Source organism: Hymenobacter sp. GOD-10R, from assembly GCF_035609205.1.
Lineage (GTDB): Bacteria > Bacteroidota > Bacteroidia > Cytophagales > Hymenobacteraceae > Hymenobacter.
The window spans coordinates 6,507,501-6,622,843 of the sequence record NZ_CP141184.1; the positions used below are offsets into that span (position 1 = coordinate 6,507,501).

At 56.0% G+C, this 115,343-nt stretch carries 88 protein-coding genes, 3 tRNA genes, 2 rRNA genes and 1 riboswitch (2 of these 94 cut by a window edge); of the genes, 40 read left to right on the forward strand and 53 right to left on the reverse strand.

Going from position 1 to position 115,343, the window contains the following annotated elements; translation table 11 throughout:
- The 3 genes from SD425_RS25625 to SD425_RS25635 form a co-directional block, all read left to right on the forward strand.
- Positions 1–883 (forward strand): 23S ribosomal RNA (locus tag SD425_RS25625); it begins 2,025 nt to the left of the window's first position.
- An 86-nt stretch (positions 884–969) separates the two neighbouring features.
- A 5S ribosomal RNA gene (rrf, locus tag SD425_RS25630) occupies positions 970–1,081 on the forward strand.
- A 325-nt stretch (positions 1,082–1,406) separates the two neighbouring features.
- Positions 1,407–2,837, forward strand: a complete 1,431-nt coding sequence (locus SD425_RS25635; RefSeq protein ID WP_324673703.1) for an RtcB family protein — start codon at positions 1,407–1,409, stop codon at positions 2,835–2,837.
- 49 nt (positions 2,838–2,886) lie between these two features.
- Here SD425_RS25635 and SD425_RS25640 read toward each other — a convergent pair whose 3' ends face one another.
- Positions 2,887–4,173 carry a hypothetical protein gene (locus SD425_RS25640; protein ID WP_324673705.1) on the reverse strand — a complete coding sequence of 429 codons (1,287 nt, stop codon included), beginning with the start codon at positions 4,171–4,173 and terminating at the stop codon, positions 2,887–2,889.
- 111 nt (positions 4,174–4,284) lie between these two features.
- On the opposite strand from SD425_RS25640, the gene SD425_RS25645 reads away from it, so the two are divergent.
- The 5 genes from SD425_RS25645 (at position 4,285) to SD425_RS25665 (ending at position 12,215) form a co-directional block, all read left to right on the forward strand.
- Positions 4,285–5,892, forward strand: coding sequence for a glycosyltransferase family 39 protein (locus tag SD425_RS25645; protein ID WP_324673707.1), 1,608 nt, complete (start codon positions 4,285–4,287; stop codon positions 5,890–5,892).
- A gap of 1,334 nt (positions 5,893–7,226) precedes the next feature.
- Positions 7,227–7,616 (forward strand): hypothetical protein, encoded by a 390-nt coding sequence (locus SD425_RS25650; protein ID WP_324673709.1) that lies wholly within the window; start codon positions 7,227–7,229, stop codon positions 7,614–7,616.
- 132 nt (positions 7,617–7,748) lie between these two features.
- A complete protein-coding gene (locus SD425_RS25655; protein WP_324673711.1) occupies positions 7,749–9,296 on the forward strand; it encodes a glycosyltransferase family 39 protein in 1,548 nt (515 codons plus the stop codon).
- 71 nt (positions 9,297–9,367) lie between these two features.
- Positions 9,368–10,948 (forward strand): hypothetical protein, encoded by a 1,581-nt coding sequence (locus tag SD425_RS25660; protein WP_324673713.1) that lies wholly within the window; start codon positions 9,368–9,370, stop codon positions 10,946–10,948.
- Between the two features lie 97 nt (positions 10,949–11,045).
- Positions 11,046–12,215 (forward strand): hypothetical protein, encoded by a 1,170-nt coding sequence (locus SD425_RS25665; RefSeq protein ID WP_324673716.1) that lies wholly within the window; start codon positions 11,046–11,048, stop codon positions 12,213–12,215.
- A 46-nt stretch (positions 12,216–12,261) separates the two neighbouring features.
- On the opposite strand, the gene coaE is transcribed toward SD425_RS25665, so the two are convergent.
- The 8 genes from coaE to SD425_RS25705 form a co-directional block, all read right to left on the reverse strand.
- On the reverse strand, positions 12,262–12,855 hold the full coding sequence (gene coaE / locus SD425_RS25670) for a dephospho-CoA kinase (protein WP_324673718.1): 594 nt from the start codon (positions 12,853–12,855) through the stop codon (positions 12,262–12,264).
- A complete protein-coding gene (locus tag SD425_RS25675; protein ID WP_324673720.1) occupies positions 12,852–13,820 on the reverse strand; it encodes a hypothetical protein in 969 nt (322 codons plus the stop codon). The genes coaE and SD425_RS25675 overlap by 4 nt, the downstream gene beginning before the upstream one ends.
- 12 nt (positions 13,821–13,832) lie before the next feature.
- Positions 13,833–14,147: a preprotein translocase subunit YajC gene (gene yajC / locus SD425_RS25680; protein ID WP_324673722.1), complete on the reverse strand. Its 315-nt coding sequence runs from the start codon at positions 14,145–14,147 to the stop codon at positions 13,833–13,835.
- A gap of 92 nt (positions 14,148–14,239) precedes the next feature.
- Positions 14,240–14,755: a DUF1573 domain-containing protein gene (locus SD425_RS25685; protein WP_324673724.1), complete on the reverse strand. Its 516-nt coding sequence runs from the start codon at positions 14,753–14,755 to the stop codon at positions 14,240–14,242.
- Between the two features lie 196 nt (positions 14,756–14,951).
- The gene (locus SD425_RS25690) at positions 14,952–15,953 is read right to left on the reverse strand and encodes an isocitrate/isopropylmalate dehydrogenase family protein (RefSeq protein ID WP_324673726.1); all 1,002 of its coding nucleotides are present in this window, start codon (positions 15,951–15,953) and stop codon (positions 14,952–14,954) included.
- 113 nt (positions 15,954–16,066) lie between these two features.
- Complete coding sequence (locus tag SD425_RS25695) at positions 16,067–16,378, reverse strand: YtxH domain-containing protein (RefSeq protein ID WP_324673728.1); 312 nt, start codon at positions 16,376–16,378, stop codon at positions 16,067–16,069.
- Positions 16,379–16,543: 165 nt separating this feature from the next.
- A complete protein-coding gene (gene nusB, locus SD425_RS25700; protein WP_324673730.1) occupies positions 16,544–17,743 on the reverse strand; it encodes a transcription antitermination factor NusB in 1,200 nt (399 codons plus the stop codon).
- A 102-nt stretch (positions 17,744–17,845) separates the two neighbouring features.
- Positions 17,846–18,937 carry a Glu/Leu/Phe/Val dehydrogenase dimerization domain-containing protein gene (locus tag SD425_RS25705; protein ID WP_324673733.1) on the reverse strand — a complete coding sequence of 364 codons (1,092 nt, stop codon included), beginning with the start codon at positions 18,935–18,937 and terminating at the stop codon, positions 17,846–17,848.
- A gap of 295 nt (positions 18,938–19,232) precedes the next feature.
- On the opposite strand from SD425_RS25705, the gene SD425_RS25710 reads away from it, so the two are divergent.
- Positions 19,233–21,020: an ABC transporter ATP-binding protein gene (locus SD425_RS25710; RefSeq protein ID WP_324673736.1), complete on the forward strand. Its 1,788-nt coding sequence runs from the start codon at positions 19,233–19,235 to the stop codon at positions 21,018–21,020.
- A gap of 87 nt (positions 21,021–21,107) precedes the next feature.
- Here SD425_RS25710 and SD425_RS25715 read toward each other — a convergent pair whose 3' ends face one another.
- On the reverse strand, positions 21,108–21,524 hold the full coding sequence (locus SD425_RS25715) for a T9SS type A sorting domain-containing protein (RefSeq protein ID WP_324673737.1): 417 nt from the start codon (positions 21,522–21,524) through the stop codon (positions 21,108–21,110).
- A 432-nt stretch (positions 21,525–21,956) separates the two neighbouring features.
- Here SD425_RS25715 and SD425_RS25720 point away from each other — a divergent pair.
- The 3 genes from SD425_RS25720 to SD425_RS25730 all read left to right on the forward strand — a co-directional run bounded on the left by SD425_RS25720 (position 21,957) and on the right by SD425_RS25730 (position 23,094).
- Positions 21,957–22,030, forward strand: a tRNA-Pro gene (locus SD425_RS25720).
- A 108-nt stretch (positions 22,031–22,138) separates the two neighbouring features.
- Positions 22,139–22,212, forward strand: a tRNA-Pro gene (locus SD425_RS25725).
- 189 nt (positions 22,213–22,401) lie between these two features.
- Positions 22,402–23,094: a hypothetical protein gene (locus SD425_RS25730; RefSeq protein WP_324673738.1), complete on the forward strand. Its 693-nt coding sequence runs from the start codon at positions 22,402–22,404 to the stop codon at positions 23,092–23,094.
- A gap of 78 nt (positions 23,095–23,172) precedes the next feature.
- Here the strand turns inward: SD425_RS25730 and SD425_RS25735 are convergent, their stop codons facing one another.
- The 5 genes from SD425_RS25735 to SD425_RS25755 form a co-directional block, all read right to left on the reverse strand.
- Positions 23,173–23,697, reverse strand: a complete 525-nt coding sequence (locus SD425_RS25735; protein WP_324673740.1) for a hypothetical protein — start codon at positions 23,695–23,697, stop codon at positions 23,173–23,175.
- 27 nt (positions 23,698–23,724) lie between these two features.
- Entirely contained in the window at positions 23,725–25,509 is a 1,785-nt protein-coding gene (locus SD425_RS25740) for an ABC transporter ATP-binding protein (RefSeq protein ID WP_324673741.1), read from the reverse strand.
- 111 nt (positions 25,510–25,620) lie between these two features.
- Positions 25,621–26,409, reverse strand: coding sequence for a tRNA pseudouridine(38-40) synthase TruA (gene truA / locus SD425_RS25745; RefSeq protein ID WP_324673743.1), 789 nt, complete (start codon positions 26,407–26,409; stop codon positions 25,621–25,623).
- A gap of 72 nt (positions 26,410–26,481) precedes the next feature.
- Positions 26,482–27,030, reverse strand: a complete 549-nt coding sequence (locus SD425_RS25750) for a GNAT family protein (RefSeq protein WP_324673744.1) — start codon at positions 27,028–27,030, stop codon at positions 26,482–26,484.
- Between the two features lie 21 nt (positions 27,031–27,051).
- Positions 27,052–28,254, reverse strand: a complete 1,203-nt coding sequence (locus SD425_RS25755; RefSeq protein WP_324673745.1) for an acetyl-CoA C-acyltransferase — start codon at positions 28,252–28,254, stop codon at positions 27,052–27,054.
- A gap of 91 nt (positions 28,255–28,345) precedes the next feature.
- On the opposite strand from SD425_RS25755, the gene SD425_RS25760 reads away from it, so the two are divergent.
- Positions 28,346–28,822, forward strand: a complete 477-nt coding sequence (locus SD425_RS25760) for a DUF4293 domain-containing protein (RefSeq protein ID WP_324673746.1) — start codon at positions 28,346–28,348, stop codon at positions 28,820–28,822.
- An 85-nt stretch (positions 28,823–28,907) separates the two neighbouring features.
- Here SD425_RS25760 and SD425_RS25765 read toward each other — a convergent pair whose 3' ends face one another.
- From SD425_RS25765 to SD425_RS25785, 5 genes are all read right to left on the reverse strand, one after another.
- Complete coding sequence (locus SD425_RS25765) at positions 28,908–29,792, reverse strand: DUF4476 domain-containing protein (RefSeq protein ID WP_324673748.1); 885 nt, start codon at positions 29,790–29,792, stop codon at positions 28,908–28,910.
- A gap of 251 nt (positions 29,793–30,043) precedes the next feature.
- Complete coding sequence (locus SD425_RS25770) at positions 30,044–31,969, reverse strand: OmpA family protein (RefSeq protein ID WP_324673749.1); 1,926 nt, start codon at positions 31,967–31,969, stop codon at positions 30,044–30,046.
- Between the two features lie 107 nt (positions 31,970–32,076).
- A complete protein-coding gene (locus SD425_RS25775; protein ID WP_324673750.1) occupies positions 32,077–32,568 on the reverse strand; it encodes a hypothetical protein in 492 nt (163 codons plus the stop codon).
- A 142-nt stretch (positions 32,569–32,710) separates the two neighbouring features.
- Positions 32,711–33,571, reverse strand: a complete 861-nt coding sequence (locus SD425_RS25780) for a (Fe-S)-binding protein (protein ID WP_324673751.1) — start codon at positions 33,569–33,571, stop codon at positions 32,711–32,713.
- 117 nt (positions 33,572–33,688) lie between these two features.
- A complete protein-coding gene (locus SD425_RS25785) occupies positions 33,689–35,086 on the reverse strand; it encodes a 4Fe-4S dicluster domain-containing protein (protein ID WP_324673753.1) in 1,398 nt (465 codons plus the stop codon).
- Positions 35,087–35,239: 153 nt separating this feature from the next.
- On the opposite strand from SD425_RS25785, the gene SD425_RS25790 reads away from it, so the two are divergent.
- Positions 35,240–35,312: transfer RNA gene (locus SD425_RS25790), tRNA-Phe, on the forward strand.
- Between the two features lie 301 nt (positions 35,313–35,613).
- Here the strand turns inward: SD425_RS25790 and SD425_RS25795 are convergent.
- Positions 35,614–36,747: a J domain-containing protein gene (locus SD425_RS25795; protein ID WP_324673754.1), complete on the reverse strand. Its 1,134-nt coding sequence runs from the start codon at positions 36,745–36,747 to the stop codon at positions 35,614–35,616.
- A 152-nt stretch (positions 36,748–36,899) separates the two neighbouring features.
- Between SD425_RS25795 and SD425_RS25800 the strand changes: the two genes are divergently transcribed.
- From SD425_RS25800 to SD425_RS25810, 3 genes are read left to right on the forward strand one after another with little or no spacing between them, the layout of a single operon-like run.
- On the forward strand, positions 36,900–37,274 hold the full coding sequence (locus SD425_RS25800; RefSeq protein ID WP_324673755.1) for a phage holin family protein: 375 nt from the start codon (positions 36,900–36,902) through the stop codon (positions 37,272–37,274).
- An 8-nt stretch (positions 37,275–37,282) separates the two neighbouring features.
- On the forward strand, positions 37,283–38,029 hold the full coding sequence (locus tag SD425_RS25805) for a hypothetical protein (protein ID WP_324673756.1): 747 nt from the start codon (positions 37,283–37,285) through the stop codon (positions 38,027–38,029).
- The gene (locus SD425_RS25810; RefSeq protein WP_324673758.1) at positions 38,007–38,774 is read left to right on the forward strand and encodes a geranylgeranylglyceryl/heptaprenylglyceryl phosphate synthase; all 768 of its coding nucleotides are present in this window, start codon (positions 38,007–38,009) and stop codon (positions 38,772–38,774) included. Before SD425_RS25805 ends, SD425_RS25810 begins: the two co-directional genes overlap by 23 nt.
- Positions 38,775–38,857: 83 nt before the next feature.
- On the opposite strand, the gene SD425_RS25815 is transcribed toward SD425_RS25810, so the two are convergent.
- From SD425_RS25815 to panC, 7 genes are all read right to left on the reverse strand, one after another.
- The gene (locus tag SD425_RS25815; RefSeq protein WP_188812040.1) at positions 38,858–39,781 is read right to left on the reverse strand and encodes a helix-turn-helix domain-containing protein; all 924 of its coding nucleotides are present in this window, start codon (positions 39,779–39,781) and stop codon (positions 38,858–38,860) included.
- Positions 39,782–39,938: 157 nt separating this feature from the next.
- Positions 39,939–41,078 (reverse strand): acyl-CoA dehydrogenase family protein, encoded by a 1,140-nt coding sequence (locus SD425_RS25820; protein WP_324673762.1) that lies wholly within the window; start codon positions 41,076–41,078, stop codon positions 39,939–39,941.
- A 237-nt stretch (positions 41,079–41,315) separates the two neighbouring features.
- A complete protein-coding gene (locus SD425_RS25825; RefSeq protein ID WP_324673764.1) occupies positions 41,316–42,008 on the reverse strand; it encodes a zinc metallopeptidase in 693 nt (230 codons plus the stop codon).
- A 12-nt stretch (positions 42,009–42,020) separates the two neighbouring features.
- Positions 42,021–42,500 (reverse strand): D-glycero-beta-D-manno-heptose 1-phosphate adenylyltransferase, encoded by a 480-nt coding sequence (gene rfaE2 / locus SD425_RS25830; protein WP_324673766.1) that lies wholly within the window; start codon positions 42,498–42,500, stop codon positions 42,021–42,023.
- Positions 42,490–43,542 carry a lysylphosphatidylglycerol synthase transmembrane domain-containing protein gene (locus SD425_RS25835; RefSeq protein WP_324673769.1) on the reverse strand — a complete coding sequence of 351 codons (1,053 nt, stop codon included), beginning with the start codon at positions 43,540–43,542 and terminating at the stop codon, positions 42,490–42,492. The genes rfaE2 and SD425_RS25835 overlap by 11 nt, the downstream gene beginning before the upstream one ends.
- Positions 43,543–43,692: 150 nt before the next feature.
- On the reverse strand, positions 43,693–44,040 hold the full coding sequence (gene panD / locus SD425_RS25840) for an aspartate 1-decarboxylase (protein ID WP_324673771.1): 348 nt from the start codon (positions 44,038–44,040) through the stop codon (positions 43,693–43,695).
- A 102-nt stretch (positions 44,041–44,142) separates the two neighbouring features.
- On the reverse strand, positions 44,143–44,988 hold the full coding sequence (panC, locus tag SD425_RS25845) for a pantoate--beta-alanine ligase (RefSeq protein WP_324673774.1): 846 nt from the start codon (positions 44,986–44,988) through the stop codon (positions 44,143–44,145).
- 118 nt (positions 44,989–45,106) lie between these two features.
- Here panC and SD425_RS25850 point away from each other — a divergent pair, with 118 nt between their 5' ends.
- The 5 genes from SD425_RS25850 to gltX all read left to right on the forward strand — a co-directional run bounded on the left by SD425_RS25850 (position 45,107) and on the right by gltX (position 50,625).
- Positions 45,107–45,919 carry a glycogen/starch synthase gene (locus tag SD425_RS25850; RefSeq protein WP_324673776.1) on the forward strand — a complete coding sequence of 271 codons (813 nt, stop codon included), beginning with the start codon at positions 45,107–45,109 and terminating at the stop codon, positions 45,917–45,919.
- Between the two features lie 326 nt (positions 45,920–46,245).
- On the forward strand, positions 46,246–48,081 hold the full coding sequence (gene glmS, locus SD425_RS25855) for a glutamine--fructose-6-phosphate transaminase (isomerizing) (protein WP_324673779.1): 1,836 nt from the start codon (positions 46,246–46,248) through the stop codon (positions 48,079–48,081).
- Positions 48,082–48,280: 199 nt separating this feature from the next.
- A complete protein-coding gene (locus SD425_RS25860; protein ID WP_324673781.1) occupies positions 48,281–48,667 on the forward strand; it encodes a RidA family protein in 387 nt (128 codons plus the stop codon).
- 94 nt (positions 48,668–48,761) lie between these two features.
- The gene (locus tag SD425_RS25865; RefSeq protein WP_324673783.1) at positions 48,762–48,947 is read left to right on the forward strand and encodes a hypothetical protein; all 186 of its coding nucleotides are present in this window, start codon (positions 48,762–48,764) and stop codon (positions 48,945–48,947) included.
- Between the two features lie 130 nt (positions 48,948–49,077).
- The gene (gene gltX / locus SD425_RS25870) at positions 49,078–50,625 is read left to right on the forward strand and encodes a glutamate--tRNA ligase (protein ID WP_324673785.1); all 1,548 of its coding nucleotides are present in this window, start codon (positions 49,078–49,080) and stop codon (positions 50,623–50,625) included.
- 90 nt (positions 50,626–50,715) lie between these two features.
- On the opposite strand, the gene SD425_RS25875 is transcribed toward gltX, so the two are convergent.
- On the reverse strand, positions 50,716–51,591 hold the full coding sequence (locus tag SD425_RS25875; RefSeq protein ID WP_324673787.1) for a sugar phosphate isomerase/epimerase: 876 nt from the start codon (positions 51,589–51,591) through the stop codon (positions 50,716–50,718).
- A gap of 203 nt (positions 51,592–51,794) precedes the next feature.
- Between SD425_RS25875 and SD425_RS25880 the strand changes: the two genes are divergently transcribed.
- The 3 genes from SD425_RS25880 (at position 51,795) to SD425_RS25890 (ending at position 55,924) form a co-directional block, all read left to right on the forward strand.
- Positions 51,795–52,364 carry a gluconate 2-dehydrogenase subunit 3 family protein gene (locus SD425_RS25880; RefSeq protein WP_324673789.1) on the forward strand — a complete coding sequence of 190 codons (570 nt, stop codon included), beginning with the start codon at positions 51,795–51,797 and terminating at the stop codon, positions 52,362–52,364.
- A complete protein-coding gene (locus SD425_RS25885; protein ID WP_324673791.1) occupies positions 52,351–54,066 on the forward strand; it encodes a GMC family oxidoreductase in 1,716 nt (571 codons plus the stop codon). Before SD425_RS25880 ends, SD425_RS25885 begins: the two co-directional genes overlap by 14 nt.
- Positions 54,067–54,508: 442 nt before the next feature.
- Complete coding sequence (locus tag SD425_RS25890) at positions 54,509–55,924, forward strand: alpha-L-fucosidase (RefSeq protein WP_324673793.1); 1,416 nt, start codon at positions 54,509–54,511, stop codon at positions 55,922–55,924.
- A gap of 22 nt (positions 55,925–55,946) precedes the next feature.
- Here the strand turns inward: SD425_RS25890 and SD425_RS25895 are convergent, their stop codons facing one another.
- The 9 genes from SD425_RS25895 to SD425_RS25935 form a co-directional block, all read right to left on the reverse strand.
- On the reverse strand, positions 55,947–56,525 hold the full coding sequence (locus SD425_RS25895) for an alpha-ribazole phosphatase family protein (RefSeq protein WP_324673795.1): 579 nt from the start codon (positions 56,523–56,525) through the stop codon (positions 55,947–55,949).
- A complete protein-coding gene (locus SD425_RS25900) occupies positions 56,510–57,304 on the reverse strand; it encodes an adenosylcobinamide-GDP ribazoletransferase (RefSeq protein WP_324673797.1) in 795 nt (264 codons plus the stop codon). The genes SD425_RS25895 and SD425_RS25900 overlap by 16 nt, the downstream gene beginning before the upstream one ends.
- Before the next feature lie 9 nt (positions 57,305–57,313).
- Positions 57,314–58,360: a nicotinate-nucleotide--dimethylbenzimidazole phosphoribosyltransferase gene (gene cobT / locus SD425_RS25905; protein WP_324673799.1), complete on the reverse strand. Its 1,047-nt coding sequence runs from the start codon at positions 58,358–58,360 to the stop codon at positions 57,314–57,316.
- Entirely contained in the window at positions 58,357–58,989 is a 633-nt protein-coding gene (locus SD425_RS25910; protein WP_324673801.1) for a cob(I)yrinic acid a,c-diamide adenosyltransferase, read from the reverse strand. Before SD425_RS25910 ends, cobT begins: the two co-directional genes overlap by 4 nt.
- Positions 58,990–59,011: 22 nt before the next feature.
- On the reverse strand, positions 59,012–59,515 hold the full coding sequence (locus SD425_RS25915) for a bifunctional adenosylcobinamide kinase/adenosylcobinamide-phosphate guanylyltransferase (RefSeq protein ID WP_324673803.1): 504 nt from the start codon (positions 59,513–59,515) through the stop codon (positions 59,012–59,014).
- A gap of 229 nt (positions 59,516–59,744) precedes the next feature.
- On the reverse strand, positions 59,745–61,967 hold the full coding sequence (locus SD425_RS25920) for a TonB-dependent receptor (protein ID WP_324673805.1): 2,223 nt from the start codon (positions 61,965–61,967) through the stop codon (positions 59,745–59,747).
- Positions 61,964–62,191 (reverse strand): hypothetical protein, encoded by a 228-nt coding sequence (locus SD425_RS25925; RefSeq protein WP_324673807.1) that lies wholly within the window; start codon positions 62,189–62,191, stop codon positions 61,964–61,966. Before SD425_RS25925 ends, SD425_RS25920 begins: the two co-directional genes overlap by 4 nt.
- Entirely contained in the window at positions 62,158–63,372 is a 1,215-nt protein-coding gene (locus tag SD425_RS25930) for an ABC transporter substrate-binding protein (RefSeq protein WP_324673809.1), read from the reverse strand. Before SD425_RS25930 ends, SD425_RS25925 begins: the two co-directional genes overlap by 34 nt.
- A 29-nt stretch (positions 63,373–63,401) precedes the next feature.
- Positions 63,402–63,604: riboswitch (cobalamin riboswitch) on the reverse strand.
- A 42-nt stretch (positions 63,605–63,646) separates the two neighbouring features.
- Positions 63,647–64,180, reverse strand: a complete 534-nt coding sequence (locus SD425_RS25935) for an AAA family ATPase (RefSeq protein ID WP_324673811.1) — start codon at positions 64,178–64,180, stop codon at positions 63,647–63,649.
- Between the two features lie 35 nt (positions 64,181–64,215).
- Here SD425_RS25935 and SD425_RS25940 point away from each other — a divergent pair, with 35 nt between their 5' ends.
- Positions 64,216–65,565, forward strand: a complete 1,350-nt coding sequence (locus SD425_RS25940) for a cobyrinate a,c-diamide synthase (RefSeq protein ID WP_324673813.1) — start codon at positions 64,216–64,218, stop codon at positions 65,563–65,565.
- On the opposite strand, the gene cbiB is transcribed toward SD425_RS25940, so the two are convergent.
- Genes cbiB through SD425_RS25955 form a run of 3 tightly spaced genes read right to left on the reverse strand, consistent with a single transcriptional unit; the run spans position 65,542 to position 68,962 of the window.
- On the reverse strand, positions 65,542–66,483 hold the full coding sequence (gene cbiB, locus SD425_RS25945; protein WP_324673815.1) for an adenosylcobinamide-phosphate synthase CbiB: 942 nt from the start codon (positions 66,481–66,483) through the stop codon (positions 65,542–65,544). The genes SD425_RS25940 and cbiB overlap by 24 nt on opposite strands.
- Positions 66,462–67,490 (reverse strand): pyridoxal phosphate-dependent aminotransferase, encoded by a 1,029-nt coding sequence (locus SD425_RS25950; RefSeq protein WP_324673817.1) that lies wholly within the window; start codon positions 67,488–67,490, stop codon positions 66,462–66,464. Before SD425_RS25950 ends, cbiB begins: the two co-directional genes overlap by 22 nt.
- Positions 67,491–67,495: 5 nt before the next feature.
- Positions 67,496–68,962 carry a cobyric acid synthase gene (locus tag SD425_RS25955; protein WP_324673819.1) on the reverse strand — a complete coding sequence of 489 codons (1,467 nt, stop codon included), beginning with the start codon at positions 68,960–68,962 and terminating at the stop codon, positions 67,496–67,498.
- Positions 68,963–69,200: 238 nt separating this feature from the next.
- Here SD425_RS25955 and SD425_RS25960 point away from each other — a divergent pair, with 238 nt between their 5' ends.
- The 3 genes from SD425_RS25960 to SD425_RS25970 all read left to right on the forward strand — a co-directional run bounded on the left by SD425_RS25960 (position 69,201) and on the right by SD425_RS25970 (position 72,973).
- Positions 69,201–71,534 carry a S41 family peptidase gene (locus SD425_RS25960; protein ID WP_324673821.1) on the forward strand — a complete coding sequence of 778 codons (2,334 nt, stop codon included), beginning with the start codon at positions 69,201–69,203 and terminating at the stop codon, positions 71,532–71,534.
- A gap of 126 nt (positions 71,535–71,660) precedes the next feature.
- Positions 71,661–72,038, forward strand: a complete 378-nt coding sequence (locus tag SD425_RS25965) for a hypothetical protein (RefSeq protein ID WP_324673823.1) — start codon at positions 71,661–71,663, stop codon at positions 72,036–72,038.
- 152 nt (positions 72,039–72,190) lie between these two features.
- On the forward strand, positions 72,191–72,973 hold the full coding sequence (locus tag SD425_RS25970; protein ID WP_324673825.1) for a TIGR00266 family protein: 783 nt from the start codon (positions 72,191–72,193) through the stop codon (positions 72,971–72,973).
- Positions 72,974–72,984: 11 nt separating this feature from the next.
- Here the strand turns inward: SD425_RS25970 and SD425_RS25975 are convergent, their stop codons facing one another.
- The 3 genes from SD425_RS25975 to SD425_RS25985 form a co-directional block, all read right to left on the reverse strand.
- Positions 72,985–75,039 carry an ATP-binding protein gene (locus SD425_RS25975; RefSeq protein WP_324673827.1) on the reverse strand — a complete coding sequence of 685 codons (2,055 nt, stop codon included), beginning with the start codon at positions 75,037–75,039 and terminating at the stop codon, positions 72,985–72,987.
- A 165-nt stretch (positions 75,040–75,204) separates the two neighbouring features.
- Positions 75,205–75,504, reverse strand: coding sequence for an antibiotic biosynthesis monooxygenase family protein (locus SD425_RS25980; RefSeq protein WP_324673829.1), 300 nt, complete (start codon positions 75,502–75,504; stop codon positions 75,205–75,207).
- Positions 75,505–75,823: 319 nt separating this feature from the next.
- On the reverse strand, positions 75,824–76,153 hold the full coding sequence (locus SD425_RS25985) for a hypothetical protein (RefSeq protein WP_324673831.1): 330 nt from the start codon (positions 76,151–76,153) through the stop codon (positions 75,824–75,826).
- Between the two features lie 490 nt (positions 76,154–76,643).
- Between SD425_RS25985 and SD425_RS25990 the strand changes: the two genes are divergently transcribed.
- Positions 76,644–77,285 carry a response regulator transcription factor gene (locus tag SD425_RS25990; protein WP_324673833.1) on the forward strand — a complete coding sequence of 214 codons (642 nt, stop codon included), beginning with the start codon at positions 76,644–76,646 and terminating at the stop codon, positions 77,283–77,285.
- Between the two features lie 97 nt (positions 77,286–77,382).
- On the opposite strand, the gene SD425_RS25995 is transcribed toward SD425_RS25990, so the two are convergent.
- The 5 genes from SD425_RS25995 to SD425_RS26015 all read right to left on the reverse strand — a co-directional run bounded on the left by SD425_RS25995 (position 77,383) and on the right by SD425_RS26015 (position 85,527).
- Complete coding sequence (locus tag SD425_RS25995) at positions 77,383–78,495, reverse strand: sensor histidine kinase (RefSeq protein WP_324673834.1); 1,113 nt, start codon at positions 78,493–78,495, stop codon at positions 77,383–77,385.
- A 42-nt stretch (positions 78,496–78,537) separates the two neighbouring features.
- Positions 78,538–80,442, reverse strand: coding sequence for a hypothetical protein (locus SD425_RS26000; RefSeq protein WP_324673836.1), 1,905 nt, complete (start codon positions 80,440–80,442; stop codon positions 78,538–78,540).
- 299 nt (positions 80,443–80,741) lie between these two features.
- Entirely contained in the window at positions 80,742–82,004 is a 1,263-nt protein-coding gene (locus tag SD425_RS26005; RefSeq protein WP_324673838.1) for a sugar MFS transporter, read from the reverse strand.
- 114 nt (positions 82,005–82,118) lie between these two features.
- Entirely contained in the window at positions 82,119–84,374 is a 2,256-nt protein-coding gene (locus tag SD425_RS26010; RefSeq protein ID WP_324673840.1) for a GH92 family glycosyl hydrolase, read from the reverse strand.
- Positions 84,375–84,489: 115 nt separating this feature from the next.
- Positions 84,490–85,527, reverse strand: coding sequence for a LacI family DNA-binding transcriptional regulator (locus SD425_RS26015; RefSeq protein WP_324673842.1), 1,038 nt, complete (start codon positions 85,525–85,527; stop codon positions 84,490–84,492).
- Positions 85,528–85,676: 149 nt separating this feature from the next.
- Here SD425_RS26015 and SD425_RS26020 point away from each other — a divergent pair, with 149 nt between their 5' ends.
- Positions 85,677–86,558 (forward strand): inositol oxygenase family protein, encoded by an 882-nt coding sequence (locus SD425_RS26020; RefSeq protein ID WP_324673844.1) that lies wholly within the window; start codon positions 85,677–85,679, stop codon positions 86,556–86,558.
- Positions 86,559–86,903: 345 nt separating this feature from the next.
- Here SD425_RS26020 and SD425_RS26025 read toward each other — a convergent pair whose 3' ends face one another.
- From SD425_RS26025 to SD425_RS26040, 4 genes are all read right to left on the reverse strand, one after another.
- Entirely contained in the window at positions 86,904–87,860 is a 957-nt protein-coding gene (locus SD425_RS26025; RefSeq protein WP_324673846.1) for a glycoside hydrolase family 43 protein, read from the reverse strand.
- 27 nt (positions 87,861–87,887) lie between these two features.
- A complete protein-coding gene (locus SD425_RS26030) occupies positions 87,888–89,135 on the reverse strand; it encodes a DUF2264 domain-containing protein (RefSeq protein ID WP_324673848.1) in 1,248 nt (415 codons plus the stop codon).
- 171 nt (positions 89,136–89,306) lie between these two features.
- Positions 89,307–90,434 (reverse strand): glycoside hydrolase family 88 protein, encoded by a 1,128-nt coding sequence (locus tag SD425_RS26035; protein ID WP_324673850.1) that lies wholly within the window; start codon positions 90,432–90,434, stop codon positions 89,307–89,309.
- Positions 90,435–90,721: 287 nt separating this feature from the next.
- A complete protein-coding gene (locus SD425_RS26040; protein WP_324673852.1) occupies positions 90,722–94,969 on the reverse strand; it encodes a response regulator in 4,248 nt (1,415 codons plus the stop codon).
- A gap of 375 nt (positions 94,970–95,344) precedes the next feature.
- On the opposite strand from SD425_RS26040, the gene SD425_RS26045 reads away from it, so the two are divergent.
- The 9 genes from SD425_RS26045 to SD425_RS26085 all read left to right on the forward strand — a co-directional run.
- Entirely contained in the window at positions 95,345–98,446 is a 3,102-nt protein-coding gene (locus SD425_RS26045) for a SusC/RagA family TonB-linked outer membrane protein (RefSeq protein ID WP_324673854.1), read from the forward strand.
- 22 nt (positions 98,447–98,468) lie between these two features.
- Positions 98,469–100,187, forward strand: a complete 1,719-nt coding sequence (locus tag SD425_RS26050) for a RagB/SusD family nutrient uptake outer membrane protein (RefSeq protein ID WP_324673856.1) — start codon at positions 98,469–98,471, stop codon at positions 100,185–100,187.
- An 87-nt stretch (positions 100,188–100,274) separates the two neighbouring features.
- Entirely contained in the window at positions 100,275–103,391 is a 3,117-nt protein-coding gene (locus SD425_RS26055) for a TonB-dependent receptor (RefSeq protein ID WP_324673858.1), read from the forward strand.
- A gap of 16 nt (positions 103,392–103,407) precedes the next feature.
- On the forward strand, positions 103,408–105,147 hold the full coding sequence (locus SD425_RS26060; RefSeq protein ID WP_324673860.1) for a RagB/SusD family nutrient uptake outer membrane protein: 1,740 nt from the start codon (positions 103,408–103,410) through the stop codon (positions 105,145–105,147).
- A 185-nt stretch (positions 105,148–105,332) separates the two neighbouring features.
- Positions 105,333–106,373, forward strand: a complete 1,041-nt coding sequence (locus SD425_RS26065) for a glycoside hydrolase family 43 protein (RefSeq protein ID WP_324673862.1) — start codon at positions 105,333–105,335, stop codon at positions 106,371–106,373.
- 45 nt (positions 106,374–106,418) lie between these two features.
- Positions 106,419–108,305 (forward strand): glycoside hydrolase family 35 protein, encoded by a 1,887-nt coding sequence (locus tag SD425_RS26070; RefSeq protein ID WP_324673864.1) that lies wholly within the window; start codon positions 106,419–106,421, stop codon positions 108,303–108,305.
- 296 nt (positions 108,306–108,601) lie between these two features.
- Positions 108,602–110,686 carry a DUF2264 domain-containing protein gene (locus SD425_RS26075; RefSeq protein ID WP_324673866.1) on the forward strand — a complete coding sequence of 695 codons (2,085 nt, stop codon included), beginning with the start codon at positions 108,602–108,604 and terminating at the stop codon, positions 110,684–110,686.
- A gap of 274 nt (positions 110,687–110,960) precedes the next feature.
- The gene (locus SD425_RS26080) at positions 110,961–113,102 is read left to right on the forward strand and encodes a family 43 glycosylhydrolase (protein WP_324673868.1); all 2,142 of its coding nucleotides are present in this window, start codon (positions 110,961–110,963) and stop codon (positions 113,100–113,102) included.
- Positions 113,103–113,243: 141 nt separating this feature from the next.
- A protein-coding gene (locus tag SD425_RS26085; protein ID WP_324673870.1) for a TIM-barrel domain-containing protein crosses the window boundary here: on the forward strand, positions 113,244–115,343 show its 5' portion. 285 nt of this gene lie beyond the right edge of the window; the window shows 2,100 of its 2,385 coding nt (coding positions 1–2,100); it begins with the start codon at positions 113,244–113,246; the stop codon falls past the right edge of the window.

Sequence of the window (115,343 nt, forward strand, 5' to 3'; positions counted from 1 at the left end):
CTCAGCCGTGAGCTCGGTGAAATTGTAGTCTCGGTGAAGATGCCGAGTACCCGCCACGGGACGGAAAGACCCCGTGCACCTTTACTATAGCTTGCCATTGACGCTGGCTAACACATGTGTAGGATAGGTGGGAGACTGTGAACCGGAGGCGCCAGCTTTCGGGGAGTCAACGTTGAAATACCACCCTTGTGTTAGCCGGTGCCTAATCTGGAAACGGAAACAGTGGCTGGTGGGTAGTTTGACTGGGGTGGTCGCCTCCAAAAGAGTATCGGAGGCTTTCAAAGGTCCGCTCAGTACGCTTGGTAACCGTACGTAGAGCGCAATAGCAGAAGCGGGCTTGACTGTGAGGCCTACAAGCCGAGCAGGGTCGAAAGACGGATATAGTGATCCGGTGGTTCCGCATGGAAGGGCCATCGCTCAAAGGATAAAAGGTACGCCGGGGATAACAGGCTGATCTCCCCCAAGAGCTCATATCGACGGGGAGGTTTGGCACCTCGATGTCGGCTCGTCACGTCCTGGGGCTGGAGAAGGTCCCAAGGGTTCGGCTGTTCGCCGATTAAAGTGGCACGCGAGCTGGGTTCAGAACGTCGTGAGACAGTTCGGTCCCTATCTGTGGTGGGCGTTGGAGATTTGACAGGACCTGTCCTTAGTACGAGAGGACCGGGATGGACCAGCCGCTCGTGCACCGGTTGTGGCGCCAGCTGCAGCGCCGGGTAGCGACGCTGGGATGAGATAAGCGCTGAAAGCATCTAAGTGCGAAACTCACCTGAAGATGAGATCTCCCAATATAAGGGCCGTCAGAGACGATGACGTTGATAGGCTACAGGTGTAGAGCTAGAAATAGCACAGCCGAGTAGTACTAAGCACCCGAACGCTTCTAGACCACACCTGGTACTTTTCTTTTTCCGGCTCGTTGCCGCATGTCAATGGTTTTAGGAGCTGCTCGGAACACGAGTAGTCCCCGCCAGCAATGGTGGCTTTAGCCCGGGTGTTCACCTCTTCCCATTCCGAACAGAGTCGTTAAGCCCCGGTGCGCCTATGGTACTGCCTTCACCGGTGGGAGAGTCGGTCGCCGCCAACCTTTGCTTTTTGCCCCGCGTGTGCCGCGGGTGCTTCGCTGCCTGCCTGCGCGAAGCACCCGCGGCACACGCGTTTTATAGCCTAGCCTCAGCCTTGGCTCCCAGATCCACGAGTTGTAACGCGGAGCCATACTTGAGTATTGAACGATTCAGGAAGCTGTTCCCGATGCTACATCGAGAACAGCTTTTTATATTGTAAAGGGTGAAGCAAAGCCACTTTAAGTAAGCCAGTTAGCTATTTTGCTAAACTAGACTTATCAAACTCAACGATAACCTAGCTTGTCAATCTGTCGCTACACTTAGTAGGAATTACTTACCTCTTCTACTATGGCGACAAACAAGCTGCGCGGCAATGATTTGCGCAAAATAGGGTACCCTGAAGGCAAGGCTACCAACTTAGCCTTGTATATTCTAGAAGATCGGCAGTTGAAAAAGCTAGATAAAGGCAGCGCACTAGCTTTACTCCAAAAGATCAAAGAAGCCCCTTACTCCTATTTACGTGACTCATTGTGGCGTGACTTAGCGCAGGAGTTTGTGCCTGATCCTAGCCGAAACGTTAGTTTGAATCCTGAAGTCAAGGATTATCGTCGCTATGGGGACGCTTTTATTGAGGATGGAGCTCGTAAGCAAATGGACACAGCGATGCAGCTGCCAGTCACGTTAGATGGTGCGCTTATGCCCGATGCACATCAAGGCTACGGCTTGCCCATCGGAGGTGTCTTGGCCGTTGATAATGCTGTAATCCCCTATGGGGTAGGTATGGATATAGGCTGTCGGATGGCTTTATCTGTCTTCGACCTGCCACGTAACTACTTGGAGCAGCACACACAAGAGCTAAAGAAACTCTTACATAATCACACGCGCTTCGGGAGTAAAGAGACATTCAAGAACCCAGTAGATGATCCGATCTTGACACGACCGGAGTTCAAGGAGATTGGAGTGGTGCGGAGCAAGCGAGAGGCGGCTATCAATCAACTTGGTTCATCGGGTTCAGGCAACCACTTCGTAGAATGGGGAGTAGTTGACATTACTACCGAAAAAAACGACCTGGATTTACCCGTCGGCCAATACCTAGGACTGCTCTCGCATAGTGGTTCGCGTGGGCTCGGCGCAGCCATTGCGCAGCATTATACCAAAGTTGCCATAAGCAAGTGTCCACTTCCACAGGAAGCACGCTACCTAGCTTGGTTGGGTTTAGATACACAAGAAGGTCAAGAGTACTGGCGGGCGATGAACTTAGCAGGCGATTATGCTTCGGCTTGCCACCACGATATTCATCGGCGACTAAGCAATGTGCTTGGTGAGAAGCCGCTTGTGAAGGTGGAAAACCATCACAATTTTGCTTGGCGAGAAACACTAGCGGACGGACGAGAAGCCATAGTCCATCGGAAGGGTGCTACGCCAGCTGGAAAGGGCGTGCTAGGTATCATTCCAGGTTCGATGACTGCGCCTGGCTTCATTGTTCGCGGTCGTGGCGAGCAGGGCTCTATTCAGTCGGCTTCACACGGCGCAGGCAGAAGAATGTCACGTACGCAAGCCAAGCAAAGCACAACAGAAGGCGAGTTACGCCGCTACTTACGCGACCAGGGAGTAGAGCTGATTGGGGGTGGGCTAGATGAAGCACCTATGGCTTACAAAGACATTCACCAAGTAATGGCGCACCAGCGTGATTTGGTGGATGTGCTTGGTTCGTTCACTCCGCGTATTGTGCGGATGGACGCGGGTGGGGCGGGCAAAAGCAAATACGGGGGCGAATAGTCTCTATTATACCTACGTTCATTGTCTGAAGGTGCCAGTAAAGAGGTTGTTACGCATCCTTGCGCCTACTCCTGCTGCTAAGTTGGAGTCGATGCCAAATAATGATAGGAAACATCACCATAGCCGGTTCAGCAAAATAGCGCCAGCGGAAACCCACGAAAAAGACCAAACTCAGCAGCCAGACCACTACTAATGGCAACAGTAGTAGTAGATCTTGACGGTAGAAGCGCAATCCACTGTAGTGCACGCTAGTCAATACAATTGCTAATAAGAAAGCTAGGTGCACGACAGCTGTGACGGGATGGTAAGCGGTAGGTCCTGCGTCAGAAATGAAGTTTTCGGGAGAAAAAAAGAGCGCCGTCTTTCGAAACCAGAGCTGCACCTCATCCCCTAGATGTGTGCGTATCCAATACCCAGCTAAACGAGCTCGTGCCTTGCCCTCTTGGTACTGATCGAGACTGTCAATATTTGGCTGGTGAGCGTGCACAAATTGACTTAGCGGTGCTTTTGGTTCATCCCAGTCGTACATAAAGCGGCCTTCGGTAACAGAGTTGTGGCCTTGTAGCAATTCAAATCCAGCTTGGTTGCTAAGCACGTAGGCACCAAAGAGCTGGTGATTCTTCTGCAAAATGGGCCAATGCGACACACTTACCAACACCAAGGTCAGCAGGCTTAACTGCCAGACAGCGCGGTACGACCTAGCTTTTACTTGCAAGCTCAAGAACAGCCACGCGGCGAATAGCAGCCCATATATAGCCAGCAAATAGCCACGGAGTAAACACGAGATTGTTACTGATCCGACTATTATCAAGGCATCTACTAGGCGTAGAGGACGACCGCTATAGAGACGCAGCAGCTTGTACACTACCAAGATAAGCAGCGGTACCGTAAGGTTTTCATACCAGAAGTAGGCACCTATGTAGTATACTACTGACGGATATACGGCCCATAAACCGGCTCCGCCCCACGAACCTATTGGCCCGACGCCGTAATAGGCTAGGGTACGCTGCACATATAGGATGCCTAGCATGTAAGTAGCTAGCGTAAGCGCAAAAACAAGCAGGGTGAAGCGGTGCTTGGGCAATCCGGCCTTTTGCCAAGCAATGTAGACGAATACGGGAAAGCTCGCGTGAAAAGCATCGGGGCGGAACTGCTGCCAGGTGGCATCATACTGTACATAGCCACGGCCTGCAAGGTAGTTGTCGGCAATGCGGCCGTTCCGACGCTCATCGTAATTCCATTCCAGCCCAGGATTCAGATGAATGAGCAGCACGAGCTTGAGGACGACCAGCACTAATGCCACTGGCCACACAAAGCGAGGAATTGATTTAATCACGTAGCTGAAATAGTGTTTTCGAGCGAAAGTAGCACTGCTAAGGTAGAGCAGATGGTTATAGCTTTCATCGGGAGTTTTGGTAAATGGCGATTGTTGCAGGATACTTGTCGAATGATACCTAGGTCTCAATGGCGCCGCTGGGTAGTAGGCGCATTCTTTGGAATACTTACGCTGCTAGGCGTGCTGCTACACCGCGACTATGGCGTGCCGTGGGATGAGCAACTTGACCGGCTTAACGGCATCATCAATGCCAAATATGTAGCATTGCACGTAGTTCCTGACCTAGCTCGGCACGAGGAGAACTTTGCTAACATACCAGAGATGAGCGAGAATCAGGATGCTGATCATGGCGTACTTTTTCAACTGCCGCTGGTGGTGTTGGAGCGCGTGGCACGCGTTAATGATTCGCGCGACATTTACTTTTTCCGCCATTTGATGATTTTCTTCAGCTTCGTGGTGGGCGTGTACGCCTTCTACCGCTTAGCTAGGCAACGCTTCGGCAGTTGGCGTATGGGCTTGCTGGGCGCCACAGCCCTTGTCTTATCGCCGCGCTTCTTTGCCGAGGCATTCTACAACTATAAGGACCTAGTATTTGTCACCTTTTTCACTATTGGCATTTATGCTCTAGTGCTATTTCTGCGGCGCCCGACTTGGCAACGAGCACTATTACACGCCCTTGCCACAGGGGCTGCAATTGACGTGCGCACAATGGCGGTGCTGTTACCTGCATTTACATTGGTGTTCGGTGCCCTAGAGCTGGGTGTTCGTCCCGCAAGACGAGGCCAGTTTGCGACGGGGCTAGGTATTTACTTGCTGGTGGTGCCCATTGTAGTAGTTATTGGGTGGCCTTACTTGTGGGAGCACCCAGTAGATCACTTTGTTGCCGCTTTTCGAAGCTTCAGCCGCTACCATCCCTCTGATTTGCTGCTCGTGTACCTGGGAAAAGAAATCTTAGCGCGTGAGCTACCCTGGCACTACGTACCCGTTTGGTTACTTATCACAACTCCCCTCTCCTACTCGTTGCTAGCTTTTGTAGGCATGGGAGCAGTGCTGCGTGCGGCCTTGCAACGGCCCTGGCAATGGCTACGCCAAACAACCAATCGCCAGGATTTGCTTTTTGGAGCGTGGTTTGGCGGCCCGTTGCTGGCTATTATTTGGTTTCAGTCAGTTATCTACGACGGCTGGCGTCACTTGTATTTCATTTATCCGGCTTTTCTCTTGTTTGCACTGCGCGGGATCAGAGCTATATGGCCTAATCGCAAACAGTTGTTTACAATGCCCCTGCGTTGGTGGAAAGCAGGCCTAGCTACCTTATTACTGCTTGGCGTAGTGCATACAATTGTGCGCATGGTGCGTGATCATCCGTACCAGAACGTCTACTTCAGCTGTCTACCTGGCGCGGTTGCTGAACGGTTATTTGAACGTGATTACTGGGGCTTATCAGGTTGGCAGGGCATGCGTTGGATTCTGGCGCACGATCCTAACCCACAGGTCACCGTGAGCACCGATCCTCGTGCAACGATTATGCTGCACAACAGCCGCTTACTTCTTCCCCCTGCCGAACGCGCCAGGGTTATAATGACCTCGCCGATACAGGCACATTATTTCTTGACTGTATACCGCTGGCACCCTCTCCCCTATCCAACAAGCTACGGCCGCGAAGTATATCGTATTCGGGTAAGTGGCAATAAAATACTCTCTGTATTCAAGCGCCCGTGAAGGTTAGCTTTAGTTAAAAGGCATTCTTCCTTCACACAGTGCAAGAGATGTAGAAGCATTTCTTGAACACACCTAGCATGCTCAATTTCTCAGTGTTTGCTCAGCTTACCACAATTCGCCCTAGAGGTCGTTGGGGTGTTCGGCTATTCTTCGTATTGCTTGTACTTATAGGCATACTGCTACACCGCGACTATGGTATGTCGTGGGATGAGGAAAACAACCATTTGAATGGGTTGGTTGGCCTTAAGTACTTGGCTCAAGTAGTAGCACCCGAGTTTGCCAAACGCCAAGCACTGGCTCACCCTTGGGTACCAGAGCTACGACAGTTTCCAGACAGTGACCATGGAGCACTATTTGAGATGGTGGTAGCCTTGCTAGGCTATTGTCTAACGAATGGAGACTCACAGGAAATATATCATCTGCGGCATCTGTGTGTATTTCTCACTTTCGCCTTCGGTGTATGGGCATTATACCGGATAGGGCAGATACGTTTTCAAGATTGGCGCTGGGCACTGCTTACAGCAGCTATGCTTGTACTATCGCCCCGGTTTTTTGCTGAAGCCTTTTACAACGGCAAAGACATTGTGTACATGGCCTTATTCACGGTGTCTATGTATGCCCTACTTCGGTTTGCACATCGTCTTACTCTACCAAGCGCTGTACTTCATGGATTAGCCACAGCAGCTGTTGTTGATATTCGCGTGCAAGGAATTCAAATAGTCTTGTTTACTGTGTTGATGGTACTTCTTATCAGTACGCGTCAAAAACTATCCAAATTGCTTGTCTTGCGCTTGACCATAAGTTACTTAATGGCTACTAGCGTCTTCGTTTTTCTTGGCTGGCCTTACTTATGGGCTACCCCGTTAGATGAGCTCCTAAATGCTATACCTCGGAGCAGCCATTATCCTTGGCCATTTTCAAACCTGTACTGGGGTGAATTCTTATCTGTCAAGCAGTTGCCTTGGCACTACGTTCCCATCTGGATTCTCATTACAACCCCTTTGCCGTATGTAGTGGGTGCCATAGTAGGTTCTTGTGCGGCGCTTCGTACTATATGGCGCACCAAGCAGCGCCCGTGGCATTTTCATTTAGACCTACTCATAACCCTTTGGCTATTTGTGCCTATTGGAACTGTTATCCTACTCCATGTCGCTATTTACGAAGGCTGGCGCCATTTATACTATCTCTATCCAGCCTTGTTATTGATGGCGACTTGTGGCTTTCAAGTCCTTTTTCGTGTTGGGCTAAGTAAGTCGCCTACGCGTTATTTTGTAGCCTTGCTCCTAGTTTGCGCACTAGTAGAAACAGGTCGTACAGCTATCCGGATGGTGCAAATGCATCCGAATCAGCAAGTGTACTTCAGCTTTTTACCAGCTCGAACAGCGGAGCGCCTCTTTGAGCGTGACTATTGGGGGCTTTCGTACCGGCAGGGCCTAGAGTGGATTTTAGCTCATGATACGGCTCAACAGGTAAATGTCAGCGTGGTTTGGCCTACTCCGCTCTACAACAATTCCCTAATCCTCTCCCCTGCCCAACGGGCACGCTTGCGCTACGTGCCACGAACGGCGCCGGGTTGCCACTATTTCCTCACGGCGTACCGCTGGCATCCACAATCCTACCTCGACAGCCTAGGTCCGGAAGTGCACACCATCCGGGCTGGGCAACTGAAAGTATTATCGATATTCAATTGCCAAAACACGCACTACTATCAGCAGACCAAATAGCTATAATTAGCCGTTGGCACTTTAACCTATTTGTACTATCATCATCTGCTGCTACTTGGTAGTTTATAACGTCGCTCTGTGCTAAGCCCTGTTTCTCGCAACCGTTCTCTTATTGTTCTTGGTTTTTTTGGCTTGTTGATATTCTTGGGGCTAGCATTATTTCGTGACTATGGCGTGTCGTGGGATGAGCAAGTGGAGCACTATTACGGTGTTGTTAGCATAAAATACATAGCAAAACACCTGCATCCAGCAGCCGTTCAGACAGGTCATGAAGCACCCGACTTGGCGACTTTTCCGGATCGGGACCATGGACCGGCCTTCGAAATTACCGTCCCGATTATCAGCCGGCTACTAACCTCTGATAGTCCACGCGCTTATTTGCTCACGCGGCATTTATTGATTTTTAGTCTCTCTGTGCTTGGCACCTGGGCCTTATACCGCCTCGGCCGTGCCCAGTTTCAGGATTGGCGCTTGGGTCTGCTAGGTGCCACTGCCCTGGTTATATCGCCACGCTTTTTTGCGGAAAGCTTTTACAACGGCAAAGACATTGTTTTCCTAGCGCTTTTTACGGCAGCTATCTACGTCCTTACCCTGCTCCTGCTCCGCCCTACCGTAACGCGCGCGTTATTGCTCGGATTGCTTACCGGCCTAGCTATCGATGTGCGCATCCTAGGGTTGATACTTGTTGCGCTCACGCTTGGCATGCTCGTGCTCGAGGCCGTATTTCGACCGCGAACTGAGGTACAGAGGCGTCGATGGCTTAGCATAGGTGTGCTTTATCTGGCAATGGCAGCGATGTGCACCGTTAGTGGCTGGCCTTATCTGTGGGCTGCTCCGCTATCCAACTTTCTGGATGCTTTTCAGCGCCTGAGCCGCTATCCGTGGCTCATGAGCAACTTCTACTTGGGCGAGTTCGTGCCCAGCGACCAACTCCCGTGGCATTATTCGTTGGTTTGGATTCTGATTACGACGCCTGTGCCCTACACTGCTGCTTGCCTAGTAGGCCTTGTTGCGTGGACACGAACCCTGCTCCGCGCAGGTATTGCCGGCTTAGCGACGCGACAGAACCGCCTCGATTTGCTGTTTGCGGGGTGGTTGCTGGGGCCTATTTTACTGGTTATCGTGCTGAAATCCGTGCTCTATGACGGTTGGCGCCATTTGTACTTTGTATACCCCGCACTGCTCTTGTTTGGTTTGCGAGGCGTACAAGCCCTGTACCGGGCTAGCCGACGCCAGCGCACTTGGCGCCGCGTGATTGTGGCCGCGGCCGTGTTAGCTACGTTGGAAGTAGGGCATACCGTGGTACGGATGATCCTGATGCACCCGTACCAGCAAGTGTACTTTAGCTTTTTGCCTGCCCGCGTGGCTGAGCAATACTTTGAGCGTGACTATTGGGGCCTTGCTTACCGTCAGGGCTTAGAGTGGATTCTGACCCAAGAAGCGGCTCCCCATATTTCAGTCAGTGCTCCTAATCCCGAGCTTATCGACAATAATACACTCATGATGAGCCCGGAGCAGCGCCAACGTATTCTTCATATGCCGCGGCAGGATGATCAGTACCAGTATTTTATGACTAATTACCGCTGGCATCCGCAAACATACCGAGATAGTGTGGGCCAAGAAGTGTATTCGATTACAGCTGACGGTATCAAAATTTTATCCGTTTTCAAGAGGCGCTAATTTGCCGCCACAAGCTAGGTTGACACCTTTACAGTACCTATACCTAGCCTTTATCTATTCCGCCTATTCTAGTGCGTACCAATTTTACTCGTTCCTCTTCGTGGTTGGTAGGCCTGTTCTTCGGAGCCCTCCTGCTAGTTGGTGTGCTCGTTTACCGGGATTATGGCGTTTCAACGGATGAGGTAGTGCATCATCTGAATGGGATGGTAAACGTGAAGTACATTGGGCAGCGCCTGGCACCCGAGCTAGCCCGAAGGCAAGCGTCCTACGCTACCATCCCCGATCTGAAAGGCTACGTCGATAACGACCACGGCGTGATCTTCGAAGCACCAGTGGCCATGCTAAGCCTGTTGCTCACGCACCACGATTCGCGTGGCTATTATTTTATGCGCCATTTGCTTGTCTTTCTGACATTTGCAAGTGGCACGTGGGCATTATTCCAGCTAGGGCAGCTCCGTTTTCAGAGTTGGCGCTGGGGGTTGCTCGCTCCCTTTATGCTGGTGCTGTCGCCGCGCTTCTTTGCCGAGGCTTTCTACAACGGAATGGACATTGTGTTCATGGCGGCTTTCACCATGGCGATGTACACACTTGTGCGTTTGCTGCACCGACCTAGCTTCGGGCGCATTTTGCTGCATAGCTTGGCTTCAGCCGTTGCGATTGACGTGCGTATCGTGGGTCTATTAACAGTCGGATTGACGATTGGCTTTCTTGGGCTTAGTCTTGTGCAGCCCAGAATTGCAACGTACCGAAGGCCTGCTTATGCTCGCGCTACGTTGCTTTACATCGCTTTCACGCTGCTTTTTGTGGTCATTGGCTGGCCATACTTGTGGGAAGACCCAGTCGGCAACTTTGCTGCCGCACTCACCCGCATGAGCCGCTTCCCCTGGCTGGGATATAACTTCTACTTCGGTCACTATCTGCGGGGCTACGAAGTACCCTGGCATTACATCCCCGTCTGGATTGTCATTACCACGCCCGTACCTTACACCGTGGCAGGCATTATTGGGTTGTTCTCGTGTGGCCTAGCTTTTTTTCGCCGGAAAAGTAACTCCTTTGACTTACTGCTGATCGGCTGGCTGCTGGCTCCCTTGGCGCTCATTATCACGCTGCATTCTGCTGTCTACAACGGCTGGCGCCATCTTTATTTTATCTACCCAGCACTTCTTCTATTGGCGGTGCATGGTATTCGGGCGCTCCGCGACCTAGGGCTGCGCAGTCCGGCTTGGCGCACAGTAGTTCTACTAGTTGGCTTGGTAGCGGCCCTAGAAGTGGTACACACCGCTGTGCGTATGGTACGAATGCATCCACAACAGCAAGTGTATTTCAGCTTTTTACCTGCCTCTGTAGCAGAAGCCTGGTTCGACCGTGACTATTGGGGCCTCTCGTACCGGGCAGGATTGGAATGGATTTTGGCGCATGATGTGGCCCCACAGATCGTTGTTTCTTCGCCCCGAGCTGACTTGGTTTACAACAATTCGCTGCTGCTACCAGCGGCCCAACGGCAACGGCTGCGCATCGTTTATCCAGACCAAGAACCCATTAACTACCTGCTCACGCACTACGCTGCGCAAGTGCCAGCTAGTAGCCTAGGTCATACAGTTCACAAAGTCTATGCGGGCGATTTGCTTGTTCTGACGATTTTTCGTCCCTAATCCAACGTTATTCTCAGCTTGCGGCAATCCTTTACTAAAGTGCTTTGTTTAGAAGAGCCGTATTTTGCGCCTATTCTCTTCCCCTAGCCGCCGCCCAATGCCGTTGCTTGAAGTTACCGATTCTCGACGTGTACGTCAGTTTCTCGATTTACCTGCCCGTCTCTATCAAGATCATCCACAATGGATTTCACCCCTTGATGGAGAAATCGAAGCCGTATTCGACCCCAAACAGAATGTGAACTTTGCGCATGGTGAAGCCATTCGCTGGGTTCTCACGGACGAACAAGGGGAGGTTGTGGGCCGGGTTGCGGCCTTCATCAATCATGCTACGCCTCAGACGGACCCTAGCTTGCCTGTGGGTGGCATGGGGTTCTTCGAATGTATTGACGACCAAGCCGCTGCCAACCAGCTTTTTGACGCCTGCCGCGCTTGGCTCGCGGAGCGCGGCATGGCAGCCGTCGATGGTCCTATCAACTTCGGGGAGCGGGACCGTTTCTGGGGGTTGTTGGTAGCAGGCTTCACCGAGCCCAACTACGGCATGTTCTATCATGCGCCTTATTACCAGCAACTTTTTGAGCAGTACGGCTTTCAGGTGTACTTCAAACAATACACCTGCCATCGGAGCGTGGCGGCGCCATTGCACCCTAGCTTTGAGCGGGCCGCCGAGCGGTTTGCGCAAGATCCTAGCTATCGGTTTGCGCACTCCGTTGGCCGCAGCGCCGAGCAGATGACGTATGATTTCCACCGCGTCTATAACCTAGCCTGGGCGAACCACTCGGGCGTGAGTGCCATGTCACTGGAGAAGGCACGCAAGCTGGTACAGCAAATGAAGCCAGTGCTCGACCCGCGAATACTCTGGTTTGCGTACCACAACGACGAGCCCGTGGCTTTTTTTGTGAGCTTGCCCGAGCTTAATCAGATTTTCAAGCACGTGGGACCTAGGCTCAACTTGCTGGGTAAGCTGCGCTTTTTGTGGGAGCAGTGGAAATTTCAGCGGCAGCAGCCAAAGAAAATGTTCGGAGTGATCTTCGGCGTGGTTCCTGACTATCAAGGACAAGGCGTTGAATCGGCCATGCTCGTTCATGCGCAGCAGGAGTTCATGCGAGCCGGCTATACCGACATTGAGATGAACTGGATTGGGGACTTCAACCCTCGAATGCTCGTTCTTATTCGCTCCATCGGGGCACGCATTTACAAGACCCACGTTACCTACCGCAAGCTATTCGATGAAAATCGTCCTTTCGAGCGGTGCCCCGTTATTCGATAAGCTAGCAGAGTAGTGTGCTCTGTGTTCAGGCTGGAAGAATGTAGCTCTACGCTACCACTTCGGCGTGCAACGCTACTACTTGGGGGATAAGTAGATGCTCATCGTCGTTGTAGATAATATAATCTGCACGGCTCAGCTTTTCCTCCTCGCTCATCTGCTTCCCCACGATAGCAAGTATGTCGTCGGCGGTACGGTGCGGGTCACGATGTAACACACGTGCCTGTCGGATGGCGAGCGGTGCGAACACCGTAATAATGCGGTCGAGCTGACGGTACGCGCCTGACTCATAGAGCAGTGCTGCTTCTTTCAGCACATACGCATGGCCAGCCTGCTGCTGCTCGTCGGCCCACTGCTCAAAGTCGCGCCCTACATGTGGATGCACCAACCGGTTGAGCCGCGCTAGCTGCGCTGGATCAGCGAAGGCGGTGCGAGCTAGGTACGTGCGATTAAGCTGCCCGGCGGCATCGAATGTTTCAGTGCCGAAGGCAGCTATCAGTTCAGCGCGCAGTGCTACGTCGTGGGCCATTACCCACTTCGCCCGAAAATCGGAATCGTATACGGGCACCCCAAGCACGCGAAATAACCGACAAACCACGCTCTTACCCGAGCCTATACCGCCAGTGATGCCAATGCGCCTCATGGCCGTTGCACTCTAGAGACCCGAACTGTATGCGTCAAGGAGCTTACCCCGCGTGTGAAAGCGGGTACCTGCGACACGATGGGCTGCAAGCGCATGTGAGGTCCTTTGAAAGGATGATATTGTAGCAAGACATGCAATTGACCAACGTCTAAGAGGGCCGTATCTTCCGGGAAACACTGTATTTGCACCTGCACCATCTGCGGCGTCAGTACAAACTGGCTGTCCGCCGGAAAGCCCTGTAACGCAGGCGCTATGGCTACTACCTTCGTGATTAGAGGGCGAGGTTGCAGCCGCACGCGCACGGCTTCCACATTTGTGCGTACCAGCGCTGGCCCGCCAATCGGTACACTGATGTCACCGTTGCTGCTGCCCGCTGGTGCTTGGGGCAGATGCACAGGATAAGGATTGCTCAACCGATTCACCATGCTAGCAGGCCCTTCGAATACGACACTGGCAGGCTGGAAACGTGCCGCATATGGCAGGGCCGAACCGTTGGCGGCGGGGCTGAGCGCGAGCGGAATTTCCCGGCGCACACGCCGGTCAAACTCCACCCACAGGGTGTCTGTCAGCATGTAGTTGAATTGCAAACCTTCCATAGAAGCTTGCAAGACAGGCCGTAATGTAGAACCAGTAACGAAGCGCGTTGCCGGCAGGCGGCGTAAACGTACCTCGGCAGGCTTTACATCAATCATGAGGTTTTTGCGCAGGAGCTTCCATCCGCGCCCCGTCACGTTCACCGCTACTTCGGTAGGGAGCGGGCTGAGCGGCACGTAGCGCTTGGTATCATACTGCCACACTACCGGATAGGTAATACGGGTGGTGTACGTCTTATTGAGCGCATTAAGCAGCCAAAACGTAGAGGCTGCCAGAAAACAAGCCGTTACCGCTCGCCAATAGCTGCCTTCCTGCCCCGAAAATGGGCGGGTAAACCAGCGCAGCAGACGAACAGTACGGACAAGCGACACACCAGCAAAAGATTAGGAAGTAGCGGTAGCAGGCGTTTTAGTACCAAACTCGCGGGCAATTGCCGAGCGGTCGAATTTCAAACGCACGCCTTTGTCTACTTCGACGATAACAGCATCATCACTCAAATCGACCACTTTGCCATGGAGCCCGCCAATAGTTACGACAGAAGCGCCCTTAGCTAACGACTCCCGAAATTTTTTGGCATCACTTGCACGGCGCTGTTGGGGCCGAATCATAAAGAAGTATACGACCAAGGCAATGGCTACTGGAAAGATCAGTTGCGTGATGCCTTCACCCGATACTTGTAGAAGAAGAGTAAGAAACATAGGAGTGGTTGAGTGACTGAATAGTAAAAGAACAAGTGAGTAACCGAGTAAGAGGTTAAATAATCGTACTCAGTTACTCACTTGCCCCGTTCCTACCGTGCTGCTGCTTCGGCGATGTTGGCGCGAATAGCTATTTGGGTGATAGAAGGTTGGGTGTTAGCCCGAATGCTAACCTGCTTGTTTTGCAAGCCTGATTTACCATGGCTGTCAAACTGCACTTCGATTGTTCCCTGTGCGCCGGGAGCAATCGGGTCCTTCGTCCAGTTAGGCGTAGTGCAACCGCAAGAAGCCGTAGCGTTTTCGATCAGCAGAGGCGATTTACCAGAGTTGGTGAAATTGAAGGTGTGCTTTACCACGTCGCCGGGTTTGATATCCCCGAAGTTGTACTCGGTTTCCGCGAAGGTCATCACCGGCGCATTTGGATTAGGCGCTTCGGTTTCGCTGGCTACGTTGGGGTTATCGACAACGGGGTTAGCCGTAGCATCACCTGCAGCCGTAGCGGCAGCGTTCATACCCTCCGTGCCTACTTCGGCCGGCTTGTCGCGGTTGCAAGCACCTAGCAATAATGCACTGGAGAGCAGAAAAGCAGAAAATAAATTGCGTTTCATAAAGCAAGAGTGTCAGGAGATTACTGACTGACAGAGTAAAGTTACAGTTAAAAAGCTAGCTCCCCTTCTTTTTGAAAAGACGGAGATGAGTAGGTCTGTAGTAGCAAGGCCAGCAGCAAAAGCTAGCCCTCTTACACAGGCAAAATCATTGTAGTCTCTGCAAAAAGAAGGGGAGCTAGCTTCTATTGGTTCAGCGTTACGCCAGATTATCAATAATATATTGGGCAAACTCGCTGGTAGTTGCCTTACCACCTAGGTCGCCGGTGCACTTATCCTTTTGCTGCAGCGTAGCGTTCAGCGCCTGCTCGATGCGGTCAGCATACGCGCCTTCTCCGATGTGGTGTAGCATCATCAGGCCGGAGCGCAGCATCGCCGTAGGATTAGCTTTGCCTTGGCCTGCAATATCAGGAGCCGAGCCATGTACGGCTTCGAAGATGGCGGTTGTGTCGCCAATGTTCGCGCCCGACACTACACCTAGGCCGCCAACGAGGCCCGCGCAAAGGTCAGACAAGATGTCGCCAAACAGATTGGTCGTCACGATAACATCGAACTGCTCGGGTTTATTCACGAGCTGCATGCACATGTTATCAATGATCTTGTCTTCGAAGATAATATCCGGGAACTCCCGCGATGCTTCCCGGCAAGCATTGATCATCATGGAGCCAGCTAGCTTTAGGATGTTGGCTTTGTGGGCCAAAGTCACCTTTTTGCGGCCATGCTTGGCTGCGTAAGCAAAAGCTGCGTGGCAGATTTTGCGGCAGCCTTCTAGCGTGATGCGCGAAATAGAATCGGCAATACCTAGACGCTCATCATACACCTCAAGCCCTGAGTACAAGCCCTCGGTGTTCTCCCGGAACAGCACCAAGTCGATACCCGAATAACGGCTGGCAATACCCTCTGTGGTAATAGCCGGCCGTACGTTCTGGTAGAGGTCAAACTTCTGGCGCAGCGTGATATTGATGCTGCGGAAGCCTTTACCGACGGGAGTGGTCAAGGGGCCTTTCAGGCCAACTTTGTTGCGCTCCAAGGAATCAAGTAGCGCCTGCGGAAGCAGTTCTCCCGATTGGTCGAATGTCGTTTGACCAGCGTTCAGTTCTTCCCACTGCACAGGCACTTGCGCAGCGGCAAAAATATCCTTAACCGCCTGTGTGATTTCGGGACCGATGCCGTCGCCAGGGATGAGCGTGATAGTATGCATGAGCTTCAAGTAAAAAAGTGACGGAGTGGCGGAGCGAGGAAGTGAAGTAGCGAGCGGCTGCTCGTTGGCCTAGGTTTCACTTCGTCGCGCCGTCGCTCAGTCACTTAATAAATTTATAACGTCCGACGGGAGTTAATCTGGTTGATGAGTTGGTCGACGTCGCCGAGCAACTGCTCCGCTTTGTCTTTGGCTTCGCGAATAACCTTCTGACCTTCCGACTTGGCCGACATAGGGCCAGCGTCTACGCGACTAGTCACGAGGCTTTCGGTAAGGTCGGCCAGTACTTCGCGGTAACGCTCTAGCTGATAGCTCAGCCAGCTGCGGGTTTCACGGCCTTTTTCGGGGGCGTACAGAATGCCAAGGGCAGCTCCGGTAAGAGCGCCGCCAGCAAAGCATAGAATGCCGGTAGTGGTTTTGCTACCCATTTTTTCAGAAGTGAATATTGAAAGGAAGAGAGTACAAAGAAGGAGAATTTTAGTGGGTACCGTAGCAAGTACGTACGTAGAATCTGGAAAGCAGATGAAGCGGAACCATTAACTCGACTACCCAGCTCGACAGTAGTAGCTACTACCTAGCTTTTCAGCTAGTGCTTACTGATTGTCCAGCAAGCCCCGACCCGACTTACGAATAGCACCGCTGGCAGTCAGATCCTGCGCTAGCTTATCCAGAATACCGTTCACGAACTGCTTGCTCTTCGGCGTGCTGTAGAGTTTACTGATTTCGATGTATTCGTTGATGGTAACCTTCACCGGGATACCACGGAACAGGTGCATCTCGCATAGCGCCATCTTCAGGATGATCTTGTCGATGAGGGCTACCCGCTCTACGTCCCAGTTCTGAACCGATTCGGCAATGAGCTTTTCGTACTTGGCGTCGTCGGCCAGTGTTTGCTTGTAGAGGCTTTCGGCAAACTCTTTATCATCTTGCCAATTAGCCGACAATGACATCAGCTCTAGGTTCTCATCCGCCGCTTGGTCGAGCATTTTCAGCGTCTTGATAACCAAGTTCTTAACCACCGACCGATTTTCCTCCCAGTTCAGGTCATCGTTTTCCAGCTGCGCTGGCAGAATTTCGCCCTTGAAGATGAAGTTCTTGTACAAGTTCTTCAGCATTTCCTGGTCCTCGGCGTAGCGGGCGGCTTCGTCGGAGCTAGGTGGCGTAGCGAGGTAGCTCTGGAATTCGGGGTCCGGCTTTATTTCCGTGCGCCATGCTTTGCGCAGCGCATCCATCTCCTCCTCGCTATGCCAGCGCAGGGAGCGGCGGATGGTGAGGTCTTGCAGCTGCTTGTTGCTGATGAGCTTCTGCAGAGCTAGGTTCTCCTCAAGGCGCGTGGTATCCAGCGGCGCTTCTTTGGAGGGTGTGAAGCGGCGCGACTCCCGATTCTTCTCTTCCTCAATCACCTGAAGCAAGGCTTCGGGCAGATTAAGCAAGTGAATGTATTGATCATGAATACTTTCGGCCGCCGTTACCATTTGCCCGCCGAAGAAAGTTGCGTCCTTCGCCACTTGCTTCTGGTAGTACTTGATGGCGTCGGCCACGGCATCGTTCACGTCTGAGTCGTCCAGCGGCTCAGGCTCCTCGCCGGTTTTGTGCCACTCCTTGAAGATAACTTCGGCCATCTTCCGCTGCCCTTGCAGCAGCTTGCGGTCTTGTGGTTCGGGTGAATTTAGATCGGGCGCGAAAGCCTCCGCAATGCGGTCATTAGCCAGCGAATAATCAGACCCGACAGCCTGATGGTAGGCGTACAAGGACTGCATGACCTTAATGCGAAGCGTGCGACGGTTGAGCATATTCTGATTGTTGAATGGCTACCTGATTAAATGGTTAAATGGTTGATTGCTCCAGACAATTGGCGAACGACCAACCATTTAACCATTTAGCCATTCGACCATTTAGTACGTTGATTTTACCTTACCAAGGGAAGCAATGCGCTCCTTGGCCTGCCGGATGGCAGCTGCTTGGGGGTGACTTCCCTCCTGCTCCGCTTTATCAAGCACTTGCCGGGTGAAGTCGTAAATTTTTTCGGTTTGTGTTAGGGCGCTTTGGCGGTTAGAGCCAATTACTTCGGAATATACATTGATCAGGCCGCCAGCGTTGATCAAAAAATCGGGGGCGTACACAATGCCGCGTTCCACCAGGGCCGGGCCGTGCACGTTCTCGTCTTCGAGCTGGTTGTTCGCGCTACCCGCAATCACCTGGCATTTCAGACGGCCAATCGTGTTATCATTGATGGTAGCACCTAGGGCACAAGGCGAGTAGATATCTACATCTTGATCGTAGATGTCGTCTAGGCCAACCATTTTCGCGCCGAAGCGGTTCGCCGCATCCAGCGCCCGATCTTCGTAATAGTCGGTGAGTACCACTTGAGCGCCTTCTTTGGTGAGGTGTTCTAGCAGGTACAGGCCTACGTGGCCTACGCCTTGCAATGCCACGCGCTTGCCGGCTAGGTTATCCGAGCCGTACGCTTTCTTCACGGCCGCCTTCATGCCCATGTACACGCCATAAGCCGTGACTGGAGACGGGTCACCGGAGCCACCGCTGCTTTCGGGCAGACCAGCCACGTGGCGCGTTTCCATCCGAATGTATTCCATGTCCTTGGTGGTCATGTTTACATCTTCGGCCGTGATGTACTTGCCGTTCAGGTTCTTTACGAAGCGACCAAACTTGCGCAACAGCGCCTCCGTCTTTTGGGTACGTGCGTCGCCGATGATGACGGCTTTGCCGCCCCCTAGGTTCAGGCCCGAAATAGCCGCCTTGTACGTCATGCCACGCGAGAGACGTAGCACATCGTGCAGGGCTTCCGTTTCGGAAGCGTAGTGCCACATGCGCGTACCGCCAAGTGCAGGCCCTAGCACGGTGTTGTGAATGCCAATGATAGCACGGAGCCCCGTTTCGTGGTCGTGGCAAAATACCACTTGCTCGTGCTGGTGCTCAGCGATTTGACCAAAGACCGACGTATCGGTCGCTTCTTGAATTTCAACCATGGGTGGAAAGTTGAAAGGGTGGGAAATGGGTGGGAGGATGGGTGAGGGCAATACGGTACGCGGTTGTTGTATCTTTGCAGACAACACTCCTATTGTACGTAGCTTGAAGCAACTTTGGTGGAACCGTAGCGAACGGCAATCGTTCATAAATACGCGACTCGCAGGAGTGTACAACCCGTTAAACCGAGTGCAAAAGTAACCCGATTTTTCCTGATTCCTTCCCTATACGACCAACCAAGGGCTAGTTCTCGCTGTTACCTCCAGCCTGTTGTTGTCTCGCTTTAAGTCTCTCCTTGTGCGCGCTCTTCCCTCTACCAATAAGTATCTTCTGCGCTACAAATGGCACTTCCTCGGCGGAGTGTTATTCGTGGCCTTATCAACGTTGCTAGCCATTTTCCCGGCCCAAATCGTGCGCTACGCCTTCGATTTGGTGGGGGAAGGCATCGATTTGTATCACCTCTACGCCGGCACCCAGGCACAAAGTGGGGTCTATCAGCTGTTCGGCCGCAACGTGCTTCTCTACGGTTTGCTTATCGTGTTGATGGCACTGTTGCGGGGAGTTTTCCTGTTCTTCATGCGTCAGACGCTCATCGTGATGTCGCGCTTGATCGAGAACGATCAGAAGAACGAAATCTTCCAGCACTATCAGTCCTTGCCGCTCAGCTTTTATCGGCGCCATAATACTGGCGACTTGATGTCACGCATTTCCGAGGATGTGGGCCGCGTGCGGATGTACATCGGGCCGGCCATTATGTACTTCTTGCAGCTCGTGATTTTGTTCGTGCTCATCGTGCCGCTTATGCTGATGGTGAACGTGAAGCTGACAATTTACACGCTGCTACCTCTGCCGATCTTGTCGGTGAGCATCTTCTACGTCAATAACCTGATTGAGCGTAAGTCCGACGAAATTCAACGCTCTCTAGCCGACATGACCACGTTCGTGCAGGAAGCGTTTTCGGGCATTCGGGTTTTGAAATCCTTCGTGCGCGAGGAAGATTCGCACCAGAGCTTTGTGCGAGCCAGCGACAACTACAAGGAAAAATCACTGAGCCTGAACTTCGTTAACTCGCTGTTCTTCCCCCTGATTATGTTTTTGGTTGGTATCAGCACCATCGTTACGGTTTGGATCGGCGGTCAAGAAGTTATCCGTGGCACCATCACGACGGGTAGTATTGCTGAGTTTCTGATTTACGTGAACCTGCTTACCTGGCCCGTCACCGCCCTAGGTTGGACCAGCAGCTTGGTACAACGTGCAGAGGCCTCACAAGCGCGTATCAACGAGTTCCTGGATCAGAAGACCGACATTGTTTCACGTCAAGATATCCGGCAGGAAATCAAAGGAGACATTGTTTTTGACCACGTCTCTTTCACGTACCCCGACACCGGGATTCAGGCACTGAAAGATGTGTCTTTCCGTATTCGTCCCGGCCAAACCCTAGCTGTTATTGGTAATACCGGCTCAGGCAAGAGCACTATTGCGGCCTTACTCTGCCGCCTCTACGACGTGACGGCGGGCAATATCAGGATAGACGGCGTAGATGTGCGCGACTTCAGCCTCGACTCATTGCGAGCGCAAATCGGCTACGTACCACAGGACGTATTCCTGTTCTCCGACAGCATCCGTAACAACATCAACTTCGGTCTCGACCAACCAAGTGAGGAGAAGATGCAACAGGCGGCTAAAGACGCCAATGTGTATGAGAATATCATTCTCTTCCCTGAGGGCTTCGATACAAAGCTAGGAGAGCGAGGCATTACCCTTTCCGGTGGGCAGAAGCAGCGCGTGAGCATTGCCCGAGCGCTAGTGAAAGAGCCCAAAATCCTGATCCTAGATGATTCACTTTCGGCTGTTGACACGAACACCGAAAATGCCATTCTGAATAGCCTTCAGCGTATTATGGCCAACCGTACCAGCCTGATTATCTCGCACCGGGTATCGTCGGTAAAGCTTGCCGATGAGATATTAGTGATTGATGATGGCGTCATTGTGCAGCATGGCCCGCATGAGGTGCTGATGCGGCAGGAAAACGGCTTATACCGTGCCCTGTACGAGCGTCAGTTGCAAAGCGAAGATGCCGCCTAGTTTCAGCTTAACGTTATTGCTAGCAAGCAGAACGCCCACCAGACCTAGGTCTGGTGGGCGTTCTGCTTGCTAGGGTATCCTCGCCTTCTATTCCAACATCAAGCGTTTGGCGCCTTTGCGCGTGCCGGATGTACACTGCACAATATACTGGCCAGTTGGGAGGCGGCTTACATCAAGAACAGCGGTTCTGTTACCAATGATCAAGTCGCGTGTGACTACTGGTCGACCTTCAGAGTCGTTGATTTCAACACGCGTTGGTCCTGAAGAGTCAGTGCGCACTGACAATCGTTTTGTAATGGGATTGGTATCGAGGGAAATCTTCAAAGCATCCGATGATGGCTTAGCGGTTTCCATCTTTTCGGTAAGAAGCGCGGAGCTTTCCGCAGGCTTGTTTGCAGCAACAACTGGTTCGGAAGTCGCTGTAGCAGGTTTAGTTTGTGCCTGGCTAGGTAGATCCCACAAACAAGATGTTACCAGACATACCAGCAGCATAATCGTTTTCATACGTGTTTTAACAATGGGTAAAAACTATGGAGCAAATAGGATACGCAAAAATATAGAATAAACTTTATATTTTATGTACTTTATCGTTTATTAAACTTATGCACACAACCAACAACAAGTAGCTCCTATACTCTTCGATCCACGCTCATGTTTATCATGAGCTATCATGCATATAGAATGCCGTATTTTTCGCCTTGTCACGCAGCAAGTATCAAAGACGCCGTCGGCCTGTTGAACAGCTGTATTTTCTCGTTGTAGCAGCTTGAGCAGGAGACTTCACTACTTCACCGCAGGTCAATCCTATTTCCTACTCCTTACACATTTCTCTCATAATCAACACGATGACAGTATAATGCGCATTAAAAAAATATTTATAGCGGCTCTGATTGCACAGAAAACGTATTTTATTTTACCTTTGTGCCTCAATTCTATCGGGGTGTAGCGTAGCCTGGTATCGCGCCAGCATGGGGTGCTGGAGGTCGTAGGTTCGAATCCTGCCACTCCGACGGAAGAGCTTCCGGCTCTGAAAGCCTCTGGACCTAGGTCTGGAGGCTTTTTTCGGCCGAAAGAATTTTGATTGAATGCCCGTTGTGTCCCAGGCCACACAATGTATTCGGGGTGTAGCGCAGCCCGGTAGCGCGCGTCGTTCGGGACGACGAGGCCGTAGGTTCGAATCCTGCCACCCCGACTTTATTGGCATTTAACATGAGAAACGCCCACTGAACCTAGGTTCAGTGGGCGTTTCTTTTTTCGGCTGTAGCAACAATTTTGTTGATCATTCTCAAACATATAGCATGTGAATGGCTAAATACTCTAATAAAACTATTTATAGTACCGTTGTGAGCTTATCTATTAACCTATCAATCTTTTTTCATTTATGAAGATGCAAAAATCAGTGTGTGTTGCCGTATTGTTGGGTGCAACAACAAGTATAGCTCAAGCTCAGACAGAAGCAGGTAAGTTACTGTTAGGTGGCTACATCAACTACTCTAGTACCAAAACTAACACAACCCCATTAAACGCTACTCCTGGTACCAACACAGCCAAAAACTTCAACGTTGGTCCAAAGATTGGCGTTTTCGTCGCTAACAATTTAGTATTAGGCCTTGGAGTAGCTACCTCTTATAACAAGCAAGTATCATCTTACACTGATAATACCAACACAAACCCTTTTCAATACACTAATACCTTTACTGTTAAGGGAATTGAGGCGGGCCCTTTCGTGAGATATTACTGGATGATAGATGAGAAAATAGGCTTTTATGGTCAGCTTATTGGCGGCTATCAACATCAAAAGCAAAGTAGCGTCAGCACTAGTTCCAATTATTATACCTCGGAAGGAAAATCGAATGGAGGATATGCAACTGTTCTACCCGGCTTTGTCTTTTTCCCGACTGAGAAGTTTGGGTTGGAGCTTATGGCAGGTAACTTCTCATACTCCAAATGGAAGGGTAATAATCGTAGTAACATGAGTCAGAGCAGCTCAAACTACACTAGCAGTAGTATTTTAACCAATTTCGGTCTTCAGTACTTAACAATAGGTGCTTCTCTTTACTTAGGCAAAGGCTAACAAGCGCTTAATAACAAACAGAAAAGCCACTCGGATACAGCTATCCGTGCGGCTTTTCTGTTTGTTGAATATCCCTTATTACTCAATCGCTGCCATCACTTCCGACGGTCCTTCTTCTGCGAACTGCTCCAAATACACCTGCCGCAGCTTGAGCTTCTGCTGCTTAGCTACGTCCTCGATAGCTGGGTAGAGCTTGTTCGGGGCTAATAAGTAGCTGGTAGTAGTGCGGGCCTGAATGACACGCTGCCCCGCCGGAAACGCACGGTAGCGATAGGCATCAGGTTTTTTCTGGCTTGTCGTATCCGCAACGATGAGGCCGATGAAGGCTTCTACGGTGTCGCGGGTGGTGCTGGGGTCGTTGTAGTAGATGTTGGCTAGCTCGCCACGCACGGTGCCACTGGCTCGTAGCTGTTGCGCTTCCCGAAATAAAGGCCCGAACGCTTCGTCGCGCACCGACCCTTTATAATATTGCCCGAGCAAGAAGATCGGTTTAGTAGTGGAGATTACCGCCACATCGGGTTTACGAAACCCACCTAGGTAGCCATATACCACTACGCCCGCTGCCGTTAGAAACAAAATACTCAGGAAAAGCCAACGTGTCATCTTCAACTATAAATGTGGATCAGTGCGCTACTCCATCGGCGTGCTGAACACGTCTTTGTACTGCATCTGGTAGAGCTGGGCGTAGAAACCACCTAGGCGCAGTAGTTCGTCGTGGGTAGCACTTTCCTTAATTTCGCCCCGGTCAAGAACGATGATGCGGTCAGCTTTCTGGATGGTGCTTAGGCGGTGCGCAATAACCAGCGATGTACGGCCTTCCATCAGCTTCTCGATGGCTTCCTGGATCAGCTCTTCCGTTTCGGAGTCAACCGATGAAGTAGCTTCGTCGAGGATAATAATGCGGGGCTGATAGACCATTGCCCGCACAAAGGAAATCAGCTGACGCTGACCCACAGAAAGTGTGGCGCCGCGCTCCATTACCTGGTAGTGCAGCCCGCCTGGTAGCCGCTCAATAAAGCGCTTCGCCCCTACCAACTCGGCCGCCTCCCAGATCTGCTCCTCCGTGATATCCTTGTTACCTAGGGTAATATTATCGGCGATAGAGCCTGCGAAGAGGAACACATCCTGCAACACGATACCTATGTGACGGCGCAGTTCCTTCAGGTCGTAGTCGCGCAGGTCGTGGCCGTCGACGGTAATGGTGCCTTGGTTGATTTCGTAGAAGCGGCTGAGCAGGTTGATAATGCTGGTTTTGCCCGCACCGGTCGCCCCTACAAAGGCTACGGTTTGGCCAGCATTGGCTTCGAAGCTGATGTCTTTCAGCACGTACTCCTCATCGTTATAGGCAAACCAGACATGGTCAAATTTTACGTCGCCGCGAATATCGACGGGGGCATAGGTGCCATTGTCGGCAATGAGCTCTTTGCTGTCGAGTAGGCGCAGCAGGCGCTCGGTGCTCACCAGACCTAGCTGGAGCGTGTTGAAGCGGTCAGCAATCTGACGGATTGGCCGGAAGAACAGGCCATTGTACATGATGAAGGCAATCAGGGCGCCTTTTGAAATCGTACCCTCAATCTGTCCTTGCGCGGCGTACCACACCAGCAACCCAATGCCAATGGCCCCCAGCACTTCGGCTACAGGATAATACACTGAATAGTAGAGCACCGAGCGAATGTTAGCCCGTGTGTGCTCCTCGTTAATCACCTTGAACTTGTTGTGCTCGCGCGCTTCATTGTTGAAGATCTGCACGATGTTCATGCCAGTAAGGTGTTCCTGCACGAAGGCATTGAGGCTAGCTACGGCCGTGCGAACTTCCTGAAACGACTTCTTCACCTTCTCCTTGAACACATACGTGCTAAAGATCAGCGGCGGAATAACTGACAAGCTTACCAAGGTCAGACGCCAGTCGATGTAAAACATGAAGGCCATGATGAATACCAGTTGAAGAATATCGCCGATCATGGCAGCGAGACCTTCGCTGAACACATCGGAGAGCGTTTCAACGTCGGAGATGTTGCGGGTCACGAGCACCCCAATGGGCGTACGGTCGAAGAACTTGAGCCGTAGGTTCAGGATATGCTCGTAGAGGTTTACCCGAATGTCGCGCACGATGTACTGCCCTAGCCACCCACCATAATAGGTTTGGAGGTAACTCACGATGGTATTGACCACCAGCAGCACCATGAGCAGCACAAACATCTTGTTCAAGCCAATCATATCGCCCTGCTCAATGCTTACATCGACCATCCGCTGGATCAGGAACGGGCGAATGGTGCCGAGCACGGCCGCAGCCACTGTGAGAAAAATGAGGAGGTAGAAAGTGCCCCGGTAAGGCTTCACGTACCCAACTAAGCGGCTCAGCACCTGCCAGTCGAAAATATTACCGGTTTTAGTAGCGGTGGTTGCTTGCTCCACGAGGCGAGAGACTAAGAGGACGGGATAATAGAGAGTAACTAACCGAACTAGCACAAGGTTGCGACACGAGCAAGAACAAGACCTAGGTTCTGACGCTAGAGCGCGCTACCACTAGCCTGCAAGGTACGGCATTGCCATGGGTATCAGTTCCGCGGGCACCAGTTCAGCGGGGTATTCGACCCGGCTCAGAAACAGGCCGGTAGCTGGCGCGGCACCACTGGCCGCTACTCGACTTTGCGAGGCTAATATCTCGCCAAATTCTGCTACAGTCAGCTTGCCGCGACCCACGCTCAAGAGGGTGCCCACTACGAGCCGGACCATGCCGCGTACAAAGCGGTTGGCCCGAATACGAAACACAATTCCGCCGGGCGTAGGATGCCAAGCGGCTTCGTAACACACGCAGACGTAGTGCGTTTCGGCGCCCTTTACTTTCGAGAAGCTGGTGAAATCGCGCGAGCCAAGCAGCAGCGCCGCGGCCGCGTTCATAGCCGCTACATCCGGGGCTCGGTCGAGGTAAATGCTGTGGTTTACCCGAAATGGATTGGGCACGAGGCGCACGTAGTACTCGTAGGTGCGGGCATTCGCATCGAAGCGAGCATTGGCGTTGTCGGGCACCGGGTGTATCGCCTGCACCGCAATATCAGCGGGCAAGGCCCGGTTCAGTCGGTAGAGCAGCGTAGCTAGGTCCAGCGTCTCGGGCATGTCGGCGCTGAAGTGCGCTACCTGATGGCTGGCGTGCACGCCCGTATCCGTACGGCCGCTTCCTAGCGTGCTGATCGGCTGCCGCAATACCTGCGACAAACAACGGTTGACCTCCTGCTGCACCGTAATTACTTCAGGCTGCACTTGCCAGCCGTGATAATTGGTGCCGTCGTAAGCTAGGTGTAAGAAATAACGCATGAACTTGATAATGAACAGTAAGCAACGAATAAAGATCAATGAGTAGTAAGTCAGCGCTCCGCTGCTCATTGCTTATTGTTCATTGACAACTGCGTACAGCAGACTATCGATTGTATGGCCGTTTTTTGTAATGCTTTTGCGCAATCGGCCTTCCAACTCATACCCGCCTTTCTCCAGCACGCGCGCCGAAGCTGCGTTATGAGCAAAAACCCCAGCGTAGAGTCGGCATACGTCGAAGCTTGCGAAGGTGTACTCCGTTAAGACTCGGACGGCCGCCGTCATGATACCGCGTCCCCAATACGACCGACCTAGCCAGTAGCCAATTTCAGCACTGCGCCGGTCCACGTCGTGCTGGAATATGATGCTGATGCCGCCCCCAGCTGCGCCCTCTACCTCGATAGCTAGGTGGATATCGGGTGAGTTGGCAGTGGCCACTGCTTCCAGATACCACCGCGCATCTTCCAGCAGGTACGGATATGGAAAGGTGTCACGCAGATTCTGCGCAACACCTTCATCATTAGCGCAAGCAGTCAACGTTGATGCGTCGGAGAGCTGCCAAGGCCGCAGGCGTGTACCGGCCACCGGTAAGATAAGGGTCGGACGCCGCCTCGAATCGGACATGGGCTAGGGTTGAAAAAGCAGTTAGACTTTCTCGTAGATCACCGCCACGCCTTGTCCCACACCTACGCACATAGTTGCTAGGCCATAGCGCACGTTTTCGCGGCGTTGCATCTCGTGCAGCAGCGTAGCCGTGATGCGTGCCCCAGAGCTACCTAGGGGGTGACCGATGGCGATGGAACCACCATTTACGTTTACCTTTTCTGGGTCCAAACCTAGCTCGCGCATGCATACAATACTCTGCACAGCGAAGGCTTCGTTTAGCTCGATCAGGTCCATATCGTTGATCGTCAGCCCTGCGCGTTGTAGTACCTTCTGTGTGGCCGGAATCGGACCTAGCCCCATGTAGGCAGGGTCAACCCCTACTACGGCCGAAGCCACTACGCGCGCCATCGGCTTCAGATCGAAGCGGACGAGACCTTCTTCGCTCACGACTATCGCCGCGGCGGCACCGTCGTTGATGCCAGCAGAGTTACCGGCCGTTACGCTGCCATTCTGCAAATCAAAAGCAGGTCGCAGGGAAGCTAGCTTTTCCAACGACGACAGGCGTGGTGGCTCATCGGTATCGAACAGAGCCGTATCACCTTTCGGGTTCGGGATGAACACGGGCACAATCTCCTTGCGGAAACGTCCTTTCTCGGCAGCCTTGTGGTATTTACGCTGCGAATCGAAAGCAAACTGATCTTGCTCTTCGCGGCTGATATTAAACTTACGCGCTACGTTTTCGGCCGTTTCGCCCATGGCGTAGGGGTAATGCATCTTGGCTAGCTTCGGGTTCACGAAGCGCCAGCCAAGGGTAGTATCGTGGGCGGTGAAGTCACGGGCAAAGGCGGTAGCCGACTTCGCCATCACGAACGGCGCCCGTGTCATGCTTTCAGAGCCACCTGCCAGGTAGGCCTCTCCTTCGCCACTCTTGATGGCCCGCGCCGCATCCATGATGCTTTGCAAGCCCGAACCGCACAGGCGGTTGATCGTGACACCGGGTACGGTAATCGGCAGGCCCGCCAGCAGAGCGGCCATGCGCGCTACGTTGCGGTTGTCTTCGCCAGCCTGGTTGGCAGCACCCATAATTACATCTTCAATGGCCCCCTTATCCAAGGTAGGATTGCGGCGCAGCAGTTCGCGCAGCACGTGGGCGGCCATGTCATCAGGACGGACGCTGCTCAGCGCACCCCCAAATTTACCGATGGGCGTACGGACAGCGTCTACAATATAAGCAGTTGACATCGAGTTAAAATGCGGTTTTTCCGGTTGTTGTTGGCTACTTTTGCCGCCCTAGCTAGGCTAGAGCAAGCTTTTGAACCGACAAAGCACAAAGATGATACAAAGAATTCAAAGCGTATTTTTACTGTTGCTGGCAATCGCCATGGCTAGCGTAATTTTCGTGCCGATCTGGAGCAAGGTGGATTCGCTGACCAGCCAAGAGCTGGTATTGCACTCGACCAAACTCGCTTTCGTAAACCCGGCCTCCCAAACGCCTGCCGCCGTGAATACATGGCCTATTGCAGTTCTGGCAGCACTTTCAGCCGCAGTGGCACTGTTCGAAATTTTCCAGTACCGCAGCCGCTTCACGCAGCTTAAGCTAGGTATGGTCAATTTGTTATTAATCGTGGCCACTATCGGTGCAAGCTATTATTACTCAGGTGTGGGCGAACAGATGCTCAACATCAAGCTGATCGGGACCTTTGAGGCGGGCTTTTACCTTCCTACCCTAGCCCTGATCTTGAACTTGCTTGCTAACCGTTTCATTCGGCGCGACGAGCAACTCGTGCGCTCCATGGATCGATTGCGATAAGCACCAATATGACTCAACAGAAAAGGCTCCTGTTTAGTGCAGGAGCCTTTTTTATTTTTTCGTTAAGCCGCGTTGCCATGGTGCCTCATCGCCCGCGCTGCTGACTGATGAAGTCCTGCAGCTCCCGGCTACTAGCCGAGTATTGAAGGGCATCATACACCTGGTAGAAATTCTGGCGGTCGGCCACGCGTGCGTAAGCGTACTTAGCTAGGTCGAGGCGGTTGCTTTCGAAACTTAGCGTCCGTAAGAGGCGTGCTAGGTCGGCCGATTGAATTAATGACTCGCCCAACGCCTGCTTGATGACCGGCAGCTTGTTGTCATCAAACGATTTTTTTTGTAGGAACTGTACCAACCCATCCACATCCGCAGCCGACATCACCGAAGAGTAATTGTCGTTGTTCGGGTATGGAGCCGGATTAGGCGCGGGCGGATAGTTGTTTGGCATAGTCGGGTAGTTTGCGTCTGGACCGTTGGGACCAGGAATAGGATTAGCGGGTCCGCTATACCCACCATCATTGTAGTCACCAGAGCCGTTGCGGCCGTTTCCATTTGGAGAGCTGCCATAGCCAGAATCATCGTACGTGCCTCCGGGGTAACCTGGGGCATTCGGCGGGTAGAACCCACCCGTGCGGATCGGCACGGCGGCTACTTTGCGAAGCACTGGAGGGTACCCGCTACGCGCCAGCAGCACAAAGCTTGTTTCCAAGCCCGGATCCAAAAACAGACGCGTCCGGTAGTTTACAGCACCGCCGAAAGCCGTCGGAATCCGAAATTCTGCCCAGTGAAACCCCGGCGTGAGCCGATCGATCCGGACCCGACTGGCGCTGGTACGTAGCAGTGGGCGACCATCAAACACCAGCTGAAAGGGCAAACCTCGCTCGGAGGCAAAGTTCACCGTGGCAGGAGCAGCCGTTCCGCGGAAGCCCATCAGCAACAATATGCCAAGGCAAAGCAACAGGTATTTCTTCATAGCGGTAACAAAAACGAGCAGGCGAAAAGCTTCTTGCTCAAGTTACAATAAAACCAAGTATTATGCCATAACTACACTTTAGCTAACATTTTGGCTTTATGAGCTTTATCTAGCAAGAAGAAAGCCCCAAATGAATGCTAGCTGACCTGTTTTACTTAGTCAACGAGAGAATACTGTGCCGTAGTATCAGAAAAAGCCCCTGCAATGGACGAACCATGCAGGGGCTTTTTATTTGCAAGATAGCGACCTAGCTATTCCGTGATCTTGGTCACTTTGAACTCGGTGCGACGGTTGCGCTGGTACTCGTCTTCCGTCTTGGCATTTTTCACAACGGGCTGCGTTTCGCCGTAGCCTTTGGCCGTAATCCGGTTCTTGCCGATGCCCTTCGAGATGATATAGTCGACAGCAGACTGCGCACGACGCTGAGACAGCGCTTGGTTGTAGGCATCCTTACCACGCGAGTCGGTATGGGAGCTCAGTTCGATGGTAATGTTCGGGTTGTCGTTGAGCGTTTCCACCAGCTTGTCTAGCTCCACTGCGGCATCGGGGCGAATGTCCGCCTTATCGTAATCGTAGAAGATATTTTCCACCACAATGGCTTTGTTCTTCACGATCTTGGTTAAGGTCAGCGTCACGGGCAACCGAATGTCGTTCTGCTCATTGGGCAAATCCTCCTGCTTAGGCACTTTCCCAACAGTACTCAAGGAGTTACGGGCCGTGAAGTAGCCCGGCCGGTCAGCCAGCAGTGTGTAGGCAGCGGCCGTATCGAGCTTGGCAGTGAACTTACCGTCTGGGCCGGTGGTCACGTCTTGCTTTTGCCCATTGCGGTTTGTAATCGTTACCGTTTCGTTCGCTACTGGTGCTGTTTCTCCTGTTTTGTCGTTGCGCTCCACCAGCGTCCCATCAACAAAGAGGGCGACGAGTTTGAGCGGCTTTTTGTGAAAACGATACAGATCGTCGCTGCCTTTGCCACCAGCGCGGTTGGAGGAGAACACGCCCATGTCTTTGCCCATGAAATAGGGCGCAAAGTCATCCCCGTTGCTATTAATGGGAGCACCTAGGTTCTTCACCTTGCCCTTGTCCACCATGAAGATGTCGAGCTTCCCTAGGCCTGGATGGCCGTCGGAGGAAAAGTACAGCGCGCCATCCGGAGCTACCGCTGGAAAGTTCTCGTTGCCAGGCGTATTCACGTCCTCCCCTAGGTTCTCGGGTGGGGAGAAGCGGCCGTTGGCGCCCATGGTAGCCTTATAGATATCGGTGCCGCCTTGGCCGCCTTTCCGCGACGAAGCGAAGTATAGCGTTTGGCCATCGGGCGAGAAGACGGGCGAGAATTCATCCGCGGTGCTACTGTTCACCACGCGCAGAATTTCTGGCTCGCTCCAAGCGCCGTTTTTGAAATAGGAAGCCCACAGGTCTACGCTCAGGTAGCCCTTCTTGGAGCCGTTGTTGGAGCGGGCAAACACCATCATCTTGCCATCGGGCGTGTAGGTAGCGCTAGCCTCGTGCTTGTCGGTGCTGTTGAAAATGGGCTCTAGCTTACGCACCGTGCCACCCGTCAGCTTATCCGTGTCGTCGAACTTGACGGCGTACAAATCATTGAATCCTTCTCCATTACCTAGGTACTTCTTGCCCTCGCGGCCAGAAGCAAATACTAGTTCTTTGGTTTCGGGCAACATCGTGGCGCTAAAGTCCGAAGACTCAGAGTTGATCTGGTCGAGCGGCATCACCTCATTGTTGGTGCGCATCGCCACGATGTCCGGACTCAGGCGCGCATTCTTGGCTTCCATTTCGGCGCGAGCCGCCAGCGTACGGTTGGTGCCAGACTGAGCATAGGCTTCAAACTGCTTCGCTGCTTCCTCAAACTTGCCACCGGCTTTCAACGCCTCGGCGTAACGGAAACCTAGGTCGGCGCTCTTTGCCTTTCCCTCCTGGGCAGCTTGGTAGAACGGCTCAGCCTGCTCAACGCGGTTGGAGAGCCGGTACGACTCGCCGATGCGGTAGTTCGCTAGCGGTGCGTTCTTGTCCTTGGCCACCTGCGCTTTGTACAGCGTAATAGCAGTTTCATATTCGCCGCGGGCAAAGCGCTTGTCGGCTTTGCTGACGCCGTCCGTCGTAGCACAGCCGCCCAACAGTAGCGCCGAGCTCGCCGTGACACCGATGATTAGAAAATTCCTCATGCGTAGATGGAGTGGAATTGATGTTGGAATAGCTCTCTGCCATTGCCACCCCTAGGCCTAGCAAGTATACTAAGTTTGGGGAGGATTCTGGCCGAAAAGCCAAGTATTTATGCCCCTGCGAAGTAGCGCGCCAGCCAAGTAGAGGCTGCCGGTGCTGGCCACGCCTTGCGAAGCTGCTGATGCTGGGCAATGGTATTGTCGAAGTACGGCGTCTCGGGTCGCAAACGGCCTTCCGCTACTGCTGCTTTCAACTCCCGCCGGTCGACGAGCTGTACTTCGCCCTCTACTAGAAAAGCCAGCTGCGATTTTTCGAGCAGCGTGATGTTCAGCGCTTGCTCCAATGCCCGCACAAACCGCACGGAGGAATCAATGGAGCAGCCACTGGCGTCGGCCACGGCTTCATCGAGGCCAATCACGAGAAACTGATGATGCAGAAAAGCAGCCGAGGCAGCTAGGGAGCGGCCGTGGCTGGTCCACTCCTCGGCAAACTGCCGCAGGGCGGGCGCCACAGAAGCTAGCTCTTCGCTCGTGAGCGGACGGTCGGCTTGGTAAATCCAGATGCGAGCGTGCGCGGGCAGCTGGTCAAAGGAAACGAACATGAGGCTAGGTGCTTAGAACTTCGCGGTTCAGGGTAGGCTGTATACTTCTATAACTCCAAAACCAGCTGACTTATTTTCTACAAAATAAACAGCCCCGACGGGAAGTTCCGCCGGGGCCGTTTTGTTTGATCTCAAGTCTTCTTTACGCGTTCAAACCTTCTGCTGTGGCAATCAATTCGGCGAGGTCAAATACTTGCACGTTGTTCTCGCGCTCTTTGTTTTTCACCCCGTCGCTCATCATCGTCATGCAGAAGGGGCAGCTGACCGCAATGATGCTGTTTTGTTCGCTTGCTTTGGGAGCGGGCGTTGCACCTTCGTTGCCGCTTTCTACGCCGTAGAGTTTGTTTAGCGCGGCAGCGTTGCCGTCGAGGGTAGCCAGGGCTTCTTCGGTGCGCTCCACGTTGATGTCTTTCTTACCGGGCTCGGGTTCTTTCCACATTTGGGCGCCACCGGCGCCGCAGCACAGGCCATTGGTTTTGCAGCGCTTCATCTCCACCAGGTCAGCATCAAGCACCGCCAGCACTTCACGCGGGGCTTCGTAGATGTTGTTAGCCCGACCTAGGTAGCAGGAATCGTGAAACGTAATGCGACGCCCTTTGAACTCGCCCCCACCCGCTACGCCTACTTTGCCCTCGTTGATGAGCTGCTGCAAGAACGTGCTGTGGTGAATCACCTCGTAGTTGCCGCCCAGCGCCGGATACTCGTTTTTAATCGTGTTGAAGCAGTGCGGGCAGGCCGTTACGATCTTCTTGATGCCATACCCATCGAAGGTGGTAATATTTTGCATGGCCTGCATCTGAAACAGAAACTCGTTGCCAGCACGCTTAGCGGGGTCTCCCGTGCAAGTTTCTTCCATCCCAAGCACGGCGTAGTTCACGCCCACATGCTCCAGAATGCGCACGAAAGCCCGCGTCACGCGCTTGTAGCGGTCATCGAAGGCACCCGCACAGCCTACCCAGAACAGGATTTCCGGCGTTTCCCCGCGCGTCGCGAGGTCAGCCATAACAGGAACGGTAACTTGACGCTTGGCAGTTGGCTCAGCCATAATATCTAAAAGACTAAAGGTCAGAATGAGTGGGAATTAATCAGGCCTTACCGCGCCCGAACGGAGAGAACAAAGCTAGCTTTTCGCTACGGCTTCCTTCTCCGACACAAACAGGTCATCGGCCCAGTTGAAGCGGTCGGAAGGCGAGAAGGCCCACGGCGCGCCATTGTTTTCGATGTTTGAGAACATCACGTTGAGCGAGTTCGGCGCCGCTGACTCTTCCAATACCAGGAAGCGGCGCATCTCGATGATGCTCTCCAGGGGATTGATGTTCACGGGGCACGCTTCTACGCAGGCATTGCAGGTGGTGCAAGCCCAGAGCTCCTCGGGCGTCACGTAGCCGCGCAGCAGCGTGTGGCTTTCTTTGTCAAGCTGCTCCTGCTCGGCGTGCTTGGCCTCAGCGCCGTAAAGGTTAGGGCTGAAAATCAGCGGCGAGTTGTACTTCTCCTCCACCCGGTCGCGGGTGTCCATGATAATCTTGCGCGGCGACAGGAGCTTGCCCGTAATGTTGGCCGGGCACACCGATGTGCAACGGCCGCACTCGGTGCAGGAGTAAGCGTTCATCAAGTTCGTCCAAGCTAGGTCGTCCACGTCCTTAGCCCCAAATGGCGTAGGAGCAGCGGCCGATCCATCAGGTCCAACAGCTGGTGTGGGCACCTGGTAGCTCGGGTCTAGCATGGCCTTCACCTCGTGCGTAATGCTATCCACATTCGAGAACTGACCCTGGGGCACAAGCCGCGAGTAGTACACGTTCGGGAAAGAGATGATAATGTGGAAGTGCTTCGACGAAGGCAAGTAGTTCAGGAACAGCAAAATACCCACAATATGCGCCCACCATCCTACGCGTTCTAGTATCTCCAACGCTTGCATGTTGCTCGGGAACAGACCCGTGAGTAGCGAACTTATAGGAAAAATCCCCGGCAGATCTTCCCCACGCAGCTGGTGCAGCTTCAGGTCAGAAGTGTTCATCGTGAACAGCGCCAGCATGAGGATTACCTCAACATAAAGGATGATATTCGCATCAAGTTTAGGCCACGCACGCAGTTCGGGGCCGGTAAAGCGACGCACAGGCTGACTACGGTTGCGGCGCCACCAGAAGGCTATTACCGCCACAATTACCAGGGCACCTAGCACTTCGTTGGTCGCCATCAGTGCGTCGTACACTGGGCCCAGGAACTGTAACACGCGGTGCGTACCGAAAATGCCGTCAATCAGAATCTCGATGACCTCGACGTTGATGACCAGAAAGCCCACGTACACCACCAAGTGCAGCAGCGCCGGGGTAATGCGCTTGAACATTTTCTGCTGGCCAAAGGCAACAAGCAACATCTTGTTGAGCCGCTCGCCCACGTTACCGCTCATTTCTCGGTCGCGCCCGACCAGAATATTCGCGCTAATCTTGCGCACCTGCCATATAAACAGGCCAATACCTGCTATGGCAACTAGCAGAAAGATAATGTTTTGAATTGTCACGGCAGTAGAGCTAGGTTGGGAACGTCCGAAAAGTACTCGTTATGCCTAACAAATTTACAGGTTTCCGCAGAAAGATTTTTTTCACTGGAATGTTGCAGGTTAGTTTTGGTTTACTACTTTTGCCACTCCTAACGCGAATAAGCCAAGGGAAATGGTAACGTAGCTCAGTTGGTAGAGCACAGCACTGAAAATGCTGGTGTCGTTGGTTCGATTCCAACCGTTACCACAGAAAAGCCTCTAGCGCGCAGCTAGAGGCTTTTTTATTGCTTACGCCTCTCAGCCATAAGCCTACTAAGCCCCTATTCTTACCTGCGGTTTTACGTTCTGAGCACTAAGCCAGAAAGTATTCTACCAGCCAACTCAGCACGATCAGTGCACATGCCAAGTACAGTTTCAAACGCGTATTCCGGCCCGTCTTCATAAGTATAAAGACACGCATACGCGTTCAAAGAAGCAAGAAAGAATCGAGTATTTTTCGCCCAACTACTTAACAGTCAGCGGGTCGATCCAACTCCTATCAAGTTCTATTAAGGGCACGTTTGCTGCTGCGCCGCGGCAGCATAGCTATAGCCTAGCGTGACTGCTCTGCGAAAAAATTCGCACGCAGCGCCGGCATTTTCTTCACGCTGCGCTAGTCGCCCTAAGAGAAAGTATGCCTGTCCGTTTCGCGGGTTTTGCAGCAGCACTTGCTGGTAGTCGCTGCGCGCCGCCGCATAATTGCCAAGCTTGTAGTAGGCAAGACCACGATAGGTGAGGTACTTCAACGAACGACCCTGCTGCTTGCGCAGCCGCAAGCCCGCTGAGAAGTCTTGAATGGCTGCTTCAAACGCATTCAAGCCGAAGAGTCGCGTTTCGCCACGTGCTAGGCGGGCGCCACTCAGCAGCGAGTCGAGAGCCAGCGCATGACCTAGGCATATCTCCGCCGAATCGGGCTGGTTTAAGTTGCTGTGGCATTGGCCCAGACGGTACCATAGCTGTGCGGCGGTTCGTCCTCGAGCATTAGCCAAGGCCGCACGATAGTCGGTGCGGGCAGCGCGGTAGTTCTGATAGGCAAACTGCTCAATCTCGCCCCGGCGCTGCAAAGCTTCTGTGTAGGTTGGCTTGAAGTGCAACGCCTCCGTGAAGAATCCGTGCGCTGTACCCCAGCTGCTATTCACGTAAGCGGCCAGCCCATCCTCATAGTTGCTCACGGCCGTCACGTGGTCCATCGTCACCTTCACCGACAGCATGAACAAAATAAGCAAACCGAAAACACCAAAAGTCAGCAGGTAGTCGCGCCGGTTAAACTTGGGCTTTTGCTTCGGGATAGTCCGGTAGTGTCGTTCAGCCGCCCCAGCAGGCGGGCGCGTCCGCAACGGCACCGGAGGCGGCATAGGCACCCCATACACATGCTGACCTTGCTGCCGAAATTGCTGCTGCCTACGAGCTTCTTCTGCCCGACGCGCGACAACTTGCAGCTGATAGTCATACACGGCACGCCGGGCCGGGTCACCTAGCACTTGGTAGGCGACACTTACCTGCTTGAATTGCTCCTCAAACTGTGTGCTACCGCCGTGCTTATCCGGGTGGTACCGCACGGCCAGACGCTTATAAGCTAGCTTAATTTCGTGGGCTGTAGCAGTAACGGCTACCCCCAACACCTGATAATGATTCTGACTCACAATTCGGCCGTATAAGGTAAAAGTAACTCATTTTTCAGACATAATGTCGCTTTTTCCGTATGCTAGGGGCGACCCGAAAATGAACACGATAACGTTCCTTCGGTGTCCAGACTTGTAACATTATTTCTGGCTTTTCTCTCCCCCTACGCCGTATGGCTAACGACGACGCTTCTAAAACGCCCCGCAATGACAGCCTGATGGGTAACCTCATGGGCTACCTAGACACTCGTATTGACCTAGTGCGCCTTGAGGCCCAGGAAAAGGCAAAAACGGCCTTTGTAGGCACGGTACATGGTGTTGCAATGGGCCTCATCGGATTGATGTTCCTTATTTTCCTAAGCATCTTTGCCGGTCTTGCACTTAACGCCGCCTTGGATAGCACCTTTTGGGGCTTCGGACTAGTAGCAGGTTTCTACCTAGTACTGCTAATCATCTTCCTAGTAGGCGTCGACAAGAAAGTTTTCCAAGGCTTGGCCGACAAGCTCCTGGATAATACTATTTACAAATCTGATAAGCGGCAAGCGTAACAAAGCATATGGCAGAGCTAACGAATCCATTGTTTGAAGATCAGAAAGAGTTTCTGGAGCGTCAGAAGCTGGAGTATGAGCGCGCTTTACTCGGCGACGTCGACCACATCAAGGAAAAAACGCAGGAAATCGGCAAAAAAGCGCTGATTGGAGCAGGTGTGGTTGGGGGTATTTGGCTACTAGCAAAAGCTTTTAGCGGCCGGAAATCGTCTAAGCATGATGACGAAGAGTCGACCATTCATCGCTTGAAAGCCAAGTCGAAGCGGAACCGTTCCGTTCGTCACTACACCGAAGCTGATACAGCATTGTCAGATGATTTTGGTTTTGGCGCTACGAACACCGATGCTTACCGTGGTTATTCGGGCCGAGGACACGAACGGGCGCATATTGCCCCAGATGTATACCACACCGACGCCGATCCTTTTCCACCCCTACCCTATGATGATGCTCGTCGGCTACCGACGTCCTCTTTCAACCAAAACGGCCACTCGAGCGCAGTACCCGAGGATGACTCGCCTTCTTTCCTAGCTTCCACATTCAGTGCGTTTCTGCAATCAGACACAGGCAAGCTGCTGATGGCACAAGTAACGGCCGTGCTGATGGCGTACGTGGCACAGAAAGTGGGAGACTACTTGCCAATACTTAAAAATTCCGACCTTGCGTCTTCAGGCCCGCATGCTACGGCGGAACCGGAGACCAGAGACATCGAATTTACTTTCCACGACGACGCGGATGCGCCTCACCAATCTTCATGAAGCCCTCAGCAAACGCCGAACGCGCGGCCAAAAATCGTTAGCGGTACTGCTTGACCCTGACCACTTGGATGAGGCTGGTTGCCGGCACTTGCTGGAGCTAAGCGAAGAACATCCTGTTGATTATTTCCTGATGGGCGGCAGCCTGGTGATGAGTACTCACCAGGCGTCGCTCATTCGTTTTATCAAAAGTCGCAGCGCTGTGCCGGTGCTGTTGTTTCCGAGCCATAGCCTACACCTCGACACGCAGGCCGACGGCATTCTGCTATTGTCGCTGATTTCGGGCCGCAACCCTGATTTCCTGATTGGCCAGCATGTTATCGCTGCGCCTTTGCTGCGAGCTAGTAACCTCCAGATTTTGTCGACTGGCTACATGCTGGTCGATACAGGTAGGCAAACAACCGCTAGCTATATGAGCAACACCACGCCTCTACCCTACGATAAGCCGACTATTGCGGCTTGCACAGCCATGGCCGGTGAGCAACTGGGTTTGCGGCTGATGTACCTAGATGGCGGTAGCGGCGCCATGTACCCTGTATCGCCCGCCATGATCCGGGCTGTGCGCCAAGCGGTAGAGGTTCCGCTATTCGTGGGCGGTGGCATCAACACCGCCGAGAAAGCTCAAGCAGCCCTAGCTGCTGGTGCCGACGTTATTGTGATAGGTAACCAAATCGAAAAAGCGCCGGAGTTCCTAGGAGAAGTGTCCAACGTGGTTCGGATGTTCAATAGCGTACTTAAGCTAGCCTAGCCCTTCGGTTTCGTCTTAAACAAAGAAAGCGCCCCAGGTGGGGCGCTTTCTTTGTTTTCAGGGGTGTAAAGCTTTCCTCAAGCTTAGATGTTCATAGCCGATTCGCGGCGGCGCATCTTACCAGCCGGAATACCGAACATCATCTTGAAGCGGCGGCAGAAATAAGCCGTGTCTTTGTACCCTACTTCCTTGCCGATATCACGGATGCTCTTCTTGGTCGTGCGCAGCAAGAATACAGCGCGTTCCATCCGCTGATATTCGATGTAGTCCTGCGGGTTGATACCGGTGAGCATCTTGAAGTACTGACCCACGTAGTCTTCCGATACGTTCGCAACGCTCGAAAGCACTTTGTTCGATAGGTCGCCGCCGATGTTCTCCTTGATGTAGTTGAACAGGTCGATGAGACGAGGATCTTTGAAATACGTGCTGTTGGTAGCGAGTTGCTCCACAAACATCTTGTTCTTCAAGATGTAACGTACAATCTCTACGACGATGTTCTCGGTATAGATCGTGATAAGACGCTCGCGACCGGGTAGATCTTGCAAGCTTTCCTCTACCACCTTAATCACCAGGTTCGCGAGCTTCGAGTTGCCGGTAATCAGGAATGCGGGCACGTCGAGCGAAGCGAAGAAGTTGACGGAGTCAAATACCTTGGCTTCGAAGCTTACGTGGCTATGGCTTTCTTCGGCGTCGCCGATCAGATCAAGGTCAGTATTGGAATGAAAGAACTTATCCTTGTTGCTAATCAGATCGTCGTTGGTAATGCTCTTATTACTGATATTGCCATAACTTACTTTGGTAGCACGACCACCTGGGATAAATAGCATCTCTCCTTCTTCTACCACTTGCTCTTCTTCACCAAAGGAGACACGGCCTTTGTGCAACAGGATGAGGTTGTTGCCAACATCATAATAGTTGCGCACCGTGAACGGCTGCTGCAACACCAAGTTCTTCGCCTTGATGTAGCGTACGCCGAGTGACTCTATGACTTTATTATAATCTTCCATATTCGGAGTGTGGCTGGTATGATGGAATCTAACGGGTTCGGGGGGCTGTCAAACTTAGACAATGCAAAATAAGATATAAAAATTCACAAAAACGAAAACCCAGCCGTTTTTTGGCTGGGTTTAGTGCAAATATTCTGACTTTAGAGCAGCGCTAATCTTATTTTAATAATTCCCGCGAGATTACAATTTTCTGGATCTCGGAAGTACCCTCATAAATCTGGGTGATTTTGGCGTCGCGCATGAGTCGCTCCACATGGTATTCTTTGACAAAACCGTAACCACCATGAATCTGGACCGCTTCAACGGCAGTGTCCATTGCAACTTTCGAAGAAAACAGTTTTGCCATGGCGCCCGACTTGCTATAGTCGAGCTGTTGATCTTTGTCGTTGGCAGCTTTTAGGCACAACAGCCGCGCTGCGTCGATGTTGGTCGCCATTTCAGCTAACTTAAACTGAATAGCCTGATGCTTAGCGATTTCTACCCCGAAGGCCTTGCGTTGTTGGGCGTACTTCAAGGATAGTTCGAGCGCTCCGGAGGCAATACCTAGGGCTTGCGCGGCAATACCGATACGGCCACCCGCTAGCACTTGCATGGCAAACTTAAAGCCGAAGCCATCGGGTCCAATACGATTTTCTTTAGGCACCTTCACGTCCGTAAACATGAGCGAATGCGTGTCGGAGCCCCGAATACCTAGCTTATTCTCCTTCGGACCAATTGTAAAACCAGGAGTATCTTTCTCGACAATCAGCACATTGATGCCGCGTGATTTCAACTCTGGATTAGTTTGAGCAATAACTAAGTACACGGAGGCAGAGCTGCCATTGGTAATCCAGTTCTTGGTACCGTTGAGCAAATAGTAGTCGCCTTTATCTTCGGCCGTGGTGCGCTGCATGGTAGCGTCGGAGCCTGCTTCAGGTTCGGACAGACAGAAAGCCCCGATGATTTCGCCGGTGGCCAAGCGCGTCAGATACTTCTGCTTCTGCTCTTCAGTACCGAACTTCTCCAGTCCCCAGCACACGAGCGAGTTGTTTACCGACATGATAACGGAGCACGAAGCATCTACTTTCGAGATTTCCTCCATGGCCAGCACGTACGATACTGTATCGAGACCACTGCCGCCATACTCGGGGCTTACCATCATCCCGAGGAAGCCTAGCTCGCCCATTTTCTTGACTTGCTCGGCGGGAAACTTCTGGTTGTCGTCGCGCTCAATAACACCAGCCCAGAGCTCACTCTGGGCAAAATCGCGGGCAGCAGCCTGAACGGCTAGCTGCTCCTCTGTGAGTTGAAAATCCATACAGGAAAGGTTGGGTGGGAATGAAACAACAGCTAAGTATTGGGTAGGTAGCGTTGTCGTATCAAAAATAAAAGGCAGAATCCGCAGTTAAGCAGATTGCCCGTATTTTTCTTCGGCATGCATACTTTTTAACGCGCGACAATCAGGTTAGGTGCTAAGGACTGATAGGCGAACTTAAAAAAGATACGGCCGCCTCGCAGAGCGAAACGGCCGTAACAGAATACGATTTGCGAGTGGTTAACGACGGTCGCGGCCACCCATGAAGATGCTCACGTAGTAAAGCAAGGTTGCCAGCGACGACAGCGCAGCAACTACGTAGGTCATAGCAGCCCACCATAGGGCATCTTTGGCCATAGCGTGCTCTTGCGTCGTTACGATGCCCCGACGGTCAATCCAGGCGAGGGCGCGGCGGCTAGCATCAAACTCAACCGGCAGCGTCACGAAGCTAAATAAAGTAGTGAGGGAAAACAGTGCAATACCAACGCCTAAAGGAATAGGTGTTGAACGCAGCATAAAAACGCCAGCCATCAGAATGAATGGCATAAAGCGTGATACTGCACTCAGAGCCGGCACCATAGCCGAACGGAACTGCAACATGCTGTAGGCCGTGGCGTGCTGCACAGCGTGGCCGCATTCGTGCGCCGCAATAGCAGCAGCAGCGGCGCTACGCTCCTCGTATACAGCCTCACTAAGGTTTACGGTTTTGTCGGCAGGGTTGTAGTGGTCAGTTAAGCGACCTTCGGTCGAGATAATTCGCACGTCGGTGATGCCGTGGTCTGCGAGCATCAGCTCAGCAATCTGACGGCCAGAAAGACCCGATTGCAAGCCAATCTGCGCGTACTTCGACATCTTACTGCGTAGTCGCCACTGGATCACCCAGCTCACGACCATCATCAGAATCAGAAAAGGAAAAATGGGAAAGCCAGACATGGAAGAAGAGAGTTAAAGTTGTTCGCGGATGCGCTCCACGATGCGGGTGGTACTGTAGCCCGCTACTAACGGTACGGTCAGAACCTGTCCACCGTTATTTAACACAAATTCATGTCCGACAATTCCGCTAATTGCATAATCGTCGCCTTTCACAAGAATGTCGGGTCGGACCTGGGTAATGAGTTCTAACGGCGTCGGCTCGTCGAACAACACCACCGCATCCACAAACATGAGGGCAGCTAGGATGCGTGCCCGCCCATCCTCATCCTGAAGCGGCCGGCCGGGTTTGAGGCGGCTCACGGAAGCATCCGTATTCAGCCCCACAATCATGGCGTCGCCGAGGTGCCTCGCTTTTTCTAGGTAGTCGACATGACCCAGGTGCAACAGGTCAAAACAGCCATTCGTGAACACCACACGGCGGCCTTGCGCACGCCACTCGGCCGCTACAGCCCCGATAGCTGAGCGACTGAAGATTTTATCTTTACTCCACATCAATGGATGAGGCTACGGTAAGAGGAGCCGTTGTAACCGCAGACACCGTGCGGCCTGATTTGAGCATGCTCACAGCAAAGCTGATACCGCCCATCAGCACGACTAGCAACGTTTGGGAACCATGCACCACCAGCGCGTAGGCGATGCCCGCATCCTTGCTGATGCCATAAGCTAGCAGGATACCTTGTACCATCACGTGGAATGGTCCGATGCCACCGGCCACAGGAGCTGCCATGCCGAAAGCACCAAAAGTCAGAACGGCTAATCCCGCCCGCATACCTAGGTCATAAGTAGCTGGAAAGCAGAAGAAAGCCAGATAATCCATGAGGTAGTACACCAGCCAGGTAAAGGCGGTGTGGAGCAGGAATAAGCCCTTATTTTCCAGCTTCAATATGCTGAATACCCCAGCGAGCAGCCCTTTCACAAAAACGACTACTTTATTAAATAAGGCGTTCTGCCGAAGCCGCTCCAGGTTTCGGAACAAGGTATAGATCAGGCCCACTAAAAGCACAATGGCGATTAAGCCGGCCACCACCAGAGGCGTTGGATTACGAGCTAGCTCATCATAGCGTCCGCCCAGGATCTTGTCCGTTACGAATGCCCAAAAAGTCTGAAAATCCAGCAGCAACGTAGCGCCGAGCAGCCCTAGCAGCACCATCACATCGATAACCCGCTCCGTCACAACCGTGCCTAGCGATACTTGCACCGGAACCTTGCTGGTACGCTGCAAAACGGAGCACCGAATCACCTCGCCCATCCGTGGTAACACTAGGTTGGCGAGGTAGCCTACCATCATGGCATGATACACGTCCCAATAAGAAGGTTTGTGCCCTGTGGGGTCAATTTGCATCTTCCACCGGTATGCCCGACTGAAATACCCAAGCGCCGACAGTATCATCGTTACGACGAGCCAGGAGTAGTTTGCTTCCCGTACGCTTTGACCGATACGGCTCAAATCCTGCCCCTGCACGGCGTACCACATGAGCAACCCTGATACGGAAAGCAGCAGAGCGTACTTGAGAATGGTAAGAAGATGTTTCATCACTTGGTTGATGCTTAGTTACAAATCCTACAAAAGACCTTGCCTTAGGCCCTGCGTAGGGCCTAAAGGTAATAGCAGATAAGAAAGGTGGGATTGTAAGGAAGCAAGATAGCGCAACTATTTGTACGCGTCGTCTCCCCGGATGTTAACCTAGGTCAGGCGGTTGTGCTGATCAGGAAAGACGAGTGTAGGCTTGTGAGCACGTGCTTCGGCAAAGTCGACAAAGCCGTAGGAGAAGATGATAACGATGTCACCTACGGCTACTTTGCGGGCAGCCGGGCCGTTGAGGCAAATCATACCCGAGCCCCGTTCGCCTCGGATAGTGTACGTTTCAAAACGTTCCCCATTGTTCACGTTCACGATAGTCACCTTCTCGTTTTCGACCATGTTGGCCGCGTCGAGCAAGTCTTCGTCGATGGTGATGCTGCCTACATAATGTAGCTCGGCCTGCGTGACTTTAACCCGGTGAATCTTGGACTTGAGAACTTCAATATACATGGCTGAAATGCGGCTAAAAATAAAGCCGACAAAGATACAGAAGTAGAGCGACTGAGCGGCTGCGTGCTGTTCAACGGCCTCACCCAGCCGCTCAGCCATTCCCTATAGTACCACGTTATCAATCAGGCGCACGTCGCCTAGGCTAGCAGCCAAACAAATAGCCAGAGGCTGCTTGTCCGCGGGCTGCTCAAGTGCAGGTTGTAGCGTTTGGGCATCGGCCACTTCCAAGTACTCTAGCTTGATAGCGGGCTCCTGGGCTAGGTAATCAATGGCAGCCTGCCGGGCAGCGGCCACAGAATGCCCCGCCCGTAGCTGCTCGGCGGCTAGCTGCAGCGCTTGATGAAGACGAGGAGCGCGGGCCCGGTCGGCGGGCGTCAGCCGACGGTTGCGCGACGACATAGCAAGGCCGTCAGCCTCGCGCACTGTTGGAAAGGCCACAACCTCCAGATCGAACGATAGATCAGACACCATCTGACGAACAATGGTGACTTGCTGTAGATCTTTTTGCCCGAAGTACGCCCGGTGCGGCCGGGCTAGGTGGAAAAGTTTGCTCACAACGGTAGCAACTCCGTTGAAGTGCCCCGGCCGAAAGGCACCTTCCATCACATGCTCTAGCGGACCAAAGTCAAACCGCAGCCGAGCAGGCGCCGGATACATCTGCTCGACGCTGGGCATAAACAAAGCCGTGCAGCCAGCAGGCCCCAATAGTTCAGCATCCGCTTCGGGCAAGCGAGGGTACAGCCTAAAATCCTCAGCGTTATTGAATTGGGTAGGATTGACAAAGATACTCGTCACCACTACATCATTCTCGGCGGCGGCAGCCCGCACCAATTGTAGGTGTCCTTCATGCAAGGCGCCCATGGTGGGCACCAATCCAATGCGTAATCCTTCTTGGCGCCAAGCTTCCGTTTGGGCTTGCAAAGCCGGGGCAGATTGTAGTATCTGCATAGGTAAAGTAGCCGACGACACAGAACGGCAAATGGGTTTAGTTGAAATTTCCCTCAAATTTGTTTAATTTTGTGCACCCAAAGTGTTGTCCTTTCTCAACCACACGAAACTACCCATTATGTCCAAGCTGAGAATACTCTATGCTGCCACGGAAATCAATCCTTTTTTGCAGACCACCAAGGTAGCGGAGTTTCTGCGGATGTTGCCGCAGGGTATGCAGGAAATGGGGATGGAAATCCGCATTTTCGTACCCCGTTTCGGTATCATCAACGAGCGCAAGAATCGCCTGCATGAAGTAGTACGGTTGTCAGGCATCAATATCGCCGTGGGAGAGGAAGAAAAGCCGCTCATCATTAAAGTAGCTTCTATTCCGAATGCGAAATTACAGGTGTATTTTATCGATAACGAAGATTATTTTCACCGCAAGTCGGTGTTGGTAGACAAGAACGATAAGTTCCACGCCGATAATGACGAACGCGCCATCTTCTTCTGCAAAGGTGTATTAGAGACGGTAAAAAAGCTAGGCTGGTCGCCCGACATTGTACACTGCAACGACTGGATGACTGGTCTGATCCCAATGTACTTGAAGACCACCTATAAAAAAGACCCCATCTTCAAAGATGCGAAGTCTGTTTTCACGGTCTACAACAACGAGTTCGATCATAAGTTTGAGGGTGACATCATCGAGAAGGCCAAGATGCTGGACATCGATGACGCAATGCTCGCCGCTCTGAAGTCAGCCGATTTTGGTGGCTTCATCAAAGTAGGAATGGAGTACGCCGACTCCGTACAGAAATCGGACGAGGACTTCAGTGATAACTTAAACGCGCTGTTTTCTGAGTATTCGCAGAAATGTCGCTTTGCGCAGGTAGGTACCGACGAAAACCCGCTTACCTCCTACTATGCACTGTATAATGAGCTAGCCAGCTAATTAGCGTTATAGTAAGCACAACGGTTGAATCTCCGTAGCTGATCTGCTTGGCAGAGTTGGCTACGGAGATTTTTTGTTTTGACCTCTAACATATTCGCTAATGGTCAAAGCGTAGGTTGAAGCATAGGACTGTTCTACCTGCGGCTGAGCACATTGAAGCCAACACCAGGACGGCTGACGAAGGAATCTTACACTCACCCCTTCTAGATTTGTCGTATATTAGTGTTTGATTTGCTAAAATTTTAGCAACTTTTTATTGCGGCATAACCTTTGAAGACCGGCAGGTCTTTTTCCTACTTTCTACTAACTTTTTCTCCTGACATACTATGTGCGGAATTGTAGCTTACATCGGGTATCGCGAGGCTTGTCCTATTATTATAAAAGGCTTACGCCGCCTCGAGTATCGCGGCTACGACTCAGCAGGCATTGCTTTGCTCAATGGTGCGCTGAATGTGTATAAAAAGAAAGGCAAGGTAAAGGAGCTGGAAACCTTTATTGCTGAGAAAGATACCCACGCTACGGTAGGCATGGGCCATACCCGCTGGGCTACGCACGGAGAGCCCAACGACACCAATGCTCACCCGCACTACTCCACTTCCGAGCGCATCGCCATTATTCATAATGGCATCATCGAGAACTACGCGGCGTTGAAGACGCACTTGCAGCAACAAGGCCACGAGTTTCACTCGGAAACAGACACAGAAGTGTTTGTCAACCTAATTGAAGAGATTCAGAAGCAAAACCATTGCACCCTTGAAGAAGCAGTGCGCTTGGCTTTGCACGAGGTCGTAGGCGCCTACGCCATCGTAGTGCTTAGCCGCGACGAGCCGAATCAGCTGATTGCGGCACGTAAAGGCTCGCCTCTAGTAATTGGCATCGGGCAGGATGAGTTCTTCCTAGCCTCCGACGCTACGCCGATTATCGAGTATACCAGCGACGTAGTTTACGTTAATGACCACGAAATTGCTGTTATCCGCGACGGTAAGCTTGACATCCGTACCAAGGAGGACATCCAACAGACACCTTATATTCAGAAGCTGGAGCTTGAGTTGGACAGCATCGAGAAAGGTGGCTACGAGCACTTCATGCTGAAGGAAATCTTCGAGCAGCCGAAATCAATTTTGGATTCGATGCGAGGCCGCTTAGAATTGGAAGCTGGTCACTTGAATATGGGTGGCATTCGGTCCTACGAGCAGAAGTTTGTTAATGCGCAGCGTATCATCATTGTGGCGTGCGGTACCTCATGGCACGCAGGTCTGGTAGCAGAATACTTACTGGAAGACCTAGCCCGTATCCCCGTTGAGGTAGAATATGCCTCGGAGTTCCGCTACCGGAACCCGATCATTACGGAGCGCGACATTGTGATTGCTATTTCGCAATCGGGTGAAACGGCCGATACACTAGCTGCTATTGAGCTAGCTAAGAGTAAAGGCGCTACTATTTTTGGTATCTGCAACGTGGTGGGTTCTAGCATTGCGCGTGCTACTGATGCGGGTGCTTACACGCACGCCGGCCCAGAAATCGGGGTGGCTTCGACCAAAGCTTTCACGGCACAAGTAACGGTTCTCACCATTCTTGCAATGATCGTGGGCCACAAGCGCGGTACGCTTTCCGAGACGAAGCTGCGCGAGCTCATGGTGGAGCTCAGCAATATTCCGGCGAAAGTAGAGCAGGCGCTAGCCCTCAACACGGAGATTGAGCAGATCTCTGAGATATTCAAGGATGCTACGAACTTCCTTTACCTAGGTCGGGGCTACAACTTTCCGGTAGCGCTAGAGGGAGCGTTGAAATTAAAGGAAATCAGCTACATCCACGCGGAAGGCTACCCAGCGGCCGAGATGAAGCACGGCCCTATCGCGCTAATTGACGAGAACATGCCGGTGGTCGTTATTGCCACGAAGGATAGCTCCTACGAAAAGGTTGTTTCCAATATTCAGGAGGTGAAAGCGCGCAAGGGCCGCATCATTGCCATCACGACCGAAGGCGACACGGTGATTCCACCAATGGCGGAGTTTGTGATTGAAGTGCCCGCCACGAGCGAAGTACTCATGCCGCTCGTGTCTGTGATTCCGCTGCAGCTGCTCTCCTACCATATTGCCGTGCTGCGCGGCTGCAACGTCGACCAGCCGCGTAACCTGGCGAAGTCGGTAACGGTGGAATAAGCTAGGTCAGCAACTACTTTTGAGAGAGCCGCTCCGGACAACCGGGGCGGCTTTTTTGTGTGTATTCTGTCATTCCGAGCAACCCGAGGAATGTGAATCAACTACCTAGGTTCATAACTCAGATTTCTCGCGTTGCTCGGAATGACAATTGGGTTCTTACTTTGCGCTTCACAATCCTTCTTTTACTTCTGAATCGCTCATGGCTAACACCATTGTTTACTCCGACCAAGCCCCGGCTCCCATTGGCCCTTACAGCCAAGCTATTCAGGCTGGCAATACAATTTATGTTTCGGGTCAAATTGCGCTCGACGCTACCACTGGTCAGCTAGTTGGCGACGGTGACGTAGCAGCCGAAACCCACCAAGTGATGCGCAACTTACAAGCAGTGCTAGGGGCCGCCGGTTACACCCTCACCGACGTAGTGAAGTCCAGCATCTTCGTGAAAGACCTCGGCAACTTTGGTTTGATCAACGAAATCTACGGCAGCTACTTCTCTACTGACTATGCGCCGGCCCGCGAAACCGTGGAGGTGTCTCGTCTACCGAAAGACGTGCAAGTGGAAATTTCCTGCATCGCCGTGAAGTAGCGAGCAGGTGAGATGAAAAAACAAGGAGGAATGGTGTGGAAACGCGGCCACCCGCGCATCTACTTCTTGTTTCACCATCTTACCTACTCACTTTATGAAAGAGCTCGGACTTGGCTTGTTTCTGCTTGGCTTATTATCACTGATTTTGCCCCTTTTTGGTCTTAAACACATGCTACTGACGTGGATTGACCAATGGGGTGCTAACGCGGCCTGGGCAATTCGCGGTGGCGTTACGCTGATTGGGCTCGGGCTTTACCTAGCTTTTCGGAACAAAGACTGAATAGTGCCGGAGTGACGGAGTGCATAAGTAAACAAATTATGTACTCCGTCACTCAGCTACTCAGTCACTCATTACTCTTCCGTACCTTTGCGCCGCGGTTTTAGACTGATTGAGGCCGCAACCTATTTGTATGGAGAGAGAAGTACGGGTGCGTTTTGCACCTAGCCCTACTGGTCCGCTGCACATTGGCGGCGTGCGCACTGCGCTGTATAACTATTTGCTAGCCCGCAAGCTAGGCGGCAAGATGCTGCTTCGCATTGAGGATACCGACCAGAACCGTTTCGTGCCCGGCGCGGAAGAATACATCCGCCAAAGCTTGGAGTGGTGTGGTATTGAGTTGGATGAAAGCCCTTGGGTGGGCGGTCCGCACGCGCCGTACCGGCAGAGCGAACGAAAGCCCATGTACATGCAGTACGCGCAGCAGCTTCTCGACAGCGGCCACGCGTATTATGCCTTCGATACGCCCGAGGAGCTCGACGCTTTGCGCGCCCGCCTGACGGCTGCCAAGGTGCCAAACCCACAGTATAACTCTATCACGCGCAGCCAGATGCGCAACTCGCTCACCTTGCCCGAAGATGAAGTGAAGCAGTTGCTCGACAGCGGCACGCCTTACGTGATTCGCCTGAAGGTGCCACGCAAGGAAGAAGTACGCTTCAACGACCTGATTCGCGGCTGGGTCGTAGTACACTCGTCGGCTATTGATGATAAGGTACTGATGAAGTCGGATGGCATGCCGACCTACCACCTCGCCAACATCGTGGACGACCACTTGATGGAAATCACGCACGTCATTCGGGGCGAAGAGTGGTTACCCTCGGCGCCGCTGCACGTGCTGCTGTACCGTTATTTTGGCTGGGAAAGCACCATGCCGCAGTTTGCCCACTTGCCCCTGCTGCTCAAGCCCGATGGCACCGGCAAGCTTAGCAAGCGCGACGGCGACCGACTCGGTTTCCCGGTGTTCCCGCTCGAATGGCACGGCGTAGATGCCGAAACCGGCCAGCCGACCGTGAGCAGCGGCTACCGCGAAGGCGGTTACCTGCCCGAAGCGTTCATCAACTTCCTAGCCTTCCTAGGCTGGAACCCCGGCACGCAACAGGAACTGTTCACGATGCAAGAGCTGATCGACGCTTTCACGATTGAACGCGTGAGCAAGTCGCCAGCCCGCTTCGACCAGAATAAAGTGCGGTGGTACAACGAGCAGTATCTACGTGCCAAGCCCGACACGGAGCTAGCTCAGTACTTGCTCACGGAGCTCAACGAGCAAGGCATTGGCGTGGACATGCCCGTCGACAAACTAGAGCAAATTGCTGGTTTGGTGAAGGAGCGCGCAACTTTCTCTGCCGACCTAGCCCGCGAAGCACAGCTCTTTTTTGAGCGCCCTAGCAGCTACGACGAGCAAGTGATCAGCAAGAAATGGAACGCGCAGGTTGCCGGAGGACTCACGGAGTTTGCGAAGGCACTGCCCACAGCCGCGGATACAACACCCGAAGGCATCAAAGCGCTACTCTCACAAGTATTAGAGCAGCAAGGCATTAAGATCGGGCAGGTGCTGCAAGCTCTGCGCGTAGCCGTGACAGGTGCCGGCGCTGGCCCTGACCTCATGCACATCATGAGTATCCTAGGTCCGCAGGAAACCGCTGAGCGCATTGAGCTTGCGGTGAGCCAATTGCCCATCTAGTTTCTTCAGCACTAATACGAGTAAAACGAAAGCGCCCGGCAGTATTGCCGGGCGCTTTCGTTTTAAAGCTAGGCTGTGCAGCAGTCGAACTTACGACAGCAAGCTCTTCTTGATGTAGGCAGCACTTTGCGTAATGCTCTTGTAGGCGTCCATCGCAAAGTATTCCTGCTCCATGAAGATGTGCTTGACCCCGGACGTAGACGCTTGCTGAAAGATCTTCTTGAAATCGATAGTGCCAGCTCCGATTTCGGTGTTGTGCTCAGGATCAGCTTTTTCCATGTCTTTCACGTGCCACATGGTGAAGCGCTTGGGGTGCTGCGCGATCAGCTTGAGAGGATCTTGGCCAGCGCGTACCACCCAGTAGATATCCATTTCGAAATCGACAAGCGCCAGGTCCGTTTCCTTCAGCAACACATCGTAGAGCATAGTGCCGTCGACGGGCTTAAACTCAAAGTTGTGGTTGTGATAGGCTAGCTTCAGTCCGGCAGCCTTGCACATCCGGCCAGCCTCGTTGAGCTTACCGGCCACGCGCTTGAGGTCATCGACTTTAGTCAGCGACTTGCTGTCCATGGAAGGCACGACAACGTAGGTTTGACCGCAAGCTTTGGCAGCTTCGATATCGGCTTTCAGACTATCTTGGCTAGCTCCGCTGATGAAGTCATCTAGGCCATAATGCCCGGCGGATGTTGTTAACCCATTGGCCGTCAGTGCCGATTTCAATTCTTTCGCGCTCAAGCCCCAGAAGCCTTTGTCTTTGCTGTAGCCGTACGTTTCCACTTCTTGGTAGCCGGCTTTGGCCACTTTAGCTAACACTCCTTTGGGATCTTTGCCAATATAGTCACGCAGTGTGTAGAGTTGCAGGCCCACTTTGAGCGAAGAAGGCGCGGCGAGCAGCAGCCCAGGATTCATCAAAGAAATGGCTGAGAGCAAGCCGGCTTGCTTTAGAAATTCTCTTCGCTGTGTCATAAAGGTGGGTTAGAATAAGAGGTGAAAAAGGCATACGGCCCGACCAGTTGCCTGCGCTAGCAGTAGGCCGCCTGAAGGTTATGTAGCGGCAATGATATACATATTTCGTGATGAATGCTGCACAACTACTCAGCAAGCAGTCCGAGCTTTATGACAGAAAATCTGTAGCTTAGACGTCCTAAACCACCCAACGCTTACGTGCTATGAACCGGCGTACAGCTCTGAGAAACCTAGCTTTTGTGGCAGGAACAGCCGTAGTGCTGCCCGCCTGTTTTCACGAGACGACCAAGGAAGCTCCCGCTTCCATTTCGCTCCGGCACTTGCCGGTGAGCGCCAGTCAAGAAAAGCTCTTGGCAGAAGTATGCGAAACCATCCTGCCGAAAACAGACACGCCCGGTGCCAAGGACCTAGGCCTGCACCTGTACGTGCTGCGCATGCTCGACGATTGCGGTAAACTAAAAGACCAGCAAGCTTTTCTGAATGGCATGAAGCAGCTGGACAACGCCGCCCACCAGCAGCACAACCTAGGTTTCGCGGCGTGCACTCCGCAGCAGAAGCTGGCCATGCTACGGATGCTAGATCAGCAGAAAGGCTCCCCCACCGACCTAGCGCACTTCTATCGCACCACGAAGCGCCTAGCGGCGGCAGGCTATACCAAGAGCAAGTATTTTATGACACAAGAAATTGTGTATGAGCTTGTGCCGAGCCGCTACAATGGCTACTTCCCCACCAAGAAACTTGATCTAGCGCGCAAGCATCATGGCCAATCTTAACATTGACAGCATTAAGACGCGCACGTTCGATGCCATTGTGATTGGCTCGGGCATGAGCGGTGGCTGGGCTGCGAAAGAGTTCACCGACAAGGGATTGAAGACCTTGGTAGTGGAGCGCGGCCGGGACGTAAAGCACATCAAGGACTACCCAACGACCAATCTTTACCCGTGGGAGTTTGCGCACAACGGCGAAGTACCACAGGATATTCAGAAAGCCAACCCCATTATTAACCGCTGCTACGCCTTCAAGGAGGATGCAATGCACTTCTTCGTGAAGGATGCCGAGCACCCCTACGTGCAGGAAAAGCCGTTCGATTGGATTCGGGGCTACCAGGTGGGCGGAAAGTCGCTGATGTGGGCCCGCCAGACGCAGCGCTGGAGCAACTTCGACTTCGAAGGGCCTGCCCGCGACGGGTTTGCTGTCGATTGGCCGATCCGCTACCAGGACCTAGCGCCGTGGTACAGCTACGTGGAGAAGTTTGCCGGCATTAGCGGCCACGCCGATGGCATACCCCAGCTGCCTGACGGCGAATTTCTGCCGGCTTTTCCTCTGAACTGCGTGGAAGATTACTTCAGCAAGCAGATCAAGGGCAAGTACGCTAACCGCCACGTTATCAGTGCCCGTTGTGCCCACCTCTCGGAGCAGAAGGCTATTCACGCGCAGCAAGGTCGGGGGCAATGCCAGAACCGGACGCTGTGCCAGCGGGGCTGCCCATTCGGGGGATACTTCAGCAGCAACTCCTCCACAATTCCGTGGGCAATGCGCTCGGGGCACCTGACGCTGCGGTCTGACTCGGTAGTGCACTCTATTTTGTACGACGAGCAGCAGGGCCGCGCCACGGGCATCCGTGTGATAGATGCCCACACCAAAGCCGTGACGGAATATTACGCGCCTATTCTGTTCGTGAATGCGGGCGCGTTGAATACCAACCTATTACTTCTCAACTCCACATCACGCCGTTTCCCGCAGGGGCTAGGTAACGACAACGGTTTGCTGGGCAAGTTTGTAGCGTTCCATAACTACAGCGCCCGCATCAGCGCCGAATACGAAGGGTTCCAGGATTTGACCACGGACGGGCGCAATCCGGCGGGTGGCGGCTACATCCCTCGGTTCCGCAACGTGTTTAAGCAAGAGACTAACTTCCTGCGGGGCTATGCCGCTGGTTTTGGCGCTTCTCGCTATTTCGGCTCGGATAGTGATGGGCTAGGTGTCGACTTCAAGAAGAGCCTAGAGAACCCAACACTTGGCCCTTGGCAAGTAGGCTCGCACATGATGGGCGAAACCATCCCCAAGGAAACCAACTACGTGCGCCTTGACCCCAAGCACAAAGACGAATGGGGCATGCCACTGCTGTCGGTTTCGGTTGACTACGACGACAACGACGCTAAGATGAAGCAGGACTTCTATGAGCAGTTTACGGAGATGTACACGAAAGCCGGCTTCACCAACATCAAGACGATCAACTCTAAACAAGCGCCGGGTCTCGATATTCACGAAATGGGCGGTGTACGGATGGGGCATGACCCTAAAACATCGTTGCTCAACAAGTGGAACCAGCTGCACGCCTGTCCCAATGTGTACGTGACCGACGGGGCCTGCATGACGTCAACGTCCACTCAGAACCCTTCTTTGACCTACATGGCCCTCACAGCCCGGGCAGTAGATCACGCGGTGCAGGCCGCGAAACGGCGCGACGCCTAAGCCGAAAGTATAAAATACCTTACGCTGAAAATGCCTGGCTATCTGGCCGGGCATTTTTTGTTTAGACGTCTTGCTGGTCCCGCCGATTATAATACTCAAGCCACTACTATTCAGCTCTAAAGCTAGGTTCTAGCCGTTGCATACGCTATCTAGCGTCTTTGCAACTAATAACTTGTTGAGTATTCTATGTACCCTAGCTAGCACACTTCACCTGTAGGCGATATGCTTCGCTTTGGCAAAGTAGCAAGTGTAGTCGATGTTCTACATAGTGGCCAGAATCTTACGAAAACAGCCATTGTGCTCCCGACGACCGGTAGACCAGAACCAATGGTTTTTCATCAACGATGGGTTGCCTGGCATATAATAGCCTAAACTTAGTATATAATAGTTAAGTCTACTACACCCTCATTAGTCTCTGCTTCAAGTAATTAGGCTCATTGCTATGCTCTTTCACCGCTGTCCGCCAATCGTTTTCTTGTTGCTGAGTCTAGCTTGGCCTACTTTATTATTTGCGCAGCCAACCATAGCGGCGAACAGCGCAACCAGCCTGGGGCAGCTACAACAGCAGTTCGTTGACCTGCGCTTCGGCATGTTCATTCACTTCAACATTCCGACGTACATGGATCAGGACTGGCCCGATCCAGAAGCTTCGCCGGCCTTGTTCAACCCCAAGAGGCTTAACGCCACGCAGTGTGCAAAGGCGGCGAAGTCGGCCAACATGAGCTACGGCTGCCTGACCACAAAGCACCACAGCGGGTTCTGCATCTGGGATACCAAGAGCACCGACTACAGCGTGATGAACAGCCCGTATAAGAAGGACGTGGTCAGGCAGTTCACCGATGCTTTTCGGGCTAACGGCCTGAAGGTGATGCTCTACTACTCCATCTTGGACACTCATCATAAGCTGCGGCCCAACCAGATTACGCCCGCCCATATTGCCATGATCAAGACGCAGCTAACGGAGCTGCTGACCAACTACGGCAAGATTGAGGCTCTAATCATTGACGGCTGGGACGCTCCCTGGTCGCGCATCTCCTATGACGATGTGCCTTTTGAGGATATATACACCTTGGTGAAGTCCTTGCAGCCCGAATGCCTGGTAATGGATCTGAATGGGGCCAAGTACCCGGCTGAGGGCTTGTACTACACCGACATCAAAACCTACGAAATGGGTGCCGATCAGCGCATGGCGCCCGGTAGCAAGCGCATGCCTTCGCTGGCGTGTTTGCCTATCAACAGTGCTTGGTTCTGGAAAACGGACTTCCCCACGGTACCCGTGCGCGATCCGGCCAAGCTGGTCAACGAAACGCTTGTGCCGCTTAATGAAAACAGCTGCAACTTCATCCTGAACGTGGCGCCCAACCGGGATGGGCTTATCGACGATAATGCCCTCGCGGGGCTGAAGGAGATTGGGAAGCTGTGGAAAAATGCGGGCCCGACGACCAAATTATCGCCCCTGGAACCGCCCATTATTGCCAGCAACCTAGCTAAGAATCAAGCAGCTAACTCTAGCTGGAGCGACGACATGAACATCATGGATTTCGCCAACGATGACGACTATCACTCCACTTGGCAGTCTAACAAAACGGTGAAACAGCCTTGGTACGAAATCGACTTCAAGAACGAGCGCAGCTTCAACACCATCGTCGTAGCTGAGCAGAAAGCCAACATCAGCGACTACGCACTCGAATATTGGGACGGCGTGGCGTGGAAATCTCTGTTTAGCGGCACCAACGGCACCAGTATTAAGCTCCACCGCTTCAACCGAGTGTGGGGCAGCAAGGTGCGCATGCGCATCGACCGCTACGACCACCAGCCCTCCATTGCTGAGTTTCAGGTGTTCGATGAGCGACGCTAGCTAAAGCAGAAGGCCACTTACGCTATCCGTTCAGCCCTAGCAGCTGCCAGCAGTCATACTGCCATTTGAGCCGAGTGATGGAGCCATAGTCGACACCTAGCTGAAAGGCATTTTGCAGCGGAATTTGCAGGCAATGGCACACCAGCGCCCGGATGGTGCCCCCGTGCGTGACCATCACCACTGGCCACGAACCTAGGTCGGCACTCACCAACTCGGTGAGGAAAGCCGCGGCACGCTGTTGCACCGCCCCGAATGTTTCGCCCTGGGGTGGCGCCAGCGTCACATAATCGTCCATCCACGGGGTCGTTTCGGCAGCGGGCAGCGCGCTCCACAAGCGGTTTTCCCAGGTGCCGAAGTGCATTTCGCGCAAGCGTTCGTCCGGTGTAATTGCCGTACTGAGTGTTTCGGCCAAAGCTAGGCAGCGCTGGGCAGGACTGCTGAAAGCCCGGTACCCGGTAGGAGGAGCCGGCGCCAGGCTAGCTAGCTTGGCTTGTACTTGCGCTGCTTCGGCCGCGAACGTATCAGCCAAAGGCACGTCGCAGTGGCCGTAGCAGAGCCCCGCCGCCTGCACAGCCGTGTGGCGAATCAGATAAACTTCCATGCAAAGCTAGCCAGGAAAAATAAGTAGATAACGACCTCAGCTACTTGCTGAATCGCCCCGAGACAATCGCCGGTGTAGCCGCCAATCCAGCGCTGAAAGTAGTTAGCTAGCCCGCGCTGCACGAGCGCCAAGGGCAGCAGCACCAGAAGCAACAGCGGGCGCTGCTGCCAGACAACGTAGCACAGTAGTGGCGACAAGCCAAGCAGCCAGCCAGCTGCCAAGTCAGTAACCCCTAGCTTTTTCGCCACGGGCTTGGCCTTGCTGTCTTCGTTGGCGCGGGCGTAGTGATGAGTAAAAATACTGGTGAGGGCCGTGGCCCGGCTCAGCGGGTGAGCCAGCAGCAGGGCAGCACCAACCGTAGTGGGCGGCAGCCCGCGCAGAGTTAAGAACTTCAGCGCGAGCAGTAAACCTAGGCCCGTCGCGCCGTAGGTACCCAGGCGACTGTCCTTCATGATTTCCAGGATCTTCGCCTTGGTCCAGCCACCACCGAAGCCGTCGCACACGTCGGCAAACCCATCTTCGTGGAAGGCACCGGTGAGTAGGATGCTCGCCACCATGCTCAGCAGCAGCGCTACATCAGCACTGCGAAAAAGCAAATTTGCCCCCAGCCACACGCCCGCCGCGACGCCACCTACCAGCCAGCCTACTAGCGGGAAGTAGATAGTGGCCTTGTTCAGCAGTTCATCGGAATAGCCGACCCAATTCGGCACGGGCAGCCGGGTGTAGAACTGCACAGCCAACAGCAGCAAGCGCAAGTGGTGGCGCAGCAGGGTGGTCATAGGCGAAGGCTAGGTAGCAGAATCGTCGCTGACACCAGCGCTAGCAAACGACGCCATTTCGTTGAGGAAACTCACGGCCGCCTGCACCAGCGAATAGGCCAGCGCACAACCCGTGCCTTCGCCCAACCGCAGCCCAAGGCGCAACAACGGCTCACCACCTAGCTCCTCTAGCAGCAGCCGGTGCCCCTGCTCGCCCGACTCGTGGCAGAACACGCAGTAAGCTAGAATATTAGGAGCTAGTCGAGCAGCCACCAGCAGCGCCGAGGTGGCAATAAAGCCATCAATAAGTAGCAGCATCTGATGCTCAGCGGCCCGCAACAACGCCCCACACATCTGCGCGATTTCAAAGCCACCGAAGGTCGCCAGCGCGGTCAACGGATCGGAGCCGACCGTTGGATAGGCGGCTACGGCGTTGGTCAGGATGGAGAGCTTGCGAGCTACGCCGGCTTCGTCAAGTCCGGTGCCGCGTCCCACGCACGCAGCCAGCGGCTGGCACGTGAGCAGGTGCATCAGCACGGCGGCCGACGACGTATTCCCAATACCCATCTCGCCCACACCCAGCACATTGCAGCCCCTGGCGTGTAGCTCATCGGCGAGGCGGGCACCGCGCTGAAGGGCATCAGCACACTGCGCGGCCGTCATGGCAGGCATGTGCGCGAAGTTCTGGGTGCCCTCCGCCATCTTTTCGTTGCGCACTGAGGCTAGGTCGGCAAAGCTGCCCCGCACGCCGGCATCCACGATGGTCAGGCCAAGCCCATTCTGGCGGCAAAATACGTTGATGGCCGCGCCACCCTGCGCGAAGTTGCGCACCATTTGGTGCGTCACCTCGGGTGGGTACTGGCTCACGCCGGATTGCGCAACGCCGTGGTCGGCGGCAAACACCGCCACGTGCGGGCGGCGCAGCTCCGGAGTCAGCGTTTGCTGCACCAGCGCAATTTGATAAGCGAGGGTTTCCAGTTGCCCGAGCGCGCCGAGCGGTTTGGTTTTGGTGTCAATCTTCTGCGCAATGGCCGCGGCCAAACCTAGGTCAGGCGCAGTGATATTCCAAGTGTTCACGCGGCAGGTTCGTCGGCAGGTGTGGGAGTAGCCGTGTCAGGAGCAGCAGGCTCTTCGGCTTTTTTAAAGCGTTTATAAAGAAACAGTTGCCACTTTTCCTCGGCCACACCAGCCTTGTCCATTTCGGCGCGCGACAACGTGAAGAACAGGTCCGAGAGACGGTTGATGTAGGCCGGAATAGCCGGATGCACCTCGTCCTCAGCCATCAGGGTCACGAGGCGCCGCTCGCCCCGGCGCATCTGGGTGCGCACCACGTGGCAGAGGGCCGATATTTCGTTGCCACCAGGCAGCAGAAAGTAGTCGGAGGGCGAAGTCATCTGGCCTTCCAGCGCATCAATCCACTCCTCGCAAAACTGCGCGCCGTCTTCCGGCATCGGGTTCGGGTTGATTTTCTTGGCCGTGGAAGGCCGCGCCAAGTGCGACATCATATCCATCAAATCTTTTTGAATTCGGTGGAGGTTGGGCTGCCAGGCGTGGTCGGCACCTAGCTTCACGCGCAGCAAACCTAGGGTCGAGTTGGCCTCGTCGAGGGTGCCGAAGCATTCCACCCGCACATCATCCTTGGATACGCGCTGACCGCCGAACAGGCCGGTGGTACCGTTGTCGCCTTTCTTGGTGTATATCTTCATAAAATCTTTGTCAATCAAAAGGTTACTTTATTGTTAGCGGCAACCCCGACACCATAAAGATGGCGTGGTCGGCGCGCTGGGCAATGTGCTGGTTCAGCCAGCCTTGGAGGTCCGTGAACTTACGACCTGCTTCGTTTGATGCGTGCAAGCCCATCCCGATTTCATTGGAGATAACCAGCAACGTGCAATCTTGCTTTACCAGCTCATCAAATTCAGCTGTTGCTTGGCGTAGGGATTCGGCGACGTCGTAGTTGGTATCGGTGAAGAAGTTGGTGAGCCAGAGCGTCACGCAATCGAGCACGACGGTACGGCCAATCAGGTTGAGGCGGCTTAGGTACTTTTCTTCCTCTAGGGTCGTCCAGCGCTCATCACGGTCGGCCACGTGCCGGGCGATGCGCTGGCGGTGGTCGTCGTCCCAAGCCCGCGACGTAGCTAGGTACACCGGGCTAGGGCTGAGCTGCAAGGCTAAGTCCTGCGCGTAACGGCTTTTACCCGAGCGCTGTCCGCCGGAGATGTAGTAGAGCATAGGGAAATAAAAGTCAGCAGGTCAGCTTAACGTGTGTAGCAAATGGTGTTTCTGGAGTCTTCCGTCTCTCTTGAACGTCATGCTGAGCTTGCCGAAGCATCTCGCGTGCGATGGTAACTCCAAATGTCAGGGTTTACCACGGCACGCGAGATGCTTCGGCAAGCTCAGCATGACGTTCTTTTAATGGCATTCACATAACCTAGGTAGCCTGCTTGCAGCTCGCAAGTTCTTAGAAATTGATAGAGTACCGACCCGAGATATTACGGCCAGGCAAGTTATAACCACGCTTCTCGTAGTAGTTCTCGTTCGTTAGATTGTTCACTAGCAGCGAGATGGTGTGCTTGCCCGCGAAAGTATAGCCAGCCGAAAAGTCGAGGGTCATGTAGCGCGGATAGGTGATTTGAGGCGACTTAACATCCGTAAAGTCGGTGTCCTTGCGGTAGCCCGCATAGTGCCCGGTTAGGCGAGCATTCAGGCCATTCTCCGTGCTGCCATACGTCACGCCGTAGTTGCCGCTCAGCTTGGCCACATTGAAAATATCCCGCTTTGTTTGGGAGTTATCGAGGTTGTTGGTGATGTCTTCGGCCTTGAAGATGCGGGTGCCGCCGGCAAAGACGCGGAGCGAGTAGCGGTTATCGGCGAGTGCGCCGAAGTCATAACCTAGCTCGGTTTCCAGGCCGCGAATCTGGCTGTCGTTGGCATTCACGTAGGTTGTGCGCGAAGCAACGGTGTAGCCTTCCGGGGTTGTCTCGCCTGCGGGGTTCGTGGTGCGGGTGGTGATGCGGTTACGTACCTGCGTAGCGAAGTAGGTTACGTCGGCAGAGAAGCCGGTGGTCGGGCGGCCGAAGCGCACGCCGGCGTCCCAGGTCACGCTGTTCTCGTTCTTCAGATCGGCATTGCCTTGCGTGATAGATACTTGCTTCGTGGCATTGGGACTAGTCTGGGAATAGCCGGCCACGTTGTAGGCATCTGGGGTCACGTAGGCGCGGCCGATGGTGGCGTGCGCCCGCAGGCCATCTAATAGCTCGTATTGGGCGCCGAGGCTAGGGCTGAAGAAGGGGTTGGTGGTTTTGCCGGGCGTGAACGAAGTGAGCAGGTCGGTTTGCTTCACGTTGTAGGTGATGAAATCGTAGCGCACGCCGGGCGTCACGATCAGCTTATCCTCCAGCAAGCTCAGTTGACCTTGGGCGTAAATGCCGGTCGTGTTCAGCTCGTAGTTAGGGTTGAACGGAGCTAGGTTGGCGCCGGTAGCATTGTAGCGTAGCGAGTTGCTGGTCGCCTCATTGTGGTCGAGGCCCACCGTGATGCTCTGCCGGCCTAGCTTGATAATGTCCTTTACCTGAAGACCTTTCCACAAGTACTGGCTCTGAAAGGAGCGGTACGGCGCGATGGGTGTGTTGCCGGTATAGAGGGTGTTGTTGTTGTTCGTCTCCTTGGAAGTGTAGGCGCGCACCAATAGCTGGTGGTGGTCGTAGTCGGCTGTTACGCCCACGTCGAGGTTTGCACGCTCAATATCCTTGGTGGTGTTGCCTAGGTCTCCGTAGTACACATCATTGGGTGACTGCACATTGCGCGCCACGAAGGACTCGCCACGCACGTCGAGGCGCCAGTGCTGACTGAGCTGGTAGCCCAAGCGCAACGCTCCCGAGTAGTAGTTGAGCTTAGTATAGCGGCGGCGCTGCCCGTCGGCGCGCTTGTCGTCGGTGCTCAGCGAGGTGCCGTCGGCGTACAGCTTGGTGGCTTCCGCACCGTCGAGCTCGCGGCGGAAGAGGCCCTTTTTACCTAGCTTATAATCCTGAGCGCGGTCGAACATCGAGAAGGACAGGTCGAAATCGAGCTTCTCGGTGATGTTGCCGCCGGTTGCGCCGCCTAGCTTAACAGTTTGGTAGCTACCATATTCCGTGAACAGCGACGAGCGCACTGCCCCGCGCGACTGGCGCGTAATCACGTTTACCACGCCGCCCATGGCCTGCGAGCCATAGAGCGCCGAGGCGGGCCCTTTCAGCACTTCAATTTGCTGCACGCTACCTAGGTCAAGCGTGGCGAGGTTGGTGGTACCAGCAGGTCGGCCATCGACGAGCAGCAGCGCCCGTTGGTTCAGACCACTGCTCTGGGGCCGGAAGCCCCGAATGCCCACGCCTGCCAGCAATCCTGGGTACTGAATTACATCTACTGAAGCATTCTTCTTCAGCACGTCCGTAAACTCCTGGTAGGGCGTGGCGCGCAGATCCTTCTGCGTGATAACCTGAATCTGCTGGGGTAGTTTCGCACGCTCCGCACCCGAACGGGTGGCCGTCACCACGACCTCGCCCAACCGCTGCCGATTCAGCGTGTCGGCCAGTACCTGCGCCTGCGCGCCTTGCAGCGTGCCCACGAGAAGCACTGTACCCAACATGAGCTTGATCTCAATGCGAGTAGCTGTGTGATGGCGGCGTAAACGTTTTTTCTTCATGAGTTTTGCCGGGAAAGCCGGCCAGGGGAAAGTGAAAAAGAATGCTGGCTAACAGCCACTTGGTTGCGGGTAGATGGGTTGGTCTTACGCTGGAAGTCGGGCCAAAATGCGCCGGGCAACACACCTAGGTCGGGCAGGGCACGCAGGGGAAAAGGCGCGCAAACCGCATCAAAAGCTAGGCTGGCGGGGCTTACTGAACTGGCTTGTAGTAGTAGAGTTGCCACTTGGGCAGTAGCTCGGGGTGCAGGATCTTAATCAGATCCGACAGCACCACGTCGGGGTGCACGGCGCCCGATTCCCAGTAGTCGTTGGAGCCCTGCGCGTTCGTGCGCTTGTTATTGTTGTAGAGCCGATTGTTTTTGAACGGGGCGAAGGCTGCGTAGCGCGTATCCTGGGCCGTGATGTCGGTCTTAGTGTTGGCCGAGCCGGTTTGTAGCCAATAGTCGGCACTGAGCGCTACAGGCGACACCGTTTCAAACGAAAGGGCGAGGCTGCCTTGGGGCGATTTGGTCTTATCCCAGGCATAGGTGGTGCCCGCGTCGCGCAGAAATTGCGCCATGTAGCTGTCCATATCCGGCACGTGCCACACGTCCTTAAACGGCAGACCCACAATTACTTTCGGCTTCTTGGCGGCTTTCTGACCGAGGGCGGCTAGGCGCTGGTAGTCGCGCACCACTTGGCCAAACTTCTGGTTGACCAAGTCTTCCTTGTTGAGCAAGGCAGCCATCACCTTCACCCACTCCGCCCGACCTAGGGGCGTCGACTCGACCCACTCGGAGTTGATCATCACGGGCACGCCGGCTGCTTGCAGGGTTTGAAAGCGGCTGAGACCTTGACCAGGCCACCCGGTGCTCATCACTAAGTCGGGGTGCTGAGCGATAAGCAGCTCATTATTAAGCTCCCGGCCCTGCCCGGCATTGATGATCTTGCCCTCGGCAATGCGCTGCCGCACCCGCGGGGCCGAAGCGTATTTGAAGTCGCCTAAGCCGACAATCACATCGTCGGCCCCTAGGAAATCGGCCAGTGCCACGTGCATTGACGATAGCGCCACCAAGCTGCGAATAGGCGTTTGAATGACAACCGCATCGGTGTAGCCGGCCGGGCGAGTAACGCCCCGGGGCACCAGCAAATAGCGCGTCGCCGTCGTTTTCTGCTCGAAAGGACTCAGGATGGTTATTACCTTACAACCACCTACGTAGCTGATGGTAAAGCCTTTGGCAAATTGAACCGTCGTTCGTCCGCGCACAGCGGACGTCGCTACCGCTTTGGCAGCGGGGCGAGCCGGCGCAACTTGGCTGTAGCCAGGCAACGAAGCCAGCAACAGCCCCGCCAGTGCGGAGCGGCGGAAAAGAGAAAAAATGGACGGTCTCCCAGCCGAGCCGGGAGCAAACAAGGAGTAGAGCATGGTACAACGAGCCTTTCTGCCGAAAGCTGTGACTGTATGTTGCAAGCGGCAGGTCTTCTGACTTCCCCGCCCGTCGATGGCCTTCCCGTTTCAGGCTGAAACAGTGGCCCGTAAGGTATCGACGGGGTTTTGAGGGGGTTACAGCAGCGGAGACTGTCCCGGATTCACACCGGATTCCCTTTTAAAGTCGTTCCGCACCGCGGAAACGACTACCAATTGCGCTAGCAAAAGTAGGCAAAAAATGTTGCCGCTGAGTATTTAGCCCGTCTAAGAGCTAGGTTGCAACTACCTTGCGCACGAAAGCAACGCGCTCAACGACGGGCACTTTGGGCAAATCGAGCACCGTGAAACCTAGGTCCTGGTACGTGCGGCGCAAGGCGTGGTAGAGCGCCTGAGCCTCACCGAAGGTCTGCCAGCGCTCGGCATCGTTCACGTAGATTTCCGCCCACGGCGGGGCCAGCAACACCGGCGAAGCGTACGGGTGCGTGGCTGCTGCGGTGTAGTACGCCGGCGGCACTGACAAGCCTGCAACTAGCATGTAGCCAATAACATCCGGAATACCTCGATCAAAAAAGGTGGTGCGGTTGGCTTGGCTGGCGGCTTGGTGCTGCGCCACCATTCGGGCTAGGGCTAGCTCCGCAAAACCAGCTAGGTTGCGCCACGGTACTTGGTCGGTGCCGAGCGCGACTTGCTCGCGAATGAGTTGGCGCGACACCTCATCGGCAGTTCCGAAGCCCACTTGCTGCAAGGCCGTCAGCAGCGTTGTTTTGCCAGCCCCAGGGCCGCCCGAAATCACGTAAAGCGGCATTCTTATTTTGTAATTAAACGCTCAAAAATACAATCGTGTCCCATTCTTCCCCGAAACCGCAGTTCCTGATTGCTGCCCCCAGCAGTGGGAGCGGCAAAACCACCCTTACGCTTGGGCTGCTGCGGGCATTGGCGCGACGCGGCTTGCGGGTGCAGCCCTTCAAGTGCGGCCCCGATTACCTTGACACGCACCACCACACTCAGGCCGCCGGCCGACCTAGCCTCAACCTCGACCTGTATATGGCATCGGTGGAGCACGCGCAAGCCACCTACGCCCGCTACACTGCCCCCGCCGATGTGGCAGTGGTGGAAGGCGTGATGGGCCTCTTCGACGGGGCCACCCGCATGCAAGGCAGCGCCGCCGATGTAGCTGAGCAGCTTGGTATTCCGGTTATTTTGGTGGTCAATGCCAAAGCCATGGCGTATTCAGTGGCGCCGCTGCTGTTTGGGTTCAAGAACTTTTACCCGGGCATTCGGCTAGTGGGCGCCATTTTCAACTTTGTGAACACCGCTTCGCACTTCCAATTTCTGCGCGAAGCCTGTGAGGATGTGGGCGTCGAGGTACTGGGCTATCTACCTAATAATCCAGCGTTTGCCATTCCATCGCGCCACCTAGGTTTGTCGATTGACGCGGAGGTTCAGTACGAGGCCATCGTGGAAGCCTTAGCCGACGCCTTGCCCCAAACCATCGACCTCGACCGCCTGCTGACCGTGACGAACACCGCTGCTCCCACGTGGGTACCTACCGTGCCGTCCGCCCTAAGTCTCCAACCACGCCGCATAGCCGTCGCCCGCGACGAGGCGTTTACCTTCACTTACCTTCAAAACCTAGATGCGCTACAGGAGCTAGGCGAAGTGACGTACTTCAGCCCCCTAGCTGACGCTGCCTTGCCTGCTGATACCGATTTCCTGTACTTGCCCGGCGGCTACCCCGAGCTGTTTGCCGAAGCGCTGAGCGCCAACCTCAGCATGCGCGCCAGCATTGCCGCGTATTGCGCCGCGGGCGGCACTGCCTACGCCGAGTGCGGCGGCCTGATGTACCTAGGCCGCACCCTCACCGATGCCCAGGGCCAGACCCTCCCCATGACAAACGTGCTGCCCTGCACCACTTCGATGCAGCAAGCTAAACTCACCCTAGGTTACCGAGCCTTGGAGTGGAAGGGCTTGAAAATCAAAGGCCATGAGTTTCACTACTCTACTTTGGAAGATCAAGGTTTGATCCCAGCAGCCGTGCAGATTACTAACGCTAAAGGTGCCGACGTACCGGTGCAGGTGTACCGCCATGGCAACGTATGGGCTTCTTATGTGCACCTTTATTGGGGCGAAAACCGAACATTTATAGAACACTTGGTAACCAACGCCTTAACGTCGGCGCCACCAGAATAACCCCATAATGCCGGCCACCACCACGGCACAAACGGCGTGATTAAGCCTAGCTACCCGCTCGATTTCAGTGGGCGCAATTGGGCGAGGGTTGTTGCCGATGTAGGGCTTGGGCACCAGTTCGCCATGGTAATAGTTCGGCCCGCCGAAGCGGCAGTTAAGCACGCCCGCCAGCGCCGCTTCCGGGTAGCCGGCATTAGGGCTTTTGTGCTGATTACCATAACGCAAGATGAACTGAAAGCCGCGCCTGCTACCGCCAAGCGCCGCTAGCAGCACCGCTGTGAGGCGAGCCGGCACTAGGTTCGCTACGTCATCAAGGCGGGCGGCTAGCTTGCCAAACTGCTCGTAACGTGGGCTGCGGTAGCCCACCATCGAGTCGAGGGTGTTCACCATTTTGTAGGCCATCAGGCCGGGTACGCCCGCCAAAGCGTAATAGAAAAGTGGCGCTACCACCCCATCGCTGAGGTTTTCGGCCAGGCTCTCGAACACGGCGGTGCGAATCTGCTGGGCATCAAGCTGGGTGGTGTCGCGTCCTACGATGCGGGCTAGCTGCTGGCGGCCAGCTTCCACTCCTTTCTCGTCGAGGGCGGTAAACACAGCTCGACCCTCGCGCACCAAGCCCGTATTCGCTAGGCCATAGAACACCCAAACGCTATTAACAGCCACCGCCACGCCGAAAGGTAGCCGACGCAACAGCTTGTCCAGCAACGTAAAGGTGCCAAACGTACCGACCACGAGGCTCCCGGCCAGCACGGCACCTTTGGCGAAGCGATAAGGCCCCTGATTGAGCTGCCGCTCGCCCGCCGCGATGAGCGTACCATAGGTTCGTACGGGGTGCGGCAAGCCCTCGGGGTCGGCCAGCAGCAAATCGAGCGCATAGCCGAGGGCGAGCGGCGGAGCTAGGTGCGTGAAGCGGTCCATGCAGCTAAAGCGTTTATGAGCAGTTGATTATCAGCGGCGCTTCGGGTGCCGATGCGAAAATGCGCCGGCGTGAGCCCCCGAAAATTGGCAGCGTCGCGAATGAGCAAGCCGTGCTGCGCAAGCAGCCAGTGCTTCAACTCGGCGGCGGTGCCGTGGCGAGTGGCAGCCAGGAAGTAATGGGTATGGCTGGGGAAGACGTGGATGCCTAGGTTTTGCGCCAGCGCGGCAGCTAGCTTTTCCTTGTCGGCTAACAGCTGAGCAATAGGCGGTTGCACTTTGGTGTAGTGCGCAAACAGGAAGCGGCCAGCCGCCACAGCTAGCGCATTCACGGCCCACGGTGCTTTGTGCTGCGTAAGTCGCGTCACTAGTTTCGCTGAGCCTAGCACGTAGCCGAGCCGCAAACCGGGAATAGCGTAGGCTTTCGTGAGCGAACGAAGAATCAGCAGGTTATCAAACTGACTCAGCAACGGAATGGCGCTATCGATGCTAGTGGTAAACTCGATGAATGCTTCATCGAGCACAAAAACCGTGTTCGGATTGCTTGTTAGCAAGGCTCTTAGCACCTCGAGTGTCAGCACGCTACCCGTTGGGTTGTTGGGGTTGCAGATGAAGATCAACTCGCTATCAATCAGCGTGTCGGCTTGCAGATCTTCCCACGCTACGAAGCGCAGCTGGTGATGGTGGAGGCGACAGGCATCTTCGTACTCGGCGAAGGCAGGCGTGAGGATGGTGCTGCGCTGCCGTGCCCAGGCCTGCGCTACGAGGTAGATGCTCTCGGTGGTGCCGCTGCTAATGAGCACTTGGGTTGGGGCCACGCCGTGGTGGGCCGCCACCTGTGCCGCTAGGCTCTCGGCTAGGACTTCGGGGTAGCGATTCACCGTGGGCCACTGCGCAAAAACGTATTCTTTCAAGCCCGCGGGCTCGCCGCCGTACCACACGTTGGTGCTGAAATCGGCTACTACGTGCTGAGAGTGGCGGTATGCGTCGTCGCCGTGACCGTGTAGCATGCGCGTTAGGGTTGCAGGGCCGCGTAAATCTGCGCCATGTCTACGTTTGCGCGGATAAGCGCGGCCAACCGGTCGAATTGCTGCTGCTTGAAAGCAGCGAAATCGAGCGGCGCAACTTGCGTCGTGGCATAAGGCGCTAGCAAATAATCGATTACAGCTGCATTGTCGAGAATGCCGTGCAAGTACGTGCCCCAGCAGCGCGGACTAACGGCATAGCCATCCAGCGTGCCGTCGGCTAGGGTAGCCACGGGCTGTGCGTGACCTTCGGGAGTCGTTTGGCCCATGTGAATCTCGTAGCCCTGGCAGGTACCGGGCGCATCCAGAAAAGCAAACTGCCGCTGTTGGGTCGTCTTCTCGCCTTGCAGTACCGTGCGCACGGGCAGCAGACCTAGGCCGGCCGTAGCCGCTACCTGGCTTTCCACGCCATCGGGGTCTTCTACTGAACGACCTAGCATTTGGTACCCTCCACAGATGCCTACCACCGTTTTGCCAGCGCGCTGTGCCTGCACAATAGCCGCAGCTAGACCGTTGTTTTTCAAGGCTATCAGATCGTCGATGGTGTTCTTGCTGCCGGGCAGAATGATAATGTCGGCGCTCAGTAAGTCGGCGGGGTTGTGGGTGTAGAACAGATGCACCCGCGCATCATGCGCTAAGGCGTCGAAGTCGGTGAAGTTCGACATGCGCCCGAGCAGTACCACGGCCACTTGCACTCGGTCGGCAGCGCCAGGGCTCATTTGCTTGCGCGCCAAGGTCACGGAGTCTTCTTCCTCCAGGAATATGTCGCGGAAGTACGGGAGCACCCCCACCACCGGTACGCCGGTCAGGTCTTGGAGCTGCTGGCGGCCGTCGTCAAACAAGCGCGCATCGCCCCGAAACTTATTGATAATAACACCTTTAATACAGGCTTTTTCTTCCGGCTCCAGCAAAGCTAGGGTGCCGTACACGCTGCCAAACACGCCGCCCTTATCGATGTCGGCAATGAGGTACGTGGCGGCCCCAGCGTGGCGGGCCATGCGCAAGTTGGTGATGTCGCGCTTCTTGAGATTCAGCTCCGAGATGCTGCCCGCGCCTTCCAGCACTACCGGCGAATAGCTAGCCGCGAGGCGGTCGAAAGCCTGAGTTGCGGCTTCGAAGAGGGCGAGGCGGTCGTTAGCGCGGAAGTATTCGTAGGCCGACTGCGTGCCAATGGGCCGGCCGTTAAGTACCACCTGGGAAGCCTGGTCGGAGGTAGGCTTGAGTAGCACCGGGTTCATATCAACGTGGCAGGGCACACCGGCCGCTTCCGCCTGCATGGCCTGCGCCCGTCCGATTTCTAAGCCTTCGGGCGTGGCGTAGCTATTCAACGACATGTTCTGGGCCTTGAACGGCGCCGGATGGTAGCCATCTTGCCGGAAGATGCGGCAAAAACCAGCCGTGATAATGCTCTTGCCTACGTCGGACGCGGTGCCGACAAACATAATAGGACGAAGCATGAGCTATTGCGGGCGTTAGAGGGGAGTGAGCTGCAAAAGTACCCGCTCTTGCCCAGACGACCGCTAGCAACCTCTTTTGCGTCGCATAAGCGTCAACAGGCAAGAAGCTATTTTCACTATACTAAGGCCACCATTCAGCCGTTGAGCCATCACCTTGGGCTGCTTGCAACCAACTGGCTATGAGCAAGCATCTTCTATCCAACCTAGTCTGCTTATCCTCCACCTTTATCCATACCCTATGCGCTTATCTTTCCTGACTATCAGCTTGCTCCTGGGCGCAAGTGCTGCCAGTGCCCAAGCGCCCACGCCGCGCACCGTGCAGAACCTGGAAACTTTCACACGGCTCTACGGCTACGTGCGCTACTTCCACCCCAGCGACGAAGCCGCCGCCATCGACTGGGACAAGTTCGCGGTGCTGGGTGCCCAACGCGTGGAGCAAGCACAAACCGAGGCGGAGTTGAAGAAAACGCTGCTAGGCCTTTTTCAACCCATAGCGCCCACGCTTCAGCTAATTCCGGCGGGCAAAACTTACCTCTTCAAAGCCAAGGACATTACACCTCCTACCTTGAAAGGCTACGAAGTAATTAGCTGGCAGCATCAGGGGATGGGGCAAGGCAACGCCCAGAGCCCATACCACAGCCGCCGCACGCACCGACCGGAGCCATTGAAAGACCCGGCCGCGCGGTCTACTTTTGGTACCCTCACCAAAGCGGTAGATGCCACGCCGTACCGCGGTAAATCGTTCCGCTACACGGCTTTAGTACGCAATACGTCCCCGCAAGATGGGCCTGGCGCCTTGTGGGCTCGCGTCGATTTGCCTTACAAAGGAGTGGGGTTTTTCGACAATATGGTTGACCGGCCTATTCAGAGCAAAGAGTGGGCAGAGTACGAAATAAAAGGTACCATCGACCCACAGGCAACTTTTCTGTATTTCGGGTCCATGCTCATCGGCAGCGGGCAGATTCAGGTAGATAACATGCAGGTAGCGGTGCAGGAGGATGGCGCATGGAAAACCGTATTTGCTACTGGCTTTGAAGAAGATGAAGTAAAACAATATCCACGCAGTATCTCCGGCCAAGCTAATACGAGCCGCTTTGTTGCGAACAATAGTAACGACGCCTACTCTTTCTTAGTCAGCGCTACGGATGCTGCCCAGGAAAAGCACAGCGTCGTTATTCGCTCCCTCGATAAAGTCGAAGCGCAAAATGAGAACTTCATTGTGGCAGGCAAGGCGCTGTTTCCGCAACAGGCTCAAATTGGCGAAGTCGTGCAGGAAGACCTAGGTAGCGGCTTGCGGTGTGTGCTTCCGTTGGCCTTATACGGCACCAAAGACGCTACCTTCCCGGCAGCTGACAACGCCGCGCTGGAAGCACTGCAAACGGAGCTGAATCAGCTCACTCCTAGCCGGTTCACCGGCAACGACCGCGCCGTACGTCTCGCCGACGTAGTCATCACCTGGAACGTCTTCCAACATTTTTATCCTTACTTCGCCGTCACCAATTCCAACTGGCCAACGGCACTGCCAGAAGCGCTACGAGCCGCGTATCCCGACCAATCGGAGGCAGACAATTTGAAAGTCTTGCAGCGCCTTACGGCCCACCTGCACGACGGCCACGTGCGGGTAAGCCCACCGGCGCGCAGCAACAACTACCGGTACTTGCCTATTCGGTGGGAATGGGTACAAAATCAATTGATTATCACGCACGTAGCCAACGACTCACTTGGCGTGCAGCGCGGCGATATTGTTACAATGATTAATGGGCAGCCAGCGGCGATGTACTTCCGCGAGGCGGAGCAGTACATCTCGGCGGCCACGCCGGGCTGGTTGCACTACCGCGCCGCTTTCGAAACCTTGATGGGCCCGCCTAATGCTTCGCTAGCTTTGCAAGTGCAGCGACCGAACGGTGAAAGCCAACCTGTTACACTTCATTTCAATAAGAGCGGCTTGCGAAATAATGAGAGCACCCACCCCATGTCGCGGCTCATTTCACCCTCGGTGTACTACCTGAACCTGGACCGAATTCCGATGGATGCCATCAACGAGCTGCTGCCGGAGCTAGCCAAGATGAAAACCATCATCTGCGACCTACGCGGGTATCCGAAAGGCAACCATCCGTTAATCAGTCACTTACTTTCCGGTCCGGACACCGCCGCGCATTGGATGCGCGTGCCTAGGTTTATCTATCCCGACCAGAAAAAGGTAGCTGGCTACGACAATATGGGCTGGGCCATGAAACCGAGTAAGCCACACCTGTCGGCCCGCATCATCTTCATCACCGATGGGAGCGCCATCAGCTACGCCGAGAGCTACATGGGCTTTATTGAGGGCTACAAGCTAGCTACCATTATTGGGCAACCAACGGCGGGTACCAATGGCAACATCAACCCTTTCACGTTGCCCGGCAACTACAGCATCTCCTGGACCGGCATGGAAGTGCGCAAACACGATGGTAGTCAGCACCATGGCGTGGGCATCAAGCCAAATATCTACCTAGAGAAGACCATCCAGGGCGTGCGCGAGGGTCGCGACGAGTTTCTGGAAAAAGCCATTGAGCTGGCCAAGGCAAACTAGCCCGGGTGGCACAACTTCGTACATCCGTCGGGCCAAGCCTTGCGTAGTATCCAGGTAGTCAGCGCCCGCTCACGGGCCGACTCACGCAAATACCTAGGTAATTGGCACTTTCCATACTCGTCAATCATGGCTAAGAAACCCACGAACAGCAATAAAAAGAAAAACGACCCCGACAAAAAGGCCCGTGTGCACAAGGAGCTGGAGGGTTTTGAAATAAAGGTGAACCCGCTAGGCGAAATCACCTCCACCTACTCTATTGAGGAGGTCAACTCCTTCCTGAACCGCCACGTGCGCGACAAGAAGCTCGTGAACCGCGACGGGCAGTTTGGCGAGAAGATCGAGGAAGACGACGAGTTTCCACTGGAAGAAGGTGCCCCCGAACCCGAAGAATCGGACGAGGATTTCATGCGCCGCACGAGTAAAGAGGCGAAGAAATCGAAGAAGGGTGACCCAGATCCGGCCGCCGAAGCCGCCGACACCACGGCGGAGTTGCCCGAGGAATAAGCTAGGTTATGGCGTGGGCATTACGCTCCGCACAAAGCAGAACGGCTGTAGCACGAAACTCCTATTTCGCGCTACAGCCGTTTTACGTCAAAATCAGTTGCAGTTTCTTATACTTGGAGCGCAAATTTTCCACTACAATCCTTCCCCCAATCATGCGCTCCCACGATGTCGATTACAAGATCCTTGGCAATGATATTCAAGTACTTGAAGTTGAGTTAGACCCTAACGAAACGGTAGTTGCCGAAGCCGGCGCTATGGTGTACATGGACGAAGCCATTGCCTTCGAAACTAAGATGGGCGACGGCTCGGAACCCGACCAAAGCGTGCTGGGCAAGCTGTTCTCGGCGGGCACCCGCCTGATTACGGGTGAGTCGCTGTTCATGACGCACTTCACGCACCGGGGCGGCTATGGCAAAAGCCGGGTGGCCTTCTCGGCGCCCTATCCTGGCACCATCATTCCAATCGACCTAGATACCATGCCCAATGGTCTCATCGTGCAAAAGGACGGTTTCTTGGCGGCGGCTAAGGGTACCAAAATGGCCATACACTTTAACCAGCGCTTAGGAGCAGGCTTCTTTGGCGGCGAAGGGTTTATTCTGCAAAAGCTCACCGGCGACGGCAAGGCTTTTATTCATGCCGGGGGCACCATCATCGAGAAGCGCCTAAACAACGAGCTACTACGCGTGGACACGGGCTGCGTGGTGGCCTTTGAGCCCGGTATCGACTTCAGCGTGGCGCGGGCTGGGGGCTTAAAGTCGATGATCTTCGGGGGCGAAGGCCTCTTACTAGCTACGCTGCGTGGCACCGGCCGGGTGTGGCTCCAGTCGATGCCCGTGAAGAAGCTGATTCAGGCGCTGATGCCCAACGGCAGCAACGCCAACAAAGAAAGCGGCAGCGTGCTCGGCAACATGGTCAGCGGCATATTCGACGAGTAAAGCGCCGCAGGCTAGGCGGGCAGCTGCACCACAAATTCGGTGTAGCGGCCTAGCTCCGACTCGACCAGCAGTTGCCCGCCATGCCCTTGCGTCACGATATCGTAGCTCAGCGACAGACCTAGGCCGGTGCCCTGGCCGGTAGGCTTGGTGGTGAAGAAGGGTTGGAAAATCTTCTGGCGCACCGGCTCCGGGATGCCCGTGCCGTTGTCGCGCACTCGAATTTCGATGTGGTCGGCGTCTTGGCGGGTTTGCACGCTTACTTGTGGTTTGTAGGTGGTGCCTTCCTGTTGGCTGCGCTGCTGCGTGGCATAGAAAGCGTTGGAAAATAGATTCACCAGCACCCGCCCAATGTCCTGCGGCACCACCGAAACCTTGTCTAGTTTCTCAGCAAAATCAGTTTGCAGGTCGCACACAAAGCTTTTGTCCTTGGACCGCACGCCCTGGTAAGCCAGGCGCAAGTACTCGTCGGTGAGTACGTTGAGTTTGGTAGGTTGCTTGGCGCCGGAGCCATGGTTGCTATGGGCAAGCATGCCGCGCACAATAGCATCAGCGCGGCGGCCGTGGTGGTTGATTTTGTGCAGATTCTCCCGAATGTCAGTGTACAGGTCCTGCTCTAACTCTATGTCGCGCTCCGGTTGCTGCTGGGCTTCTTCCAGTTCAGCGAGCAGCTCAGCGGATACCTCGGCGAAGTTGTTGACGAAGTTCAGAGGGTTTTGAATCTCGTGGGCAATGCCCGCCGTCAGCTCGCCTAGACTCGCCATTTTTTCTTTCTGAATGAGTTGAGCCTGCGCGCCTTTTAGCTCTACCAGGGTGCGGTCGAGGGCGTCACGTTGTCCGGCAATCTGCTCATTTTTCTCGTTGAGGCGGCGATTAGCGCGCTGCTTCAGGAGCACGTTGCGCCAGAGCAGTCCCGCCACCAGCACTACGCTACCTAGGCCAGCCAGCAACCCGTAAAGCTGCTGGCGCTGGCGGACGCTTTGCTGATCTTGCAGTTGCCGCGTTTTGGTAAGCAGGGCAATCTGGGCCTGTTTTTTATCCAGCTCATAGCCGTAGCGTAGGGCGGTGGTTTGGCGCTGGGTTTGTTCGCCCGCCAGCGTGTCGTTGTAGGCTAGGTACTGCCCCTGGTAACGGTAAGCGGGGGCAAACTCGCGGCGCTCGGCGTAGGCTTGGGCCAACACCAAGCTAACATCGCGCATGTTTTCTTTGCTGCGCGTCTGCCGGGCTCGTTCCAGGCTTTTACTGGCCAGCGCGATGGCGCTATCGGGCTGGTGCACGGCCTGATACACTTGGGCCAATAGCAGTTCGGCGAAGGGCAGGCTGTAGTTATCTTTTCCGGCAACGGCGCGGGCATAGGCGCGCAACCCATGAAAACGAGCCTGCTGGTAGTTGCCTTGCAGCCGGTACACATCGGCCATATTTATCTCGTCAATCGTCCTATTTACGTCGTCGTGCTCTCCGATGGCCAGCTGCTGAGCCCGTTCAAAGTAGTGCAGCGCCGGAGCCCAATTTTTCTGCTTGGTATAGAGCGTACCTAGTGCGTTCTGCATGACCATCATCACCTGTTTGTCACCGGCTTGTTCTCCATTTTTCAGGGCAGCTTGCAGAATGGGCAAAGCAGCTTTATAATCTTCCAGATTCAGGTAAATAGAGCCTAAAGTGGCCTGCAATCGTCGTTTGGTTTGGGCATCATTGGCTTGCTCGGCCAATGGAATACCTTGCTGCGCCGCCACGATGGCCGACGCATTGTTGCCCTGCATCATCTCGATCAGCATCAGTTCCAAGCAGCTTTCGCCCTGACCACGCCAGTTTCGGATGTGCGCAAACACTTGCTGCGCTTCTCTAACGTGGCGCCGCGCCTGTTCGTAATCAGCTTCTCGGCGGGCAATAGTACCGAGCCAGAGCAATGCCCGGCCCTCACCTCTCGTATAGTGTAGGTCTTGGCTAAGCGTCAAGGCTTGTTTGATGGAGGCGCGGGCCTGCGCAGGGTCGGTGGCTGTCAGTACCTGCCCTAGCTTCTGAAGCCGTCGGACCCGCATCGTGTCGAGTTTGGTCTGAGTCTGCAACAATTGGCGGAGACTATCTACTATAGGCGTAGGCTTTTGAGCGTGCGCCGCAAGAACGCCAACCAATAACCACACGCTTATGAATACCAAGCAAGATTTCATCGCAGCAATGGCTAGCTAAATATGAAGGACTATAGCTTTCTACAACTAGGTCTGGAGGAACGTAGCTCAAGCAACCTGCACCGCCACCTCGTAGTAGTCGATGGTCGGGGTGCCGTCGAAGCAGGGCGCCAGATGATTGAACACCGCCTGAAGCGATTCGCTAGACTCGGCGGCCTCGCGGTTCTCTTCGTTGTCCCACAAAATCACGGCTAGGCATTTGTTATTTTCAGTGTTGGTTAGGAAGCGGCTGGTCACATAACCGGGCTGTTGTTTGAGCACCGGCCCAACTTCGTTTTGGTAGAGATCAATGGCTTGGGGAGCAGTACCAGCCTTGAGCAAGACTTGAAAAATTCGCGCGTACAACATAGGTAAGGTATGAGAAGATGACGATTAAAACAATGATCTTATTAGTCCGGGAGTGCTAGCATTCATCTGTAAATCAGAGCATTTAACCTGCATAACTCCAGCCAAACGGCTTATTTTCAGCTTTAGCTTCGACACCTTGCTAGTTCGCAACTACACCTAGGTTGAAAAGCACTCTGTCGCGAAGATTGCCGGCCAGCGACTTTGCCGCCCGGCACCCCAATCGACTTCTTTACTTGATGAGCACAAAGCACTGCGTCAGCACTTAACCCTTGGTGCCAAGTAGTCGGCAGGAATAAACGCCAGCGGGTAGTAGTGTACCTTAGTCTACTCCCTCCCCAGCCCCACCGCTATTCTTTATCTCCCTGTTGGAGCCTGAAACTGCGTTTGTAGTCAGAACAATGCCCTGGTCCGCGCCAACAGTGCCGTGCGTGTACACACCGACGGCAGCACGATAATCGGTTTCCGTGTGTTGAAAACCGCTGCGCGAAATGGGGAGCTGATACCGCGCTTGCGCCGGCGCCAAGTGAGCCGAAGAGCGCAGGCTTGGGACGTGAGCTTGCAGGGCTGTCGATTGCCCGAGCAGCAAACTTAGCAGGGGTAAGAACACCAACCTCCATGGTCGACGAATTTGCAGAAGTTGGTAGTTCATATAGATTCAAAACGGTGATATGGGCGTGCAGCAGATCCGAATTGCCCTAGGTTGTCAGCAGACATTCATTTGATTAAAACACTACTAATCAGCTACTATTCTCTTCTTTTGATCAAAAGTACTTTCTCCTTTTGCTACGGCGCAACCCAAGACATACCCCTAAACAGGGGGGATGACCTAGCTTTTTCGTTGCTGCTCCAAGGTGAGAAAGCCTTTGGCGCCAAAAGAGCCGGACGTTCACTGACCTCCGGCTCTTCTAACCTCACTTAGTAGCGCTATGGTGGGTAAGGCGTACTCAGTAAGCTCCTCAATTAATTAGTCAAAATTAACTTGATTTTGTACACATTTGCAAGCTAACGCATACCCCTAAACAGGATGTATGGTATTTTTTTGTCCCCCCTGTTTAGGGGTATGCGTTGGCTTGCACCCCGCGGCGTTGCCCCCGACCTTTACTCCTGGCTCCCGTACTTTTTCCCGCTCCTTTTTGCCAATGACAACCCTGCGCCTGGCCATTATTGAAGACGATCCCACTGTGCGCCAGCTGCTGCACGGCTATCTGTGCCGCCAACCTGAGTTTGAGTGCGTGCTGGTGGCCGGTTCGGTCGAGGCGTTCTTGCAGCAACTACCGGAGCTGCTAGCTCCACCCCAGCTCGTGCTGCTCGACATTGGCTTGCCCGGCCTGAGTGGCATTCAGGCCCTGCCCGTGCTGCGTCGCCAGCTGCCCGAGGCCGACTTCGTGATGCAGACCGTGTTCGAGGATACCGACCGCATCTATCAGGCCCTGTGCGCCGGGGCCACAGGCTACCTGCTCAAGAGCACGCCCCCCGCCGAAATCAAAGCCGCCCTGCTCGACGTTGCCCGCGGCGGCGCACCCATGAGCCGGGCGGTGGCGCGTAAGGTGCTAGGCTACTTCAAACCTAGCCCCACCGCCCCCACCACCGACCTCACCCCGCGCGAGCGACAGGTGCTGGAAGGCTTGGTAGATGGCCTAAGCGAAAAGCAAGTAGCCACGCGCCTCGACCTAGCCCCCCAAACGGTACACTCCTACATCAAGCAGCTCTACCGTAAGCTGCACGTGCGCAGCCGCGCTGAACTCGTGCGGCACTCCCTACGCGACGGATCGTCTATATGAGTGTGACCAGAAGCTAGGCAGCACTCGGGGTTCTTCTGCTTTCGGCTACCCATTACCCACCCCGCACGGGCTAGCTACCGTTTTGATCGTCATGATATTAGGTAAGCAAACTGTCGCGGTATGGCACGCGCAGACTTACCCGCCAGCCTCCTTCCGGCGCAGGCCCGGCCGTGAGTTGCCCGCCCAGCAGCTCGGCCCGGCGTTGCATGTTGCGCAGCCCCATCCCAGATCCGTTCGTGGTAGAAGGCCGCGCTACGGTGCCATCGTTATACACTACCAGCGTGAGGGCAGCGCCTTGACGCTGGAGCGCCAGCGTGAGGGTAGTAGCCGTAGGTGCGTGGCGCACGGCATTGGTAATGGCCTCTTTGGCAATTAGATACAGTTGCTGCCGTAAGGCTGGGCTCAGGGAGAGGGTATCCGGCAGATCATGGATGGTGAGCGTTGCGTGCAACCCCGCGGCTTTGGCAGTAGCGTCGAGGTGGTCGTGGAGCCGGTCGCGCAGGGCCCCGAGTGTGTCGGCGCTGGCATCGATGCTCCACACTACGTCGCGCATCATGGTCAGGGCGGCCCGGCTATCGAGCAGCAGGTCGTGCATGTCGGCGCGCAGCACGTCGGCGGAGCTAGGTTCTTGGAGCAGCTCGGCGCGCAGGTTTACGCGTGTAAGCAAGGCGCCCACCTCGTCGTGCAGGTCGGCGGCAATGCGGGTGCGCAACCTAGCTTCGCGTAGCACTCGCTGGCCGCGCAGCTTTTGCAACCCGACGCCGGCACCCACCAACACGCCCGCGGCACTGAGCAGCACCAACGGGTGCTGCCACCATGGGCGCGCCACCTCCACCCGCAAGCGGTGCTTGACCGTGCGTCGGCCCGCCGGGGTTTGGCCCCACACAGCCAGCGTGTAAGCCCCCGGCGCTAGTCCGCGTAGGCGCAGGTGCCGGCTGGTTTGCTGTACGACGGTAGTATCCACGCCATCATCAGTGGGCAACAGCTGGTAGAAGAAGCGGTTGAGCGCCGGGGCGCGAAAGTCGTCTAAGGCTAGGTTGTAGCCGGCTTCGGCTATGTCATTGGTGAGAGTCAGCGGCTCGACGGCGGCGCGCGCCAGGCGTGGCTGAGCCGGCTTTCCTCCTTCTGCTTGTGCCGTGAGCAGTAGCTGGGGCCCCCGCTCGACTTTACTAGTGGCGGCGGTGGCCTCCACCCGAAATACGCCCCCCACCCCTCCGAAGAAAAAGGTGCCGTCGGCAGCCCGGTAGGCGGCTTATTGGTTTAGCTCCGGGTTGGCGAGGCCATCGGCGGAGCCATACACCTTTAACTGTCCCGTATCGGGTCGGTAATACACCAGCCCGGCGTAAGTACCCACCCACAGCGCCCCCGTTTGGTCTGGCAACAGCGTAGCGGTAGTAGCGGAAGGCAGTCCTTGCTCGGGCCCTAGGCTCCCAACCAAGCCGCGAGCAGCGGTAAGGTGCAACACGCCTTGGGTCCGCGTGCCCAGCCACACATGACCGCGCGGGGCAGCGTACACGCACAGCACGTCGTCGGTGGGCAAGCGGCGGGCTGGGGAGGCTTCGGTGGTGCCGTAGTGTTGTAACGCCCCTGTGTTCGACGACAGGGCGTAGAGTCCACCGTTGGTGGCAAGCCACAGCGTGCCCGCGGCATCTTCGCTGATGCGGCGCACTTCCAACCCGTGCAACGGCCAGTGCGGGTCTTGGTCGCGGTAGCGTACCCAGGCTCGCTGTTTTTCTTTGAAAACATAGAGCCCGGTGGTCGTCCCGCCCCAGATGGTGCCGGCGCGTGCTTGGTAAAGCTCCCTGCCTTGCAGCTTAGTGGCGGAAGCATGATAGGTGAGCGTACCCGTGTGCGGATTCAGCTCCCCAAACGTGTCGCTCTCGTCGGCAAAAAACAGCTGACCTTTCTTGGTAACCAACAGGCTATACAGAAATGCGGGCCAAGGGCGGCCTTCGCGCGTGAGTGTCAAAGGATGCAATAGCGCCGCAGGCTGCCCAGCCGCCTGGGTGAAAACGCCACTGTAGGAGCTGACGAGCAAGCGGCCGTCAGGCAGGCGAGTGATGCCACGCACGCTCGGGGGCCGCACCTGCCGTACGATGGGCAAGGGCCGGATGGGGCCCGCGTTGCCGCCTTTGTAGCAACCGCGCTCCTCAGGGCTAAACGCCCAATACAGCTGGTGCGGGTCGCGGTACAGGGTGTAACGTGTGCTAGGCTCGTTGGCGTAAAACGTGACCGGGCTGCGAGTTACCTGGGGTGCCTGGCCCGCGGCGCCCCAGTGCAGCGTTACCTGTTGCCGCTCTACCAACCATTGCACGGGCCGCCCTTGGGCATCAAGCAGGGGCTTGAACGACCGGGTGCCGCCATCCGACGCGGGCAGCCAGCGTTGTTGCTCCCGCAACTGCCCCGTGCGCGAGTCGGTCACGTAGCGCGCATGGGTGCTGATGAACTGTTGGGGCTGAGTGCCCGGCACCGGCAGCAAGTAGTTGCCCGGCAACTGCACCTGCTGTACGAGGCGGCCTTGGGCGTCGAGCCGATGGACTTGGCCGTTGTAGGTCGTGAGCCACACCCCTAGGTCGGGGGCTGGCGTGAAGCTGACGGGTTCCTCGCGGAGCATGCCCTGTGGGGCCTTCGCCACGGGGTAGGCCGGGTCGAGGGTGAGCACGAGGCCGGAGCCATACCCAACCCACAACCGTTGGGCACGGGCATCAAACCACAAGGCCTGCACGCCCGGCACGGGGTCTTCCGGCAGGTTGGGTAGGTGAATGCGCGTGAGTTGCCCAGTAGTGGGCACCAAGCAATACAAACCAGCTTTGCCACCCAGCCAGATTCGTCCAGCAGGGTCGCACATCACTGCGTGCAAGTAGCCAGTTGGGGCTGCCACGCCAGTCGGGAGCAGCTTGGCAAGGGGCACCAGCTGATAGCCGTCGTAGCGCTGGACGCCGTCGGTGGTAGCCAGCCACAGGTAGCCCGAATGGTCGGCGGCCATGTCGCGCACCACCACGGCGCTCAATACCGAATCGGGTACCCACGGAATAGGAGGCGTTTGCCCCACCGCAGTACCCGTCCAAAACAGCAACCAGAGCAACAGCAACGTGCTGCCAAACAAGCTAGGACGCCTGCCTTCTCGGTACTCAGACGCACTCAACGGACGCGCCATTATTAGTTAGCTGTTATCGTTCACCGGGGCACAAGCTCGGCAATAACCATCAAATTTTACCTAGCAAACATCCCGTTATTTTCACGTTTTCTTACCCCTAACATATTGATAATAAGCTATAGTTTCTTCGCGCACCAGCTCCCAACTATTAACCAGTGGCAAATGCTACCGTTTGTGCGAGCGTCGTATTTTAGCTACAAACCTAGCTGCCATTGCAAGCGCATCGAGGACTCTGGGTGACGAGCCTAGGTAGTTAACTCAGATTCCTCACTGCGCTCGGAATGACAGCTAGGCTTCTTCTACCGCTTTACCTTGTACAGCCGGGCGCCAAACAAGAAGATAACCAAGTAGCAAATGATAGGCAGGTAGTAAGCGGCGGCCACGTCGTGGTTGGCTACTTTGCCCATCAGGTAGGGGAAGATGGCCCCGCCGGCCACCGTCATGACCAGGAACGAGGAACCCTGCTGGGTTTTGGCCCCTAGGTCTTTGAGGCCCAGCGAGAAGATGGTGGGGAACATGATGCTGAAGAAGAAGTTCAGCCCGAGCAGGGCAATGAATGAGGGCCAGCCCCAGCTTTGGGCAATGATGACGCACAGCACGGCATTAGCTAAGGCGAACGTAGCCAGCAATTTATTTGGTGCAATAAAGCGCATCAGGTAGGTACCTACGAAGCGGCCTATCATCATCATCACCATGCTCAGGGCAAAGTAGCGTGACGCAACGGCATCGGCTAGCCCCATCTTCTCGGCCCCGTAGTTGATGAAGAAAGCCCAGGTGCCGCCCTGCGCCGCCACGTTGAAAAACTGCGCTACCACGGCCCACACAAAGTGCGGCCGCCCAAATAAGCCTTTGACTTCTGGTACCTCCTCGGCGGTGCCGGAGTAGAAGCCGGCTTCCGGCTCAGCATGTATCTCTGGGTGAGCATCTTGCAGCGCTGGCACTTTCACGAAGGAAAAAGCCACCGCGATAATCAGGATGACGCCGCCGATGATGAGGTACAGGGTCTTTACGGAGGTCAAGTCTCCGTTGGTGTGCACGCCGCTCAGAATGAAATAACTACCTAGCAACGGCCCGATTACGGCACCTAATCCATTGAACGACTGCGCGAAGTTGATCCGCTGGTCGCTGGTAGCGGGTTCGCCGAGCGCGGCCATAAAGGGGTGCGCCACCGCCTCCAGGGTAGCCAGTCCGCAAGCCAGCACAAACAAGGCTCCGCGGAAGAAACCGAACGATTGCGCATTAGCTGCCGGCACAAACAGGAAAGCCCCCAGCGCGTACAAACCTAGCCCGAGCAGCACCCCGTTTTTGTAGCCAAAGCGCTTCATGAACAAGCCCGCTGGAATACCCATGATGGCATAAGCGCCAAAGATGGAAAACTGCACCAGCCCTGAGTCGGCCTTGCTCACATTCAGCACGTTTTGAAAGTGCTTGTTGAGCACGTCACCCATGGTGATGGCAATGCCCCAGAGCAGGAACAGCGAGGTGACAAAGACGAGGGTGGTGAGGTACTTCTTCTCCGTGAAAGAAGCCGATGTGGGTGTTTGGGTGGCGGTGGGCTGCATGCAAAAGCTTAGCTAGGGTGGAGTTAGGATGAGCAAAGTAGCTGATGTTGAGCAAAAAGCTTGATTTAGTTTTGAGCTTCGTACTGCACTTGCGAGAAGGTAGAGCCTACTTATTCACAGCCCTTTCGGCTGGCTTTCGGGTTGGTTGCCCCACTGCTTGTTCGGCGCAGCTTGCAAGGTCAGTTCTAGCTTGCCACCCTGTAGGAGGTCGGCGTGGCACAGGTAGTTTCGCGGATAAGGTTTGCCGTTCCAGGTGGCGCTGCTGATGTAAGTCGCATCGGGGCTAGCTTTCTTGGTGCTGATCTGCAAAGTCTTACCGCCGGGCAGCTGAATAATAACCCTGTCGAACAAGGGTGCGCACAGCAGGTACTCGTTCGAAACGGGGTTGAGCGGGTAAAAACCTAGGCTGGCAAACACGTACCACGCCGACATCTGCCCGGCATCGTCGTTGCCGCTGAGGCCGCCGGGCCCGTCGCTGTACTCCTCGGCCAAGATGCGGCGCACCTGCTGCTGAGTTTTCCAGGGCGCGGCCGTGTAGTTGTACATAAAGGGAATCTGGTGGCCGGGCTCGTTGCCGTGCCAGTATTCGTTTTTGGCAAACAGCTCATCCAGCGCGGCTTCCAGCTTGTTGGGGCCGCCCATGAGCTTCGCCAGGCCAGGCACATCGTGGGGCACATAAAAGGTGTACTGGCGGGGTGTGCCTTCCGTGATGTAGGTCTCGCGTGTATCGGGGCGGAAGGGCGTGGCCCAACGGCCATCGGCGTAGCGGCCGCGCACCAAGCCCACGCTCGGGTCAAAAACCTGACGATACCCTAGACTTCGCTTGGTGAGTGCCTCAAAGTCAGCCTGCTTGCCTAGCCCTTTGGCTACTTGGGCCAGGGCATAATCATCAAAGCCATACTCTAGGGTGCGGCTGACTTGCTCTTTCTTGTGGAAGGCTTCCGGCACGCTGTCATTGAGCGGCACGAAGCCATAGCGCACATAAGAGGGCAGCGCCCGCCGGCCTTTGCCGTTCCGGTAGTCGGCCGGGCTAGGTTGGTCGAAGGCGTTTTGGCGCATGAGGCGGTAGGCCTCGGCCACGTCGTAGTCGCGGATGCCTTTGGTGTAGGCCGAGGCTAGGAAGGCAGTGCCGTGGTCCCCGATCATGGCCGAGGTATAGCTGTTCCAGCACGGAAAGATAGGTAGCCAGCCGCCTTGTTGGCCTTTCAACACCAGGGAGTTAGCCCAGTCATTCACCAAGCTAGGTTGCAAGAGCTCGTAGAGTGGCAGCTCGGCCCGGTAGATGTCCCACATCGAAAAGTCGTCGTAATAGTTGCCTTTGGCGAGCTTCTGCAACGGCTTATTGCCGGCAAAGGCTGGGTACGTCCCATCGACATCGTTGAAGAGGCGGGGCTGCTGCATGGTGTGGTAGAGGGCCGTGTAGAAGATGTGCTTATCCTGCTCTTTCTTCGTCTCCACCTTGATCTGCCCGAGCGCTTTTTGCCAGATAGCTAGGTTTTTAGCTTTGAGCGCGGCAAAATCCCAGGTGGGCATCTCGGCTGCTAGGTTGCGCCGGGCGCCTTCCAGACTGCTGAAGGACGTGCCCACCCGAACCCGAATGGTTTCGCCCGCCTTCACCTTGAAGCCCAGAAAAGCACCTAGGCCTTTCTGCTTTTGTAAGCTGACCGCGGCGGAATGCTGGTCGCCGCGAAAGGTGCCGCCGCGTGCTTGGCCCCGCTCTACCTGCACCACAAAGTAGCCGCTGAACCCGGCTGGCTCGCCCCACCCCTGATAGATGCGGTGCACAGGGTTGTAGCCCTGCACCTCCCCGCGTTGGGCATCTACCTGCACGAAACCCTGGCCCTGGTCGCTATTGGGCACAACGAGCAGGTAGAGGCTATCGGCTTTAGCGGCAGTTATTTGCAACATACCACAACGCGCCGACGCAGTGAGCTCCGTGGTGAGTTGGTACCTAGGTAGCGTGACTTTATAATATGCCGGTGAGGTCGTTTCGGCGTGGTGCGTGTAGGGCGCGGCGTAGCGCGTAGCCTGGATAGTGAGCTTGCCCGTGATGGGCATGAGCGTGACGCTGCCGTAGTCTTGGGTGCAGGAGCCGCTGAGCCAGTGGCTTGCCCGAAAGCCGGTGAGCAGCGAATCGCGAAAGTAGTAGGGCGCCTGGCACTTGGTTTCCGACTGGCGGGTTTGGGGCGTCCACTGGGTCATGCCGAAGGGCGTGCCGACGGCCGGGATAGTATTAGCTAGGTGCTCGGTGCCACTGCCATGCTTGAGCGCCGCGGCGGTGGTGCTGGCCGCCGTGCCCGCCAGCGGCTGCACATACTGCACAAGGTCTTGGCCCCATGCTAACGCCGGCAACAGACTGATAATGACCAAGCTTATACGGCGCTGCGTGTTTCTTCGGAACGAACTAGTCAACGGGTAGTTTGGGATTGAAAGTAGATAAAAAAACTAGGTAGCTAGCTCCCTGTGGCGGGCTATTCGCCTAGTCTTATACCGGCAGGCGCTCAGCCGGCACCCCAACCGTAGAAGCCCGGATATTCAACAAGGAAGGCAGTACCACTTGACCGGCAACCAGAGCTTTGTTATTGTTTTTCAAGCCTTTCAGCAGCAGCGTTGCGGCGGTTTTGCCCGTTTCGAAGGCCGGTTGGCTAATGGTGGTTAGGGCCGGGTTGAGGATGGTAGCGGAGCGGGAGTTGGAGAAGCTAACTACTTTCACCTCCGCCGGAATACCTAGGTGCAAATCGTAGCACGCCTGGTAAGCACTCACCGTGAGCAACTCCACCGTCACCAGCAGGCCATCGGGTCGGGGCCGCGCTTCCAAAGCTTTTCGGATGATCCTATAATTCTCTTCCGGATCGTTTGTGCAATCGATGATAGCACTTTCCTCGAACGCCACGCCGTGTTCGGCAAGCGCTTTCTGAAAGCCCGCAATGCGCTGCCGCCCAATGGACAGCTGGCGCGAAATAGACAGCAGCGCGAGGTTGGTACAGCCACAGTCGAGCAGGTGACGGGTAGCTAGGTAACTGCTTTCCAAATCATTGGTGGTCACACAAGCCGTTTCGATACCATCAGCGGCGCGGTCGAAAAAGGCCACGGGCACACCCTGCGCCTGCAACGCCTCAATGTGCTCGGTAGAGGAGGTTTCGGCCGACACCGACATGAGCACACCATCGACCCGCCCACCCTGGAAAGCGTGCAGAATGGCTTGCTCCTGCTGGGCACTTTCGTGCGTGAGATAAATCAGGACGTGGTAGCCGTGGGCCTGCGCCACCGTTTCGATGCCGTTGATAGCCTGGGCGAAATAACTGTCGAACACCTCCGGAATGACGACGGCAATGGTCTTGCTCTTGCGGCTGCCGAGGCTGCTGGCGTGCGGGTTGGGCACGTAGTCGAGCTTGTGGGCTAGCTCCATCACGCGCCGTTTCGTCTCCGTACTAATCTGATGGCTGTCTTGCAGCGCCCTGGATACGGTTGAGGTGGAGAGGTGCAGTTCGTCGGCGAGGTGCTTGAGATTGATCTTCTCCATCGAGAGTCAGCGGGCGCGGTGGTGGGTGGGAACGGGCGGCAGATTACGCAACCGCTTGCGTAAAGAAAGTTGGGCAGCTAGCAGTAAACGCCTCTAAGAAAGCGCATTTTTGGTAAGTAACGTCATCCACCCTAACCCCCTGAGGCTCTATGAAGAATACTGCCAGTGCCGCCGAAAAGCACCCGCTCGAAAACATCGAACAATGGGAGGAAAATCTGCTGGAGCGTTACCCCGATCCGGAGAGCATTGCCCAGGGCCGCGACACCGAAGCGTACCGCAACTACGAGGCGCCCGCCCGCAACTCGGTGCGCGAGTTTTACCGCCTCAACCATCAGTACCAGACCTACGATTTTGTGCTCAGCAAGAAGCGGGAGTTCCTCTCCTTCAACAAGCGCGAAATGCCCGTCTGGGATGCCTTCGTGTTTCTGAACCAGCTCGTCGACGACTCCGACCCCGACACGGACCTCGACCAGCTCCAACACTTGCTGCAAACGGCGGAAGCCATTCGGCAGGACGGCCACCCCGATTGGTTTGTACTGGTGGGCCTACTGCACGACATGGGCAAGGTGCTGTGCTTGTTTGGCGAGGCGCAGTGGGCTGTGGTAGGCGACACGTTCCCAGTGGGTTGCGCCTTCTCCGATAAGATAATCTACCCGGAGTTTTTCGAGCACAACCCCGACACTTACGACCCGCGCTACAACACCAAGTACGGCGTGTACGAGCCCAACTGCGGCCTGCGCAACGTGCACTTGTCGTGGGGCCATGATGAGTACGTGTACCACATGGTGAAGGACCACTTGCCCGAGCCGGCCTTGTACATGCTGCGCTACCACTCCTTCTACCCCCAGCACCGCGAAAACGCCTACGACCACCTGATGGACGCCCACGACCACGAGATGTTCAAATGGGTGCAGCTTTTCAACCCCTACGACCTCTACTCGAAAGCCCCCACCCCACCCGACTGGAATGAGCTTCGGCCGTACTATGAGAACTTGGTTGCCAAGTACTTACCCAACACGCTGAAGTTTTAGGCGACCTGCACGCTGTAGAGACGCATACTTGCGTCTCGTCGTCCACGCCACAACAACGATTTCGTTCAACGACGAGACGCAAGTATGCGTCTCTACAGCGTTCTGAAAATCAACGCAAACAGCTTCTCACCGGACACATTCTGAAAAGCTAGGTACCGGCTACTATGAGCCGCATCAGGCGCTTTGGATAGTTTTCTGCTCGACTATCAGAGGTTCTTGGTGCTGCCCAAAGTGATGGTAGCTAGCTTTTCAGACTACACCGGAATAAACAAACGCCAGGGCCTGCTTCCATCCGCGCTAATGCGGCGGGGAAGCAGGCCCTGGCGTTTGAGGAAAGAGGCTACGCTATTTGCCTGGGTTCGTTAGGCGAGCTAGCTCTTTTTTGGTGATGCGCAGCACCGTGCCGTGGCGGGTGCCTTTGGGAAACTGTACTTTGTCAGACACGTCGGTCCAGTGCTCTAAGTCGGGGGAGGTTACGGCGCCATACTTGTGCTCGGTGTACTTATCGAAGTATACCAGCCACTGATTGCCGAGCTGAATAGCGGTCGGACCTTCGGCCCAATACTTTCCCGTGATGGGTTCGCAGGGCTTGCTGTAGGGGCCGGTGGCTTGGTCGGCGAAGGCCACGCGTAGGTTCTTCTGTACTGGCTCGCGGGTTTCGTCTTTCAGAAACATCACGTAGCGCTTGCCGGCCGGCTGAATGGTGGCGTCGATGACGTTAAAACCCTGATCATACAGCACCTGCGCCGGCGAGTAGGTTTTGAAATCCTTCGTGGTGGTGTAGTAGATGCGGTGGTTGTTGCCACCCTCCAGGGCGGTTTCGCCTTGCGGGAAGCGGCCCGGAATGGTAGTGGCCCAGTAGATTAGGTACTGGTCCTTCTGCGCGTCGTAGGTGATTTCCGGGGCCCACACGTTCTTGGCGGTCGGCTCGTGCATCATCACGGGCACGTCTTGCTGCTCGGTCCAGTGCACGAGGTCGGTGGAGCTGGCGTGACCTAGGCCGCGGTCCTTCCAGCTCGTCGTCCAGACCATGTGAAAGCGCCCATCCTTGCCCCGAATGATGCAGGGGTCGCGCATGAGTTTGTCCTTCGACACGGTGGGCGTCAGGTACGACTTGTCGTTGTTGAGCGACGTCCAGGTATAGCCGTCGGCGCTGGAAGCTAGGTGCAGGCCGTCTTCGCCGTTGCCTTTGAAGTAAGCAAACAGCAGTACTTCGTTTTTCTTGAGCGGGGTTTGGGCGAAGCTAGGAAGCGCCGTAAGCAGGAAGAGCGCCGCGGCGCCAAGTTGTTTCTTAGTGAACATAAGGGCGGTTGGAAAGATGGCGCCTAGTTACAACGCGTGGTCGGTTTTTACGTCCTGCCCCGACCAGATCTTCTTGGCCGTCCAGTCTTGCGCCGGGCTGGCCCAGAAGGCGTCGGAAGCGGGCAGGCCTAGGGGCAAAAACGCCGACGTGCACAAGTACAAGCTGCCCGTCGAAATGTAGCTTTCGCCGATGCCCGGCTGGTGCCCGCACAAGCCGATTTGCAGCCAGCCCTTGGCATCAAAGGTACCCTTGGGCTCCATCGTGCGGCGGATAACGGCGTTGAGGGCACTGCGCACTTGCCCGGCCGGCAGCTCCGGCGGAAGTTGCTGCTGCAAAGCCACTTGGGCGAGGTGCTGAAACGCCCCGCACCGGTACGCCAACGACCGACCGAAGGCAGCAAACGACCCGTCAGGCCCCACCAGCCGCTCTTGCACAGTAGCGTAGCGGCGGGCGCGGGCGCGCAACCGTTCCAGCAGTTCCTTGCTTTCCTTGTTGGCCGCTACCAGCGTGCCCACCACGTCGAGCAGCATGGGCTGAATCACGTAGCTGTTGTAGTAGTCCCAGTGGAAGTCGGGGCCATCGCCGTAGGTGCCGTCGCCCTTGTACCAGGTCAGGTGCTCCTTAATGGCGTAGTCCATGCGCATGAGGTCGCCGCTGCCAGTGAACTTGAGCAACGCTGCCTCGATTATCCCACTGAACAACAGCCAGTTGCTGTACACCGGCTTAATCACGCGGCTGCTTTGCAGAGCTTGCACCAACTGCTTTTGCGTGGCTTCTGGCAACTTGCTCCACAGCTGGGTAGGCGCGCGTAACAGCGCATGCGCCAGAAAAGCCGCATCGACCACCGGCTGCCCGCCCTGGGTGAAGTTCATGAAGTCCGGCGACTGTGGGTCGACGGCGTGTGCAATGGCTTGGCGGGCTAGCTCGGCGTAACGCTGCTGCTTAGCGCGCTCAGCTTCAGGCACATCGGCTAGTTCGAGCCAGGGAGCTAGTCCAGTCAGGGTACGGCCGAGGGCTTCGAGGTAAGTCACGTTGCGGCGTCCCTGCTCCTGCCCTTCCGCGGCTTCCACGGGCATAGTGGCTTTCAGCTTGCCTTGCGCAGCAGCCGTTAATACCGGGTCCACCACCTTCAGCAGCGTCGTCAGCCAATAGTCGCGGTCGGTGGGTTTGGCGGCAAAAGCTAGGTTCTCCGTTGAGTTGGCCAGCACCGCGCCGGGCAGCGCTAATGCCGACAAGCCGGCCCCAACTCCCGTGACAAAAGAGCGTCGTTTCATGCGCACAGACAGCCAGAACAGCTGTTTAACTTGGTATATAAAGTTGCCAAAACGGCGTAGAGACGCATCCTTGCGTCTTGTCGTTGAATTGAAAAGCAGCGGAACTAACGATTGTCGTTGTTATGGCGCGACCGACGAGACGCAAATATGCGTCTCTACAGCGTGCAGATGCTATTTTAGCTTGATAACTTCCGAGCCCGCCAGCAGATACGCGCCGGTGCCGTACACCTCCCAGCTGTCGGCCGAGAAGTCGCGGCGTGGGTCGGCCCCGATGGGCTGCACCCACCCCACGCGGCCTTCTGCCGACACACACTTATTCAGGCTAATCCAGGCTTTCTGCACGGCGGGCAGGTAGGTAGCTTCGTCCAGGATGCCGTTGTTGATGCCCCACGCCATGGCGTAGCAGTCGAAACCCGAACCCGACGCCTCACCGCCTGGATACGCCGCAGGGTCAAGCAGGCTAGAGCGCCACAGGCCATCGGGCTGCTGAAGCTGGATAAGGCGGGCACTCATTTGCTTAAACAGATCGACGTAGAAGCTGCGGGTCGGATGATCTTTGGGCAGTTCCTGTAGAATTTGCACCAGGCCGCCCATCACCCAGCCGTTGCCCCGGCTCCAGAATACTTGTTTGCCGTTGCTTTCCTTTTTGCCCTCGCCGGCCTCGTTCCAGAGGTAGCCAGCGTCGCGCGTAAACAGGTGTTCCTGTTGATTATACAGCAGCTTGTAGGTTTGCTGGTACAGCGAGTCGTTGGTGTTGAAGTACGACGGCTGGTTCTGGATAACACCTAGCTTGACCAGCACGGGCGGCCCCATGAACAAGGCATCGCACCACCACCAGGCAATGTTGTGCTGCTGGGTTTCCGGGCCTGGCTCCCGCCGAAATTTGTTCACCACCGCAATAGTCGGCTCGATCATGCGCCGGTCCTTTTTGAGGCGGTATAAGTTCAGGTAGGTTTGGCAGATAGCAATGTCGTCGGCGTGGTCGTAGCGGCGGTCGGGCATCCACTGGGTTCGCTCGCCCATGGCCATGAGCGAATCCAAAATCAGCTTCGACTTGGTAGTCTGGTACGCCGCAAACACGCCCGAGTAGAAGGCGCCGTTGGTCCAGTCAGTGACTTTGTGCTTGGGGTGAGCCAGCTGCCACTGCGTCGTCTTCAGCATTTGCTGCTTGATGTATTTCGGCTTGAAAACCGCCTGATCAGCCTTAGCAATCGACTGAGCCTGAGCCCCTGAACCCAAACCTAGGGTCAGCAACAAACCGAAGGCAAATCGGCGAGGCAAGCGTAAAGAAGCAAGCATAGAACGGGTGGGAAGTGCCGCGAAAAGAGCAGCGTGAAAGAAGCTAGGGTGTAGGTGAAGAAACTCGCAGAGCGTAGGTACAATAGTAGCCACCGCGCTGCGAGAAACGCAGGGGCAATTTGGGAGAATATGGGGGAATTATTCGGCCAAAGAGTGACTGAGTAGCTGAGTAGCTGAGTAGCTGAGTAGCTGAGTGACTGAGTGATTGTTCTCGTACCTTGCCCGGCTGTCTTACTCAGTCACTCAGTCACTCAGTCACTCAGTCACTCAGTCACTCAGTCACTCAGTCACTCAGTCACTCTTTGCTCAGCCTTCGCTTGGCGGTGCTGCTTGGCATACTCCGAGGGCGACACGTTGAAGATCTTCTGGAAGGCTTTGCGGAAGTACTTCGCATCTTCGATGCCTACCTGAAATGCTACTTCCGACACCCGCATCTGGGTGTGGGCGAGCAGCTGAGCAGCCCGCTTCATGCGCACGTCGCGAATGAATTCGACCACTGTTTGCCCCGTGATGCTCTTGATGCGACGGTAGAACACCGACTGGCTCATGCCTACTTCGCGCACCAGCACCTGCACGTTGAACTCCGAATCGTCGAGGTGCTTCTCCACAATTGTCATGGCATTTTCCAAGAACTCCCGGTCGGCGTCGGCCACCACGATTTCGGTGGGCTCCAGCAGAATCTGGCGCTGGTAGAACTCGTGGAGCTTGCGGCGGTTGCGCAGCAGCGTGCTGACTTTAGCCTGGAGCAGCGTCGGGTTGAACGGTTTGCTCATGTAGTCGTCGGCACCCATCCCTAGCCCTTCCAGCTCGTGGGTTTCGGCCGTGCGGGCCGTGAGCAGGAGCACCGGAATGTGCGCCGTTTTGGGGTGCTGCTTCAGGCGCTGGCAGAGCTCTAGCCCGTCGCTGCGCGGCATCATCACGTCGCTGATAATCAGGTCGGGCAAGTGTGCTAAGGCTTTCTCCAGGCCTTCGAGGCCGTCAGCGGCCGTCGTTACGGCGTATTCAGACTCAAATAGTTGCTGCAAGTACTGGCGCACCTCGTCGTTATCCTCTACCACCAGCAAGTGCGGTGGTCCCGCGGGCGAGGGCGCTTCGTCGGGCAGGGCCGCTTCGGCTTCAAGCAAAGGCGTCAGCAGTTGGGCTTCGTCGGGTGGGGCCGCTCCTACACACTCCTCCTGCATGTCCTCAGGGCGCAGGTGTTGCTGGCCGAAGGGCAAGCGCAGTTCGAACGTGGTACCTACCCCCACGGTGCTCACCACCAGGAGCTGGCCGCCGTGCCGCTCGGCAAACTGCCGGGCCAGCGACAAGCCGATACCGGTGCCCGTCATACGCAGGCTATTGGTGTGCGAAGCCTGATAGTAAGGGTCGAAGATACGATCGAGCTCGTGCGCCTGTATGCCCACACCCGTGTCTTTCACACTTATTTTCAAATAGTTACCTACAAGCTTATCATCATTATACACAGCCTCGCCATGTGCGCTACCCACTGCTGCCGCTTTCAGCTCTACCCGGCCTTCGTTGCGCGTATACTTGAAGGCGTTGGCAAGCAGGTTAGTCAGGATTATTTCCAGCTTACTCCGGTCAAAGTAGAGCAGCACCGGTTCGGCAGGCACATCGAGGCGGTAGTCTAGCTCGCGCTCCTTGGCTTTGAGCTCAAACACCGAGTAGATGTCGTGCAGGAAATGAACGGCATCGCTACGACTGGCGCGCAGGGGTACGTTGCCGGTTTCCACCTTGCGGAAGTCTAGCAGCTGGTTGACGAGTTCTAGCAGCTTCACGGCCTGCTTATGCATCAGCTGCACCTTGCCCCGCAGATCAACGACGGGCCCGGTGCTGCGCATGATTTCTTCTACCGGCCCCAAGATCAGCGTCAGAGGCGTGCGTAGCTCGTGCGAGATGTTGGTAAAGAAACCTAGCTTCAGGTCGGTCAGCTCCTTTTCCTTTTCAATCTGGAACTGCTCCAGCACCAAGCGGTTTTTGAGAGCTTGCTGCGCCATTTCGATGCGACGGTACAGCAGCACACCCCCTAGGGCCACAGCGCCATAGAGAACGTAGGCCCACCAGGCTTTGTACCAGGGGGCCCGCACGTCAAACTGCATAGTCGCCACCTTTTTCGACCATACGCCTTCCCCGTTGCTAGCTTTTACCTCGAAGGTGTATTGGCCCGCCGGCAGGTTGGCAAATGAGGCCGTGCGCTGCCCTGGCGCCGGATACACCCACTCTTCGTTGTAGCCGATCAGGCGGTATGCGTAGCGGTTCTTCTGCGGATTGGCATAGTTCAGGCCCACAAACTCCACCGAAAAGTCGTTCTCCGACGCCTTAATCACCACTTGCTGCGGCTGCGACAAGGGCCGGGCGAGCACCACGCGGCCGTTCAGCTCTTTGCCCACTGCCACGGGTTGGTTAGCGATGCGCAAACCGGTAATCTGCACCACGGGCGCGTAGGGGTTCGGCCGAATGGCGTGGGGCTGGAAGTAATTGATGCCATTGATGCCCCCGAAGTACAGGGTACCATCTTGGGCCCGCGTCGCCGAACCGATCTTAAAGGAGTTGCTCTGTAAGCCGTCTGCTACGTCGTAGCGCAGGTATTGGCGGGTAGCCGGCGTGAAGCGATAAAGGCCGGTGCCGCCAATCCAGAGGTGACCCTCGTCGTCGGCCAGTAAGCTTTCTACGTCGCTCTCGGGTAGCCACCGCTGGTAGCGCTGCACCACTTCGCGGCCCTGAGCATCGCGCGTGAGCCGGTGCAAACCGCCCCCGATGGTGCCAATCCAGAGCGTGCCCTCCCGGTCGAGCAACAAGGGCCACACGTAGTTTACTGCTAGGCCGCCGGAGGCACCTGGGTGGTATTTGAACTGCTGTAGTAGCTGCACCGAATCGGCGGTGACGCGCAACTTCAGCAGCCCTTGATCGACGGTACTAGCCCAAAGTACGTCCTGACGCCGGTCGTAGAGCAGGTACGTGAAGCGGTTGGTAGGGAAGCCGGCGTTATCGGAGCGGTAAGCGCCCAAAAACTTGCCATCCTGGCTCAACCGCACCAAGCCCGATGAGAAGGTAGCCACCCAGAGCGACCCGAACCGGTCTTCTGCCATGCCTTCCACAGAAGTACCGTTGAGGTTCAGCCCATTTGGCAGCGTATTATAGGAGTTCAGCACTTCGGTCTCGCCCTGCCGGGTGAGGCTCTTCAGGCCATAGTTTCGGGTGCCAAACCAGAGCGTACCGTTGCTGGTCTGGAAGATAGTAGCTACGTCGATGCCGCGGGTGTTACCGACCCATTCCTGGTTGAGATAGTTGCGGTACGTCTTGTGTGCTAGGTCGTAAGCCGAAACGCCGTTGCGCGTTCCCGACCACAATAAATTGCGGTTGTCCTCTTTGTACAGGGCATTCACGTAGTTGTTGAGCAGCGTGGCCTGTCCCCCTAGGGGCCGCCGGAGTTGGCCGAAAGGCTTCTGCCGCAGATCTACCTTGTTCAAGCCACCCGCCGATGCGCAGAGCCACACAACCTGGTTGCGGTCTTCAAAAATCTGGTGTACCCGCTCGGAGTTGATGCGAAAAGGCTCCCCGTCTTCGGGCAGAAACAAGGTGGGCGGCTTCGCCTGCAACGGCGAAGCAGTACCCGTCACGGCACCCGCGTCCCACACGTACAACCCGTAAATGGTGCCCACCCACAGTCGCCCGAACGAATCGAGCATGAGGGATTGTAGCTGCGGGTAAATCTGCGTTTGTGGGTGTGCGGTCAGCTCGCGGATAGTGCGACGGTTGACACTGCTTACCCAGAATACTTGCTGATCGGTACCCACCCACAAGTCGCCCCGCCGGTCGAGGTGCAACACCCGGATATCGTCCTTCAACGGCGTCGTTTCCATGGCTAGGTTTTGGCTTTCGGGGCGCACCACGCACAAACCAAGGCCGAAGGTACCAACCCACATTTTACCTTCCGGGTCGCTGGTTAAGGCACTAATTTCGACCTTATTATCTGGCTTTCCCGGTACGAGGGCCTGCTGCAAATTCGTTAGGTGGCCCTGCCCGTCGAACGTCAGCACAAACAAGCCTCCGGAAACAGTACCCACCCACAACCGGCCGTGCTGGTCGGAAGCTAGGGCCACCACGCTGATCTGCGAGAGGCGGCCCATGAGGGCGCGGAAGCGCTCCGGCACCTGGCTTGCGTCAAAGTTGAGCAAACGATCAGCCGCTGCGTCATAGAGACCTAGGCCAGCCCGCTCCGTGCCTACCCACAACCGACCATCGGGCGCCACGTGCAGCACCTTGGTGCGGTTGGCCGAAATGCCGTTGCGCGGATTGATCGACAGTGAGTACTGCTTCAGGCTGTAGCCGTCGTAGCGGTTGAGGCCGCGGTTGGTGCCCACCCAGATGAAGCCGGCTTTGTCCTGCGCAACAGCCATGGCATCGCTGTGCGCCAGTCCTTGATCAACGGTAAGGTGCTCGAAACGGAAAGCACTGGGGTCGCTCTGGGCGATTCCGAGGTGCCAGCTTACGAGCAACAAACAGCAGAGAAAACGAACAGGTGACCAACTCATAGCAGTAACGGGTTTAGCAGGACCGCCGCAACGTTTTTTTGCAATCGTTTGCGTTCGGTTTTGGGCGCAGCAGCGTGACGTGCAGACCGGAAAGGAAAGAGCAGCAACAGTAAAGACATGATAGCCAAGCAATTACTTCTGTTTTAAGAAGATCAGAGTACTACTGACTTTCGGGTGTCGAGCTAATTTAGCCCCTTTTTTCGATTGAATTATCCCCTATTGTCGGCCTTGGCAAGCCCTACATTTATCCTATTCCAATGCCCCACTTACCAGATGGGCCTAGGTAGCCACTAATTCCTGGCAGAAATCCTACGGCAGGTTAGCCCTGCTGCGGCCCCAGTACACCTACGTTTTTGAGCTCCTATTTCCTACTATATGCATAAACCTTTACCCCCTAGGGTTCTTCGTCGGCTGCTACTTCTCACAACGGCTAGTTTGGCCAGTAGCACGTATACGCTAGCCCAAACGATTAGTCTGCCCCAGCCACTACCGCGGGCAGTTTCGCCGGCTGATACCGTTCGCACGCCTGGCACCCCGCCCGAGCTGAATAAGGCCCCTATTCCAGCCGTATTCACGCCCGCCGTGACCGATGAGAACGGCGAACCGCTCATGGGCGTGCGCCTAGCCACCGAAAGCGGCTCGCTCACAGCCCTATCCGATTCCGTGGGCCACGCGCCCATGCCAGGGGTTACGGCGGGCGAAAAGCTGATCGTGAGCATCGACAACTCGGAGATACAGCGCTTCGAGGTGGGCGATGACCTAGTGCCGAGCATTATTCTAGACACCAAGAACCCTGCGGTAGCTCGGCTGAAGCCCCTGCGCTTGCTGTTCAATACCTCCCTGCGGCCCGACTTAACGGCAGCTTCTACACAAACGATTTACTACCGCGACCTACAGAAATTTCCGGTCACTTCGTTCCTAAATGCGCTGTCGGGGCAGGTAGCGGGCCTCCAAACATTCTCGATTTCGGGCTTGCCCGGTGGCGACGTGGTGGGTGCTTCCCTGCTAGGCCAGAGCCCCACGATAGTCATTGATGGCATTGTGCGGCCCATCTACGCCTTCGACCTGGAAGAAATTGAGTCGGTGACGGTGCTGAAGGATGCGCTTTCGACCTCCATGCTCGGGGTGCGCGGCAGCAACAACGGCGTTCTGAACGTGACAACCCGCCGCGGCACGCCTGGCTTACCGCGCATCTCTTTCACGGTGCAATCGGCCATTCAGCAGCCGCTGAAGCAACCCAATGCGCTGAACTCCTACGACTACGCCCGCCTCTACAACGAAGCGCGCACCAACGATGGGCTAGCCCCGGTGTACACCGACGCCGACCTGCAAGCCTACCGCGACGGCACCGACCCCATCGGGCACCCCAACGTGAACTGGCGCGACCAAGTGCTGAAGAAATCATCACAGCTCAACCGCTACACGTTTAGCGCCAGCGGCGGCAACGTCTTCGCCAAGTACTTCGTGTCGCTGGAGCACCTGAAACAGTCGGGTCTGCTGAAAACCAGCGACATCAACAAGTACAACACCAGCAACGAGTACAAGAGCTACACGGTGCGCTCCAATGTGGATTTGCAGCTCAACCGCAAGCTCTCGGCAGGCATTCACCTGCTGGGGCGCGTGCTGAACGCCAACGACGCGGGCGTGGGCACGGCCACCATCCTGAACTCGATTGTGAACACGCCGGCCAACGCCTATCCGGTGTATAACTCGAATGGCACCTACGGCGGCACCTCGCAGTTTCCGAACAACGCGTGGGCCCAAACTGTGGGCTCAGGCTACCAGCAGAACTACCAGCGCGACGTAATTGCCGACGTGTACCTGAAGCGCACGCTCAGCGAGCTGACGCCGGGCTTGTGGGTGCGAGCCATCGGCTCGTACTATGCGAGCTTGTCGGAAAACATCTTCCGCAACAAGACTTACGCAACGTTCCAGCAAACGGCTGCCGCCAACGGCGAAGCCACCTACCAGCAGTTTGGCGTGAATAGCGACCAGAACAACTCAAGCATCGTTGGCTTTCAGAACAATACGGTCTACTTAGAAGGCGCCCTGGGCTACGAGCGGCAGCTAGGCCAGCACGGCCTCAACGCCATTGCACTGGTCAGCCGGCAGGCCTACACCCAAAACTCGGATTTGCCTTACACGTCGCAGGGCGTTTCGGGGCGTGCTTCCTATAACTACCAAGGTAAGTACGTGGCCGAGCTAGCTTTTGGGTTGAACGGCGTAAACCGCTACCCAAGCAACGGCAGCTTCCGCTACGGCTTTTTCCCCGCTGGGGGCCTAGCCTGGAACATTTCGCGGGAGGAGTTTCTGAAGTCGCAAACCTGGTTGTCGGCCTTGAAGCTGTACGGCTCAATTGGCCTCACCGGCAACGAGCGCAACACGTCAGTAGACTACTTCAGTTACATCCAGACGTATTTTGACACAAGCGGGCCGTACTTCGGTACGGGCGCGGGTCAGGTAAGCGGCATCAGCGAGCAAGTGCTGGCCACTGTGAATCGGACCTGGGAAAAGGCTCGCAAGCTGCACGCCGGCATTCAGGGCGCGGTACTCGATAACCACCTAGGCTTCACGCTGGAGTATTACAACTCGAAGTACTACGACCTGCTCCAGCAGCGGGGTCGCAGCACCACACTCATCGGCCAAACATACCCCGACGAAAACATTGGGCAGAACCGCTACAGCGGCTTCACGGTGCAGCTGAGCTACCAGAACACGGCAGGTCCTAAGTTCAGCTACTTCTTCACGGCCAACGCGGGTAGACTAAACCCCGTGGTGCTGTTTGCGGACGAAGTCGCGCGGCCTTACCCTTGGATGGAACGCACTGGCCGCCGCGTCGGACAGCAGTTTGGCTACATCGCCGAGGGCTTGTTTCAGAATGAGGCCGACATTGCTAATCACGCTGTACCAGTTGGTTACGCGGCGAAGCCCGGCGACATCAAGTACAAGGACCTGAACGGCGACGGCATCATCGACCAGCTCGATCAGGCGGCCATCGGCACTATCGTGCCCACCATTCCGCTGGGCGCGAGCCTAGGTTTCCGTTGGGGTGCTTTCGACTTCTCGGTACTGGCGCAGGGCGTGCTTAATCGCAGCGTGTACCTCTCGGGCAGCAGCGAGTATGCCTTCCAGAACGGAGGCTTCGGGCCGGCTTTCTCGCAGCACCTCGACCGCTGGACGCCCGACAACCCCAACGCCACCTACCCCCGTCTCACGGTAGGCACCAACCCCAACAACCAAGCTATTTCGTCTTTCTGGATCCACGACAACAGCTACGTGCGCATCAAGAATGCGGAAGTCGGCTACACGCTGCCACTGACGCTGAGCCGTCGGGCGCGCCTGCAAGGCGTTCGGCTGTTTGCCAATGGCACCAACTTGCTGACTTTCAGCCAATACAATCGCATCGACCCGGAAGTGTTCAACAACGCTTATCCGCAGCAGCGCCTACTCAACTTTGGCCTCAACGTCAAGCTGTAACCCTCTTCCGTCGCTCACGCACATGAAATCGAAGTTGCTTTTTCCGGCCGCAGCCTTGCTGTTGGCCCTAGGCCTCAACGCCTGCAAGGACCCCGAAACCGAACCGCGCTACCTCATCCGCGACGAGCTGATGTGGGATGACGCCGACCGCAACGCCACGCTCGCGGGCTGGTACCTCAACGACCTCTACAACTACCTCCCCAACGGCTTTAACCGGATTGGCTTTGACCCCGGCGACGTGCTAGGGGCCGGCGACGGCGACGCGCTGCCTTCGCGCATTGGCCGGCCGGTGGAATATTACACCAACGGCGCTATCAGCACCGTAAACAACCCCGACCCTTACTGGGGCAACAGCTACGCCGGCATCCGGCGGGTGAACATCTTCCTGGCCAACATCGACCGGGTGCCGGCTACGGCTGCCACGCTGGTGTATTGGAAAGCCGAAGCTCGCTTCGTGCGGGCCATGCTGTACTTCGAGCTGCTGAAGCGCTACGGCGGCATCCCGCTGATCGGCGACAAGCTTTTCACCCTCGACGACAACCTGTCGTTGCCGCGCAATACCTACGAGGAATCCGTGAACTACATCGTCTCGGAGTGCGACGCCATCAAAGGTGATTTGCGCCCGGCAAGCGCTATTCCGGATGCGGACTGGGGGCACGTGCCACAAGGCGCAGCTATTGCGCTCAAGGGTAGAGTGTTGCTGTACGCCGCTAGTCCCCTCTTCAATGGTGGGGGTGTGAACGGCGCCGGCGTGCTGCAAGGTTACCCGAGCTACGACGCCAACCGCTGGCAACTCGCCCTCAACGCCGCGCAGGAGCTCATCAGCCTCGGTACGTACAGCTTACTCACGGCCACGACGGCACCTTCTACCTCGGCGTACGCCAGCGTGTTCTCGGTGAAGAAGAACAACGAGATTATCCTGGCCAAGCAGTCTGCTAACAACTCGCTTTTAGAGAGTTACAATGCGCCCATCGGCTACACGTCGCCGGCAGCTAGCCAGGGCGTAACCAGCCCGAGCCAGAACTTCGTGGATGCCTTCCCGATGAATACGGGGGTAGCTATTACGGCCACCGGCTCAAATTATAACCCGCAGAACCCCTATGTGAACCGCGACCCGCGCTTGGCGGCTTCGGTGTTCTTCAACGGGCGGCAGTGGCTGTCGCGCACCGTCGAGACGTTCGACGGCGGCCGCGACCGGCCGGGCGGCAGCGCCGTGCAAACCCGCACCGGCTACTACATGCGCAAGTTCTTGTATGAGTACTCCAGCGGCACTTCTTACGCCAACCAGAGCCACAACTTCCCGCTGTTTCGCTACGCCGAAACCCTGTTGAACGCGGCCGAAGCGCTCAACGAGCTAGGTCGCACCGAAGAAGCTATGACGCGCCTGATCAGCATCCGGCAGCGGGCGGGCATCACGGCGGGCACCGGCAACCGCTACGGCATTCCAGTAGGCATCGGCCAGGCAGCCGCCCGCGACCTGATCCGCAACGAGCGCCGCATCGAGCTAGGGTTTGAGGAGCACCGCTTCTGGGATGTACGCCGCTGGAAAATCGCCGAAACGGCGCTGAACGGTCCTATGTACGGAGTGCGCATCGTGCGCAGCGCTGCCACGCCTTACACCTTCGCCTACACTTATCCGCAGGTGAGCACGCTGGTCTTCCAGGCCCGGCTCTATTACATGCCGCTGCCCTACGACGAAGTCACCAAGAACACGAACCTCACGCAAAACCCTGGCTGGTAATAGCCTAGCTCTTTGGTCGCAGCTCCCGGCTTTCAGTAGCGGAGAGCCACAAGCCAACAGCTATCAACTAATCATCCCTGACTTCATATGAAACATATTTTACTCCTTTTGGTGCTGACTCTCAGCCTAGTCGGTCAGCTAGCCCACGGGCAGGCGCGGGTGGTGCAGGGTGTGGTGCGCGACGCCCAAGGCCCCGTGCCGGGCGTGTCGGTGTACGAGAAAGACCTGATGAGCAACGGTATTGCCACCGACGCCGAGGGCAAGTACCGCCTCACGCTCAAAGGCAAGAATGGGGTGCTGGTTTTTCGCTCCGTGAGCTACAAGCTAAGCGAAGTACAAGTAGGTACTCGCCCCGTGGTGAACGTGACGCTCGAATCGTCGGAGCAAACCCTGAATGAGGTAACCGTAGTGGGCTTCGGCGAACAGCGGAAAATCACCCAAACCGGGTCGGTGAGCCAGGTGTCGGGCGTTGCTATTCGGGAAAACCCCTCGGCTAGCTTGCAGAACTCGCTGGTGGGGCGCCTGCCGGGCTTTTTCGCTCAGCAGCCCTCGGGCCGGCCGGGTGCCGACGGCGCCAACTTCTTTATTCGCGGCATCAGCAGCTACAACGGCAACAGCCAGCCGCTGATCATCGTCGACGACATCCAGTACAGCTACGACCAGTTCCAGCGCCTCGACCCCAACGAAATTGAGAGCCTTTCCATCCTGAAAGACGCCGCCACCACGGCCATCTACGGGGTGCGGGGCGCCAACGGCGTAGTCGTCGTGACGACCCGCCGCGGCAAGAACGGTCCGCCCCAGATTTCGGCCCGTGTGGAAGGCAGCTTGAGCCAGCCAACCAAAATCACGCACTACCTCGACGCCTACCAAACGGCCTCGCTTTACAACCAAGCCCAAATCAACGACAACGCGGCTAGCCCCTCGCCCACGTTCAAGCCCCGCTTCACCGACGACGATTTACAGAAGTTCAAGGATGGCTCGGACCCTTACGGCCACCCCAATGTAGATTGGCGCAAGGTGCTGTTCAAGAATTTCAGTCAGCAGTATCGCGCTAACCTCGACATTCAGGGCGGCTCGGAGCGCGTGAAGTACTTCATCTCGGGCGGCTACCTGTTCCAGAACGGGATGCTCAAGGACTTCGGCGACGGCCAAGGCGTGAACAATAACTACTACCATCGCCGCACCAATTACCGCTCGAACCTCGACATCAACGTGGCCCGCGGCCTGGATATGCGCATTGACCTCTACGGCAACTTTGCGCAGGTGAATACGCCCTCCGTGGGTAGCCCCTTCAGCTACAACGACGTGTTCTTCGACTACAGCAGCTTCCTGACATTAGCGCCATTTGCGTACCCCATCTACAACCCCGATGGCTCCTACGGCTACAGCATCTGGCAGCGCGACGTGGTTGGCTCCAACTACAACAACAACAACGTAGTAGGCCGCCTAACCAACTACGGCTACGACCGCAACAACGAAAATAACATCAACTCGGTGTTGTCGCTGAAGCAAGACCTAGGGGTATTCAGCAAGGGCTTGCAGGGCCTGTCGGTGACGGGGCGCGTGGCCTACACCAGCAACTACTACTACACGCGCAGCACCACGCGCGACGCCTTCCCGTCGTTTATCTACGACCCCGCCACCGATACCTACCAGCCCCGCGACCCCAACCTGTTCCGGACACGCCGCTTCTTCCTGGGCTACAACGGCCGGAGCACCTCGCGCACGGTTAACGTGCAGGGCCTCATTAACTACGACCGCACCTTTGGCAAGCACCACGCCTCAGGCTTGCTGCTTTATAACCGCAACTCGGTGTCGGCGGGTGTTGGCGGCCTCTACAACTTTATCCCGGCCAACTTCCTGGGCTACTCGCTGCGCATGGGCTACGACTACGACGCGCGCTACTTGTTCGAAATCAACGCGGGCTACAACGGCTCCGACCGTTTCAGCTCCAAAAATCGCTACGGACTGTTCCCGGCCGTATCGGTGGGCTGGAACATTGCCGAAGAATCCTTCTTCCATAATGCCCTGCCCGTGGTGGATATGCTGAAGGTGCGTGGCTCCTATGGCCTGGTCGGCAACGACGCCCTAGGTCGGGACTTCAGCTATTACTACCAGCAGAACTACAGCGCCAGCAGCGGTGCCAACTTCGGCACCACCAGCACCACGTATAATGGTGTTGCGGAAGGCACCCTAGCCAACAACAATGTAACCTGGGAGAAGGAGAAGAAGCTAAACCTAGGTCTGGACTACCGGCTGGTGAAGAACGCGCTTTCGGGCTCCTTCGACTACTTCCGCAACGAGCGCTTCGACATCCTGACCGTGCGCGGCACGGTGTCGAGTATCTTCGGCCAAGGCTTGCCACCGGTGAACCTAGGTCGGGTGCGCAACCGCGGCTTCGAAATCGACCTGGGTTACCAGAGCCCGACTTCGCGCAACTTCTCCTACTCGGTTCGGGGGCAGTACTCGTTTGCCAAGAACACCATCTTGTTTCAGGATGAGCCTAACAACCAGTACGCTTACCAAAACTACACCGGCAATAGCATCGGGCAGCAGCGCGTGTACATTTTCGATGGCTTCTACAACCAAGCCGACGTCGCCGACTCGAACGTACCGAAGCCCGCGACCGGCGCCCTGCCCGGCGACCTGAAGTACAAGGACCTGAACGGCGACGGCCGCATCGACGCCTTCGACCAGAAAGTAACGGGTTTCCCGAGCTTGCCCAACACTACCTTCGGCCTCAACCTCGGGGTGCGCTACAAAGGCTTTAGCGTCAGCGCCTTGCTTCAGGGCTCCCGCAACTTCAACGTGGCCGCGGCGGCCGAAGCTATCAAGGCCTTCGGCGCCAACCTAACCGAAGTGCACACCAAGGCCTGGACGCCCGAGCTAGGCGACGACGCCCGCTACCCCCGCATGACGCTGCTGGGCGGCATCAGCGACCCCTCGAACCGGTCCACGTTCTGGCAGATTTCGGGCAACTTCGTCCGCCTCAAAACGGCGCAGATCAACTACGACATTCCCAGCAACTTGCTCCGCAAAGTAGGCATCCCGTCGGCCCGCGTATATGCCAACGGCACCAACCTGCTAACGTGGTCGGCCATCGACAAACTCTACGATTTCGACCCCGAAATCGCGCTCAATGCTTCGCGCGTCAACTACCCGCCGCAGCGACTGATAAACCTAGGCCTGAGCGTTACCTTCTAATTCCTTCCCTGACGATATGAAAAAGTTACTCCTTTTCTTCCTGCTAGGCACGGCGGCCCTGTCGGCTTGTAAGCAAGACGACTTTCTGGAGCCTAAAACCAGCGGCTTGGTTGAGGAAACCGTCTTCACCGACAGCGTCCGGACCGTGGCCTTCCTGAGCCGCATCTACAGCGACATCGGCTTCAGCTTCAACAAGCAGCGCTGGTCGTCGCACGGCACGGCCGAGCACGCCACCGACGACGCCGAGTACAGCTTCTCGGGCGCCCCGCAGTCGGCCGTGATCCTGTACAGCGGCACGCTCAGCCCCTTGAACTTACCTAGCAACGACTTCTGGGAACTACCCTGGGCCAACATTCGCCGGGTGAACCTGCTGCTAGCCAAGCTGCCGACCACGCCGCTTTCGAAGAAAATGCAAAACCGCATGGCCGCCGAGGCGCGCTTTCTGCGAGTGTGGTACTACGAAAACCTGTTGGTGTGTTTCGGCGGCATTCCCATCATCGGCGACAAAGTGTACGGCATCGAGGATGTGATTGACCAGCCCCGCACCTCCTACGCCGAGTGCGTAACGTACCTGACCCAGGAGCTCGACGAAATTGCGACCCAGCTGCCTACCCGCGACGAGTACCCGGCCGCCGACTACGGCCGCATTACGCGCGGTGCCTGCCTGGCCATGAAGAGCCGCATTCTGCTCGAAGCCGCCAGCCCCCTCTTCAACGGCGGTGCCGAAACGACCGACCCTAGCCTAGCCGCGCTGGTGAGCTACCCCGCCTACAGCGTGAGCCGCTGGCAGGCCGCCGCCGATGCTGCTCAGGCTGTTATCAATTCTGGCTACTACTCTTTGGTGGTGGACAATACGACCGCGCCCGGCAACGGCTTCGTGTCGATGTTCTTGCAGCGGGTGAACCCCGAGTACATCTTCTTTGTGAACCGCGTGAACAACAGCACCGCCAACAAGGACCTAGAGTTTGTGTTCCTGCCTTCCACCCGCGGCGGCGCAGCCTATTTCATGCCCACGCAAAACCTGGTGGATGCCTTCCCGATGAAGAATGGCAAGGCCATTACAGATCCGACGTCAGGCTACGACCCCAAGAACCCGTACGCCAACCGCGAGCCGCGCTTCTACAACAGCATCATCTACAACGGAGCTAGGTTTCAGCTCAACTCCTCGAACTCCCTGCAACCCGTCTGGACGTACGAGGGCGCGCCGTCCGACGGCTTCAACGTCGGTAACTCGACGACTGGCTACTACTTCCGTAAGATGCTCGACCCCAACATCGCCAACAACAGCCCTGGCATCACGGCCCGCGGCTGGAGCCTGATGCGCTACGCCGAGATTCTGCTGAACTACGCCGAAGCCATCAACGAAACCGGTCAGCCCGAGCTAGCTGTACCCAAGATTGTAGAGTTGCGCCGCCGCGCCGGCATAGACGCCGGGGCTGATGGCCGCTACGGCATTGCACCCGGTATTTCGGTGGCCCAGATGCGCGAGCTGATCCGCACCGAGCGGCGCGTGGAGCTTTCGGCCGAAGATCACCGCTGGCACGACATCCGCCGCTGGAAGACGGCCATGGTGATCAGCAACGCTTATAACCTGCGTATGCGCATTGTGCAGAGCAGCCCCACGGCCGCGCCTACGTCTTATAACATCGTGCCCACGATCCGCCGCCACAACTTCCGCCCCGAAATGTACCTGCTCCCTATCCCGGACGGCGAGATCCGCAAAATCCCCGCCTTCCGTCAGAATCCAGGTTGGTAAAGAGTGACTTCGTCGAGTGACTGAGTGATTTGCGAACGACCTCACTCAGTCACTCGACAAAAGCTGAGAATCGTTCGTCAGAGGTGGGATGCTGGCGCAACGAGTGTGGTAGCTCTGGTCTTCGTGAGGGGCTGGGCTACCACAACCAGCTGATTTTTAACCATTCTAGGTGAGTTGCTATGACCATGCGAAAATTATCCTTAACGCTGCTGGCGCTTGGTGCCCTAGCTATCCAAAGCACTTCGTACGCCGACGGTCCTGCTAAGAACCTAGCGAAGCCGCGTGCGCCGAAAGCGGAGAAGAACACCAGCTTCCGCCCCGGCGAGCTGTGGTACGACACCGACGGCAACGTGATTAACGCCCACGGCGGCGGCATTTTGCTGGTGGGCAAAATCTACTATTGGTACGGCGAGAAGCGCGCCCAGCACCAGGAAGAAGGCGTGAACGTGTACTCGTCGAAAGACCTCTACAACTGGAAGTACGAAGGCGTGGCCCTCACCCCGAGCTCCGACCCAGCGCACGACATTGCTGTGGGTTGCCTCATGGAGCGCCCCAAGGTGATCTACAACAAGAAGACTGGCAAGTACGTGATGTGGTTTCACTTGGAGCTGAAAGGCCAGGGCTACAAAGCCGCTCGCGCCGGCGTGGCCGTGGCCGACAAGCCCACGGGCCCGTTCAAGTACGTGAGCAGCTTCCGCCCCAACGGCAACATGTCGCGCGACATGGGCCTGTACGTGGACGACGATGGCACCGCTTACCACATCTACTCTTCCAAGGAAAACTACGACCTGCGCCTGGCTCGCCTCAACGACGACTACCTCACGCCGACTACCCAGGACAGCATGCTGTTCAGCAGGCACCGCGAGGCACCGGCGCTGTTCAAAAAGGACGGCAAGTACTACCTCATCACGAGCGGCTGCACTGGCTGGGCGCCCAACCAAGCTTCGCTCCATGTAGCTAGCTCGCCCTTCGGCCCCTGGCAGCTAGTGGGCGACCCCATGTCCGGCCCCAACGCCAAACTCACCTTCGACGGGCAGTCGACCTACGTACTGCCGGTGCCGGGTAAAAAGGACGCCTTTATCTTTATGGCCGACCGCTGGAACCCCAAAGACCTCAAGGACAGCCGCCACCTGTGGTTGCCCGTGCAGTTTAAGGCGGGCCAGCCAACCATTGATTGGGTGCCCCAGTGGGACCTAGGTTTTTTCAACCAAATGGCGGCTAAATAGCTCAGCCAATTATCCAGTAAGTAACCCACCCAACGACCTTAGGCCGTGATATACAGAAATTTAGTAGGGGTGCTGCTGCTGAGTGGCCTAAGCCTGACGACGGGCCCCAACGCCCTGGCACAAACCAAAACTTCCACCGCGAAGCACACCTTCACCCTGGGTGACGAAAACTTCCTGCTCGACGGCAAGCCGTTCCAGATGATTTCGGGTGAGTTGCACTACCCACGCATTCCGCGAGAGGCGTGGCGGGCGCGCATGAAGGCCGCTAAGGCCATGGGCTTGAACACGATAGGAACTTACGTGTTCTGGAACGTACACGAGCCCCAGCCGGGCCAGTACAACTTCACGGGCAATAACGACATTACCGCCTTCGTGAAAATTGCCCAGGAGGAAGGCCTGTGGGTAATTATTCGGCCTAGTCCTTACGTGTGCGCCGAATGGGAATTTGGCGGCTACCCCTACTGGCTTCAGAAAGACAAAGATCTCAAAGTCAGAAGTATGGACCCGAAGTACCTAGCTGCGTACGGTCGGTACCTGAAGGAAGTAGCCAAGCAACTCGCGCCTTTGCAGGTAAACCACGGCGGCCCCGTGCTGATGGTGCAGGTGGAAAACGAGTACGGCTTCTACTCCGACGATAAGAACTACCTAGCCCTCAACCGCAAGATGTTCCAGGATGCCGGCTTCGACGGCCTGCTCTACACCTGCGACCCCGGCGAGAAGGTGAAAGAGGGCCACTTAGAAGGCCTCTTGCCGGCCGTGAATGGCTGGGACGATCCGCGCAAGGTGAAGCAGCTGGTGCGCACCTACCACGGCGGCAAAGGCCCCTTCTACATCGCCGAGTGGTACCCCGCTTGGTTCGACTGGTGGGGCACGCCGCACCACACGGTGCCCGCTGAGAAGTACACGCCCCGCCTCGATTCGGTACTGGCGGCTGGTATCTCTATTAATATGTACATGTTCCACGGGGGCACCACCCGCGGCTTCATGAACGGAGCCAACTACAAGGGCGGCGACACCAAGTTTGAGCCCCAGATCAGCAGCTACGACTACGACGCGCCCCTGGACGAGGCCGGCAACCCCACGCCGAAGTTCATGGCTTTCCGCCAGGTAATCGAGAAGCACCTACCGGCGGGTACCAAGCTGCCCGCCGTGCCCGCCGCCAAACCCACCACGCGCATCCCCAGCATTACACTGACGCAGACCACGAGCCTAGCTAGCATGCTGCCCAAAGCCGTGGTAAGCGCTAAACCTCAGACGTTTGAAGACCTGAACCAAGACTACGGCTTTGTGCTCTACCGTACCACCCTCGCCGGGGGTCGCAAAGGCACGTTGCAGCTCAAGGACCTACGCGACTACGCCGTAGTGATGGTGAACGGGCAGCGCGTGGCCGTGCTCGACCGCCGCAAGAACGAAGATCAAACCGAGCTGACCTTGCCCAAAGGTACCGTGACGCTCGATATTCTGGTGGAGAACCTAGGTCGCCTGAACTTCGGCCCTTTCCTAACCCAAAACCGCAAGGGCATCACCGAGCAGGTGACGTTTGCCGGCACGGAGGTCACCAATTGGCAGCACTTCCGCCTGCCTTTCGATGACATTTCCAAAATCAAAGCCTCCACGGCCAAGGTTGCCGCCGGCAGCAACGCCCCGGTCGTGCGCCGCGGCACCTTCACCCTCGACAAACCCGCTGATACCTACTTCGATATGAGCACTTGGGGCAAAGGCGTGGTGTGGATCAACGGCCACAACCTAGGTCGCTACTGGGAAGTGGGCCCTCAACAGACGCTCTACGTACCCGCCGAATGGTTGAAAAAAGGCCAAAACGAAGTAGCCGTGCTAGAGCTTCTGAAGCCCGAGCAAGACAAGCTAGCTGGCCTCGACAAGCCGATTCTGAGCGTGGTGAAAGCCGACGGCGAAGCCCGCCGCACGAACTAATAGCTGATTGCGCAGGTGGGGCGCCTCACCCCCGCTCCCTCTCCGAAAAGGAGAGGGGGGAGCCGAACGCAAGAAATTGGAAACGTTGAATGCTGAGTTTTAAGTCACGTTCCTAATTCAACATTTAACCCTTCGCACTCAGCACTTCAAACGAATGGCTCCCCCTCTCCTTTTCGGAGAGGGGGCCGGGGGTGAGGCGCCCCGCCAGAACATTCCTTTTTGATCAAATCTTTCCCGTGCCAATTCCCACCCTTCTCCGTACTGCTGCAAGCAACTTTGCCCACCAAGGTGCCCGAATGAGGTGCCCTGGCGTGGGCGGGGTTGTTGGCAGTACGCTACTAAGTGCTTTGCTGTTAAGCAGCAACCTAGGTCATGGCCAAACGCCCACGCCTGCTCTCACCTTCAACACCAACGTAGCGCGGCCAGCCACGCAGCTACCACCCTTCAAGCTCGACCAGCCCGACAAGCAACTCAGCCCCTACACGGGTATGACGCGCAAGCACTGGCAAGACGCGGCGCAGTACCTGCTCAGCGGAGCGTTCAGCTACATCCACAAGCTCGACGACCCGATGCAGTTTCCGAAGCAGCCCGGCAAGAGCTACCCGCGCAACGAAGGCCAGGTGCCAACGGAAAAGCTAGAGGGCCTGTGCCGCACGCTATTCATGGCCGCGCCGCTGCTGAAGGAAAACCCAGGACTCACGCTCAACGGCATCAAGGTGGCCGACTACTACCGCCATCAGCTAGGTCGGCTGGTGGACCCCAGCAGCGACACCTACATCAAGCCCCGCGCCGCCAACGGCGGACCTAGCCAGAACCTAGTGGAGTTTGGGGGCTTGTCGGTGGCGCTGTTCGCGGCGCCCGAAATCCTGTGGGACCCGCTGCCTGAAGCCACCAAGAAAACCCTGGCAGCCACCATGCTCAGCTACGGCGACGGCCCCACGGTGCCGCAGAACTGGCGCTACTTCAACATCTTCATTCTGAGCTTCTTCAAGAGCCGGGGCTACCAGGTGAATGAGAAGCTGATGGAGGAATACCTGCAAAAGCAACTGACCCACTACCGCGGCGAAGGCTGGTACCACGACGGCCCCGCCTACGACTACTACAGCATGTGGGCCTTCGAGATGTACGGCCGCCTCTGGACGGAGTACTACGGCCGCGAGCATTATCCGCAAGTGGCCCAGCAGCTTACCGCCAACTTTGCCCCGCTCAAGGACAACTACCCCTATATGTTCGGGCGCGACGGCAGCATGATTATGTGGGGGCGCAGCATTGCGTACCGGTTTGCGGCCGTGGTGCCGTTCCCGCTGATGGGCCTGAACCCCGAGCCGGGCACCAACTTCGGCTGGATGCGGCGCATTGCCTCGGGTGCCATGCTCCAATTCTTGCAAAACCCTGACTTCTTGCAGGATAACATCCCAACCCTAGGTTTCTACGGCCCCTTTGACCCCGCGGTGCAGTCGTACAGCTGCCGAGGCAGCGTGTTCTGGCTCGCCAAGGCTTTTCTAGGGTTGCTGGTTCCGGCCAATAGCCCGTTCTGGACGGCTACCGAAAACGAAGGCGCCTGGGCTACCAAGGAGCTAGCCCCCGGCACCGTGTTCAACAAGTATGAGCCGGGCTCCAACATCTTGCTCACCGATTACCCCAACATCGGCGCAGCCGAAATCCGGGCGTGGTGCCACGTGCCCATCATCGGAGCGGGTGAGCCATTCCGGGGCAGCGAAAACTATAACCGCCTGAGCTACAACAGCGCTTTTCCGTGGCAAGCCGATGGCCCCAACGGCGAGGTTGCCATGAACTACGTGTTCCGTAACGCGAAAAATGAGTGGGAAGCCCTGCGCCTTTTCACCTTCAAGCGCTTCGAGGACGGCGTGTACTACCGCGACGCGGAACTGGAAACCGACAAAAACATCCGTCTGAGCCTAGCCGACGTGCCGCTGCCCAACGGCATTCTGCGCGTGGATAAGTACACCGGCACCGTGGGCACCGCCACGCGCCTAGGTCATTACGCCTTGCCGCAGCTTGGCAATCAACCCATTAAGCACGAAACGCGCAAGGTGCGCGGCCGCCAGGTTCACCTCATCAGCAACGGTGCTTACGAGCTAGCCTTGGTACCGCTCAGCGGCTGGGAGAAAGTAGAAACCGTGGCGGCGCAGGGGCTACATCCCGTCAGCAACAACAGCACCGTGCTCGATGCCACGGCTATGGTGGCCGATGGCAAGCCGCCCATCTACGCCACGCTCATGCTCTGGAAGAAAGCCGGCCAGAAATGGACGGATAATGAACTCGTACCGGTGAAGAAATTCACCTATTCCGCCCCAAACAACACCGTGCAGATCGACTTCGCCGATGGCGGCAAGAAGACAGTGCAATTCAAACAGTAACAAGCGCTTGCCTCAACAAGCTGCGAAAAGCGCGGCACCGACAGCAGCCTTCGCGACTAGACCGATACTTTAGGGGAGTGCGGTCTGCACGCTGGGAAACAGAAGGGTTGCTGACAAGCTAGCTCGACGGGAGTGGGAACTTGCCGGGCTAGCATCGGTGCCGCGTACGCGGTTTGCATGCTCCCTACTACACTGGGACACCCCTAATTGTTTTTCCGCTTGCAGAATGGTACTTACGTCTTCTGCAACCTAGCCTTATCACTCTACCCACCCAATGACACGTTCTTTCTACCTGCTCCTAGCTTTACTCGTGGCCGTGGGCTTGACCACGCCTGTAGTCGGAGCCAATCCGCCGAAGACCAGCGCTTATTTGTTCGCGTACTTCACCGGCAACGACATCAAGGAGGAAGCCATCCGCTTTGCGCTGAGTCCCGACGGCTACCACTACACGGCCCTGAATAGCAACCGGCCGGTGGTTAGCTCGGCGGCTATTAGCGAAACCGGCGGCGTGCGCGACCCCCACATCTTGCGCGGCCAGGACGGCAAGACGTTCTACATGGTGGCCACCGACATGATATCGGCCAAGGGCTGGAGCTCCAACCGCGGCATGGTGCTGCTCAAGTCCAACGACCTGATTAAATGGACTTCCAGCAAGATCAACTTTCAGAAGCGTTACGCTGGCCAAGAGAACCTGAAGCGGGTGTGGGCGCCGCAGACGATTTATGATGCCAAGGCCAAGAAGTACCTGGTGTACTTCTCCTTGCAACACGGCTCCGACCCCGACAAGATCTATTATGCCTACGCCAACAAAGACTTCACGGACCTAGAAGGCGAGCCCAAGCAGCTGTTTTTCAGCCCCACCAACGGCTCGTGCATCGACGGTGACATCGTGGCCAAGGATGGCAAGTTCTATCTGTTTTTCAAGACGGAAGGCCAGGGCAACGGCATCAAAATCGCCGTATCGGACAAGCTGACTGAGGGCTACGTGCTGCGCGACAAGTACGTGCAGCAAACGCCCAACCCCGTGGAAGGCGCCGGCACCTTCAAGCTCAACAACTCCGACGACTACATCCTGATGTACGACATGTACACCAGCGGCAAGTACCAGTTCACCCGCACCCGCGACTTGCAGAACTTCACGGTCGTCGACGACGATATCAGCATGAACTTCCACCCGCGCCACGGTACCGTGATGCCAATCACGGCGGCGGAAGCGACCCGGCTGGCCACGCGCTGGCTAACGCCTTCCGATGTGCTGATGACAGCCACGAACCCGGCCATCAAAAAGCTCAACACCTCGGTCGATAGCGCGGCGGGTAAGGTGGCCTTCCTAGCTATGCCGGGAACCAGCCTGCAATCCTTTGACCTTCAAATTAAAAACCCAGCTCTGCCTGTAACACCCAGTGGCCCCCAGAACTTCGCCAAGGGTCCCGTGACGTACACCGTCGGTCAGGGCGCCGCCAAGCGCAACTACCAAGTGAGCGTGACCGAAACCCACAACCCCGCACTGGCCGGCTACTACGCCGACCCAGACATTCTGTATTCGCAGAAGATGGGCAAGTTTTACCTCTACCCGACCAGCGACGGCTTCAATGGCTGGTCGGGCACCTACTTCAAGGCGTTTTCGTCGCCGGATTTGGTGAACTGGAAAGACGAGGGCGTAATTCTGGATTTGCCGAAAAACGTGAGCTGGGAGAAAACCCGGGCCTGGGCTCCAACGATGATTGAGCAAAAGACGGCTAGCGGATACAAGTACGCCTACTACTTCTGCGCAGGCGCTAAGATTGGGGTAGCGCTATCCGACAATCCGACTGGCCCTTTTGTGGACTCAGGCAAGCCCCTGCTCGATCAGCGGCCCGAGGGCGTGAAAGGCGGGCAGCAGATTGACCCCGCCGCATTCCGCGACCCCCAAACCGGCAAGCTCTACCTGTACTGGGGCAACGGCTACATGGCCGGGGCCGAGTTGAATGACGACCTGGTGAGCCTCAAGCCCGGCACCACCCAGGTGATGACCCCCGACAAAACTTTCCGCGAGGGCGCCTACGTCTTTTTCCGCAACGGCAAGTACTACTTCCTGTGGAGCGAGGACGATACGCGCAGCCCCAACTACCAGGTGCGCTACGGCACCTCCGATACGCCGCTGGGCAAGATTACGGTACCGGCCAACAACTCGGTTATTGCCAAAGACCCCACCGTGGGCATCTACGGCACCGGCCACAACTCCGTCGTTCAGGTGCCGGGCCGCGACGAGTGGTACATCGTGTATCACCGTTTCACCTACCCTCAGGGCATCAAGATGGGCGGCGACGCGGGCTTCCACCGCGAAGTGTGCATCGACAAGCTGGAGTTCAACGCCGACGGCAGCCTCAAACCCGTGACGCCTACGCACGCCGGTATTCAGCCGGTGAAAAAGTAAGCACGCCCCAAAACGCCGACCTAGGTTCTGCGAAGCCGGAGCGCTTCTCCGGCTTCGCAGAACCTAGCTTTATCTACTCCTTTGACGCCAAAGAGCTGCCTCACCGCAGAACCTAGGTCGAGAACTTCAACCCCCACCCTTATGGCTATTTCTAAAGTAATCTGCCTGGCAAGCCTCGGCTTGTCGATCGGAGCGCAGGCCCAACAATTCCAAAAAACGCCTGATGGCCTGCGCCTCACGACCGATTCGCTGACGGTGCAAGTGCAGTTTTACTCGCCTGATATCGTGCGGGTGCTCAAGTATCCGAAGGGCAAGGAGGATAGCAAAAAGAGCTTGGTGGTGCTACAGGCGCCCACGCCCAGCAAGCTGAAATACAGCGAGAAGAACGGCTTACTAACGGTGAGCAGCGCCAGCACCCAGGCGCTGGTAGACGCCAAAACCGGGCAAGTGCGTTTCCTAACAGCGAAGGGCAAACCTCTGGTGAGCGAGCAAACCTACGGCGCCCGCTTCGCGCCCAAGCTCGACCGGGAGCAGCCCACTTACCGGGTGCGGCAGCGCTTTCAGTTAGCGTCGGGCGAAGCTGTATACGGCCTAGGTCAGCACCAAGATGGGCACCTCAACTACCGCGGCCAGAAGGTGACACTCAAGCAGAACAACCTAGCTATTGCCTTGCCCGTGCTACACTCGGGGCGGGGCTACGGCGTGTTCTGGGACAACTACTCGACCACTCGCTTCGAGGACGGGATCAGCGGGGCTAGCTTTGATTCGGAAATTGGGGAGTGCATTGATTACTACGTGCTTAATGGGCAGGGCACGGCCGACGGCGTGGTGGCCCGCTACCGCCAGCTGACTGGTCAGGCGCCCATGTTTCCGCGCTGGACCCTCGGTTTTTGGCAGAGCAAGGAGCGCTACCGGAGTCAGGATGAGCTGCTGGAAGTGGTAAAAAAGTACCGTAGCCTGGGCATCCCGCTCGACGGCATTGTGCAGGACTGGCAGTACTGGGGCGAGAACAACGACTACTGGAACTCCACCGAGTTTGGCAACCCGCGCTTCCCCGATCCGCAGGGCATGGTGAACCAAGTGCACCAGCTGCACGCCCACCAAATCATTTCGGTGTGGCCTTCCTTCGGGCAAAAAACCAAGGCCTACCAGGAGTTTGCCAGCAAAGACATGCTCTTTGACTTCATCACCTGGCCCCGCACACCGCACGTGAAGGTGTACGACGCCTTTGACCCGGCGGCCCGCGATATTTACTGGAGCTACCTGAGCAAGAATATCTTTAAGCTAGGCATGGACGGCTGGTGGCTCGACGCCACCGAGCCTGACCAGCTCCAGCCTTTCGACACCGACGACGACAACGAAACGGCCCTGGGCAGCTTCCGCAAGGTGCGCAACGCGTACCCGCTCATGAGCACCACGGGCGTGTACGAGCACCAGCGCAAGGAAACCCAGGACAAGCGCGTGTTCATCCTGACCCGCTCGGGCTTTGCCGGGCAGCAGCGCAACGCCACCATGGTGTGGTCGGGCGACGTGCAGTCGCGCTGGGACGTGCTGGCCAAGCAGATTCCGGCCGCCCTCAACCTAGGTCTGGCCGGTCTGCCGTACTGGAACTGCGACATTGGCGGCTTTTTCCCCTCCGGCGAATACCCCAAGGGTGTGAAAGACCCGGCTTTCCAGGAGCTCTTCACGCGCTGGCAGCAGTTTGCCGCCCTCACGCCCATGATGCGCAGCCACGGCGAATTTACGCCCCGTGAAATCTACCAGTTTGGCGAGCGAGGCACTTGGGCGTTCGACTCGCAGGAGAAGTATATTCACCTGCGCTACCGTCTGCTGCCCTACCTCTACTCGAACATGTGGGGCGTGACCAGCCGCGCCGGCACGCTCATGCGCGCTCTGCCAATGGACTTCCCCCAAGACCCTAAGGTGACGGACCTAGGTAGCGAGTATATGTTTGGGCCGGCCTTTCTGGTACGCCCGGTCACGGAACCGCAGTACGTAACCCGCCCCGACAAGAACAACCCCGTACCGGCCAACTTCACCCAAACCGAATCGACGGAGGTGTACTTGCCGGCTGGCACAAGCTGGGTGGATTTCTGGACCGGTCGCCGCCATACGGGCGGGCAAACTGTGCAGCGCGAAACACCTATCGACGTGATGCCGCTTTACGTGCGGGCTGGCTCGGTGCTGCCCCTAGGCCCCAAGCAGCAGTACACAGGCGAGAAGGACGGGGCGCCGCTGGAA

Excerpts from the sequence above, each read along its gene's own strand:
- SD425_RS25635 (WP_324673703.1), top strand. The coding sequence starts at position 1,407 with ATGGCGACAAACAAGCTGCGCGGCAATGATTTGCGCAAAATAGGGTAC.
- SD425_RS25645 (WP_324673707.1), top strand. The coding sequence starts at position 4,285 with ATGATACCTAGGTCTCAATGGCGCCGCTGGGTAGTAGGCGCATTCTTT.
- SD425_RS25650 (WP_324673709.1), top strand. The coding sequence starts at position 7,227 with ATGCATCCGAATCAGCAAGTGTACTTCAGCTTTTTACCAGCTCGAACA.
- SD425_RS25665 (WP_324673716.1), top strand. The coding sequence starts at position 11,046 with ATGCCGTTGCTTGAAGTTACCGATTCTCGACGTGTACGTCAGTTTCTC.
- coaE (WP_324673718.1), bottom strand. The coding sequence starts at position 12,855 with ATGAGGCGCATTGGCATCACTGGCGGTATAGGCTCGGGTAAGAGCGTG.
- yajC (WP_324673722.1), bottom strand. The coding sequence starts at position 14,147 with ATGTTTCTTACTCTTCTTCTACAAGTATCGGGTGAAGGCATCACGCAA.
- SD425_RS25685 (WP_324673724.1), bottom strand. The coding sequence starts at position 14,755 with ATGAAACGCAATTTATTTTCTGCTTTTCTGCTCTCCAGTGCATTATTG.
- SD425_RS25690 (WP_324673726.1), bottom strand. The coding sequence starts at position 15,953 with ATGCATACTATCACGCTCATCCCTGGCGACGGCATCGGTCCCGAAATC.
- SD425_RS25695 (WP_324673728.1), bottom strand. The coding sequence starts at position 16,378 with ATGGGTAGCAAAACCACTACCGGCATTCTATGCTTTGCTGGCGGCGCT.
- nusB (WP_324673730.1), bottom strand. The coding sequence starts at position 17,743 with ATGCTCAACCGTCGCACGCTTCGCATTAAGGTCATGCAGTCCTTGTAC.
- SD425_RS25705 (WP_324673733.1), bottom strand. The coding sequence starts at position 18,937 with ATGGTTGAAATTCAAGAAGCGACCGATACGTCGGTCTTTGGTCAAATC.
- SD425_RS25715 (WP_324673737.1), bottom strand. The coding sequence starts at position 21,524 with ATGAAAACGATTATGCTGCTGGTATGTCTGGTAACATCTTGTTTGTGG.
- SD425_RS25730 (WP_324673738.1), top strand. The coding sequence starts at position 22,402 with ATGAAGATGCAAAAATCAGTGTGTGTTGCCGTATTGTTGGGTGCAACA.
- SD425_RS25735 (WP_324673740.1), bottom strand. The coding sequence starts at position 23,697 with ATGACACGTTGGCTTTTCCTGAGTATTTTGTTTCTAACGGCAGCGGGC.
- truA (WP_324673743.1), bottom strand. The coding sequence starts at position 26,409 with ATGCGTTATTTCTTACACCTAGCTTACGACGGCACCAATTATCACGGC.
- SD425_RS25750 (WP_324673744.1), bottom strand. The coding sequence starts at position 27,030 with ATGTCCGATTCGAGGCGGCGTCCGACCCTTATCTTACCGGTGGCCGGT.
- SD425_RS25755 (WP_324673745.1), bottom strand. The coding sequence starts at position 28,254 with ATGTCAACTGCTTATATTGTAGACGCTGTCCGTACGCCCATCGGTAAA.
- SD425_RS25760 (WP_324673746.1), top strand. The coding sequence starts at position 28,346 with ATGATACAAAGAATTCAAAGCGTATTTTTACTGTTGCTGGCAATCGCC.
- SD425_RS25765 (WP_324673748.1), bottom strand. The coding sequence starts at position 29,792 with ATGAAGAAATACCTGTTGCTTTGCCTTGGCATATTGTTGCTGATGGGC.
- SD425_RS25770 (WP_324673749.1), bottom strand. The coding sequence starts at position 31,969 with ATGAGGAATTTTCTAATCATCGGTGTCACGGCGAGCTCGGCGCTACTG.
- SD425_RS25775 (WP_324673750.1), bottom strand. The coding sequence starts at position 32,568 with ATGTTCGTTTCCTTTGACCAGCTGCCCGCGCACGCTCGCATCTGGATT.
- SD425_RS25780 (WP_324673751.1), bottom strand. The coding sequence starts at position 33,571 with ATGGCTGACCTCGCGACGCGCGGGGAAACGCCGGAAATCCTGTTCTGG.
- SD425_RS25800 (WP_324673755.1), top strand. The coding sequence starts at position 36,900 with ATGGCTAACGACGACGCTTCTAAAACGCCCCGCAATGACAGCCTGATG.
- SD425_RS25805 (WP_324673756.1), top strand. The coding sequence starts at position 37,283 with ATGGCAGAGCTAACGAATCCATTGTTTGAAGATCAGAAAGAGTTTCTG.
- SD425_RS25810 (WP_324673758.1), top strand. The coding sequence starts at position 38,007 with ATGCGCCTCACCAATCTTCATGAAGCCCTCAGCAAACGCCGAACGCGC.
- SD425_RS25815 (WP_188812040.1), bottom strand. The coding sequence starts at position 39,781 with ATGGAAGATTATAATAAAGTCATAGAGTCACTCGGCGTACGCTACATC.
- SD425_RS25820 (WP_324673762.1), bottom strand. The coding sequence starts at position 41,078 with ATGGATTTTCAACTCACAGAGGAGCAGCTAGCCGTTCAGGCTGCTGCC.
- SD425_RS25825 (WP_324673764.1), bottom strand. The coding sequence starts at position 42,008 with ATGTCTGGCTTTCCCATTTTTCCTTTTCTGATTCTGATGATGGTCGTG.
- rfaE2 (WP_324673766.1), bottom strand. The coding sequence starts at position 42,500 with ATGTGGAGTAAAGATAAAATCTTCAGTCGCTCAGCTATCGGGGCTGTA.
- SD425_RS25835 (WP_324673769.1), bottom strand. The coding sequence starts at position 43,542 with ATGAAACATCTTCTTACCATTCTCAAGTACGCTCTGCTGCTTTCCGTA.
- panD (WP_324673771.1), bottom strand. The coding sequence starts at position 44,040 with ATGTATATTGAAGTTCTCAAGTCCAAGATTCACCGGGTTAAAGTCACG.
- panC (WP_324673774.1), bottom strand. The coding sequence starts at position 44,988 with ATGCAGATACTACAATCTGCCCCGGCTTTGCAAGCCCAAACGGAAGCT.
- SD425_RS25850 (WP_324673776.1), top strand. The coding sequence starts at position 45,107 with ATGTCCAAGCTGAGAATACTCTATGCTGCCACGGAAATCAATCCTTTT.
- glmS (WP_324673779.1), top strand. The coding sequence starts at position 46,246 with ATGTGCGGAATTGTAGCTTACATCGGGTATCGCGAGGCTTGTCCTATT.
- SD425_RS25860 (WP_324673781.1), top strand. The coding sequence starts at position 48,281 with ATGGCTAACACCATTGTTTACTCCGACCAAGCCCCGGCTCCCATTGGC.
- SD425_RS25865 (WP_324673783.1), top strand. The coding sequence starts at position 48,762 with ATGAAAGAGCTCGGACTTGGCTTGTTTCTGCTTGGCTTATTATCACTG.
- gltX (WP_324673785.1), top strand. The coding sequence starts at position 49,078 with ATGGAGAGAGAAGTACGGGTGCGTTTTGCACCTAGCCCTACTGGTCCG.
- SD425_RS25875 (WP_324673787.1), bottom strand. The coding sequence starts at position 51,591 with ATGACACAGCGAAGAGAATTTCTAAAGCAAGCCGGCTTGCTCTCAGCC.
- SD425_RS25880 (WP_324673789.1), top strand. The coding sequence starts at position 51,795 with ATGAACCGGCGTACAGCTCTGAGAAACCTAGCTTTTGTGGCAGGAACA.
- SD425_RS25885 (WP_324673791.1), top strand. The coding sequence starts at position 52,351 with ATGGCCAATCTTAACATTGACAGCATTAAGACGCGCACGTTCGATGCC.
- SD425_RS25890 (WP_324673793.1), top strand. The coding sequence starts at position 54,509 with ATGCTCTTTCACCGCTGTCCGCCAATCGTTTTCTTGTTGCTGAGTCTA.
- SD425_RS25895 (WP_324673795.1), bottom strand. The coding sequence starts at position 56,525 with ATGGAAGTTTATCTGATTCGCCACACGGCTGTGCAGGCGGCGGGGCTC.
- SD425_RS25900 (WP_324673797.1), bottom strand. The coding sequence starts at position 57,304 with ATGACCACCCTGCTGCGCCACCACTTGCGCTTGCTGCTGTTGGCTGTG.
- SD425_RS25910 (WP_324673801.1), bottom strand. The coding sequence starts at position 58,989 with ATGAAGATATACACCAAGAAAGGCGACAACGGTACCACCGGCCTGTTC.
- SD425_RS25915 (WP_324673803.1), bottom strand. The coding sequence starts at position 59,515 with ATGCTCTACTACATCTCCGGCGGACAGCGCTCGGGTAAAAGCCGTTAC.
- SD425_RS25920 (WP_324673805.1), bottom strand. The coding sequence starts at position 61,967 with ATGAAGAAAAAACGTTTACGCCGCCATCACACAGCTACTCGCATTGAG.
- SD425_RS25930 (WP_324673809.1), bottom strand. The coding sequence starts at position 63,372 with ATGCTCTACTCCTTGTTTGCTCCCGGCTCGGCTGGGAGACCGTCCATT.
- SD425_RS25935 (WP_324673811.1), bottom strand. The coding sequence starts at position 64,180 with ATGCCGCTTTACGTGATTTCGGGCGGCCCTGGGGCTGGCAAAACAACG.
- cbiB (WP_324673815.1), bottom strand. The coding sequence starts at position 66,483 with ATGGACCGCTTCACGCACCTAGCTCCGCCGCTCGCCCTCGGCTATGCG.
- SD425_RS25950 (WP_324673817.1), bottom strand. The coding sequence starts at position 67,490 with ATGCTACACGGTCACGGCGACGACGCATACCGCCACTCTCAGCACGTA.
- SD425_RS25955 (WP_324673819.1), bottom strand. The coding sequence starts at position 68,962 with ATGCTTCGTCCTATTATGTTTGTCGGCACCGCGTCCGACGTAGGCAAG.
- SD425_RS25960 (WP_324673821.1), top strand. The coding sequence starts at position 69,201 with ATGCGCTTATCTTTCCTGACTATCAGCTTGCTCCTGGGCGCAAGTGCT.
- SD425_RS25965 (WP_324673823.1), top strand. The coding sequence starts at position 71,661 with ATGGCTAAGAAACCCACGAACAGCAATAAAAAGAAAAACGACCCCGAC.
- SD425_RS25970 (WP_324673825.1), top strand. The coding sequence starts at position 72,191 with ATGCGCTCCCACGATGTCGATTACAAGATCCTTGGCAATGATATTCAA.
- SD425_RS25980 (WP_324673829.1), bottom strand. The coding sequence starts at position 75,504 with ATGTTGTACGCGCGAATTTTTCAAGTCTTGCTCAAGGCTGGTACTGCT.
- SD425_RS25985 (WP_324673831.1), bottom strand. The coding sequence starts at position 76,153 with ATGAACTACCAACTTCTGCAAATTCGTCGACCATGGAGGTTGGTGTTC.
- SD425_RS25990 (WP_324673833.1), top strand. The coding sequence starts at position 76,644 with ATGACAACCCTGCGCCTGGCCATTATTGAAGACGATCCCACTGTGCGC.
- SD425_RS26000 (WP_324673836.1), bottom strand. The coding sequence starts at position 80,442 with ATGGCGCGTCCGTTGAGTGCGTCTGAGTACCGAGAAGGCAGGCGTCCT.
- SD425_RS26005 (WP_324673838.1), bottom strand. The coding sequence starts at position 82,004 with ATGCAGCCCACCGCCACCCAAACACCCACATCGGCTTCTTTCACGGAG.
- SD425_RS26015 (WP_324673842.1), bottom strand. The coding sequence starts at position 85,527 with ATGGAGAAGATCAATCTCAAGCACCTCGCCGACGAACTGCACCTCTCC.
- SD425_RS26020 (WP_324673844.1), top strand. The coding sequence starts at position 85,677 with ATGAAGAATACTGCCAGTGCCGCCGAAAAGCACCCGCTCGAAAACATC.
- SD425_RS26025 (WP_324673846.1), bottom strand. The coding sequence starts at position 87,860 with ATGTTCACTAAGAAACAACTTGGCGCCGCGGCGCTCTTCCTGCTTACG.
- SD425_RS26030 (WP_324673848.1), bottom strand. The coding sequence starts at position 89,135 with ATGAAACGACGCTCTTTTGTCACGGGAGTTGGGGCCGGCTTGTCGGCA.
- SD425_RS26035 (WP_324673850.1), bottom strand. The coding sequence starts at position 90,434 with ATGCTTGCTTCTTTACGCTTGCCTCGCCGATTTGCCTTCGGTTTGTTG.
- SD425_RS26040 (WP_324673852.1), bottom strand. The coding sequence starts at position 94,969 with ATGAGTTGGTCACCTGTTCGTTTTCTCTGCTGTTTGTTGCTCGTAAGC.
- SD425_RS26045 (WP_324673854.1), top strand. The coding sequence starts at position 95,345 with ATGCATAAACCTTTACCCCCTAGGGTTCTTCGTCGGCTGCTACTTCTC.
- SD425_RS26050 (WP_324673856.1), top strand. The coding sequence starts at position 98,469 with ATGAAATCGAAGTTGCTTTTTCCGGCCGCAGCCTTGCTGTTGGCCCTA.
- SD425_RS26055 (WP_324673858.1), top strand. The coding sequence starts at position 100,275 with ATGAAACATATTTTACTCCTTTTGGTGCTGACTCTCAGCCTAGTCGGT.
- SD425_RS26060 (WP_324673860.1), top strand. The coding sequence starts at position 103,408 with ATGAAAAAGTTACTCCTTTTCTTCCTGCTAGGCACGGCGGCCCTGTCG.
- SD425_RS26065 (WP_324673862.1), top strand. The coding sequence starts at position 105,333 with ATGCGAAAATTATCCTTAACGCTGCTGGCGCTTGGTGCCCTAGCTATC.
- SD425_RS26075 (WP_324673866.1), top strand. The coding sequence starts at position 108,602 with ATGAGGTGCCCTGGCGTGGGCGGGGTTGTTGGCAGTACGCTACTAAGT.
- SD425_RS26080 (WP_324673868.1), top strand. The coding sequence starts at position 110,961 with ATGACACGTTCTTTCTACCTGCTCCTAGCTTTACTCGTGGCCGTGGGC.